This is a genomic window from Streptomyces sp. NPDC053541, from assembly GCF_044544705.1.
Lineage (GTDB): Bacteria > Actinomycetota > Actinomycetes > Streptomycetales > Streptomycetaceae > Streptomyces.
Map to the genome: position 1 here is coordinate 169,590 of NZ_JBITXM010000002.1, position 114,049 is coordinate 283,638.

At 73.0% G+C, this 114,049-nt stretch carries 94 protein-coding genes (1 of these 94 running past the window's edge); 44 read left to right on the forward strand and 50 right to left on the reverse strand.

The genetic code is table 11. The features are described from left to right. The first annotated feature begins 15 nt into the window (after positions 1-15). Both ACIGW2_RS04915 and ACIGW2_RS04920 read left to right on the forward strand, forming a co-directional pair. Positions 16-792, forward strand: coding sequence for a carbohydrate ABC transporter permease (locus ACIGW2_RS04915; RefSeq protein WP_399841689.1), 777 nt, complete (start codon positions 16-18; stop codon positions 790-792). A 9-nt stretch (positions 793-801) separates the two neighbouring features. Beyond that, positions 802-2,322 (forward strand): glycoside hydrolase family 3 protein, encoded by a 1,521-nt coding sequence (locus ACIGW2_RS04920; protein ID WP_399841109.1) that lies wholly within the window; start codon positions 802-804, stop codon positions 2,320-2,322. A gap of 70 nt (positions 2,323-2,392) precedes the next feature. Here ACIGW2_RS04920 and nagB read toward each other — a convergent pair whose 3' ends face one another. Next, positions 2,393-3,178, reverse strand: coding sequence for a glucosamine-6-phosphate deaminase (nagB, locus tag ACIGW2_RS04925; RefSeq protein ID WP_356069962.1), 786 nt, complete (start codon positions 3,176-3,178; stop codon positions 2,393-2,395). 202 nt (positions 3,179-3,380) lie between these two features. Beyond that, complete coding sequence (locus ACIGW2_RS04930) at positions 3,381-4,142, reverse strand: SDR family oxidoreductase (protein ID WP_391656189.1); 762 nt, start codon at positions 4,140-4,142, stop codon at positions 3,381-3,383. An 83-nt stretch (positions 4,143-4,225) separates the two neighbouring features. Between ACIGW2_RS04930 and ACIGW2_RS04935 the strand changes: the two genes are divergently transcribed. Together ACIGW2_RS04935 and ACIGW2_RS04940 are read left to right on the forward strand one after the other, a co-directional pair. Further along, on the forward strand, positions 4,226-4,864 hold the full coding sequence (locus tag ACIGW2_RS04935; protein WP_391656188.1) for a TetR/AcrR family transcriptional regulator: 639 nt from the start codon (positions 4,226-4,228) through the stop codon (positions 4,862-4,864). 321 nt (positions 4,865-5,185) lie between these two features. After that, complete coding sequence (locus ACIGW2_RS04940; protein ID WP_356069970.1) at positions 5,186-6,652, forward strand: histidine kinase N-terminal domain-containing protein; 1,467 nt, start codon at positions 5,186-5,188, stop codon at positions 6,650-6,652. A gap of 239 nt (positions 6,653-6,891) precedes the next feature. Here ACIGW2_RS04940 and ACIGW2_RS04945 read toward each other — a convergent pair whose 3' ends face one another. After that, positions 6,892-7,149 (reverse strand): WhiB family transcriptional regulator, encoded by a 258-nt coding sequence (locus tag ACIGW2_RS04945; protein ID WP_003953983.1) that lies wholly within the window; start codon positions 7,147-7,149, stop codon positions 6,892-6,894. Positions 7,150-7,468: 319 nt separating this feature from the next. Next, positions 7,469-8,437, reverse strand: a complete 969-nt coding sequence (locus ACIGW2_RS04950) for a diacylglycerol/lipid kinase family protein (RefSeq protein WP_391656187.1) — start codon at positions 8,435-8,437, stop codon at positions 7,469-7,471. Positions 8,438-8,524: 87 nt separating this feature from the next. Here ACIGW2_RS04950 and ACIGW2_RS04955 point away from each other — a divergent pair, with 87 nt between their 5' ends. Beyond that, entirely contained in the window at positions 8,525-8,980 is a 456-nt protein-coding gene (locus ACIGW2_RS04955) for a hypothetical protein (RefSeq protein ID WP_391656186.1), read from the forward strand. A gap of 108 nt (positions 8,981-9,088) precedes the next feature. Here the strand turns inward: ACIGW2_RS04955 and ACIGW2_RS04960 are convergent, their stop codons facing one another. The 3 genes from ACIGW2_RS04960 to ACIGW2_RS04970 form a co-directional block, all read right to left on the reverse strand. Continuing rightward, positions 9,089-10,174 (reverse strand): RNA polymerase sigma factor SigF, encoded by a 1,086-nt coding sequence (locus tag ACIGW2_RS04960; protein WP_391656185.1) that lies wholly within the window; start codon positions 10,172-10,174, stop codon positions 9,089-9,091. Then, positions 10,171-10,584, reverse strand: coding sequence for an anti-sigma regulatory factor (locus ACIGW2_RS04965; protein ID WP_123457481.1), 414 nt, complete (start codon positions 10,582-10,584; stop codon positions 10,171-10,173). The genes ACIGW2_RS04960 and ACIGW2_RS04965 overlap by 4 nt, the downstream gene beginning before the upstream one ends. A gap of 224 nt (positions 10,585-10,808) precedes the next feature. After that, entirely contained in the window at positions 10,809-11,069 is a 261-nt protein-coding gene (locus ACIGW2_RS04970) for a UBP-type zinc finger domain-containing protein (RefSeq protein ID WP_361579334.1), read from the reverse strand. A gap of 40 nt (positions 11,070-11,109) precedes the next feature. Between ACIGW2_RS04970 and ACIGW2_RS04975 the strand changes: the two genes are divergently transcribed. Next, the gene (locus ACIGW2_RS04975; RefSeq protein ID WP_391656184.1) at positions 11,110-12,705 is read left to right on the forward strand and encodes a Na+/H+ antiporter; all 1,596 of its coding nucleotides are present in this window, start codon (positions 11,110-11,112) and stop codon (positions 12,703-12,705) included. Here the strand turns inward: ACIGW2_RS04975 and ACIGW2_RS04980 are convergent. Both ACIGW2_RS04980 and ACIGW2_RS04985 read right to left on the reverse strand, forming a co-directional pair. Continuing rightward, entirely contained in the window at positions 12,684-13,634 is a 951-nt protein-coding gene (locus ACIGW2_RS04980) for a 1-aminocyclopropane-1-carboxylate deaminase/D-cysteine desulfhydrase (RefSeq protein ID WP_391656183.1), read from the reverse strand. The genes ACIGW2_RS04975 and ACIGW2_RS04980 overlap by 22 nt on opposite strands. A 32-nt stretch (positions 13,635-13,666) precedes the next feature. Further along, entirely contained in the window at positions 13,667-14,257 is a 591-nt protein-coding gene (locus ACIGW2_RS04985) for an N-acetylmuramoyl-L-alanine amidase (protein WP_391656182.1), read from the reverse strand. Between the two features lie 264 nt (positions 14,258-14,521). Between ACIGW2_RS04985 and ACIGW2_RS04990 the strand changes: the two genes are divergently transcribed. The 5 genes from ACIGW2_RS04990 (at position 14,522) to ACIGW2_RS05010 (ending at position 18,611) form a co-directional block, all read left to right on the forward strand. Beyond that, positions 14,522-15,937 carry a family 2B encapsulin nanocompartment shell protein gene (locus ACIGW2_RS04990; protein ID WP_399841119.1) on the forward strand — a complete coding sequence of 472 codons (1,416 nt, stop codon included), beginning with the start codon at positions 14,522-14,524 and terminating at the stop codon, positions 15,935-15,937. A 125-nt stretch (positions 15,938-16,062) separates the two neighbouring features. Next, a complete protein-coding gene (locus ACIGW2_RS04995; RefSeq protein ID WP_391656180.1) occupies positions 16,063-17,115 on the forward strand; it encodes a family 2 encapsulin nanocompartment cargo protein polyprenyl transferase in 1,053 nt (350 codons plus the stop codon). A 108-nt stretch (positions 17,116-17,223) separates the two neighbouring features. Then, the gene (locus ACIGW2_RS05000; protein ID WP_399841120.1) at positions 17,224-17,808 is read left to right on the forward strand and encodes a dihydrofolate reductase family protein; all 585 of its coding nucleotides are present in this window, start codon (positions 17,224-17,226) and stop codon (positions 17,806-17,808) included. Between the two features lie 26 nt (positions 17,809-17,834). Next, the gene (locus ACIGW2_RS05005) at positions 17,835-18,149 is read left to right on the forward strand and encodes a hypothetical protein (RefSeq protein WP_391656178.1); all 315 of its coding nucleotides are present in this window, start codon (positions 17,835-17,837) and stop codon (positions 18,147-18,149) included. Between the two features lie 42 nt (positions 18,150-18,191). Further along, positions 18,192-18,611 carry a DUF6304 family protein gene (locus tag ACIGW2_RS05010; protein WP_391656177.1) on the forward strand — a complete coding sequence of 140 codons (420 nt, stop codon included), beginning with the start codon at positions 18,192-18,194 and terminating at the stop codon, positions 18,609-18,611. 63 nt (positions 18,612-18,674) lie between these two features. Here ACIGW2_RS05010 and snpA read toward each other — a convergent pair whose 3' ends face one another. Then, complete coding sequence (snpA, locus tag ACIGW2_RS05015; protein ID WP_361579352.1) at positions 18,675-19,319, reverse strand: snapalysin; 645 nt, start codon at positions 19,317-19,319, stop codon at positions 18,675-18,677. A gap of 188 nt (positions 19,320-19,507) precedes the next feature. Here snpA and ACIGW2_RS05020 point away from each other — a divergent pair, with 188 nt between their 5' ends. From ACIGW2_RS05020 to ACIGW2_RS05035, 4 genes are all read left to right on the forward strand, one after another. After that, positions 19,508-20,464 (forward strand): LysR family transcriptional regulator, encoded by a 957-nt coding sequence (locus ACIGW2_RS05020; protein WP_399841125.1) that lies wholly within the window; start codon positions 19,508-19,510, stop codon positions 20,462-20,464. Continuing rightward, complete coding sequence (locus ACIGW2_RS05025; RefSeq protein WP_399841128.1) at positions 20,461-20,958, forward strand: hypothetical protein; 498 nt, start codon at positions 20,461-20,463, stop codon at positions 20,956-20,958. The genes ACIGW2_RS05020 and ACIGW2_RS05025 overlap by 4 nt, the downstream gene beginning before the upstream one ends. Beyond that, complete coding sequence (locus ACIGW2_RS05030) at positions 20,955-21,410, forward strand: GNAT family N-acetyltransferase (RefSeq protein ID WP_399841131.1); 456 nt, start codon at positions 20,955-20,957, stop codon at positions 21,408-21,410. The genes ACIGW2_RS05025 and ACIGW2_RS05030 overlap by 4 nt, the downstream gene beginning before the upstream one ends. A 378-nt stretch (positions 21,411-21,788) precedes the next feature. After that, positions 21,789-22,241, forward strand: coding sequence for a hypothetical protein (locus tag ACIGW2_RS05035; protein WP_399841134.1), 453 nt, complete (start codon positions 21,789-21,791; stop codon positions 22,239-22,241). 154 nt (positions 22,242-22,395) lie between these two features. Here the strand turns inward: ACIGW2_RS05035 and ACIGW2_RS05040 are convergent, their stop codons facing one another. From ACIGW2_RS05040 to ACIGW2_RS05060, 5 genes are all read right to left on the reverse strand, one after another. Next, positions 22,396-23,310 (reverse strand): nucleotidyltransferase, encoded by a 915-nt coding sequence (locus tag ACIGW2_RS05040; RefSeq protein WP_399841136.1) that lies wholly within the window; start codon positions 23,308-23,310, stop codon positions 22,396-22,398. Continuing rightward, complete coding sequence (locus tag ACIGW2_RS05045; RefSeq protein ID WP_399841138.1) at positions 23,273-23,815, reverse strand: SLATT domain-containing protein; 543 nt, start codon at positions 23,813-23,815, stop codon at positions 23,273-23,275. The genes ACIGW2_RS05040 and ACIGW2_RS05045 overlap by 38 nt, the downstream gene beginning before the upstream one ends. A 335-nt stretch (positions 23,816-24,150) precedes the next feature. Then, positions 24,151-24,516 (reverse strand): ASCH domain-containing protein, encoded by a 366-nt coding sequence (locus ACIGW2_RS05050; protein WP_399841141.1) that lies wholly within the window; start codon positions 24,514-24,516, stop codon positions 24,151-24,153. Then, the gene (locus ACIGW2_RS05055) at positions 24,513-25,628 is read right to left on the reverse strand and encodes a hypothetical protein (RefSeq protein WP_399841144.1); all 1,116 of its coding nucleotides are present in this window, start codon (positions 25,626-25,628) and stop codon (positions 24,513-24,515) included. The genes ACIGW2_RS05050 and ACIGW2_RS05055 overlap by 4 nt, the downstream gene beginning before the upstream one ends. Next, entirely contained in the window at positions 25,625-26,125 is a 501-nt protein-coding gene (locus ACIGW2_RS05060) for an ATP-binding protein (protein ID WP_399841147.1), read from the reverse strand. Before ACIGW2_RS05060 ends, ACIGW2_RS05055 begins: the two co-directional genes overlap by 4 nt. Before the next feature lie 104 nt (positions 26,126-26,229). Between ACIGW2_RS05060 and ACIGW2_RS05065 the strand changes: the two genes are divergently transcribed. After that, the gene (locus ACIGW2_RS05065; RefSeq protein ID WP_399841151.1) at positions 26,230-27,567 is read left to right on the forward strand and encodes a helix-turn-helix domain-containing protein; all 1,338 of its coding nucleotides are present in this window, start codon (positions 26,230-26,232) and stop codon (positions 27,565-27,567) included. Beyond that, entirely contained in the window at positions 27,564-28,382 is an 819-nt protein-coding gene (locus tag ACIGW2_RS05070) for a class I SAM-dependent methyltransferase (RefSeq protein ID WP_399841155.1), read from the forward strand. Before ACIGW2_RS05065 ends, ACIGW2_RS05070 begins: the two co-directional genes overlap by 4 nt. Before the next feature lie 204 nt (positions 28,383-28,586). On the opposite strand, the gene ACIGW2_RS05075 is transcribed toward ACIGW2_RS05070, so the two are convergent. From ACIGW2_RS05075 to ACIGW2_RS05095, 5 genes are all read right to left on the reverse strand, one after another. Continuing rightward, on the reverse strand, positions 28,587-30,524 hold the full coding sequence (locus ACIGW2_RS05075) for a pentapeptide repeat-containing protein (RefSeq protein ID WP_399841157.1): 1,938 nt from the start codon (positions 30,522-30,524) through the stop codon (positions 28,587-28,589). A gap of 190 nt (positions 30,525-30,714) precedes the next feature. After that, a complete protein-coding gene (locus tag ACIGW2_RS05080) occupies positions 30,715-32,412 on the reverse strand; it encodes a relaxase/mobilization nuclease domain-containing protein (RefSeq protein WP_399841159.1) in 1,698 nt (565 codons plus the stop codon). Then, positions 32,402-32,953 carry a hypothetical protein gene (locus ACIGW2_RS05085; RefSeq protein ID WP_399841161.1) on the reverse strand — a complete coding sequence of 184 codons (552 nt, stop codon included), beginning with the start codon at positions 32,951-32,953 and terminating at the stop codon, positions 32,402-32,404. Before ACIGW2_RS05085 ends, ACIGW2_RS05080 begins: the two co-directional genes overlap by 11 nt. Before the next feature lie 315 nt (positions 32,954-33,268). After that, on the reverse strand, positions 33,269-34,549 hold the full coding sequence (locus ACIGW2_RS05090) for a DUF3631 domain-containing protein (protein ID WP_399841164.1): 1,281 nt from the start codon (positions 34,547-34,549) through the stop codon (positions 33,269-33,271). Between the two features lie 521 nt (positions 34,550-35,070). Next, positions 35,071-35,265, reverse strand: a complete 195-nt coding sequence (locus ACIGW2_RS05095; RefSeq protein ID WP_030207232.1) for an AlpA family transcriptional regulator — start codon at positions 35,263-35,265, stop codon at positions 35,071-35,073. 121 nt (positions 35,266-35,386) lie between these two features. Between ACIGW2_RS05095 and ACIGW2_RS05100 the strand changes: the two genes are divergently transcribed. Both ACIGW2_RS05100 and ACIGW2_RS05105 read left to right on the forward strand, forming a co-directional pair. Beyond that, the gene (locus ACIGW2_RS05100) at positions 35,387-35,887 is read left to right on the forward strand and encodes a helix-turn-helix transcriptional regulator (protein WP_362427413.1); all 501 of its coding nucleotides are present in this window, start codon (positions 35,387-35,389) and stop codon (positions 35,885-35,887) included. A gap of 24 nt (positions 35,888-35,911) precedes the next feature. Continuing rightward, positions 35,912-37,066 (forward strand): tyrosine-type recombinase/integrase, encoded by a 1,155-nt coding sequence (locus ACIGW2_RS05105; protein ID WP_399841168.1) that lies wholly within the window; start codon positions 35,912-35,914, stop codon positions 37,064-37,066. 7 nt (positions 37,067-37,073) lie between these two features. Here ACIGW2_RS05105 and sodN read toward each other — a convergent pair whose 3' ends face one another. Further along, positions 37,074-37,469 (reverse strand): superoxide dismutase, Ni, encoded by a 396-nt coding sequence (gene sodN / locus ACIGW2_RS05110; RefSeq protein WP_030207400.1) that lies wholly within the window; start codon positions 37,467-37,469, stop codon positions 37,074-37,076. 142 nt (positions 37,470-37,611) lie between these two features. On the opposite strand from sodN, the gene sodX reads away from it, so the two are divergent. Next, the gene (sodX, locus tag ACIGW2_RS05115; RefSeq protein WP_391652486.1) at positions 37,612-38,046 is read left to right on the forward strand and encodes a nickel-type superoxide dismutase maturation protease; all 435 of its coding nucleotides are present in this window, start codon (positions 37,612-37,614) and stop codon (positions 38,044-38,046) included. On the opposite strand, the gene ACIGW2_RS05120 is transcribed toward sodX, so the two are convergent. Continuing rightward, complete coding sequence (locus ACIGW2_RS05120; RefSeq protein ID WP_361579362.1) at positions 37,950-38,579, reverse strand: CGNR zinc finger domain-containing protein; 630 nt, start codon at positions 38,577-38,579, stop codon at positions 37,950-37,952. The two genes, sodX and ACIGW2_RS05120, sit on opposite strands and share 97 nt — an antisense overlap. Positions 38,580-38,674: 95 nt before the next feature. Here ACIGW2_RS05120 and ACIGW2_RS05125 point away from each other — a divergent pair, with 95 nt between their 5' ends. Further along, positions 38,675-39,466, forward strand: coding sequence for a class I SAM-dependent methyltransferase (locus tag ACIGW2_RS05125; protein ID WP_391652487.1), 792 nt, complete (start codon positions 38,675-38,677; stop codon positions 39,464-39,466). Positions 39,467-39,614: 148 nt separating this feature from the next. Here ACIGW2_RS05125 and ACIGW2_RS05130 read toward each other — a convergent pair whose 3' ends face one another. Genes ACIGW2_RS05130 through ACIGW2_RS05140 form a run of 3 tightly spaced genes read right to left on the reverse strand, consistent with a single transcriptional unit; the run spans position 39,615 to position 42,333 of the window. Next, positions 39,615-40,382 (reverse strand): amino acid ABC transporter ATP-binding protein, encoded by a 768-nt coding sequence (locus ACIGW2_RS05130; protein ID WP_356069910.1) that lies wholly within the window; start codon positions 40,380-40,382, stop codon positions 39,615-39,617. Then, on the reverse strand, positions 40,379-41,332 hold the full coding sequence (locus tag ACIGW2_RS05135) for an amino acid ABC transporter permease (RefSeq protein ID WP_361579367.1): 954 nt from the start codon (positions 41,330-41,332) through the stop codon (positions 40,379-40,381). Before ACIGW2_RS05135 ends, ACIGW2_RS05130 begins: the two co-directional genes overlap by 4 nt. 29 nt (positions 41,333-41,361) lie before the next feature. Beyond that, a complete protein-coding gene (locus tag ACIGW2_RS05140; RefSeq protein WP_361579369.1) occupies positions 41,362-42,333 on the reverse strand; it encodes an ABC transporter substrate-binding protein in 972 nt (323 codons plus the stop codon). A 547-nt stretch (positions 42,334-42,880) separates the two neighbouring features. On the opposite strand from ACIGW2_RS05140, the gene ACIGW2_RS05145 reads away from it, so the two are divergent. The 3 genes from ACIGW2_RS05145 (at position 42,881) to ACIGW2_RS05155 (ending at position 46,959) form a co-directional block, all read left to right on the forward strand. Next, positions 42,881-44,092 carry an NADP-dependent malic enzyme gene (locus tag ACIGW2_RS05145; protein ID WP_361579371.1) on the forward strand — a complete coding sequence of 404 codons (1,212 nt, stop codon included), beginning with the start codon at positions 42,881-42,883 and terminating at the stop codon, positions 44,090-44,092. Between the two features lie 304 nt (positions 44,093-44,396). Continuing rightward, the gene (locus ACIGW2_RS05150) at positions 44,397-45,362 is read left to right on the forward strand and encodes a zinc-binding dehydrogenase (RefSeq protein ID WP_391652488.1); all 966 of its coding nucleotides are present in this window, start codon (positions 44,397-44,399) and stop codon (positions 45,360-45,362) included. Positions 45,363-45,510: 148 nt separating this feature from the next. Beyond that, positions 45,511-46,959: a cellulase family glycosylhydrolase gene (locus tag ACIGW2_RS05155; protein ID WP_399841175.1), complete on the forward strand. Its 1,449-nt coding sequence runs from the start codon at positions 45,511-45,513 to the stop codon at positions 46,957-46,959. A 13-nt stretch (positions 46,960-46,972) separates the two neighbouring features. Here ACIGW2_RS05155 and ACIGW2_RS05160 read toward each other — a convergent pair whose 3' ends face one another. Together ACIGW2_RS05160 and ACIGW2_RS05165 are read right to left on the reverse strand one after the other, a co-directional pair. Then, positions 46,973-47,863 (reverse strand): helix-turn-helix transcriptional regulator, encoded by an 891-nt coding sequence (locus tag ACIGW2_RS05160; protein ID WP_391652490.1) that lies wholly within the window; start codon positions 47,861-47,863, stop codon positions 46,973-46,975. 1 nt (position 47,864) lies between these two features. After that, positions 47,865-48,749, reverse strand: coding sequence for a DUF4097 domain-containing protein (locus tag ACIGW2_RS05165; protein ID WP_391652928.1), 885 nt, complete (start codon positions 48,747-48,749; stop codon positions 47,865-47,867). 237 nt (positions 48,750-48,986) lie between these two features. On the opposite strand from ACIGW2_RS05165, the gene ACIGW2_RS05170 reads away from it, so the two are divergent. Next, a complete protein-coding gene (locus tag ACIGW2_RS05170; protein WP_399841179.1) occupies positions 48,987-49,808 on the forward strand; it encodes a hypothetical protein in 822 nt (273 codons plus the stop codon). Positions 49,809-50,304: 496 nt separating this feature from the next. Here the strand turns inward: ACIGW2_RS05170 and ACIGW2_RS05175 are convergent, their stop codons facing one another. Continuing rightward, positions 50,305-50,487: a DUF6104 family protein gene (locus tag ACIGW2_RS05175; protein WP_031091411.1), complete on the reverse strand. Its 183-nt coding sequence runs from the start codon at positions 50,485-50,487 to the stop codon at positions 50,305-50,307. A gap of 106 nt (positions 50,488-50,593) precedes the next feature. Between ACIGW2_RS05175 and ACIGW2_RS05180 the strand changes: the two genes are divergently transcribed. The 7 genes from ACIGW2_RS05180 to fxsT all read left to right on the forward strand — a co-directional run bounded on the left by ACIGW2_RS05180 (position 50,594) and on the right by fxsT (position 62,295). Continuing rightward, positions 50,594-51,028 carry a CU044_2847 family protein gene (locus ACIGW2_RS05180; protein ID WP_391652492.1) on the forward strand — a complete coding sequence of 145 codons (435 nt, stop codon included), beginning with the start codon at positions 50,594-50,596 and terminating at the stop codon, positions 51,026-51,028. Beyond that, positions 51,025-53,112, forward strand: a complete 2,088-nt coding sequence (locus tag ACIGW2_RS05185; RefSeq protein WP_399841182.1) for a trypsin-like peptidase domain-containing protein — start codon at positions 51,025-51,027, stop codon at positions 53,110-53,112. Before ACIGW2_RS05180 ends, ACIGW2_RS05185 begins: the two co-directional genes overlap by 4 nt. Positions 53,113-53,332: 220 nt before the next feature. Next, positions 53,333-54,373 carry an AAA family ATPase gene (locus tag ACIGW2_RS05190; protein WP_399841185.1) on the forward strand — a complete coding sequence of 347 codons (1,041 nt, stop codon included), beginning with the start codon at positions 53,333-53,335 and terminating at the stop codon, positions 54,371-54,373. Positions 54,374-54,380: 7 nt separating this feature from the next. Further along, complete coding sequence (locus ACIGW2_RS05195; RefSeq protein WP_399841187.1) at positions 54,381-57,548, forward strand: SAV_2336 N-terminal domain-related protein; 3,168 nt, start codon at positions 54,381-54,383, stop codon at positions 57,546-57,548. 147 nt (positions 57,549-57,695) lie between these two features. Beyond that, positions 57,696-57,890 (forward strand): hypothetical protein, encoded by a 195-nt coding sequence (locus ACIGW2_RS05200; RefSeq protein ID WP_361579390.1) that lies wholly within the window; start codon positions 57,696-57,698, stop codon positions 57,888-57,890. 69 nt (positions 57,891-57,959) lie between these two features. Next, positions 57,960-59,243 (forward strand): aKG-HExxH-type peptide beta-hydroxylase, encoded by a 1,284-nt coding sequence (locus ACIGW2_RS05205; RefSeq protein ID WP_399841190.1) that lies wholly within the window; start codon positions 57,960-57,962, stop codon positions 59,241-59,243. Positions 59,244-59,298: 55 nt separating this feature from the next. After that, positions 59,299-62,295 (forward strand): FxSxx-COOH system tetratricopeptide repeat protein, encoded by a 2,997-nt coding sequence (gene fxsT / locus ACIGW2_RS05210; RefSeq protein WP_399841193.1) that lies wholly within the window; start codon positions 59,299-59,301, stop codon positions 62,293-62,295. Between the two features lie 127 nt (positions 62,296-62,422). Here the strand turns inward: fxsT and ACIGW2_RS05215 are convergent, their stop codons facing one another. The 6 genes from ACIGW2_RS05215 to ACIGW2_RS05240 form a co-directional block, all read right to left on the reverse strand. Further along, positions 62,423-66,220 (reverse strand): multifunctional oxoglutarate decarboxylase/oxoglutarate dehydrogenase thiamine pyrophosphate-binding subunit/dihydrolipoyllysine-residue succinyltransferase subunit, encoded by a 3,798-nt coding sequence (locus tag ACIGW2_RS05215; RefSeq protein ID WP_361579395.1) that lies wholly within the window; start codon positions 66,218-66,220, stop codon positions 62,423-62,425. A 302-nt stretch (positions 66,221-66,522) separates the two neighbouring features. Next, the gene (locus tag ACIGW2_RS05220; RefSeq protein WP_356064152.1) at positions 66,523-67,575 is read right to left on the reverse strand and encodes a HAMP domain-containing sensor histidine kinase; all 1,053 of its coding nucleotides are present in this window, start codon (positions 67,573-67,575) and stop codon (positions 66,523-66,525) included. 119 nt (positions 67,576-67,694) lie between these two features. Beyond that, positions 67,695-68,432, reverse strand: a complete 738-nt coding sequence (locus ACIGW2_RS05225) for a response regulator transcription factor (RefSeq protein ID WP_265866529.1) — start codon at positions 68,430-68,432, stop codon at positions 67,695-67,697. A gap of 60 nt (positions 68,433-68,492) precedes the next feature. Continuing rightward, positions 68,493-69,191: a spermidine synthase gene (locus tag ACIGW2_RS05230; RefSeq protein ID WP_391652499.1), complete on the reverse strand. Its 699-nt coding sequence runs from the start codon at positions 69,189-69,191 to the stop codon at positions 68,493-68,495. Positions 69,192-69,337: 146 nt separating this feature from the next. Further along, positions 69,338-69,823 (reverse strand): hypothetical protein, encoded by a 486-nt coding sequence (locus ACIGW2_RS05235; RefSeq protein ID WP_391652500.1) that lies wholly within the window; start codon positions 69,821-69,823, stop codon positions 69,338-69,340. A gap of 50 nt (positions 69,824-69,873) precedes the next feature. Further along, a complete protein-coding gene (locus ACIGW2_RS05240; protein ID WP_399841199.1) occupies positions 69,874-70,509 on the reverse strand; it encodes a GNAT family N-acetyltransferase in 636 nt (211 codons plus the stop codon). Positions 70,510-70,639: 130 nt separating this feature from the next. Between ACIGW2_RS05240 and lon the strand changes: the two genes are divergently transcribed. Further along, positions 70,640-73,051 (forward strand): endopeptidase La, encoded by a 2,412-nt coding sequence (lon, locus tag ACIGW2_RS05245; RefSeq protein ID WP_361579404.1) that lies wholly within the window; start codon positions 70,640-70,642, stop codon positions 73,049-73,051. An 82-nt stretch (positions 73,052-73,133) separates the two neighbouring features. Here lon and ACIGW2_RS05250 read toward each other — a convergent pair whose 3' ends face one another. From ACIGW2_RS05250 to ACIGW2_RS05260, 3 genes are all read right to left on the reverse strand, one after another. Beyond that, complete coding sequence (locus tag ACIGW2_RS05250; RefSeq protein WP_391652502.1) at positions 73,134-74,285, reverse strand: glutamate--cysteine ligase; 1,152 nt, start codon at positions 74,283-74,285, stop codon at positions 73,134-73,136. 156 nt (positions 74,286-74,441) lie between these two features. After that, entirely contained in the window at positions 74,442-75,353 is a 912-nt protein-coding gene (locus ACIGW2_RS05255; RefSeq protein WP_399841204.1) for a lytic polysaccharide monooxygenase, read from the reverse strand. A 223-nt stretch (positions 75,354-75,576) separates the two neighbouring features. Further along, positions 75,577-76,419, reverse strand: a complete 843-nt coding sequence (locus ACIGW2_RS05260) for a lysozyme (protein WP_361579410.1) — start codon at positions 76,417-76,419, stop codon at positions 75,577-75,579. Between the two features lie 236 nt (positions 76,420-76,655). Here ACIGW2_RS05260 and ACIGW2_RS05265 point away from each other — a divergent pair, with 236 nt between their 5' ends. Continuing rightward, positions 76,656-77,141, forward strand: coding sequence for a MarR family transcriptional regulator (locus ACIGW2_RS05265; RefSeq protein WP_361579412.1), 486 nt, complete (start codon positions 76,656-76,658; stop codon positions 77,139-77,141). A 123-nt stretch (positions 77,142-77,264) separates the two neighbouring features. Here the strand turns inward: ACIGW2_RS05265 and ACIGW2_RS05270 are convergent, their stop codons facing one another. Beyond that, entirely contained in the window at positions 77,265-78,077 is an 813-nt protein-coding gene (locus tag ACIGW2_RS05270; protein ID WP_399841209.1) for a hypothetical protein, read from the reverse strand. Between the two features lie 384 nt (positions 78,078-78,461). On the opposite strand from ACIGW2_RS05270, the gene ACIGW2_RS05275 reads away from it, so the two are divergent. From ACIGW2_RS05275 to ACIGW2_RS05295, 5 genes are read left to right on the forward strand one after another with little or no spacing between them, the layout of a single operon-like run. Then, positions 78,462-81,464: a nitrate- and nitrite sensing domain-containing protein gene (locus ACIGW2_RS05275; RefSeq protein ID WP_399841212.1), complete on the forward strand. Its 3,003-nt coding sequence runs from the start codon at positions 78,462-78,464 to the stop codon at positions 81,462-81,464. After that, the gene (locus ACIGW2_RS05280; protein ID WP_361579418.1) at positions 81,461-81,952 is read left to right on the forward strand and encodes a roadblock/LC7 domain-containing protein; all 492 of its coding nucleotides are present in this window, start codon (positions 81,461-81,463) and stop codon (positions 81,950-81,952) included. Before ACIGW2_RS05275 ends, ACIGW2_RS05280 begins: the two co-directional genes overlap by 4 nt. Further along, complete coding sequence (locus ACIGW2_RS05285; RefSeq protein ID WP_356063957.1) at positions 81,949-82,362, forward strand: DUF742 domain-containing protein; 414 nt, start codon at positions 81,949-81,951, stop codon at positions 82,360-82,362. The genes ACIGW2_RS05280 and ACIGW2_RS05285 overlap by 4 nt, the downstream gene beginning before the upstream one ends. Then, positions 82,343-83,089, forward strand: coding sequence for a GTP-binding protein (locus ACIGW2_RS05290; protein ID WP_399841214.1), 747 nt, complete (start codon positions 82,343-82,345; stop codon positions 83,087-83,089). The genes ACIGW2_RS05285 and ACIGW2_RS05290 overlap by 20 nt, the downstream gene beginning before the upstream one ends. Before the next feature lie 47 nt (positions 83,090-83,136). Then, positions 83,137-84,372, forward strand: a complete 1,236-nt coding sequence (locus ACIGW2_RS05295) for a styrene monooxygenase/indole monooxygenase family protein (protein WP_361579421.1) — start codon at positions 83,137-83,139, stop codon at positions 84,370-84,372. On the opposite strand, the gene ACIGW2_RS05300 is transcribed toward ACIGW2_RS05295, so the two are convergent. The 4 genes from ACIGW2_RS05300 to ACIGW2_RS05315 all read right to left on the reverse strand — a co-directional run bounded on the left by ACIGW2_RS05300 (position 84,345) and on the right by ACIGW2_RS05315 (position 88,257). Beyond that, positions 84,345-85,481 carry a C40 family peptidase gene (locus ACIGW2_RS05300; RefSeq protein WP_399841216.1) on the reverse strand — a complete coding sequence of 379 codons (1,137 nt, stop codon included), beginning with the start codon at positions 85,479-85,481 and terminating at the stop codon, positions 84,345-84,347. The two genes, ACIGW2_RS05295 and ACIGW2_RS05300, sit on opposite strands and share 28 nt — an antisense overlap. Before the next feature lie 112 nt (positions 85,482-85,593). Further along, on the reverse strand, positions 85,594-85,875 hold the full coding sequence (locus tag ACIGW2_RS05305) for a hypothetical protein (protein ID WP_391652508.1): 282 nt from the start codon (positions 85,873-85,875) through the stop codon (positions 85,594-85,596). Between the two features lie 25 nt (positions 85,876-85,900). Continuing rightward, complete coding sequence (locus ACIGW2_RS05310; RefSeq protein WP_361579425.1) at positions 85,901-86,623, reverse strand: TetR/AcrR family transcriptional regulator; 723 nt, start codon at positions 86,621-86,623, stop codon at positions 85,901-85,903. A 698-nt stretch (positions 86,624-87,321) separates the two neighbouring features. Beyond that, positions 87,322-88,257: a diiron oxygenase gene (locus tag ACIGW2_RS05315; RefSeq protein WP_391652509.1), complete on the reverse strand. Its 936-nt coding sequence runs from the start codon at positions 88,255-88,257 to the stop codon at positions 87,322-87,324. A gap of 111 nt (positions 88,258-88,368) precedes the next feature. Between ACIGW2_RS05315 and ACIGW2_RS05320 the strand changes: the two genes are divergently transcribed. After that, complete coding sequence (locus ACIGW2_RS05320; RefSeq protein ID WP_391652510.1) at positions 88,369-89,484, forward strand: ferritin-like domain-containing protein; 1,116 nt, start codon at positions 88,369-88,371, stop codon at positions 89,482-89,484. An 85-nt stretch (positions 89,485-89,569) separates the two neighbouring features. Here the strand turns inward: ACIGW2_RS05320 and ACIGW2_RS05325 are convergent, their stop codons facing one another. Next, positions 89,570-92,722, reverse strand: coding sequence for a DNRLRE domain-containing protein (locus ACIGW2_RS05325; protein WP_399841221.1), 3,153 nt, complete (start codon positions 92,720-92,722; stop codon positions 89,570-89,572). A gap of 663 nt (positions 92,723-93,385) precedes the next feature. On the opposite strand from ACIGW2_RS05325, the gene ACIGW2_RS05330 reads away from it, so the two are divergent. Both ACIGW2_RS05330 and ACIGW2_RS05335 read left to right on the forward strand, forming a co-directional pair. After that, complete coding sequence (locus ACIGW2_RS05330; RefSeq protein WP_399841693.1) at positions 93,386-101,269, forward strand: ricin-type beta-trefoil lectin domain protein; 7,884 nt, start codon at positions 93,386-93,388, stop codon at positions 101,267-101,269. After that, positions 101,269-101,616 carry a hypothetical protein gene (locus ACIGW2_RS05335; RefSeq protein WP_361579433.1) on the forward strand — a complete coding sequence of 116 codons (348 nt, stop codon included), beginning with the start codon at positions 101,269-101,271 and terminating at the stop codon, positions 101,614-101,616. Before ACIGW2_RS05330 ends, ACIGW2_RS05335 begins: the two co-directional genes overlap by 1 nt. Before the next feature lie 78 nt (positions 101,617-101,694). On the opposite strand, the gene ACIGW2_RS05340 is transcribed toward ACIGW2_RS05335, so the two are convergent. The 7 genes from ACIGW2_RS05340 to ligD form a co-directional block, all read right to left on the reverse strand. Further along, positions 101,695-103,173: a penicillin-binding transpeptidase domain-containing protein gene (locus ACIGW2_RS05340; protein WP_399841223.1), complete on the reverse strand. Its 1,479-nt coding sequence runs from the start codon at positions 103,171-103,173 to the stop codon at positions 101,695-101,697. A 10-nt stretch (positions 103,174-103,183) separates the two neighbouring features. After that, positions 103,184-104,584, reverse strand: a complete 1,401-nt coding sequence (locus ACIGW2_RS05345) for an FtsW/RodA/SpoVE family cell cycle protein (protein ID WP_391652513.1) — start codon at positions 104,582-104,584, stop codon at positions 103,184-103,186. Positions 104,585-104,611: 27 nt separating this feature from the next. Continuing rightward, the gene (locus tag ACIGW2_RS05350) at positions 104,612-106,012 is read right to left on the reverse strand and encodes a histidine kinase dimerization/phospho-acceptor domain-containing protein (RefSeq protein WP_399841226.1); all 1,401 of its coding nucleotides are present in this window, start codon (positions 106,010-106,012) and stop codon (positions 104,612-104,614) included. Further along, on the reverse strand, positions 106,009-106,800 hold the full coding sequence (locus ACIGW2_RS05355; RefSeq protein ID WP_399841229.1) for a hypothetical protein: 792 nt from the start codon (positions 106,798-106,800) through the stop codon (positions 106,009-106,011). The genes ACIGW2_RS05350 and ACIGW2_RS05355 overlap by 4 nt, the downstream gene beginning before the upstream one ends. A gap of 130 nt (positions 106,801-106,930) precedes the next feature. Continuing rightward, a complete protein-coding gene (locus tag ACIGW2_RS05360; RefSeq protein ID WP_391652516.1) occupies positions 106,931-109,030 on the reverse strand; it encodes a PBS lyase in 2,100 nt (699 codons plus the stop codon). Positions 109,031-109,997: 967 nt separating this feature from the next. Next, entirely contained in the window at positions 109,998-110,897 is a 900-nt protein-coding gene (locus ACIGW2_RS05365) for a DNA ligase (protein ID WP_391652517.1), read from the reverse strand. A gap of 221 nt (positions 110,898-111,118) precedes the next feature. Next, positions 111,119-112,012, reverse strand: coding sequence for a non-homologous end-joining DNA ligase (ligD, locus tag ACIGW2_RS05370; RefSeq protein ID WP_399841233.1), 894 nt, complete (start codon positions 112,010-112,012; stop codon positions 111,119-111,121). A 52-nt stretch (positions 112,013-112,064) separates the two neighbouring features. Between ligD and ACIGW2_RS05375 the strand changes: the two genes are divergently transcribed. Both ACIGW2_RS05375 and ACIGW2_RS05380 read left to right on the forward strand, forming a co-directional pair. Then, complete coding sequence (locus tag ACIGW2_RS05375; RefSeq protein ID WP_399841236.1) at positions 112,065-113,195, forward strand: Ku protein; 1,131 nt, start codon at positions 112,065-112,067, stop codon at positions 113,193-113,195. Between the two features lie 147 nt (positions 113,196-113,342). Beyond that, positions 113,343-114,049, forward strand: partial view of a 4'-phosphopantetheinyl transferase family protein gene (locus ACIGW2_RS05380; RefSeq protein WP_399841239.1) — the 5' portion only. Its footprint extends 52 nt past the window's final position; the window shows 707 of its 759 coding nt (coding positions 1-707); it begins with the start codon at positions 113,343-113,345; its stop codon lies beyond the right edge, outside the window.

The window sequence follows — 114,049 nt, forward strand, 5'->3', positions numbered from 1 at the left end:
CTCTCCGCGCTCGTCATCGCGGTCGTGTTCGTCTTCCCGGTCTACTGGATGGTCTCGTCCTCGCTGAAGCCGCAGCACGAGATCATGACCAAGGACCCGATCTTCCTCTTCACGCCGACCCTCGACAACTACTCGACGGCCTCCGGCGTGGACCTCTTCTGGACCTACGTCACCAACAGCCTGCTCGTCACCGTCGGCGCGGTCCTGCTCGCCCTGCTCGTGGCCCTGCTCGCGAGCTTCGCGCTGGCCCGGATGAAGTTCCGCGGCCGCAAGGGCATCGTGCTCGTCGTGATGATGGCCCAGATGGCCCCCTGGGAGGTCATGGTCATCGCGATGTACATGATCTCGCGCGAGAACGACCTGCTGAACAGCATCCCGGTCCTCACGCTCATCTACTTCGTGATGGTCCTGCCCTTCACCATCTGGACCCTGCGCGGCTTCATCGCCGCCGTCCCGGTCGAGCTGGAGGAGGCCGCCCAGATCGACGGCTGCACCCGCGGCCAGGCCTTCCGCAAGGTCATCTTCCCGCTGCTCGCCCCCGGCCTGATGTCGACCTCGATCTTCGGCTTCATCACCGCCTGGAACGAGTTCGCCATGATCCTCATGCTCAACAAGGACAAGGAGTCGCAGACCCTGACGCTCTGGCTGACCCAGTTCCAGACCGCGTTCGGCAACGACTGGGGCGCCACCATGGCCGCCTCGACCCTCTTCGCGCTCCCCGTCCTGATCGTCTTCCTCTTCCTCCAGCGCAAGGCCGTCGGCGGCATGACCGCCGGCGCGGTGAAGGGATAACGGCGCCCCATGACCACGCTCGCAACCGGCTCGGACACCCTGACCCGGGACGCGCTCACCGTCCTCCAGCCGGGCTTCGTCGGCACCACCGCCCCCGACTGGCTGCTCCGCCGGATCGGCGAGGGACTGTCCTCGGTCGGTCTCTTCGGCCGGAACGTCGTCGCCCCCGACCAGCTCGCGGCGCTCACCGCCCGGCTGCGCGCCGAGCGCGAGGACGTCCTGGTCGCCATCGACGAGGAGGGCGGCGACGTCACCCGCCTGGAGGTCCGGGAGGGCTCCTCCTTCCCCGGCAACTACGCCCTCGGCAGCGTCGACGACGTCGAGCTCACCCGGGCCGTGGCCCGCGAGCTCGGCCGCCGGCTCGCCGAGTGCGGGATCGACCTGAACTGGGCGCCGTCCGCCGACGTCAACTCCAACGCCGACAACCCGGTCATCGGGGTGCGCTCCTTCGGCGCCGACCCCGAGCTGGTCGCCCGGCACACCGTGGCCTATGTCGACGGCCTCCAGGCCGTGGGCGTCGCCGCCTGCACCAAGCACTTCCCGGGGCACGGCGACACCAACGTCGACTCGCACCACGCGCTGCCCCGCATCGATGTGGACCTCGCCACACTGCACGCCCGTGAGCTGGTACCTTTCCGCGCGGCCGTCGCCGCGGGTACCAAAGCCGTCATGAGCGCGCATATCCTGCTGTCCGCGCTCGACCCCGAGCGGCCGGCCACCCTGAGCCCGCAGATCCTCACCGGACTGCTGCGCCGGGAGCTGGGCTTCGAGGGGCTGATCGTCACGGACGGGATGGAGATGCAGGCCATCGCGTCGACGTACGGCATCGAGCGCGGATCCGTCCTCGCGATCGCTGCGGGCGCCGACGCCATCTGCGTCGGCGGCGGGCTGGCCGACGAGGACACCGTACTGCGGCTGCGCGACGCGCTGGTGACGGCGGTACGGACCGGTGAACTGCCCGAGGAGCGGCTGGCCGACGCCGCGGCGCGCGTGCGCGCCCTGGCGGCCTGGACCCAGGCGTACCGGGCCAGGGGGGCTGTATCGGGGCCGGGCGCGGCGTCACAGGAGGGGACCGCGCCCGGCACCGAGGTCGGACTCGTCGCGGCCCGCCGGGCCCTGCGGGTGACCGAGGGGGAGCGGCCCTTCACCCCGCTGACCGAGCCGCCCTACGTGGCCTCCTTCACCCCGGTCGCGAACTTCGCGGTCGGTGACGAGACCCCCTGGGGCCTCGCCGCCGAGCTGGAGCGCCTGCTGCCGGGCACCACGACCGGTTCGTACGGGGTCGAGGCCTCGGCCGACGCCGTGCTTGCCGCCGCCGGGAAGCGGCGCGTGGTCGCCGTGGTCCGCGACGCCCACCGGCACCCGTGGATGGCCGGCGCCCTGGACGCCCTGCTCGCGGCCCGCCCCGACACCGTGGTGGTGGAGATGGGCCTCGACGAGTCCTCCCCGCGCGGCGCCCTCCACGTCGCCACCCACGGCGCCGCCCGCGTCTGCGGCCGCGCCGCCGCGGAGCTCATCGCCGGCCGCTAGGACCGGCCCGCACGAACGAAGGGGCCCGGCACCTGATCCAGGTGCCGGGCCCCTGGGGCGTGGACGTGGTTCAGATGCCCTGCCAGGAGGGCTTGTTCGCGTAGGTGTGGCGGAAGTAGTCCGCGAGCTTCAGCTTGGAGGCGGCGGCCTCGTCCACGACCACGGTCGCGTGCGGGTGCAGCTGGAGCGCGGAGGCCGGCACGAGCGCGGCGACCGGGCCCTCGACGGTCTGCGCCACGGCCTCGGCCTTGCCCTCGCCGGTGGCGAGCAGCACCAGGTGGCGGGCCTCCAGGATGGTGCCGATGCCCTGGGTGATGACGTGGTGCGGCACCTGCTCGATGTCGTTGTCGAAGAAGCGCGCGTTGTCGATCCGGGTCTGCTCGGTGAGCGTCTTGATCCGGGTGCGGGAGGCCAGCGAGGAGCAGGGCTCGTTGAAGCCGATGTGCCCGTCGGTGCCGATGCCGAGGATCTGCAGGTCGACGCCGCCGGCCTCGACGAGCGCCCGGTCGTAGGCCTCGCAGGCCGCCTGGACGTCCTCGGCCGAGCCGTCCGGCCCCATGAAGGAGTCGGGGGAGAGGCCGAGCGGTTCGACGACCTGGCGCAGCACCGTCGCGCGGTACGACTCGGGGTGCCCGGCGGGCAGGCCCACGTACTCGTCCAGCTGGGCGATCCGCGCCCGGGAGACGTCCACCGCGCCGGCCCGGACCTTGGCCGTCAGGGCGTCGTAGATGGGCAGCGGGGTCGAGCCGGTGGCCACGCCGAGCAGCGCGTCGGGCTTGCGGCGCAGGAGGTCGGCGATGCCGTCCGCGATGAGCTCGCCGCCCGCCTTGGCGTCCTTGACGATGACAACTTCCACGCTGTGCCTGCCGATCTGGTGAGGGGCTGGGGAGGAGCCGGTGGTATAGACCAATCTGGCTCCAAATCTAGCAGAGCCGACCCCGTCTCCTCATGTCGTTCCGGCTGTCGGACGCGGCTCTTTCATCGTCGGCCGCACCCGCCCCACCGGCCACTCGTGCCCCCGGCCGCAGACCCCGCCCCGCGCCCGCCGGCGCCCCGGCTCAGGCCAGCGAACCCCCCGTGGCGTCGATCCAGTGGCCCGTCACCCAGCGCCCCTCGTGCGAGACCAGGAAGGCCACCACGTCGGCTATGTCCTCCGGGGCCCCGACCCGTCCCAGCGCCGACAGCGCGGCGGCGTTGTCCCAGGCCTCCGGGCTCTCCCGCAGCCGGGCGGAGGTGTTGTCCGTGTCGACGATCCCGGGCGCCACCGCGTTGACCGTGATCCCGCGCGGGCCGAGCAGCTTCGACAGATTGCGGGTGAAGACGTCGAGGGCGCCCTTGGTCATCGCGTACGCCATCAGCTCCGGCATCACCGCCGCGCGGGAGAGCCCGGTCGACACGTTCACGATCCGGCCGCCGTCCCGGAGCCGCTCCGCCCCCAGTCGCGCCAGGAAGAACGGCGCCTTGGTGTTGACCGCGAACAGGCGGTCGTACTCCTCCTCGCCGATCTCCGCGAAGGAGGTCGAGGCGCCGATCCCCGCGTTGTTCACCAGGATGTCCAGGCCTCCGGACCCGCCCACGGCCGCGTCGAAGGAGGCCCACAGTGCCTCGGCGTCCCCCGGCACCCCCAGCTCCTGCCCGAGCGCGAACGCCTCGCCGCCCGCCGCCTCGATCGCGGAGACCGTCTCCTTGGCCGCCGCCTCGTTCGTCCCGTAGTGCACCGCGACCCGGGCGCCGTCCCGCCCCAGCCGCTCCGCGATGGCCCGTCCGATGCCCCGGCTGCCGCCCGTGACCAGTGCCGTCTTTCCCGCGAGCACGCCCATGAGGACGCCCCCCTCACTTCCGTAGTGGTCGTTACAGAAATACCGTACCCCACCTTCCGTAGTGCTCGCTATAGAATTTCCCCATGACCACCAAACAGCGCGGCCGCCCCCGCTCCTTCGACCGCCCGACGGCGCTGGAGCAGGCGACGATGGCCTTCTGGGAGCACGGGTACGAGACGACCTCCGTCTCCGACCTGACCCGCGTCATGGGGATCAGCGCGCCGAGCCTGTACGCGGCCTTCGGCGACAAGAAGACCCTGTTCGAGGAGGTCGTCGAGGCCTACGGGCAGTCGCACGGGGCCTTCTCGGCGCGCGCCTTCGAGGAGGAGCGGACCGTCCGGGACGCCGTCGGGCGCATGTTGCGCGAGGCCGCCGTCCGCTTCACCGAGCCCGGCCACCCGCACGGCTGCCTGGTCATCTCCGCCACGGCCGGCTGCACCACCCCCGAGGTCGCCGAGCCCCTGCGCGCCCGCCGGAACGCCAACATCGAGGCCATCGAGGAGTGGATCCGCCGGGACGTCGAGAGCGGTCTGCTGCCGCCCGGCACGGACGCCCGGGCCCTCGCCCGGTTCAGCGGCGCCGTCCTCCAGGGCATGTCCCAGCAGGCCCGCGACGGGGCGACGGAGGCGGAGCTGACGGCGCTCGCGGAGACGGCCATGCGCGCCTGGCCAGAGGCGACGGACGGAGCGGCGGCCGAAGCGGCGGGGAGCGCGGCGCCCTGAAGAACCCGCGGGCCGCGGCGCCGGGACGGGACCCTCAACCCGTCCGGCACCGCAGCCCGGAGCTGCCCGGCCGGGGGTGTGCGGTCCCTCGGCCGTTACGGGAGGTCTCGGCGCAGTCAGGGCAGAGAGCGCCGGGTACCTCGTCCGCCCTCCTGTGCGGGGAGGGCGGAGGCTTTCATGAAATGCATTGTGGACTAGACCATTCTTGTCTGTCCATCCATGGGAACGCGGTCGTCCCAGGCCCATCCTCCAACACGGACGCCGGGAACTCCAGGTTCACCGCCTGGTAATTCCACGGGTACGCTCGCACACGTGCCCTCCATGAACGACCTCGTACGCCAGCACACCGCGCTGAGCGAGTCCGACCTCGACTGGCTCCACCTGCTGGTCTCGGAGTGGCAGCTGCTCTCCGACCTGTCCTTCGCCGACCTGGTGCTGTGGGTCCCCACCCTGGACGGCACCCGCTACGTCTCCGTCGCCCAGATGCGGCCCAACACCGGGCCCACCTCCTACCAGGACGACATGGTCGGCCACCTGGTCCCGCGCGGCCGCCGCCCGCTCCTCGACGCCGCCCTCGACGAGGGCCGGATCGTGCGCGAGGGCGACCCCGAGTGGCGCGAGGAGGTGCCGGTCCGGGTCGAGTCCATCCCCGTACGGCGCGAGGGCCGGGTGCTCGGCGTGATCGCCCGCAACACCAATCTGCTCACCGTGCGGACCCCGTCCCGGCTGGAGCTCACCTACCTCCAGTCCGCCTCCGACCTGGCCCAGATGATCGCCGCCGGCTCCTTCCCCTTCGCCGGCGAGCAGGTGGACATGGACTCCTCGCCGCGGGCCGGTGACGGTCTGATGCGGCTCGACGCCGACGGCGTCGTCCAGTACGCCTCGCCCAACGCGCTCTCCGCCTACCACCGGCTCGGCCTCGCCGCCGACCTCGTCGGCCAGGACCTCGGCCAGGTCACCGCCGAGCTCGCCCCCTCCCGCGGCCCGGTGGACGAGGCCCTGGTCAAGATGGCCTCCGGCTACGCCCCGCGCGAGTTCGAGATCGAGGGCAACGGCGGGGTGATCCAGCTCCGGGCGATCCCGCTCAAGCCCAAGGGAACCCGGATCGGCTCCCTGGTGCTGCTCCGGGACGTCACCGAACTGCGCCGCCGCGAGCGCGAGTTGATCACCAAGGACGCCACCATCCGGGAGATCCACCACCGGGTGAAGAACAACCTCCAGACGGTGGCCGCCCTGTTGCGCCTCCAGGCCCGCCGGATGGACTCCGACCGGGGCCGCGAGGCGCTCAACGAGGCGGTGCGCCGGGTCGGTTCGATCGCCATCGTGCACGAGACGCTGTCCCAGAACCTGGACGAGCGGGTCGAGTTCGACGAGATCGCCGACCGGGTGATCGCCATGGTCGCCGAGATCTCCCCGGGCAAGGTGACCTGCCGGCGCAACGGGCGCTTCGGCATCCTCGACGCCGAGGTCGCCACTCCGCTCTCCATGGTGCTCACCGAGATCCTGCAGAACGCCCTGGAGCACGCCTTCGCGCCGGGGGAGCACGGCACGGTCGAGGTCACCGCCGTCCGCGGCGAGCCCCGCGCCGACGCCCGGCTGCTGATCACCGTCAAGGACGACGGCCGCGGCCTGCCCGAGGGATTCGACCCGCAGCGGGCCGGAAACCTCGGGCTGCAGATCGTCCGGACCCTGGTCGAGGGCGAACTCGGCGGCACCTTCGACATGCAGCCGGGCGCGGAACGCGGCACCCGGGTGGTCCTCGACATTCCCGTCCAGCCGCAGAAGTAATACGCGGCCGGAATTCTTATGCGGTGAACTGCCCTCCGGGGGAGGGCAGTTCCGGGATCCGTTCCGCGGGCCGCTCCCCGGGAGGCTTCCCGGAAGCTTCCCCTGAAGAGCAGCGAGCCCCGGACCGAAGTGAATCGGTCCGGGGCTCGAATGCTGTGGGTTACTGCGCGCGCTGCGGCTCGGGGGCGGTGATTGCGTACACGGTGTACGCGCCGCTTGCCTCGGTCCGTGCAGGTGGCTCAGGCGCTGGCGTTGCGCGCCCGGTTGCGGGCGGCGCGGCGCTTCATCGCGCGGCGCTCGTCCTCGCTGAGGCCACCCCAGACGCCGGAGTCCTGGCCGGACTCGAGCGCCCACTGCAGGCACTGCTCCATGACGGGGCAGCGGCGGCAGACGGCCTTGGCTTCCTCGATCTGCAGCAGCGCAGGACCGGTGTTGCCGATGGGGAAGAACAGCTCGGGGTCTTCCTCACGACAAACGGCGTTGTGACGCCAGTCCATGGCTGCTACCTCTCTCAGGTGTTACGTGCGAGTTGCTTGTGAATGTGAACGCTTTCACGAATCCCCCCGCAAGGGAAGGGCCGACTGCCAGGCGAACTGGTGTGGTCCTTGTTACAGAGGAGGGGTTCTGGCTCTCAGTGGAGGCCGGTCTTGCGGGCCGTCCCGATCGCCAAGAAGAGACTCCCAAACCCCAGCAACGGATACAACCCCTTCTGGAAAGTTTTTTTTGATTCCTCGGTGTCGGCTCCGTCACAGCCGTACTTCTAGGGGGTGGAGGGCAGCCTAAACGTTCGAGTGGAAGGACTTTCGGTCCTTCTGGTCACACAATCACACGCAGTGCACGGCGTACGCCTGTGAACGTCACGCTCGTACGCAGCCCGAGGTGGTCGCCGTCCATCTGGAGCGGCAGTGGCACCTTCGAATGCAAGGTGAAGTCGGTCAGATCGTGGAGGCTCACCGCGTGCTTGCCGTGGGGGCCCCGCTCGGGGCTCGAAGTGAGCAGCTGAGTGGCGTAGCGGGCGATGGAGGGGGTCGAGAGCCGGCTCAGTCCGAGCACGTCCAGGGCCGTCTCGAAGGAGGCCTCCGGAGACGCGTACACCGGACGATTGCCCAGGTAGGTCCAGGGAGAGGTGTTGCAGATTATGGAGAGCACGAGGTCCCGCACCGGCTCCTCGCCGGGCCGCTCCAGGGTGATCGTGCCGTGCCGCCGGTTCTGCTCGCCCAGGAACTGGCGCACCACCTGACGCAGATAGAGCGCGTGGGTCGAACGCTTGCCGCGCTCGCGCTGCTGTTCGACCCGGCCGATGACGCCGGCGTCGAAGCCGAAGCCGGCGCAGAAGGTGAACCAGCGTTCGGGCACCGCTTCGTCGTCCGTGCCCGGCGTCCCGGAGGCGAGACCCAGGCTGACCGTCCGCGTCCGGCGCTCGCGCAGCGCGTCGAGCAGCGCGCCGGTCGCCTCGACCGCGTCGTTCGGCAGTCCGAGCGCCCGTGCGAACACATTGGTCGAGCCGCCCGGCACCACCGCGAGCCCCGGCAGCCGGTCCGGATCGGGCCCCGCGTGCAGCAGCCCGTTCACCACCTCGTTGACCGTGCCGTCCCCGCCGAGCGCCACCACCAGGTCGATGTCGTCCGCCTCGGCGGCCCTGCGCCCCAGGTCACGGGCGTGCCCCCGGTACTCGGTGGTCACCGCCTCCAGCTTCATCTCGCTGGCCAGCGCGTGGATCAGCACGTCCCGTGTGCGGGCACTGGTGGTGGTGGCTGCCGGGTTGACCACGAGAAGCGCGCGCATGCCCGCCAGCGTACCTACCCGGCGGTACCTCTCCCAGCCCAGGCCTCCCGGACGGATCCCGGACCGGACCCGGCTACCCTGCCTTGCATGAGCAGTACGAGCAGCGCCGACACCAGCAGTCCCGAGCAGCCGACGGAGCCGGGCACCCGTCCCGGGCGCCTCACGGCCGCCGCCGCGGTGGCCGCGACCGAGGGCGTCGCCCTCGTCGCCGGCGGCCTCGTCCTGCTGGTCACCAGCCTCGGCGACCGGCCCGACGACCTCACCTCGGCCCTGATGGGCGCGGTCACCCTGGTCGCCCTCGGCCTGATCCCGCTGGTCGCCGCCCGCGGCCTGTGGCTGCGCCGCTCCTGGAGCCGCGGCCCCGCCGTGATCACCCAGATCCTGGCGCTGCCCGTGGCCTGGCAGCTGCTCCAGGCGAACAGCGTGATGATCCCGGCCGGCATCGCCCTCGCCGTCCTCGCCGTGACGGGCCTGGTCCTCCTGGTCAGCCCGTCCACCACCGCCGCGCTCGGCATCCGGCGCCCGGGCGAGGACGCCTCGTAACGCGGCCCGCACACCGGGCACGTACACACCGGACACAACGGAGGGGCCGGGGGATCACCCCCGGCCCCTCCGTCGTGTCCGGTGTCCGCGTCCGGGGAACCGCTCAGCTCACTCCTCCACGAGGAGCTTGTCCCGCAGCTGTGCCAGGGTCCGCGCCAGCAGCCGGGAGACGTGCATCTGCGAGATGCCGACCTCCTGCGCGATCTGCGACTGGGTCATGTTCCCGAAGAAGCGAAGCAGCAGGATCCGCTTCTCCCGGGGCGGCAGGTCCTCCAGGAGCGGCTTGAGCGACTCCCGGTACTCGACGCCCTCCAGCGCCTCGTCCTCCGCGCCCAGCGTGTCCGCCACCGCCGGCGACTCGTCGTCCGTGTCCGGCACGTCGAGCGACAGCGTCGAATACGCGTTCGCCGACTCCAGGCCCTCCAGGACCTCCTCCTCGGAGATCCCCAGCCGCTCCGCCAGCTCGTGCACGGTCGGCGAGCGCCCGTGCTGCTGGGACAGCTCGGCCGTCGCCGTCGTCAGGGACAGCCGCAGCTCCTGGAGCCGGCGCGGCACCCGGACCGCCCAGCCCTTGTCCCGGAAGTGGCGCTTGATCTCGCCGACCACGGTCGGCGTCGCGTACGTGGAGAACTCCACCCCGCGGTCCGGGTCGAACCGGTCCACCGACTTGATCAGGCCGATCGTCGCCACCTGCGTCAGGTCGTCCAGCGGCTCCCCGCGGTTGCGGAAGCGCCGGGCCAGGTGCTCCACCAGCGGCAGGTGCATCCGCACCAGCCGGTCGCGCAGCGCCGCCTTCTCCGGCGAGCCCTCCGGCAGGCTCCGCAGCTCGACGAAGAGGGCCCGCGCACCGCTGCGGTCGTGCGGGTCGACGGCCTGTCCGGAAGCCTGTCCGGAAGCCTGTCCGGACCCCTCGCCGGGCCCCTCGCCGTCGACCTGCCGGCCCGGCACCGCGCCCCGCTCCCGCGCCCGGCCGTGGACCTGGCCGGGGTCCTCGTCGCGGACCTGGCCGGGCCCCGGGGCATGGGCCTGCCGCGGCCCGCCCGCGTCCGGGGCAACCTCGTGCTGCTCGTGCTCGCTCATCTGGTCCGCCTGCTCCGTAGCGACCTCGACCTCGACCTCGACACCGGCCGCCCCCTGCGACCGGGCGGCCCGCTGCTGCTCAGGGATGCCGGCCGTCGCGTCCCCGCTCCTCACGCCGGGCCTGGCCCCGCGCCGCGCTGTTTGTACAGGCTGATGGAGACCGTCCGGTCCTCGGCGACCGACGACTCCACCTTGCCGGCCAGCGCCGACAGCACCGTCCACGCGAAGGTGTCCCGCTCCGGCGCCCGGCCGTCCGTGGTCGGGGCGGACACCGTCACGTCGAGCGAGTCGTCGATCAGGCGGAACACACAACTCAGCACCGAGCCCGGCACCGCCTGCTGGAGCAGGATCGCGCAGGCCTCGTCGACCGCGATCCGCAGGTCCTCGATCTCGTCGAGGGTGAAGTCCAAGCGCGCCGCGAGACCGGCCGTGGCCGTACGCAGCACGGACAGGTAGGCACCCGCAGCGGGCAGCCGGACTTCCACGAAGTCCTGGGTCCCGGGCTCGCCTGCGATCTGGGACACCCTCACCTCCAAGGTGGCACAAGCTCTTTCGGGATCCGGGGCGGAAAAGCCCCGGACCTGGCGGTACGCAGTCGGTTCTGCAGTCCGCCGAGACGCTATCGCGATCCGTCCCGCCGTGTCGCCGGGGGCCCGGCAGGACCGTCCCCGCGGGGTCCGGTCCTCAAGGGCCCGCCGTGCGCGCCGGCGGCCGCGGAGAACCCGCGGAGGGGTGACGTACCCAGCCGTCAGACGATCGAACCGTCCACGAAGCACCAGCGCCAGCGCTCGTTCGGCTCGAAGGTCCGCATCACCGGGTGCCCCGAGGAGTGGAAGTGCGCCGTCGCGTGCCGGCCCACCGACGAGTCGCAGCAGCCCACGTGCCCGCAGCTCAGACAGAGCCGCAGCTGGACGGGGTGCGTACCGTCGGCCAGGCACTCCGGGCAGGTGTCGTGCTGCGGCGCCGGTTCGGGGCGCGGCATTTCGGCAACGTGCGGGCACTCGCTCATGATGGCCAGGTTACGTCGTGGCACGAGACAGGGACCGGGCATGGACGCACTGCAGCTGGTGGCGCTGGTCGCGGCGAGCGCCGCGGTGGCGGGCTTCGCCCGTCGGACCCCGGTGCCGGCCCCGCTCCTCCTGGTCGCCGTGGGCCTCGGCGCCTCCTACGTGCCCGGCGTGCCCGACTACACCCTCGACCCGCACATCGTGCTGCCGCTGGTCCTGCCGCCGCTGCTCTACACCGCCGCCGTCGACTCCTCGTACCTCGACCTGCGCGCGAACATCCGGCCGGTCGCGCTGCTGTCCGTCGGGTACGTGCTCTTCGCGACCGTCGCCGTCGGCTGGCTCGCCTTCGTCCTGGTGCCCGACCTGCCGCTGACCGCCGCCCTCGTCCTCGGCGCCGTCATCGCCCCGCCGGACGCGGTCGCCGCCACCGCCATCGCCCGCAAGCTGGGGCTGCCGAACCGCATCACCACCATCCTCCAGGGCGAGTCCCTGGTGAACGACGCCACCGCGATCACCGCCTACAAGGTCGCGCTCGCCGCCGCCGTGGGGGAGGGCATCAGCTGGGCCGGCGGCCTGGGCGAGTTCGCCCTCGCCGCCGTCGGCGGCGTCGGCGTCGGCCTGGTCCTCATGGTCCCCATCCACTGGCTGCGCACCCACCTGCGCGAGGCCCTGCTCCAGAACACGCTCTCCCTGCTCATCCCGTTCATCGCCTACGCCGCCGCCGAGGAGGTGCACGCCTCCGGGGTGCTCGCCGTCGTCGTGGTCGGCCTCTTCCTCGGCCACAAGAACTGGAAGGTCGACTTCGCCACCCGTCTCCAGGAGGAGGCGGTCTGGAAGATGGTCGCCTTCGTCCTGGAGTCCGCCGTCTTCGCGCTGATCGGCCTCCAGCTGCCCTTCGTGGTCCAGGGCCTCGGCCCGTACGGGATCGGCGAGGCCGCCTGGTACGCGATCGGGGTCTTCGTCTTCGTGGTGGTCGTGCGCTTCGTCTGGGTCTTCCCCGCCACCTTCCTGCCCCGCTGGCTGTCCACCCGGGTCCGCACCCGCGAGCCCGGGGTGGACTGGCGGGCGCCGGTGATCGTCGGCTGGGCCGGCATGCGCGGCGTGGTCTCCCTCGCGATCGCCTTCTCCATCCCGGTCGCCACCGACGGCGTCCCCTTCCCCGCCCGCAACCTGGTCCTCTTCCTCACCTTCACCACGGTCATCGGCACCCTCGTCGTCCAGGGCCTCACCCTGCCGCCGCTCATCCGCGCCCTGCGGCTGCCCGGCCGCGACCGCGTCCAGGAGACCCTCGCCGAGGCCCAGGCCCAGAACGAGGCCTCACAGGCCGCCGAAGCCCGGCTCGACGCCCTCCTCGCCGACGAGCGCAACGCCCTGCCCGGGCCGCTCGCCGACCGGCTGCGCACGGTCATGGAGCGCCGCCGCAACGCGGTCTGGGAGCGGCTCGGCACCGTCAACGAGCTCACCGGCGAGACCGCCGACGACACCTATCGGCGGCTCGCCCGCGAGATGATCGACGCCGAGCGCGAGGTCTTCGTGCGCCTGCGCGACGAGCGCCGCATCGACGACGAGATGATGCGCACCCTGCTGCGCCGCCTCGACCTGGAGGAGGCCGCGGCCTACCGCGAGGAGACGGCCTGAGCCCGCGGCCCCGCACCGGGACCCGGTTCCGGCGACCCGGTGATCACGGCCGCGACGCGGGTGCCGGGCGCGAAGGCGCCCTCCGACGCGAGGGTCACCAGTCCGTCGAGCATTTTGGCGACATACAGTCGCTCGATGGCGAGTCCACGCCAGACCCCGTGCCGCACCTCGAAATCCTGTGCGAACGCCTCCAGGGCGGCCGGCACGCGCGCGTAGCCGCCGCCGTGGAAGCGCTCGTCCAGGGACCAGTCCCCGCGCGGACCGCCGAAGGCCGCCTCCTGGAGCGCCCGCACCTCCGCGCCGAGGAAGCCGCCCTTGACCACCGGGACACCCAGCGCGCGCCCCTCGAAACCGGCCGCCAGACCGGCCAGGGTGCCGCCCGTGCCGCAGGCCACGGCCGCCACGTCGGCCCGGCCGCTGAGCTCGCGGCCCAGCTCCACGCACCCGCGGACGGCGAGCGCGTTGCTGCCGCCCTCCGGCACCACGTACGTCCCCTCCGGCGCCCCGGCCAGCGCGAGGATCCGGTCCAGGGCCTCTGGTTCGCCCTTCGCGCGGTACGTGGCGCGGTCCACGAACACCAGCCGCATGCCGTCCGCCGCGCACCGCGCCAGCGAGGGGTTCGGCGGCCGGCCGGCCAGCTCATCGCCGCGCACCACGCCGATCGTCGGGAAGCCCAGCAGCCGGCCGGCGGCGGCCGTGGCCCGGAGGTGATTGGAGTAGGCACCGCCGAAGGTGAGCACCGGCCGCCCGGCCGCCTCCGCCAGGTTGAGCGCCAGCTTGCGCCACTTGTTGCCGGGCAGCGCGGGATGGATCAGGTCGTCCCGCTTGAGCAGCAGGCGCAGCCCGTACCGGGTGAAGCGCTCGTCCTCCACCGGCTCCAGGGGCGAGGGGAGCCGGGGCCGCAGACGGGAGAGGTCGAACGCGTTCACCCGGCCATTCTCGCCGGGCCCGCGGGCCGGCCCTACCGCAGCCGGTCGGCGATCCGCTCCCGCATCGACGCCATGGTGAAGCCGCGCGGGTCGACCTTGCCGGGCTGCCACTCCAGGTGGCCGATGACCGAGCGCTGGGTCCAGCCGTGCACCCGGCAGACCGCGGCCGCGGCCTTGGCGATGGCCTCCAGCTGGACCTTGGGCCACGGGTCGGTGCCGTCGCCGAGGTTCTCGCACTCGAAGCCGTAGAAGTGCCGGTTGCCGTCCGTGGTGGCCTCGTCGTCCGGCGGCAGCCGATGCTCCGCGATCACCGCCCGCAGCACCTCGTCGTCGCCGAGGCCGGCGTGGTTGGCCCGGCCGTAGCCGACCAGGTGGACGGTGCCGTCCTTGGCGATCACGCCGTGGCAGAGCGGACCGGGCAGCGAGGCGTACCCGTCCCGGCAGATGCGGACGGTGCCGGCGGTGCCCCGGGTGACGGTGTGGTGGATCATCACGCCGTGCACGGGTCCCCAGGGGCCCTTGTGGTTGCGGTTGTGGGTGCGCCAGTCGCCGACCTCGACGACCGTCAGACCTTCGTCGCGCAGCGCGCCGAGGAAACGGCTCGCGGACATGGGTGTGGCCATGACCGGCTCCTTTCGGACGGGGGTTCCGGTTCTTCCGGGTTCCTCCTGTCCCACCGGGGTACCGGAGTCGTCCGCTCCGCTGCCATCCGTTCGGTTCGTGTGCGAGCCGATCCGGACGCGCGGCGAGCCGCACCGGACCGGCGGAAATCCTGCTCCATGCCCAGCCCGGTGGCCGGCGACTCCCACTCTTTTGTGTAATGGCGCGGACACGCAGCGTGCTGAAAGGCTCTCCTTCGCAGGTTTGTCGCATCGAGAGGGAGTTCCATGTCCGTTGGTTCGGTTGACGGCGAGGTGCGCGAGGGCGGGGCGCCCCCGCAGCGGAGTCTCGGCACCGCCGCCGCGCGGAACCTGGCGAGCACGACCAAGTCCGCCCCGCAGATGCAGGAGATCACCTCCCGCTGGCTGCTGCGCGCGCTCCCGTGGGTGGACGTCCAGGGCGGTTCCTACCGGGTGAACCGGCGGCTCAGCTACGCGGTGGGCGACGGCCGGGTCACCTTCGTGCAGACCGGCGGCCAAGTCTCCGTGATCCCCGCCGAGCTCGGCGAACTCCCCGCGCTGCGCGGCTTCGAGGAGCCGGACGTCCTGGCCGAGCTGGCCGCCCGCTGCGTCCAGCGGGAGTACGCGGCGGGCGAGGTGATCGCCGCGCGCGGCACGGGCACGGACCGGGTGCACCTGCTCGCGCACGGCCGGGTCGAGCAGCTCGGCGAGGGGCCCTACGGGGACGAGACCGTCCTCGGCGTGCTCGCCGACGGCGCCTACTTCGGCGAGGACGCCCTGGCCGCCGACGACGCGACCTGGGACTGGACCGCCCGCGCCGCCACCGCGTGCACGGTCCTGGAGCTGACCCGGGCCGACGTGCTCGCCCTCGCCGAGCGGGCCGGCGCGCTCGCCGGACACCTCGCCGAATTCGCGGTCCTGCCGCCGCACGCCACCAACCGGCTCGGGGAGGCGGCCATCGAGGTCGCCGCGGGCCACGTCGGCGAGCCGGTCGTCCCGCACACCTTCGTGGACTACGAACTCTCCCCGCGCGAGTACGAGCTGAGCATCGCCCAGACCGTGCTCCGGGTGCACACCCGCGTGGCCGACCTCTACAACCACCCGATGGACCAGACCGAGCACCAGCTGCGGCTGACCGTCGAGGCGCTGCGCGAGCGCCAGGAGCACGAGCTGGTCAACCACCGGGAGTTCGGCCTGCTCGCCAACTGCGACTACGGGCAGCGGATCCAGCCGCGGGACGGCGCGCCCGGCCCGGACGACCTGGACGAGCTGCTGTCCCGGCGGCGCGGCTCCAAGCTCTTCCTGGCCCACCCGCAGGCCATCGCCGCCTTCGGGCGCGAGCTCAACCGGCGCGGCCTCGTGCCGGACACGATCGACGTGGACGGCACGCGGATCACGACCTGGCGCGGGGTCCCGCTGTACCCCTGCGACAAGATCCCGGTCACCGACGCCCGTACGAGCTCGATCATCTGCATGCGCACCGGCGAGTCCGAGCAGGGCGTGATCGGGCTGCGCCAGACCGGCCTGCCGGACGAGGTCGAACCGGGCCTGTCCTGCCGCTTCATGGGCATCGACGTCCAGGCGATCACCTCCTACCTGGTCACCGCCTACTACTCGGCGGCGGTGCTCGTTCCCGACGCGCTCGGCGTCCTGGAGAACGTGGAGGTCGGACGCAGGAGCTGAGCCACAGCCGTACCGGGGACGGGGGCCAGGCCGACGGGTCCCCGCCCCCGGTGCCCTCCCCGGCGCCCCGCCACCGGGCACCGGGGCACACCCTCCACGAGCCCATGAGGAAAGTGACCCACACGATGACCACGACCAGCGCGGACACCGCGACCGGGGGACGCAGCGCCGCGCTGCTGCTGGACCGGACGCGCAGCGTCGTCGACCCCCAGCTCCGCACCACCGTCCAGTCCCTGCCCGGTTCCATACGGCGCATCGCCGCCTATCACTTCGGCTGGGAGGAGGCCGACGGCTCCCCGGCCGAGGAGAGCCGCGGCGGCAAGGCCATCCGGCCCGCCCTGGTGCTCGCCGCCGCCCGCGCGCTCGGCGCGGACCCCGCCCCGGCGGTCAAGGCCGCCGCGGCGGTCGAGCTCGCGCACAACTTCACGCTGCTCCACGACGACATCGTCGACGAGGACCCGACCCGCCGTCACCGGCCCACCGCCTGGACGGTGTTCGGCATCCCGGACGCGCTGCTGGCCGGCGACGCCATGAACGCGCTCGCGCTCCGGCTGCTCGCCGAGGACCCGCACCCGGCCGCCGTGCCGGCCGCGGCCCGGCTCGCCGCCTGCGTGATCGAGCTGTGCGCGGGCCAGCAGGCGGATTGCGCCTTCGAGCAGCGCGACCCCCGCGCGGTGTCCCTGGACGAGGTGCTGGCGATGGCCACCGCCAAGACCGGTGCGCTGCTCGGCTGTTCCTGCGCCCTGGGCGCGCTGTACGCGGGGGCGGACGAGGAGACGGTCGCGGCCCTGGACGCGTTCGGCCGGGAGGCGGGCCTCGCCTTCCAGCTGATCGACGACCTGATCGGGATCTGGGGCGACCCGGGGCGCACGGGCAAGCCGGCCGGTGCCGATCTGGTCGCCCACAAGAAGTCGCTGCCCGTGGTCGCCGCGCTCACCTCGGGGACGGCGGCGGGGGAGGAGCTGGCCGAGCTCTACGCCCGCCCGGTGCTCGACGCCGCGGCGGTGCGCGCGGCGGCGGACGCGGTCGAGCGGGCCGGCGGCCGGGACTGGGCGCAGGGCCAGGCGGCCGAGCGGATGGCCCGCGCGGTGGAGCACCTCTCCCGGGCGGTCCCGGACCTGTCGGCCGCGGGGGACCTGCTGGCGCTCGCGGAGTTCGTGACACGACGCAATCGCTGAGCTCTTCCGCACGGATCTCTTCACGAAGGGGCTTGCGTAACCACTACATCCGAAGCACTATGGATGAAGTGGTCATCAGCCACGCCCCCTACGGAAAGAGATTCCGGCTTGCGCAAGCTCACGTACTACGTCGCCTGCTCTCTCGACGGCTTCATCGGCGACCCGCACGGCGACGCCTCGTCCATGTACGCCTTCATGGACGAGGAGTACGCCGCCTGGATGAACGCGGAGTTCCCGGAGACCGTCCCCACCGCCTTCCGGGAGGCCTCCGGTCTCACCGGCGTGCCCAACAAGCGGTTCGACACGGTGATCCAGGGCATGGGTTCGTACCGCCTCGGCCTGGAGGCCGGGATGCCCAGCCCGTACGCCCACCTCCGCGAGATCGTCGCCACCCGCTCCCTGACCGAGTCGCCCGACCCCAACGTCGAGCTCTTCGCCGGCGACCTCGCCGCCCGGGTCCGCGCGCTCAAGGCCGAGGACGGTGACCTGGGCATCTGGCTCTGCGGCGGCGGCCAGGTCGCCGGCCAGCTCGTGGACGAGGTCGACGAGCTGGTCATCAAGTCCTACCCGCAGGTCTACGGCTCCGGCATGCCGCTCTTCGGCGCCGGCTTCGCCGTCCACGACTACGCGCTCCAGGACCTGCGCTCCTTCGGCAACGGCGTCGTCGTGCGCACGTACACCAGGAAGCGGTGACGCCCGGGCCGACCTAGGCTGGAGCCATGGCGGAAGAGACGCCGCACACCACGCGGGACCCGCGCGCCGAGCACCTCTGCCCGGCCTGCGGGGAGCCCCGCCAGGTGCTGGCCGAGCGGCACAAGGTCCTCGGGGCCTGGGTGCCGGAATGGGTCGTGCAGCCCTGTCGCAACCCGCGGTGCGCGCTGTACGAGCCGGAGGGCGAGCCCGGATCGGAGCCGGGATCGCCGGAGGACGGCGGAGCGCCGTCCGACACCGCGCCGGAAGCCGGCGCGGAAGCCACTACCACGCACGTGACCGGCAAGAACGGCGAGACCGGGAGAAGTCCGGCCCCGGGGTGACCGGCCGCGCGCCGGAGCCGGTCATACCGCTACAGTCCGCGCATGTCATCGGAGTCGACAGAAGTCTGGACCGGCTGGTACCGGGACCGCAGCGGTGCGGAAGCGATCGTCATCACCGCCACCGGGGGCCACGTGGCCACCCGCATCAGGGGCATCGAGTACACGGGCGCGAGCTTCGCCGCCCTCAGCGCCGCGGACGAGGGCGGGCAGGCCCTCACCGGGTGCGTCCTGGAGTGGGACCTGCCGCTCCCCGTCGTCGTGGACGGCACCGCCCAGCAGGCCACGCTCAGCTGCCTGTTGACCCTCGGCGAGCGCGCCGACCTCAGCCTCACGCTGCACTACGGAGGCGCCGCCTTCGAGTCCGGCATCGCCGGCGCGGACTTCGAGGAGGCCCTCGACCGGGTCCGCCGCCAGCTGCCGCCCGGCACGGCGTTCGGCCGGGAGCTGCTCCAGGCGGCCTGACCCGTCACGCACCCGGGGGCGGGGAGGGGCGCCGGCCCCTCCCCGCCCCCGTGCCCGTACCGGTCAGCCGGCCTTGAGGGCGGTGGCGAGGCCGTACTGCCACAGCTGGTTCACCCGGGCCCGCTCCTGGGAGTTGGGGTAGGCGTTCGTGCAGGACGTGCCGGGCCCGCCACCGGACATCAGCTCGCTGCACGGGCCGCTGTAGTGGTCGGGGAGGCCGAGCACGTGCCCGGTCTCGTGGGCGGTGACGCGGGTGGAGTTGTACTGCTGGTTCTGCCGGTAGTCGAGGAAGATGTAGCCGCTGCCGTGCCCGTCCGTGCTCGCGTACGAACCGCGGGAGTCGTTCCCCTCGTAGTACGCGAAGTCGGGGTTGGAGCCCTCGACCAGCCGGACGTTGGTGACCGAGCTGTTCCAGATCTGCGCCGAACGGGATATCTGGGTGCGGAAGGTGGGCGCGTTGGCGGCGCTGTAGACCACGGTGACGGCGGTGGCACCAGGCGTGGCGGCCCGCTTCTTCGCGACCGACTTCAGGACGGCTTCGAAGAACGCCTGGTTCGCCCGCGCCTCCTCGGCCGACCCGGCGTAGCGCGCGTACCCGGCGGGCTCGGCGACGGGTGCGGCGGAGGCGGGGGCGGCGCCGAGGGAGAGGGTGAGACCGGCACCGAGGGCGGCGGTGAGCAAGGACGTGAGGACCTTCGGGTGTCGCATGGGGGGCTCCTCCTGTGGGGTTGAGGAGAGTGTGGGGGAGCCCGGGGCAGGCGGGGAATGATGCCATCCGCCGATAACTCCAGCGCATCACCGCGGAGTTGGGTCCTCATCGGCGGTGCGGGGAGGGCGGAGTCAGGGGCGCGGGGCGGTCTGGTGCGCGCCCCCGGAGCCGCCCTAGTCTCGGCATCATGGAGCTGGAGGTGAGGCACCTGCGGGCGCTGTGCGCCATCGCGGACACCGGCAGCCTGCACAAGGCGGCCCGCCGGCTCGGCGTCAGCCAGCCCTCGCTGACCACCCAGCTGCGCCGCATCGAGAACGCCCTCGGCGCCGAGCTCTTCACCCGCGGCCGCACCGGCTGCCTGCCCACCCCGCTGGGCCGCTCCGTCCTCAGCCGGGCCCGCCCGCTGGTCGACGGCATGACGGCCCTGGTCACCGAGACCCGCGCGGCCGCCGCCCGCGCCGCCGACGGCCCCGTGCTGCGCGTCGGCTCCACCGCCAGCCGCGCCCTGCCCGGCTGGCTGCGCCGGCTCCGCCAGGGCCGCCCCGGCACCGACATCGCGCTCCGGGTCGACGTCTCGGCCCACCGGCTGCTGCGCACGGTCGCCGAGGGCCGGCTCGACCTGGCCTTCGTGCACGAGGTGGAGGGCTGCCCGCTGCGGATCCCGGAGGGGCTGACGGGACGGGTCCTGGTCGAGCGCGAGCCGCAGTTCGTGTCGATGGCCGGCGACCATCCGGCGGCCGTCCACGAGGTCGTCGACCTCGCCGACCTCGCCCACGACCGCTGGACCGTCGACCCGGCCGTGGACGGGGAGTGGGACGGACTGCGCCGGGTCCTCGGCGCGGCCGGCCTCGACCCGCCGCTGCTGCACGCCGACTACCACACCGCCGCCTCGCTGATCGCCCTCGGCGAGGCCGTCGCCCCCTGCCAGCCCACCTCCCACCCGCGCGAGGACATGGCGATCCGCCCCCTCCGCGGCGACCCCCTCGCCGTCCGCCTGCTCCTCTTCGCCGCCCCGGGCGTCCCCCTGGACCTCCCGTACGCCGACCTCACCGCCGCCTACCGCGAGGCCGCCCTCCGCGCCGCCCCGTACCGCCGCTGGCTGCGCGCGGGGGGCACGGCGGGGCCGTGCATGATGTCCGCATGAGCGATCACGAGTGGGGCGCCGTCATGGCGCTCGCGGAGGGCCACCACGCCCGGACGGTCAGGGCGTTGGGCGCCAGGGAGGTCGCCGGGCACCTGCTGAAGGTGTACGGGATCGAGGCGCCCGGCCGGGCGGTCGGTGAGGCGGAGGCGGCACCGGCGCTCGCGCTCGCCGCGGACCACCTGGCGCTCGGACGGCACCGCGGGTCGCTGGGCCTCGCGGTGCTGCTCGTCCACGTGGGCGGGGACGGGGACTACGTGCTCGTGCACAGCTGGATCGAGGGGCACATGTCCGACCTGGCCGTCTGGACCGGCCCGGCGGGCCGCCCGGCCGAGCTGCGGCCGGGCCGTGCCGGGCTCGCCCCGTGCGTCTGGGAGGCCGCCGTCCTCGCCCATGAGCGCGAGGCGTTCGTGCGTCACCTCCTCGACGGCACCGGCCCGGGCGCGGTCCGCGTTTCCGCCTGGGCCGCCGACACCCTCGAGGGAGAGGTCCGATGACGGTCCGCCCCGCCCGCCCCGAGGACCTGCCCCGGGTCGCCGAACTGGCCGCCGAGCACGCCGCGTACGAGAAGGCCGCCCCGCCCCGCCCGGACCTGGCCGAGGCCCTCGGGCGGCTGCTCTTCGGGACCCCGGAGCCCCGCCTGCGCTGTCTGGTCGCCGAACTCCCCGACGGCAGCCTCGCCGGCTACGCCACCTGCGCCCCGGAGGTCTCCACCTGGGCCGCCGCCGAGTACCTCCACATGGACTGCCTCTACCTCACCGAGTCCGCCCGCGGCCACGGCCTCGGCGCCCTCCTGATGTCCGCCGTCCGCGCCGAGGCCCGCGCCCTGGGCCTCGCCCACGTCGAATGGCAGACCCCCGACTGGAACACCTCGGCGATGCGCTTCTACGCCCGCCTGGGCGCGACGCCGAAGCCGAAGGCCCGCTACACGTGGCGGGCGGCGGACTGACCGGGAAGGAACGGCACCCGGCCCGGACACGACCGCACCCGGCCCCCATGGGCGCCGAGTTCGGCGCCCCGTGGGCCGGGTGCGGGCGGGCCCCCGGGTGGGAGCGGGTCCGGAAGGAGGAAGGTCAGGCCTTCTTCGTCTCCTAGTAATGGGCCGGGTCGGTGACCTGCGGCGATGGTGGCCGCAGGTCGCTGACCTGGCCTTTTGTTGTTGGCTGGCGATGGGGTGCGACGGTCTTGATCGGGTGTCTTGCGGACTGTGTGCGGACTGGCCGAGGGCCGGCGTGAGCGACACTGCGTTCAAGCTGGCCTGGTGGGTGCAGCGTGGTGGCGGCAAATGTGGATGCCGCGCCAGGTGCCCGTCAGGCACGATCCCGGTATGTCTACCGAAGTCAGCGGGATGATCGAGTGCCGACCGGGCGCCCGCCTCTGGGGCCCCGACGATGAGGACTCCGTATGGCAGGCCGCCATCGACCTCTTCCTTCTCAATAACGGCAACGCGTACGACGCTCTCGCCTGCCTCTTCGGCATCCGCAACTCCTTCGGCTTCCGTCCGCTGGCCGAAGGCCGCGGCTTTCCCGCTGACGCGTCCGAGGCGCTGCGAACCGAGTACGCCAATTACGGCGGCCCTCCTGACGTACACGGCGCAACGTGGATCACCTGGTCCGAGCTCGCCGCCGCTGACTGGAGCGAGACGGACAGTTCCGGTACGCGCAGTCGCGGCGGTGCTGCGGGGAACGAGACCAACTGGGGACCGGTCTGGAGCGTGATGCGAACGCTCGGCGGACTCCACGGAGCGGACCAGGTGCGGCTCGTCGTCTGGTTCCACTGATCACAAGATTGGCAGCCGGGCGGCCCGGGGGCAAGGCTGTGGCACCCTCGCCGCTACTTGGTGGGAACTGTCCATTCCACAGGAGCGTCGAGGCTCTCGGGGTCTACGCAACGGTCGCAGGTCTGCTGTTCCCGCCTGTAGGGGCACCGGCCAGTCAGCGCTTGGGGAACTGGTGGCCAAACAGCAGGTTCAGGTAGTCGAAAGCCTGCGGCATGTTGTAGGCATTCTCGGCGGTGACGGCCTTGCGGGCGCGAGTCGCGGCGGTGCGGAGGTTGGACAAGGCCGTTGTCTTCGTTGCCGTGCTGGAGCACGCGGAGAACCGGCTTGCCTTCCCCAGGGGGTCGTTCATGTCTGCTAGCGCGATCTTGTCGAGCCACTCCAGATAGCCGCATAGATGTAGGGCGGCACTGAAGTGTGTCTGGACCGCCATGTACTGGGCTGCACGCATCTCCAGGTAGAAGGAGGAGATTGGCACCTGGTTGTAGTACTTCCACGCCTTGGCAAGACGGGCCAACTTCTTCGCGCCGCCGACGATGCCAGCCTGCTGATTGACCCCGTTGACGTAGTCCAGGTGCACTGTCGGGGCCGAACTCATCCACCCGTTGGCTGGTCCGGGGATGTCGTAGACGGGTGCTGCGCCTTTGGGGGACGTGCGGAACCCCGGGAGGATCTCCCACTGCTCCGCTCCACCGGCGAACCTGACGACGACGGTGGGCCGGCGGATCTCGACAGTGGTCGCCGGAAAGCTGGCTTTCAGGGCTTCCTTCACCCATTGCAGAGCGGTGTCGGAAGTGGGCTTGCTGCCGGTCATGCTGACCAGCAGATCAACGTCGCAGTGGTTCCGAACGCCGGTTCCGTGACCAAATGATCCGGTCTCGCGGAAGAGGTACACGCCAAAACGAGTGGAACCCTTAAGCGAGGTTTCGACGCTGGACCGATGCCGGGCTTTGGCGTCTCGATCGCTCTGGAGGGGTGTGAGGCGTTCCAAGAAGACGCCGAAAGCTTGGGAAACCGTGAGTGTCATCGCTGCTCTACCGCCCCGTCGGCATGGTCGTTTCGTCGACGGCATAGGTCTGCCCGCCGCCGTCTATGTTGCGCTGGGCCCGTCTGTAGGCCCGCTTGTTCGGGGGCTCGGCGGTCTTGTTCTGCTCATCCCGCCGAGCCGTGAGCTCGGCCAGGGCCTGGCGTGCCTCATCGATGGACGAGTAAGGCAGGTCGATCTCCCTGGCCTGACGGGCTGCGGTCTGGATCTCCAAGTAGGCATTGCCTGCCGCTGCAGCTTGGTTCATCCGATGCGAGGCGTTGATGGTGGTGAGGATGGCGCCGCAACCAGACGCGACGAGCGCGAGGATGCCAGCAGGGACCCGCCCGGCTGTGGAAACGAGCGCGGCAGCGCCAGAGATGCCTGCCAGCACGCTTGCTGGCAGACCGAGCCCAAGATTGACACCGCGCCACTGCTTGGTCAGCTCGAACTGCATTTGCCCGCTGTACTTCGCGCTCTCTTCTAGCCGCTTCAGTTCGGTCTCTATCGCGCTTCGGCGCGTGGCCTCGGTTGGGCCATCAGGTTCCGTCATGCCGACCAAGGTACGGGCAGACAGTGACAGCTAGTCCGCGGTTTTCACCATCCGGCGACCCTCCCGCCGTCGTGCACTTCCTGCCCGCCACCTTCGCCAGGTTCATCGGGACAAGAGAGCCTAAAGTTCGCCAGCTTGAGCGGTCGTTCGCCAGGTGTGCAGAGACCAGACAGCCGCCGCGCTGGCGCCGTGACCGCTGGGCGTCAACGCCGCAAGGGCCTGTTAATGCCAAGCGGCAGGACAACCCGTTGATCGAGTTGACCGTCACCGATTCCCGTCGCCTGATTGCCGATGGGGAGACCAGGGACCCAGAGCGAACGACCCGGATGGGACTGTCACGCCTGGCGTGCTCGCGAAAGGGTGATCTCGATGGCGAGGGCTCCGAGGGCTTCCTTCTCAGGGCCGTAGATGGTGCGGATGTTGGCCAGCTGCTGGTCGCGGGTGGCGGTCGGGTTGACGTTGGACGGGCCCTCACCGTCGAGGAGGGCCTCGAAGTCGGGGTACTCGGCGACCCGGAGGACCTGGACATCGCAGGTCTCGTCCGTGTTCTTGATGCGGAAGCGGATGGTGTCGCCGGCGGCGAGGTCCGCGAGGTGCGGGTACTTGACCCGCACCTCGATGGTCTTGGTGCCCGCGGCGACGAGCTCGAAGTACTGGCGGTAGAGGTTGAGCTCGCGGACGCGGGCGGTGCGGTCGGTCATCGGGAGGGAACGCTCCTGGGGGACGGTGCAGTGATCAGGCGGCCGATCTCGGCGGCCGAGTACGAGCGGAAGAAGTGGCGGGGGTCGGAGAGCAGGGTCTCGGCCATGGCGAGCAGCTGGTCGGCGTACTCGGTGGCGGTGCCGGGCCACTGCCGGGTGTCGAGCATCCAAGGGGCGGCGCCTTCGGGCAAGGGGGCACGGCCTTCTCGTATGAGGGATTTCGACAGCTTGGCGCCGGTGTCGGTGACGACCTGGGGGCAGAACAGCCGGGCCGGGAGCTGGGCGCGGGTGAGGCCCACGGCCTGGAGGGCCTCGTCGACGAGGTGGGAGCCGAAGACCCAGTCGCCGCCCTTGATCATGACGTGCAGCGTGCCCTGGGGACTGGCCAGGGCGAGCTCCTTCACCAGGTTGCGGTAGAGGGTGGCCAGGTCGAGGTAGCCGCCGGCGGTGGGCGTGATCGTGACCTCGTACGGGCCGTGGTGGAGGCACGTCGCGGAGACTTCCGCCGACTCGGGGCCGGCGAGGTGGACCCGGGTGCGTTCGGCGTGCTTCTCCGTCCAGCCGCAGCCGGGGTGCGGGCAGGGGACGCGGAGGTGCGGGGTGCCGGTGGAGGGAGCGAGCCACCAGCGGGCTGCGTCGATGCGGGGCAGGAGCCGGAGCCAGGTGCGGCGGTAGTGCTCGCCGGCCTGCTGCTGGGTGTACGTCTCGATGCGGTGAGGGATGCCCAGGCGCCTGGACAGGGCGGTGAAGAGGGGCTGGTAGAGGGCGGCGACGAGGTCCAGCAGGACATGCTCGCCGAGGGCCTGGGCGTAGGCGCGCTGGTAGCGGTGGCCACTGGCCGGGTCGGTGGCGAGCTCGTACGGGGCGTTGTCGAGGGCGCTGAAGAGCACCTCGGTGGGGAGACCGAAGCGGTCGCGCAGTCGGGCGGCCATCGCGAAGGCCAGGGACTGCACGAGCGAGGTGCCGATGTGCGGGGCGCCGTTGATCTGGGTGCCGACGACCAGCACGATCCGCTCGGGCGGGGCAGCCAGGATGCGCGGGGTCAGGACGTCCTCGGCGTGGTGGAGGGCGTTGGCGAGGACGGTGTTCGGCGAGACGGGGTGGGTGGTCACGTGATGTCTCCCCGGGGGCCGGTGGTGTGGGGCGGCATGGGTGCGGCCCCGTTCTTGGCGCGGTCGAATGCGGCCCAGACGCACTTTCCGGGGCCGGTCCGCTCCTTCACGCCCCAGCTGTCGGCGGTCGCAGCGACGATCAGCAGACCGCGGCCGTCGACGGCGGACTCCTCGGGAATGCGCTTCGTGGGCCTGTTCTCGCCGCTGTCGTGGACCTCGATCCGCAGCTCCTCGTCGAGAGACTCGACGCGTACGAGGACCAGCCGGCCCACGGGCACCCCGTGAAGCACGGCGTTGGTGACGAGCTCCGAGGTGCACAGCCGCATATCGTCGAGGCGAGTGGTCTCGCCCCATTCGGTCAGCGTGGCGGCGACGAAGTCGCGAGCGGTACGCGGTGTGGTCCGGCGGCGAGGGAAGAGCATGGTGCGGTGCCGGCCCGTGGCCGGAAGGAGATCCGGTGTGGCGTCGGTCGCCTCGTTGGTGAGTCTGCTTGCCATGGTCAACAGCAAAGCGACTTAACTCATTTGGGTCGGGAGCCAGCACGGGGGCCAAGGCGGGGGCCACTATGGGGGCCAGAGGTCACGTGTTCCTGGGGGACGGCATGGGCGACACCGGGATCGGCGCCTTGCTCGTCCGGCTGCGTACCGCGCGCGGCTGGAGCCAGCAGAGGGTTGCCGACGAGTACAACGCCCTGGAGGGGCGTTCTGCGAAGACCGGCAAGGAGATCGGGCGGTACGAGCGCGAAGCGCGAGTTCCCGTTCCCTACGCCCGGAAGTACCTGGCGCAGGTCTTCAATGTCGATGTCGCCGTGCTCGACCAAGCCGTGGCCGCCAGCAAGGGGCAGCGGGAGGGGGCTGGCGCCTCCGGGGTCGAGATCGTGCCGTCGGTGCTGCCGTCCGAAGTCACTCACGTTCGTGGAGACCCACTCTCCGAGGACGCGGTGCGATCGGCCGAGTTCGCCCGGTTCATCGCGCAGCGCAACGCCGACGAGTTCGTCGTCGAGCAACTGGAGGCGGATGTCGGCCGACTCGCCCGTACGTACGTCAGCCACCCGCTGATGGAGCAGTACGTCGAGATCAAGCGGTTACGGGACGGGGCGTTCGAGCTGCTGCGCGGGCGCCAGCACCCCCGGCAGACCACTGACCTCTACCTCTCCGCTTCTCGCCTCTGCGGCCTGTCCGCGCACGTCTGCCTAGACCTCGGCGACTACGACTCCGCCGCCACCCATGCCCGTACCGCACGCGCCTGTGCCGAAGCGGCTGGGCACGAGGGGATGCTGGCCTGGGTACGGGCCGTGGAGTCGTTGATCGCGTACTGGACAGGGCGGTACGAGCAGGCGGCCCGGCTGGCGCAGGCCGGCCGGCGGCACCGGGCAAGCGGCAGTATCGGTGCACGACTGGCGAGTCTGGAGGCGCGGGCGTTGGCGATAGTCGGCGACTCGGCAGGTGCGCTCGCTGCCCTGTCGGATGCCGAACGATCACGCGGGGCGATCTCGGGCGAGGACGAGGTGCTGGGAGTCTTTGACTTCCCCGCGGCCAAGCAGTTCGCGTACGCCGGAACGACTCTCCTGGCCGTGGGCGGGCAGGAACATGTCCACCGGGCCATCGTCAGCGCGGAGACGGCGATCCGCCTCTATCGCAGCGCGGACGGAGATGATCAGTCGGTCGGTGACCTGTTCGCCGCGCACCTCGACCTCGCCAGCGGGCACCTGCTCCTGGGCGACCTGGAGGGCACGGAGGAGATGCTCGGCTTTGTTCTTCAGTCCTCGCCCGAGCGCATGTCGGCCAGTATCGTGCGCCGGCTCACCGTTCTCGGGCGTGAGCTGGAAGGGCCGCAGTACGGTGGAGCCGCGCAGGCAGTGCACCTGCGCGAACGACTCCAGCACACGGCCGTCCGTGCGTCCCTGCCCGCCGCCCACCCACCGGAGTTGCCGACGTGACCGACCTGTCCGCCGCCCACGACGCCGCCGTCACCGACCGGGCCCGCCTGGCGGGCAGCGCCTACAACGGAGACCGGGACCTGGCTGCCCGGCAGTCGCTCTACCAATGGCAGACGCCCCGGTACGACCTGCCGGGTCTCGTCGCCGAGCAGTTGGGCGACGTACGCGGGAGCGTCGTCGACATCGGCTGCGGCAATGGCAAGTTCATCCAGCGACTCCGTCAGGACCGTGGGGACCTGTTCTTGCTCGGCCTCGACATCGCCCCCGGCATCCTCGCCGACGTTCCCGGCCCCGTTGCCGTGGCGGATGCCACGAGGCTTCCGCTTGCGGCGGGCAGCGTCGACGCCGCCCTTGCGCTCCACATGCTCTATCACGTGCCCGACATCCCCCAGGCGGTCAGGGAACTGGCAAGAATCGTGGCCGGTGACGGGCTGGTGATCGCCTCTACCAACAGCGACCGCGACAAGGCCGAACTCGACGAGCTCTGGCAGCGGGCTGCCGGCGACGTTCTCGGCATCGACCGGGGCCCGGCTCGCATCTCGCTCAGCGCTCGCTTCTCTCTGGAGAAGGCTCCGGCCTTCCTCGGCGAGGAGTTCAGCCGCGTGGAGGTCGTCGAACTGCCGGGGACCATCACGGTCCATGACCCTGACCCCGTCATCGCCCACATGGCCTCCTACCGCGCCTGGGCGGACCAGCACGACGTTCCCTTCGAGGCGACCATCGACCGGGCACGTGTCCTCGTCGCCGACGACATCACCCGCAACGGCGCGTACGAGATCACCTGCCTGGGCGGCATCCTCGTCTGCCGCCGGTGAGGTCAGCCCCGTGGTGACCAGGGCCCGGCGAGCAGGTGTCCTGCCTGGCCGAGCTGGCAGGCGGTCACGCGGACCACACCTGGGAAAACCGGATGAGTGAACTGATTCGCCCGGACGTCCTGATCCTGGACGACTTCGCGATTTACGCGGGGGCAACGAGGGGGTGTCCAGTTTCCGGAACAGGCGTGGGTGGTCGGGGTGGGATCAGCGCTTGATGCGCCCTCGGATGGCGAGGACTGCGAGGGCGAGGAGGGTGGGCTCGAGGATGCGGGAGGTCATCTCGATGTAGGCGCCGGCAGTGGTGAGGTCTTGTCCGCTGGAGCGGAACACCACGGAGTTGAGCGTGATGCTCAGGGCCTTGTCGAAGCGTTTGCTGGTGAACCTGTCTTTTGTGGGGTTCTTCGGGTCCTGTTTGTCGATAGTGAAGGTGACGCTACCTCCGCCAGGCGGGACAACGCCGGTGACTTCTTGTTTCGGGGAGGAGGCTGGCAGGCCGAAGGCCATCAGCAGCACGATCGTGACGAGCATGGCAGCGGCGAGCCAGCCCAGGGCGCGGGCGGCGCGCAAGCCGTAGCCGGACAACAGCCAGTAGGCCCACAGCAGGCCGCGTTCCGTCTTTGGGGTGCCCGTCCTGTCGTGGCGGCGCATCTCGCACTCGCCGTAGTAGAAGTCCGCGGCGCCGGGCTCGTTCTTGCCGTCCTCGAACGACTTGCGGATCTGGCGGTACAGGGCGACGACATCGTCGGGGTCAGGGGTGTGTGTGGGGTCCGGGTGGTGCGGGCCGGTCCGCCACCGGTCGGCGGGCGGCTCGGCGCCCGCAGGCAGGGCAGGTTGGCCGACGGTCTGCGCGCGCCAGTGGTGTTCCTCGGCCAGGGCGCGCCGACGTGTCCACCTCAGGGGAATTATGCCCCGGCGGTGCCAGCCGATGGGTGTGGGTGCGATGGTGGTGCGGCCTTCCAGGCGGAGCTGGTCGAGGTGGAAGGCCCCGGAGAACAGGCAGTCGGAAAGGTCCGTGTCGGTCAGGACCAAGTGCGCGGCGTCCACTCCCTGCACCGAGGTCACCCGTACCCCTTCAAGGCTGGTCAGCAGGCTCTCGTCCACAGCCGTGCCGCTGGTGGTGAAGGGGGCGGGGTGGGCGGTGACCGCTACGGGAGCCGCCAGCACCGCGTAGCCGAGATCTACCGAGGCCCGCCGCACCCTCACTGTGGCCGTCGACTCCCACCGTGTCCGAACAAAGGACACGTGACGCGCCGCGATCTCCAGCGTCAGGGGCACTCCGAACAAGGCCCCCGACAGGTCCACTGTTCCCGCACATGCGACCGGCCCCAACCACGAAGCCACCAAGAACTGTGCGCCGTCGAACTGGGCGTCGCCAGTGAACGCGGCCCCGTCGAATCGGACGTCGCCAGTGAACTCGGTCCCGTTGAACAGGGCATTCCCTGTGAACTCGGCCTCGTCGAAGGCGGCGGTTCCGGTGAACTGAGCCTTGCTGAACTTGGCAGTCTCGGAAAACTGGACTTCCGCGAACAGCGCGGTGCCTGCGAACTGAGCCAAGGCGAAATGGGCACTGCTGGTGAAGTGCGCCCAGGGGAATCGGGCACTTCCGGTGAACTGCGCCCTGTTGAACCGGGTCTCGCCCATGAACTGGACCCCGTCGAACCAGGCGACGCCGGTGAACTGCGCCTTCGCGAACCAGGCGGCATCGGAGAATCGCGCCCCGCCGAACCGTGCGGCTTGGGTGAACCTCGCCCCGTCGAAACGAGCGGCGTGGATGAACCTCGCCCCGGCAAACCAGGCGGTGCCGGTGAACTGCGCGTCGTTGAACGAGGCATCGCCGGTGAACTGCGCTGCGTCGAACCTGGCGTGGCCGAGGTGGGGGTGTGTGGTGGTTGGGTCGGAAAGGGCGGTCAGTAGCCGGTCCAGGAGGTCTTCGGTGAAGGGGGTGCCGCGGTGGTCGACGTCTGCGCCCGGGGTCAGCCTCGCCAGGTATGCAGTGCGGTCGGTGTCGGTCAGGTGGGCGAGGCAGGCGTTGTGGCCGGGGACGTGGATGCCGCGACAGCCAACGGGATCGGCGGCCGGGTCGGCCCCGTGGGCGCAGTACGGCCAGGACGGCGCCGCCGGCTCAGGCGGGGGTGTGCTCATGGTGGAACGGCTCCAGGAAGAAGGGTTGTGTTGGCGGTCAGTTCGCTCCGGACCGCCGCGCGTCAACAACGGCGATCATCGCGCAGGCCGCACAGGAGTTTCCTGACTTCGACGACGCCATCATGAAAGCTCTGCCGTTGAGCTGGACCAGATGCCCCGCCACGAGTGGTGGCGGGGCATCGGGCCGGGGTCAGCGGTGTCGACTGCGCTCTTCGGGCCTCATGGCCACTGGTGTGGCCGGAGGGTGTGGCGTGGCGGACATGGCCGAGGTGCTGCTGGTGGTGCTTCGGCTGTGAGCGGCTTGGGTCCGCCGGTTCGGTTGAGCGGTGATGCGCCAGTTGAGGACCTCGGCGGGGTGCTCGGCGCTGTCGAGTTCCCGCTGGGTGCCCACTTCGGCCAGGAGGCGTCGGGGGTTGTGGCCGGCGGTCTCGGCGTGGGCGAGGGTGGTGGTCAGGGCGGTCCAAGTGGGGTCGGCGAGGATCTGGTCGGCGTGGTCGGGGAGGGCCGCGCGCACGTCCTGCTCGAAGCGGCGGGCGGTCGGAGCTCGTGGTGCGCGGCGGGTCAGGTCAGCCAGGACGGGTGTGGCGGCCTGCTGGTAGCCCGCCTGGAGGTGGCGGAGGGCTTCTTCGGCTGCGGCTGCTTGCTGTTCGTGGCCGCGTTGGGCGTGCCAGTGGGCGGCGGCGCGGGCCAGGTGCACGGTGGCGAAGAGCAGGGCGATGGCGAGTCCGCCGGGCTCGTTGGAGGCGTAGGCGAGTTCCTTGGCGGCCTTGCGCAGGGCGGTGGCGGCCTGGTGGTCGGCGCGGGTGGCGGAGCGGCGGGCGCGGTTGAACGCCATCGCCGCCGCCTGTAGTTCCGCTCGGTGTGGGCCGGTCGTGGCGCCGGCGATGTTGTACAGGGCATCGCCGAAGGCGGCCAGGTGGCCCTGGGCGGCGGCATCGTCACCGGAGTCGAGGACGGCGCGTGCCGCGTGGATAGCGGTGGTGGTGTGGCGCCATGGGCCGGCGGGGTCCATCACGTACCGGTGGTGGTCGGCCACATCCTGGTCGGGGAGGCGTTCGCGTAGGCGATTGATGGAGAGGTCGGGGGCTAGTTTGGAGCCGCCGTACCAGACGGGTTCGCCGGCCGCGTTGGTGTCGCCGGGGGCGGCGAGGCTGTAGCCGATCACGTCGCCTGTCTCGGGGCCGAGGCGTGTCTTGACCTTGATGCCGAGGGACTGCAGCACGGTGAAGTAGTCGGCTTCGTTGTGTACGGCGGCGGCGACCGCGTACGCCTGCTCGCGCAGCCAGTGCCGTGCCGTGACCGTCTGGCCCTGGCGCTCGGCCTTGGCGCGTTCGGCGCCGGTGGGGGTGCGGGGCGCGGTGAGGTCGCCGGACTTCAGGCGGCGCAGGCCGAACTCGGCCTCGATCTTGCGGCACTCGGCTTGGGCCCGCTGTCCGTCGCGGTTGATGCGCGGGCGGCGCCCGTCGGCGCGGACGGTGGTGGCCATGATGTGAATGTGGTCGTCGGCGTGGCGCACCGCGATCCACCGGCATGCCTTCTCGTCGCCTTCGGGGGCGATGCCGGTGACGTGAACGATGCGGCGGGCGACCTCGGCCCACTCGGTGTCGGTGAGGTAGCGGTCGCCGGGCGCGGTGCGGACCGGGCAGTGCCAGACGTGCTGAGATGGTTTCTTGCCGCCCAGCTCGCGGGTGCGCAGGTCGACATGGTGGTCGAGGCGCTTGGCGAGCTGGGTGTAGGTGGCTGCCGCGTCGCGGCCGGGGTCGGGGGCGCCGGCCATGTCCCAGGCGGCGACGATGTGAGGGTCGGTGTGTTCGTCGCGGCGGCCGGGGCCGAAGAGGTAGACGATCAGTCCGCGGGTGTCGGAGCCGGTGGAGACGTCAGGAACCATGGGTGGTGCCTTCCGTCAGGAGCTGGTCGATCAGTCGGTGGCTGTTCTCGGCGGCTTGCTCGACGCGGTCCAGCACGGCCTCGGCACGCTCGGGCACTGTTCCTCGGTGGATTGCTGCGGTGATCTGGTTGAGGTTGCCGCCGATGCGCTTCAGCGCGACCGTCTGTGCCTCGACGGCCTCGATCAGGGGGCGGACCGGGTCGTCCTCCGGGCTGCCGACCAGCCCCGCCTTGCCGAGGGCGACGGCGAGGGCGGCGTCGCCGACGAACCCGGCGAACTTCTGGCCGCGCTGGTGAGCGGCGGCGCTGATCACGCCGACCGCTGTCCGCGTGAAGCGGATGGTCTTCTCCTGGTCGCGCTTCTCCACCGTGCGCTTGCGGTTCATCAGCGCAGGCAGGGCGGGGGCGTCGAGATCTCGCCAGGAGAGCTGCTCGACGGGCGGTTGGACGTCGGTCGGCGGCTCGGTGCGGAGGGCAGCGGCGTCGGCTATGCCCTCCTCCGACTCGGGCGCCCCCTGGCGCTCGGCCTCCTCCTCCGCCACCCCTGGGGCGGGGGCAAGCGCGGACGAAGCCTCGTTAGAGGCTCGTTCGCTCCAGCTTGCTGCTGATCGGCGGGTCAGGCCGAAGAATCCCTTGCGGCGGCGGGTGGGGGAGTTGTCGGTGCTTGTTTCGGGCATGGTGGTGCTCCGGTGGTCGTGTGGGCTGGGGCTTCGTCACGTCCGTTGCATCCGTCCCGTAGCTGGTCAGGACAGGTACGGAGGCGGTCGCAGGTACGGAGTGATCCGTATCGGCAAGGAACTCCGTCCCCGCGCTGACCTGCGCGGGGACGGATGCGACGGATTGATACGGAGCTGGTGTCAGCGCGTGGGCTTGGGGCCGGCAAGCCCGCCGGGCGGGCCGATGGGCAGCGTGCCGGTCGGAGGGGTCGGTGGCTTGCCCGGGACTCGACGTGCGAGCGCAGCATCGCTAGCTGCGGGGGCCGGTGGGGCAGGGTCGGGGCAGTAGCGGGCCCAGGCGTCGAGGAACTGGTTGCGGGCGTACGCCTTGGCCTGCCTGCCGTTCTCGAAGCGGTGGTTGGCCGGGCTGATGCCGAAGTCGCGCAGCAGGTTGGCCAGGTGGTAGGCGTTCAGGCCCTTCGTCCCGTACTCGGCCCACGGCGCCTCGGCGTCCTGGACGAGGGCGGCGAGCAGATCGTGGCTGCGCAGCGCCTCCGTGTCGCCCTGCTGCTCGAACACGCGGCGGATGTCGCGCAGCAGCCGGGTCTTCAGCGTCGTCTGCTCGTCCTGGACCACCTCGTTCCGGGTCATCGCCAGGCAGGCGGCACGGGCCCGCGAGGGCCAGTGCCCGCCGGCCAGGTCGGCGACGATGACCAGCGGTTCCCACGTGTCGGCGGCACGATCTTCGACCGGCATCTGCGGAACCAAGCCCTCTGCGGTGCTCCGCAGCGGGGCCAGCCAGGCGGTCAGACGGTCGCGCAGCGCGTTCAGTTCCGGGACGGAATACCGCGAGCGGAACGGGGCTATGTGCTCACCCGGCCTGCGCTTCTGCATGCGGAGCACGACCGCCCGGTCCATGATCGTGTCTGGCAGGTCGCCGATCCCGGCGAGCGCCGCCATGGCGAAGGTGGGAAACGCCGTCGCCTTGTGCTCCGGTCCGGAGATTCGCCAGGCGGGCCGGTTGCGCTGGTGCCCCGCGTTCAGCAGGCCGCGCAGGTCCTCCTTGTCGCCGGCTTTGGGGCCGAAGATGGTGTCGGCCTCGTCCACCAGCAGCGTCGGCGGGTCCTCGCCGATGACGCGGAAGACCACCGCCGGCGAGGTGTTCACCGTCATCATCGGCCGGGACACAGTCTCGTGGAGCACGTCCAGGACACGGGACTTGCCGCATCCCTTGGTCGGCCCCACCACCGCCAGACGCGGCGCGTGCTGGAGTGCGGGCTGAATGTGGGAGGCCGCCACCCACAGGGTGACCGCCGTCAGGGCCTCCTCGCTCGGCAGCACCACGTAGCGGCCGATCGCGGCGCGCAGCTCGTCCAGTACGACGGTCCCGGCCTCGTCCCGGTCCGCCTTGAGACCGGCGCGCTCGCGGTCCCCAGTTCCCGGTCCGGGTTCGGGGACCGTCCCCGGAGCACCGTGATCCACCGGGACCGACGGTCCGGGTTCGCTGGCCGACCGACCGGAACTCTCCGCCCGACCCTCGGCTTGCGGACCGGGTCCATGGTCCGGGTTCCCAGTCCGGTCCGATAGGCCGCTGAGCTGCGCGTTCTCCGTCGGTCCGGGTTCCTGGTCCGAGTTGACCGGAACTTCGGTCCGGGTTTCGGTAGCCGGTTGGTCCGGTTCCGGACCGACCGGACCAGCGGCACGGTCCGGTCGGTGGCCGGTCCCCGGAGAGGTGGACCGTCCGTCCGCTCGGTCCGGACGGTGCCACGGGATGCCCTGGCCGGGAACCGCAGGGGTGGGCCAGACGACCTTGGGGGACGTGTTCGAGGTGGCGGGGGACGTAGAGTCCTCCATTGGCGTTCCTCTCAGGTGAGGGGCGGGACGGGCAAGGCCCCGCCCTCTCACCGGTTCGTTCGTTCAGGGATGGGCGACAGGCAGGGGAATCTCCGGCCCTCGGCGTTGGCGCGCCGGGGGCCGTTGCTGTGTCCGGGGTTGCTGGCGGCTCATGAGGCCAGGCCCCACTCGTCTCGGCCGTCGATCAGCGTGCGCTCGTAGCGCAGCAGCTCCGCCTCGGGGTAGAGCACCCGCTTGCCGACCTTGATGCCGCGCGGTCCCTTCTTGATCTGGCGCCAGTACCGGACGGTGCTCTCGGCTGTGCGGTAGCGCTCGGCGACTTCGGCGGTGGTCAGGTATCGCATTCATTCCCATTCGGCTAGATGGCGATTCGATCTGCATAAAGTTGTACCCCAGGGTCGGCGGTTACCCAAATCGGGAAGCTCATGTTTCAATTGGGATAGCGACGGTGACGATGGAGGTTCGATGGCAGGCGACAGGCCCGAAGGCGGCGAGGTGCCGCTGCTCTACAGCGAAGGGAACGTGGCCGCGCGTGTGGCCCTGGAGCGTGAGGTCAGAGGGTGGAGCACGACCGAGCTGGCTGATCGAGTGACCAGAGCCGGCGTGAAGATGAACCAGACGGCGGTCTGGCGTATCGAGAACGGCACGCCGCGTCGGCGCATCAATCTCGATGAGGCCCTCGCCTTCAGCCGCGTCTTCGAGCTCCCTCTTGAAGAGCTGATGTCCCCGCCCCTGGAGGGGCTCGACATCGACAGCCGGCGCCTCGTCCAAGAGGCCGTCGAAGCGTTCTACGAGGCCCGAGACGCGCGCGACCGCCTCCACCGCGCCGTGGTCGCCATCGCCGACCACATCAAGGCCCACCCCGACAGCTCGCGGGCCATCCACGAGCAGTGCCTCCGCCTCATGGGCGACGAGCGGGACGCTCGCACGCTCAGCAGCGACATCGAGGACGGCGGCCACTACTGACAACCGACATGAAGGAGAGGCCACTTGGCCAACATCCAGAAGCGCCCCAACGGCAAATGGCGGGCCCGCTACCGTGATCTCGACGGCAAGGAGCACGCCCGCCACTTCGAGCGGAAGCTCGACGCTCAGCGCTGGCTCGACGAGGTCACGGCCAGCATGGTCACCGGCCAGTACGTTGATCCTCGTGCCGGTCGCGTGACGTTCGAGAAGTACGCCGAGAAGTGGGAAGGCTCGCTCATCGCCAGCGAGGCGGGTGAGCGCATCACCGACAACGCGCTCCGGCTGCACCTCGTACCGGCACTGGGTGCCCGCTCCATGGCAGCGATACGCCGCAACGACATACAGGTGCTCTTCAAGCACCTGTCCGACCAGCTCGGTCCCGGCAGCGTGCGCAACGTCTACGACGTCCTCGTGCGCGTCATGACCGCGGCCGTGGAGGACAAGGTCATCGCGTCCAGCCCATGCCGTCGGATCACCCTCCCGCCCACGTCGGACGAGGAGGTCACCCCGCCCACGGTCGCCCAGGTCGAGGCCATGGCCCGCGTGATGCCGCCGTACATCCGCGCGGCGATCGTCACGCTCGCCGGGTCAGGCTTGCGAATAGGCGAGTTGCTCGGCCTCAAGGTGTCGGACGTCGACTTCAAGGCCGGCACCATCCGCGTCGAGCGGCAGCGGCTCCAGTCGGGGAAGATCGGCCCGCCGAAGACCGCGAAGTCCCGGCGCACGGTCCCGGTCGGCGAGGTCGTCACCGACGCACTCCTCGCGCATCTCGCCGCACGCCCCTCCAAGGAGTGGCTGTTCACGATGGAGGAGGGGGAGCCGCTCAACTACCGGCGCTGGAAGACCGAGTGGAATTGCGCCCGCAGGGCGCTCCAGGCGGAGGAGAACGAGGCGGCCAAGAGTGAGGGCCGCAAGCCCGTCGAGCTGCCGCACATGGTCACCCACGACCTGCGGCACTTCTACGCCTCCGCGCTGATCGCCGGCGGTGCGAGCGTCAAGCAGGTGCAGTTGGTCCTCGGGCACGCGTCCGCCGTCATCACGCTGCGGATCTACGCGCACCTGTGGCCGGGGGAAGAAGACCGCACCCGGGCCGTCATGGACGCCGTGCTCGGCGGCCTGCGGACCGGGTGCGGACAGGTAGGCGACATGGCCCGCGAAACCGCAGGTCAGAACGCCTAACCAGAGATCAAGCCTTCTTCGTCTCCCAGAAGATGCGGTCGATCTCGGCGATGAGCTCCAGCGCCTTCTCGCCCGTCTTCGGGTCCGTCGAGGCCTTGGCCGCCGACAGGGCCTTCAGGGTGTCGTTCACGAGCTGGTTGAGCTCGGGGTACTTCTCGAAGTGCGGGGCCTTGAAGTAGTCGCTCCACAGCACCGAGACGTGGTGCTTGGCCAGCTCGGCGCGCTGCTCCTTGATGACCGTGGCGCGGGCGCGGAAGTGCGGGTCCTCGTTCGCCTGGTACTTCTCCTGGACGGCCTTGACGGACTCGGCCTCGATGCGGGCCTGGGCCGGGTCGTACACGCCGCAGGGGAGGTCGCAGTGGGCGCTGACCTTGACCTTGGGGGCAAACAGGCGGGAGAGCATGCTGCTGTCCTTCCTCGTGATCGTCTTCTCAGGTGGGACATTACTCGGTGAGAAGCGTGTTTTCGCGAGCGCCCCCTGGGGCTTAGGACAAAAGTCCAGGGTCACCATGGGACTCGTGGACGATCGGACCGGGAGGTGCCGGATGGTGGAATCGGGGCGCGAGCCGGGGCGGGAGCCCGGGGCCCCGTTCGGGATCGCCGAGGTGACGGGGGTGTCGATGGTGCCCACGCTGCTCCACGGCGATCAGCTGTTCGTGCATTACGGGGCGCGGCTGCGGCCCGGGAACGTGGCCGTGCTGCGGCATCCGCTCCAGCAGGACCTGCTCATCGTGAAGCGGCTGATCGAGCGGCGCGCGGGCGGCTGGTGGGTGCTGGGGGACAACCCGGACGCCGAGGGCGACAGCCGGGTGTTCGGGACCGTACCGGACCCGCTGGTGCTCGGGCGGGTGCGGGCGCGGTACCGGCCCGTCACCCCCGGGCGTCAGCGTTCGCTCGGTGTGGCGCTCTCCTGGCTGTTCTCCGCCGTCAGGCCGGTGCGCTCGGCGTCCAGGGCCTCCTGGCGCTTGCGGGCCCGGTAGGCGGCCACGTTGGCGCGGGTCGCGCAGCGGTCGGAGCAGTAGCGGCGGGAGCGGTTGGTGGAGGTGTCCAGGTAGGCGTTGCGGCAGGGCGCGGCCTGGCACAGGCCCAGGCGGTCGGCACCGAACTCGGTGAGGTGGAAGGCCAGCCCCATGGCGGCGATGGCGGCGTAGCCCGCGGTCGCGTTCGACGGGTGATCGGCGAGGTGCATGTGCCACCTGGGCCGGCCCTCCTCGTCGAGGTAGTCGTGGCCGGAGATCTGGGGGCTGACCGGGAACTCCAGGAGGAGCGAGTTCAGCAGGTCCACCGCCCCGGTGTGGTCCCCCTCGTCGGCCGCGGTGAAGACCGCCCGCAGCCGGGTGCGTACGGACCGGAAGCGGGTCACGTCGGCGTCGGTGGCCCGCCGGGCCATCTGGGACGCGGCGCCGAAGAGGTCGCGGACCGCCTCGACCGAGGTGAGGGAGTCCTTGTTGCGGGCCGGCTCCTCGGTGTTGACCAGACGTACGGCGTAGTCCGAGTAATAGGCCAGTTCCACTTGTAGTCCTTACTCCGGCGGGCTAGGGTCGGGACGGGGAAGGGTAAGCGACGCCTTCCCTTCGAGGGTATTACGAAGAGGGTGGAGGCAGAGCCATGACGGACGCCACGACCGGAACCGAAGCGGCCGGAACCGACGCGACCGGGACCGACTGGGCGGCCTGGCAGCGCAGCTGGGACCGTCAGCAGGAGTGGTACATGCCCGACCGCGAGGACCGGTTCCGGGTGATGCTCGACATGGTCGAGGCGCTCGTGGGACCGGAGCCCCGCGTGCTCGACCTCGCCTGTGGTACGGGAAGTATCACGGACCGGCTGCTCCGGCGGTTCCCGAACGCCACCAGCACCGGGGTCGACCTCGACCCGGCGCTCCTCGCCATCGCCGCCGGCACCTTCGCCGGCGACGCCCGGGTCACCCTCGTGACCGCCGACCTCAAGGACCCCGCCTGGACCGAGGCGCTGCCGTACGACACGTACGACGCCGTCCTCACCGCCACCGCACTCCACTGGCTGCACAGCGAGCCCCTGGCCGCCCTCTACGGGCAGCTCGCCGGGCTGGTCCGGGACGGCGGCGTCCTCATGAACGCCGACCACATGATCGACCCCGACACGCCCCGCATCAACGCCGCCGAGCGCGCCCGCCGGCACGCCCGGATGGACCGCGAGAAGGCCGCCGGGGTGCTCGACTGGGCCGACTGGTGGGCGCTCGCCGCCAAGGACCCGGTCCTCGCCGGGCCCACCGCCCGCCGCTTCGAGATCTACGGCGAGCACGCCGACGGCGACATGCCCGCGCCCCGCTGGCACGCCGAGGCCCTGCGCGCGGCCGGCTTCGGCGAGGCCCGCACCGTCTGGGCCTCGCCCTCGGACACGCTGCTGCTGGCCGTGAAGTAGGGCCGCCCCGGCCCCTGGGCCCCGGCGACCGGCTCCCCGGACGGCGGCCACCGGCCCCTGGGCCCCGGCGACCGGCTCCCCGGACGGTGGAAAGGGGCGGTACGGGCTCGCGCCCGTACCGCCCCTTTCCGTGCGCCCGTGTCCGCGCCTACAGCACCTTGGACAGGAACGCCTTCGTCCGGTCGTGCTGCGGGTTCGTCAGGACGTCGCGCGGGTTGCCGGACTCGACCACCACGCCGCCGTCCATGAAGACCAGCGAGTCGCCGACCTCCCGGGCGAAGCCCATCTCGTGCGTGACGACGACCATCGTCATGCCAGACTCGGCCAGGTCGCGCATGACGTCGAGGACGTCACCCACGAGCTCCGGGTCGAGCGCCGAGGTCGGCTCGTCGAAGAGCATCAGCTTCGGCTCCATCGCCAGCGCGCGGGCGATGGCCACGCGCTGCTGCTGGCCGCCGGAGAGCTGCGAGGGGTAGTTCCCCATCCGGTCCCGCAGGCCCACCCGGTCGAGCAGGCGCTCGGCGCGCTCGCGGGCCACCGCCTTGGACTCGCCCTTCACCTGGACCGGCGCCTCCATGACGTTGGCCAGGGCCGTCATGTGCGGGAACAGGTTGAAGCGCTGGAACACCATGCCGATGTCACGGCGCTGGACCGCGACCTCGCTGTCTTTGAGCTCGTAGAGCTTGTCGCCCTTCTGGCGGTAGCCCACCAGCTCGCCGTCGACCGAGAGCCGGCCGCCGTCGATGCGCTCCAGGTGGTTGATGCAGCGCAGGAAGGTGGACTTGCCGGAGCCGGACGGGCCGACCAGGCAGAAGACCTCTCCGTTGCGCACCTCCAAGTCGATGCCGCGCAGGATGTGGGCCGCGCCGTAGGACTTGTGGACGCCCTCCGCCTTGACCATGAGCTGACCGGTCATGCCGTTGCCTCCGGGGAACGCTTGAAGGTGGCGAGGTTCGTCTTGACGCGCTGCCACGGGGTGGGCGGCAGGTTACGGGTCGAACCGCGGGAGAAACGGCGCTCCAGGTAGTACTGGCCGACGCTGAACACGCTGGTCAGCGCCAGGTACCAGATCGAGGCCACGAAGAGCATCTCCATCACGGCGCCGGCCGTGTTGCCGATGTTCGAGGAGGCCCGCAGGAGCTCGGTGTACTGCACGGCCGAGACCAGCGACGAGGTCTTGAGCATGTTGATGAACTCGTTGCCCGTCGGCGGCACGATCACGCGCATGGCCTGCGGCAGCACGACCCGCCACATGGTCTTCGTCTGCGACATGCCCAGCGCGTGCGCCGCCTCGGTCTGGCCCTCGTCGACCGACTGGATGCCGGCCCGGACGATCTCCGCCATGTAGGCGCCCTCGTTGAGGCCGAGGCCGAGCAGCGCCACCATGAACGGCGTCATGACGTCGACGGTCTCGTTCTTGTAGATCGGCCCGAGGTTGATGTACTCGAAGATCAGCGACAGGTTGAACCACACCAGCAGCTGCACGTACACCGGCGTGCCGCGGAAGAACCAGATGTACAGCCACGCGACCGCGCCGGTGACCGGGTTCTTCGACAGGCGCATCACCGCGAAGAGGATGCCGAGGACGAGGCCCAGCGCCATGGAGGCGACGCTGATGATCACGGTGTTGACCAGGCCGTCGATGACGGACGAGTCGAACAGCTTGTCCCACACCGTGTCCCAGATGATGTTGCCCTGGGAGAACGCGTAGACCAGCCAGCCCAGCAGCGCGACGACCACGACGGCGCTGACCCAGCGCCCGTAGTGCCGCACCGGGATGGCCTTGATCGCCTCGTACGGGACGCCCGAGGGGCCGGAGCCGGCCGGACGGGCGTCCGACGGCTCCTTGGAGATCTTGTCAGTCACGACGACTGCCCTTCAGTGGAACGAGGAGGTCACTTGCCGGCGTTGATGGTGGCCGACTTCACGGCGCTGCCCTCGACGTTCCACTTCTTCAGGGCCTCGGCGTAGGACCCGTCCTTGATGATCGCGTCCAGGGCCTCCTTGACGGCGTCGCGCAGCTGCGTCTTGTCCTTGGACACGCCGATGCCGAAGAGGCCGACGTCGCTCTGGCTGCCGACGACCTCGAAGTCCTTGCCGCCGCCCGAGGTCTTCGCGATGTAGGCGGCGACCGGGTAGTCGTTGAGGTCGGCCACGGCGCCGCCGGCCTTGACGCGGGTCTGCGCCTCGGCGTCGGTGTCGAAGGCCTGGATGGTCAGCTTGTTGGCGCCGCACTTGGTCGCCTGCGCCTTGAAGGTGTCCTCGTAGATCGTGCCGCGCTGCACGGCCACGGTCTTGCCGCACAGGTCGTCGAGGGAGTTGACGCCCTGCGGGTTGCCCTTCTTGACCAGCAGGGAGACGCCGGAGCTGAAGTAGTCGACGAAGTCGATGCCCTTGCCGATCTTCTTGCCGTTGTCGTCCAGGCCCTCCTGACGCTTCTTGTTGTCCGTCATGGACGACATGATCAGGTCCTGGCGGCCGGTGTAGATCGAGGTGATGAGGCCGTCGAAGGTGCCCGAGGTGAACTCGAACTTCACGCCGAGCTGCTTGCTCAGGGCCTCGGCGATGTCGGGGTCGACGCCGACGATCTTGCCGCCCTCGGTGAACTCCATCGGCGCGTACGAGGCGTCGGTGCCGACCTTGATGACGCCGGCCTTCTGGATGTCGGCCGGGAGCTTCGAGAAGAGGGGGGCCTTGCTCGCGGCGGGGGCGCTGGAGCCGCCCGTCTGGGAGGCGCCGCCGTCATTGGTCTGGTCGCCGCAGGCGGTCAGCAGCATCGAGCCGGCGACCGCGATGGCGGCGACCGCGGCAAGACGGGACGTGCGGGTCTTGGCGGCGGTCGTACAGCGCGTGGAGCGTGCGGTCATGGTCGGGTTCCTCCGGCGTGTGAGGGAGTTGCCTTAGGCCGCGCACGCACCTTCGAGTGCCGCGACCTCGTGTGATTACGGCATCTTGCCATTCGGACTGCCTCAAACAGGCGGCCACGGATGTCAAAATCGGATAACGGGTCGTGGCCGAATCGCGCCGACCAGTCCTCGCAAGGCAAAACCTTCTGCGGGGAGGTGGGTCGCCCACCGTAAAATCTTCGGTTCATCTCGCCATTCGGACGACAGGAACGCCGCCATTCGGGTCCTGGGGCGATCTGTCCGGACATCGGGTGACGAGTCGTCGCCTGTCCCTGCTCCGTACGGGCCCGGTCGCGCTCGGTATGAGTCGCGTCACCGAGGCGGTATCGACTCGTCTCCGGACCCGTCCGTCCGGTAAGAAGGATCCTTACACCCCTCATCCGGGGCTCAGGGCGCGTTGTGCGGCGCGCCCGCGCGGCTGCCAGACACGGCGGCCGCGGGACCCGCCCACCCCTCCTCAACAAGGAGTGGCCACCCTCAAATGAAGAAGACTTAAGGGGTCAACCCAATGGCAGCGGAGATCGTCAATCCTCGCAGCGAGACCGGTACGGAAGGGGCTCCCGGCGAGCCCTTCGATCCGGCGTTCGCGCTGCACCGCGGCGGCAAGATGGCCATTTCGGCCACGGTGCCGCTGCGCGACAAGGACGACCTGTCCCTCGCGTACACGCCCGGCGTCGCCAAGGTGTGCACGGCAATCGCGGAGCAGCCCGAGCTGGTCAACGACTACACCTGGAAGTCCCAGGTCGTCGCGGTCGTGACCGACGGCACGGCGGTGCTCGGCCTCGGCGACATCGGCCCGGAGGCCTCCCTCCCGGTCATGGAGGGGAAGGCCATCCTCTTCAAGCAGTTCGGCGGCGTGGACGCGGTCCCGATCGCGCTCGCCACCACCGACACCGACGAGATCGTCGAGACCGTCGTCCGGCTCGCCCCGTCCTTCGGCGGCGTGAACCTGGAGGACATCTCGGCGCCCCGGTGCTTCGAGATCGAGCGCAAGCTCCAGGAGCGCCTGGACATCCCGGTCTTCCACGACGACCAGCACGGCACCGCCATCGTCACCCTGGCGGCCCTGCGGAACGCCGCCAAGCTGACCGGCCGGACCCTGGGCGACCTGCGCGCGGTCATCTCCGGCGCGGGCGCGGCCGGCGTGGCCATCGCGAAGTTCCTCCTGGAGGCCGGCATCGGCGACGTCTGCGTGACCGACCGCAAGGGCGTCGTGAGCTCCGACCGCGAGGACCTCACGGACGTCAAGCGCGAGATCGCCGGGCTGACCAACAAGGCGGGCCTCTCCGGCTCGCTGGAGTCCGCCCTGGCCGGCGCGGACGTCTTCATCGGCGTCTCCGGCGGCACGGTCCCGGAGGAGGCGGTCGCGGCCATGGCGCCGAACGCCTTCGTCTTCGCCATGGCCAACCCGAACCCCGAGGTGCACCCCGACGTCGCGCACAAGTACGCGGCGGTCGTGGCCACGGGCCGCTCGGACTACCCGAACCAGATCAACAACGTCCTCGCGTTCCCCGGCATCTTCGCCGGCGCGCTCCAGGTCCGGGCCTCCCGGATCACCGAGGGCATGAAGATCGCCGCCGCCGACGCCATCGCCGGCGTGGTCGGCGAGGACCTGTCCGCCGACTGCGTGATCCCCTCGCCGTTCGACGAGCGGGTCGCCCCGGCCGTCGCGGCCGCCGTCGCCGCCGCCGCGCGCGCGGAGGGCGTCGCCCGCCGCTGACGCCACACGGCGCAGCACACCCCCGCGTGCCACGCAAGCGCGCACGAAGCCCCGCCCGGGTTCGGCCGAACCGGGCGGGGCTTTCGCGTACTCGCGGGTAGGGGAGGGGGTCGGTGCCGCCGGCCGGTTCCGCCGGCCGGTGCCGCCCCGCGGGGCGGGGTGCGGACGGTACGAGGGGAGGTACGGGGGCGGCACGAGGACTGCGCGAGGACGGTACGGGGGCGGCGCGAGGACGGTACGAGGGACGTGCGTCACAGCGGGGTGTGGTTACGCGATCACCGGGTGCGCGCCTAGGGTCGGGGCCATGTTCGCTGCCTATGCCGCCCGAATCGACCGTGACCAGCCGCTGAACGGCCTCGAACTGGGCGAACGCCCCGAGCCCGAGGCGCGGCCCGGATGGACGACCGTGACCGTGAAGGCCGCCTCGCTCAACCACCACGACCTGTGGTCGCTGCGCGGGGTCGGACTGCCCGAGGAGAAGCTGCCGATGATCCTCGGCTGCGATGCCGCGGGCATCGACGAGCACGGCAACGAGGTCGTGCTGCACTCCGTCATCGGCCAGACCGGCCACGGCGTCGGTCCCGACGAGCCGCGCTCTATCCTGACCGAGCGCTACCAGGGAACCTTCGCCGAGCGGGTCACCGTGCCCAGCTGGAACGTGCTGCCCAAGCCCAAGGAGCTCTCCTTCGAGGAGGCCGCCTGCCTGCCGACCGCCTGGCTCACCGCGTACCGCATGCTCTTCACCAACGCCGGTGTGCGGCCCGGTGACTCGGTGCTCGTGCAGGGCGCGGGCGGCGGTGTCGCCACCGCGGCCATCGTCCTCGGCAAGGCCGCCGGCCTGCGCGTCTACGCCACCAGCCGTGACGAGGCCAAGCGGAAGCGGGCCGTCGAGCTCGGTGCCGTCGAGGCCTACGAGCCCGGCGCGCGGCTGCCGCGGCGGGTGGACGCCGTCATCGAGACCGTCGGCGCCGCCACCTGGTCCCACTCCGTCAAGTCGCTGCGCCCCGGCGGCACCCTGGTCATCTCCGGTGCCACCAGCGGCGACCGCCCCTCGCACGCCGAACTCACCCGGATCTTCTTCCTGGAGCTGAGGGTGGTCGGCTCCACCATGGGCTCCAAGGACGAGCTGGAGGACCTGCTGTCCTTCTGCGCGGCCACCGGTGTCCGTCCGGTGATCGACGAGGTGCTGCCGCTCGACCGGGCCCGCGAGGGCTTCGAGAAGATGGCCGCGGGCGAGCTCTTCGGAAAGATCGTCCTGACCACCTCCTGAGGGCACTTCCCGAGGACACCTCCTCGGAACCTCGCGAGGTTTTCCGGACCGGTCCTGACCGAGGCCTTGAACCAGGACGCCCGTCCTGATGGGATCTCCGGCACCGCGAAAAGGTGAACAACGCTCACATCGCCTGCCGGAGGTCCCCTTGTTGCGTACCACCCTCGTGGCGGGCGCCCTCGCCGCCGCGCTGCTCGCGCCCACCACCGCAACCGCCACCACCCCGACCGCCACCGCCCGGGCGGCGGACCAGGCCGCGGATCACGCCGCGGACCGGGCCGCGCCCGGCGCGGCGGACGGGGTCGTTCCCGCCTTGACCGACGCCCGCGGCCGCGTCCTCACCCTGCGCGGCTGGAACGTCGAGGACAAGGCCAACCGCGGCCCGGCCGCCCTCTCCGCCATCACCGAGAAGCACTTCCGCGACCTGCGCGCCCAGGGCTTCAACTTCGCCCGCCTGCTGGTCTTCTGGGACGACCTGGAGCCCCGGCCCGGCCAGTACAGCCAGGACTACCTGCACAAGATCGGGCGCATCCTGGACTGGGCCGAGAAGCACGACGTCAAGGTGCTGATCGACGCCCACCAGGACGTCTTCGGCCCCGCCTTCGGGCACCGCGGCATCCCCGAGTGGGCCACCCGGACCGACGGCCTGCCCTTCGAGCGCAACCCCGACGACTGGTTCTCCGAGTACTTCCAGCCCGCCGTCCAGCGCGCCTTCACCCACCTCTACGAGGACGCCGACCTGCGCCGCGCCCAGGCCCGCATGTGGCGGGTCCTCGCCGAACGCTTCGACGACCACCCGGCCGTCCTCGGCTACGACCCGATCAACGAGCCCATGGGCGAACTCGGCGAGGGAGAGGACCTGCCCACCGCGGCCCGCCGCATCGAGCGCGAGCAGCTCACCCCGATGTACAACCGGCTCGCGGACGCGATCCGTTCGGCCGACCCCGACGCCTGGGTCTTCGTCGAGCCCACCCCCATCGTGGGCGAGGGCGTGCCCACCGGCCTCGGCCGGATCGACGACCCCCAGGTCGTCTACGCCCCGCACTTCTACAACACCGGCATGGAGGCGGGCGCCGACTACGACCCGGCCGCCGGCTGGATCGAGAGCTACGAGCAGGCGGTCACCCGCTACCCCCGGGAGTACCGGGTCCCGGTGGTCGTCGGCGAGTGGGGACCGCTCAACAACTCCCTTCCGAACATGAACCGCTTCTACCGCGACGCCATGGCCTCGCTCGGCCGCTACAGCTCCGGCTGGGCGGGCTACGTCTGGTGCTACGGCGGCGGCTACTGCGCGGTGAACGCCGACGGCACCTTCCGCACGAACAAGGAGCTCACCGCCGAGCCCTACGCCGAGGCCGTCGCGGGCACCGTCCGCGGTTCCTCCTTCGACGCGGCGGCCCGGGTCTACCGCCTGGAGTACGAGGCCGCCGGCCCCCGCGGCTCCCGCGTCACCGAGCTGTCCCTGCCCCCGGGCGCGTGGCAGGTCGCGGCCCGGGGGCAGGCGGTCGTGCTCCGCCCCGCGCCGGGCAGGGCCCTGGTGATCGCCGCCCCGGGCAGCCGCGTCACGGTCACGGTGACCGCCACCGCCCGCGGCTGACCGGACCCTTCTGCTACGCCTTGCGGTGGTCCGGGGCGAGCAGGGACAGGATGCCGTCCGCCGCCGCCGCGAGGTGGCGGCGGGCCTCGGCCAGCTGGTCACGGCTCACGCCGTGGTCCCGGGCGGCGTCCCGGACGTCGTCGCGGAAGCGGTCGAGCAGCCGGTCCAGCTCACGGGCCGGCTCGGCCGCGTCGGTGATGTCCTTCGCCCAGTCGGAGACGGCCTGTTCGGGCGAGGCGGCCCGGCCGGCGGCCGGGCCGTGGGCGGTGCCCGTCACCAGATTGCCCAGCTGGGCGGTGATGTCCGAGATCCCCTCCCAGACGCCCTTGGGCCAGTCGCCGCCCTTCAACCGGTCCTGGAACTGCTCCTGGATCTGCTGGGCGATCCGCTGGTACTCCTTCGCCTGGCGCTTCGCCGACTGCGCCTCCGCCCGCGCCTGGCGGGCCTGCTCCTTGAACTCCTGCTTGGCCCGGCGCAGTTCCTCGCGGGCGTCGAAGGAGGCCGAGGCGCCCGCCGAGCGGGACGCGGAGGCCGCCGCCCGCATCTCGCTGCGCAGCTTCCCGGCCGCCCCGCGCACGTCGTCGCGTATCTCGGCGGCCAGCTCGGAGACGGACTCCCGGATCTCCTCCTCCAGATCGGCCAGTTCGCCGCCGCGCCCGGCCAGCTCGGCCCGGCCGGCGTCGGTGATCGAGTAGACCTTGCGTCCGCCCTCGGTGGCGTGGGTGACAAGGCCCTCCGCCTCCAGCTTGGCGAGCCGCGGGTAGACCGTGCCCGCCGAGGGCGCGTACAGCCCCTGGAAACGCTCCTCCAGGAGGCGGATCACCTCGTACCCGTGGCGGGGGGCTTCGTCGAGCAGCTTGAGCAGATAGAGCCGGAGCCGGCCGTGGGCGAAGACGGGCGCCATGTCAGAGGACCTTTCCGGACGCGGGGGAGGCGGCGGCCGTGCCGTCGCCGGGGCCGTCGGCGTCGGGCTCCGGCTCGGGGCGGCGCAGCACGGCGATGGAGCCGGAGACCGTGGTCGCCCTGAGCGTGCCCTGGCCGGCGCCCAGGGTGCCGGTGAGGGAGCGGGTGCCCCAGGTGCCGCCGACCCGCAGGTCATCGAAGGCGCTGGACACCGCACCGCTGGTGGTGGTCGCCTCGACCCGGGCGTCGGCCGGGTGCGGCAGCCGGATCGCGACCTCGCCGGAGACGCTGGTCAGCCGGATGTCGGCGGGCGGTCCGTCCTGGCCGGCCGGGTCGAGGTCGATGACCATGTCCCCGCTGACCGTCTCGGCCTTCACGGCGGAGCCGGCACCGTCGATCACGGTGACGTCCCCGGTCACCGAGTTGATCTGGAGCGCGCCGGTGACCGACTGGGCCTCCAGGTTCCCGGAGACGGTCTCGGCACGGACCGGGCCGGCCAGGCCGACGAGGGTGGTGTCGCCGGTGACGCCGCGCACCGCGGTGCGTCCCCGCACGCCGGAGATCACCGTCTCGGCGCCGATCGCGCCCACTTCGACGTCGGCGCCGGCGGGCACGGCCACGGAGACCACGACCCGGCGCCGGTGGCCCTTGGGGTCGAGCCACTTGAGGATGCCCTTCCAGTGCAGGTCCTCGTAGCTCACGACCAGCGTGGAGCCCTCCTGCGTGACGATCAGCGGCGGGCCCTCGATCTCCGAGATCTCCAGGCGTGCGGAACTCTCGTCGGTGCCCACCACGTTCACCGCTCCGTTGACGACACGGATCTGGAGCCGCCGGACGGGGTCGGTCAGCGGGATCCTGCGAGGCTCGGTGACGGACCACTCTGTCATGGTGCTGCCCTCCCGTGTGATGGTCACGACGTCGACGTCGACGTCGACGTCGACGATGCGACGCATGGCGATGACGCAACATATCGCGTCTTCCGATACACACGATATATCGCGGTGTGGCCAAGTCAACCCCGACTCTCCCCTGACGGGGTGGCGTCAGGGGAGAGTCGGTGAGGAATCCAGCCCGCAGTGGGGCATTCAGGGATGAAAGCGGATCATTGCCCTACGTTGGGGGGCATGACTGCGACACCGGGATCCCGCCCCGCCGGAGCGCTGCTGCTCTGCCGCGCCCAGCCCCCGGCGGTCCGCCCGCCGGCCCAGCTGCTCCGCGAACGGCTCCTGCTCGCGCCCGCGGGTCCCGACTGGAGCGTGCTCGTCCCGGAGGGAAAGCCCTGGCTCGACGACGGCGAGCCCGTCGACCGGGTCGTCACCGGATGGGCCACCGCGCTCGCCGTCGCGGCCGCCACCTGGCCGGTGGTCGCGCTCTGGTGGGACGCCGACCGGGCCGGGTTCACCCTGGCCGCCGGCTTCCGCCGCACCGTCGGCTACACCTGGCTCGCCGACGGCACCCCGGCCGGCGAGGACGAGGCCATGAGCACCTTCGCCGACCGGCTCGCACTCGACCCCGTGCTCGACGTCCAGGCCCTGGAGCCGCTCACCCGGCCCGACCCGGACGCCGACGCCCACGCCCGGCTGGTCGGCCTCGTCGCCGTCCTCGCCCGTACCGGACTCGCCCTGCCCGCCGGCCTCGTGCCCGGCCGGAACCCCGACCGGCTGCGCGCCGCCGCCCGCGACCGGGGCGCCGAACTCCTCGAAGGGTCCTGGCGGGAAGCCGTACGCGCCGAACTCGACGTCGTCGAGGACACCCGCGTCGGCCCGTACCTCCACGGCCCCCGGGCCCGGGTCCTCGGTGCCGCACAGCTCGCGGCCGGGCTGCCGCTGCTCGCCTGGGGAGCCGCCCGCCGCAGTGGCGGCTGGGCCACGGCCGGAGCGCTGCTCGTCGCCCACGGAGCCCTCGCCCTCGCCGGCGACCGCCTGCACGCGCGCGTGGCGCCGTGACGGGGCCGGACGGCGGCCCCGGCGGGGACTGGGGCCTGCCCGGCGGCTCATGACCGGCTCCGCAGCCTTCCCCAGAGCGTCGCCCTGGTGGGGGTGTCCCGGCGGAGCCTGGGGTGGGAGTGCCCCCGGCACGACACCTCGCCGCGTCGCCGAAACGCCCCGATGGCTCCGCTGTCGAGACGCTCCGGCGCCTCGCGACGCCTGTCCTCGGCCCTGACGGCCCTGACGGGCCTGACGGGCCTGACGGGCCTGGCGGGCCTGGCGGGCCTGACGGCCCTGACGGTCCTGGCGGGCCTGACGGCCCTGACGGTCCTGGCGGTCCTGACGGCCCTGGCGAGGCCCCACGTTCGGCCCCGGTGGGCTTGGGGGCGCCACCCCTCTGCCTTGACGGCCCGGGGACGCCTCAACCCCCCCCGCCCTGGCGGCCCCGGCGAGGCCCCATGCGCCAGACGCCGGGGCCTGTGGGCCTGTCCGACCCTGATCCGCCGGTCAGGCCCTAGTCGTCCTCGTCCTCGTCGTCGAGCCGGGCCAGCCAGGTCGCCAGGCGCTCGACCGGCACCTCGAAGTCGGGGTTGAGATCGACGAAGGTGCGCAGCTGCTCGGCGAGCCACTCGAAGGTGACCTCTTCCTCGCCGCGCCGCTTCTCCAGTTCCTCGATGCCACGGTCGGTGAAGTACATGCGATCAGAATAGGCCGTGGTGCACCGGAGCCGACCGCGTCCCCTGTTCCTCCTGAGCCCCACGGTCTAGCCTCTTCCATCATCGTTTCGGGGAGCGGGGGCCGCTGTGACGGATGGGATCGCCCGGATTCGGCTGGACGACGGCACGCCCGTGTGGGCCCGGGTCAGCGCGGCGGAGGAGCTGCGCCGGGGCGGCGGGTTCCAGGACACCGGCATCGGGGACCGGGTGGTCTCCATGGCCGGCGGACTGACGGACGTGGTGCGCGGGGTCGTCGGCTCGTTGCGGGCCGGGCTCGACCCGCAGGGCTCCGTCGAGGTCGCGGTCAGCTTCGGCATCGAGCTCTCCGCGCAGGCGGGCAAGGTGATCGGGGTGCTGGCCGACGGCGGCGGCAAGGCCTCCGTCAACGTCTCGCTGACCTGGACCGAGCCCGGCCGCGAGGCCACCGGCCCTGCCCCCGCCCCCGACCCGGCCGCCTCCGCCGCCGGACCCGGCGTCCCCGCACCCGCCGCCTCCCCGGAGAACGGCCCTCGCGCCGTATGAGCGCCCTCGACGCGCTCGTGCGCCCCGCCCTGGTGCGCATCGCCGCACCGGACGACGGGTATGACCCGCACGGCGACCCGTTCTGGGGCACGGGATTCTTCATCGCCCCCGGCTGGGTGCTGACCTGTGCCCACGTCGTGGCCAAGGGGGGAAGCGCGGTGTGGAGGGAGGAGCCCGCCGTCGGCATCACCTGGGAGGGCGGCCGGTCCACCGGCCGCGTGGTGCTCGCCAAGCCGCGCCCGGCCACGCCCGAGCAGGAGCTCGACTTCTGGGAGTTCCCCGACCTCGCGCTGGTCCGCGTGGAGGGCGCCGAGGACGCCGCCTGCGTGCGGCTCAGCGAGCGCCCGCCCACCACCCCCACCCAGGTCGCGCTGTACGGCTTCGCCCGGCAGACCGGGGTGGTCGGCGTCCGGGAGGTCCTCGGCACGGCGTACGGCTTCGAGGGCGGCGCCCTGCTCCTCAAGTGGGGCGTGCCCGTCGAGGGCTGCTCCGGCGGCCCGGTCGTCGACCTCGGCCGGGGCGCCGTCATCGGCGTCAACAAGGGCCGCGGGCAGGACGAGGGCGCCGCCGTGCCGCTCACCTCGCTGCGCGAGCTGCACGACGTGCCCGGCGGCCGGGTGCTGCACGAGGTGCTGCGCGCCCACGACCGCCACCACCTGGCCCGGCACCGCTCCTTGCGCCCCGGACGCACCTGGACCGACGCCCAGATGGCGCTGTGGCCGGCCACGGCCCGCGGGGTCAGCCCCGCCCGGCGCACCCATCTGTACGGGCGCTTCGCCGAACTCCCCCCACCCACCGGGCCCGGCGAGGTGATGGCCCTGGTCGACGCGGTGAAGCGGCGGGTCCTGCACCCCGACTACCAGGCCGTCCTGGAGACCGGCGCCCGCACCTGGCGCGACGGGGTGGGCCTGCTCCACGAACTGCACACCGGCGACCGCGAGGACGGCCGCGGCAGCACCGACCTCGGCCTCGACGCCGTGCTCCTGTACGCGGCGCACCTCGTCCGCCACCTCACCGAGCGCTACGGCGCCGGGGCCGCCCCCGGCGGCCCGACCGCGCCCGGACTGCGGAGCCTGGTCGACTGGATCACCGACGAGTCCGGCGACGCCCACGCCGCCGTGCGCGAGGAGATCGCCGCCCTGCTCGACCCCGCGCCGCCGGACCCCGCCGTCCCCGCACGGAAGCCGGGCGCGCGCGCCGACGTGCGGATCGAGATCGACCCCGTGCCCTGGACCACCGGAGCCCCGCGCTACACCTGGCGCGTGATGCTGCTCTTCGACGGGCGCACCATGAACCCGCTGGCCGGCCACGACGAGGGCCTGCCCCGGGACCGGCTCCAGGACAGCCTGCGCGGCCCGCTCGACGAGGCCCTCGGCCACGGCGACAGCGGCGACCACCTGGCCGCCGTCGAGTTCGTGGTGCCGCGCGAGCTGTTCGACGAGCCCTTCGACAGCTGGCGGCTGGCCCCCGATGACGAGCCCTTCGGCGAGCGGTCCCTGCCGCTCGGCCAGCGCCGCACCGTCGTCCTGCGCGACCGCCACCGCAGCCGCCAGCGCAAGGCCTCCCCGGAGTGGCACCGGCGCTGGCGGGGCAGCGAGGGCGGCCCGCTGCGGGCCGTGCCGCTGCGCGCCGAGGTGCCGGCCGCCGGCGCCGAGGCGCACGCCCCGCACCTGCGCAAGGAGAGCCGGGCCGCCTCCCTGGAGCGGCTGGACGCCGCCCCCGACGGCAGCGTGCCGGTCTACTGCGGACCGGTCGGCACCGGCGACGGCCGGCGCGCCCTGGACGCCGCGCTCGCCGCCGGACACCCGATCGCGCTGTGGCGGCGCTCGGCCCGCGAGCACGGCGACTGCCCCGAGTTCCACAAGGGCGCCGGGGTGCTGCTCGCCGGGGCCGGCAGCGCCGACGGACTGCACCGGCCCGTGCGCACCCTGCGCCGGCGCGCCGGGGACCCCGAGGCCGACGCCCGCGAGCGCGCCGAGCACGCCTGGGCCGAGGGTCTCGCCGTCCTCTGGGACCCGCCCGACCGCCCGCCCTTCGAGGCTCCCCTGGAGGGCCCGTCACTGCTCGGCGAGGACGAGCCGTGAGCCGTACCGGGGACGGGTGGACTGGGCCTGCCCCGCGCGGGGCAGGTTCGACGGGGGACGGCCCCGGCGCGCCCCACGCGCGCGTGCGGATCCGGACGGGCCCCGGGCGCCCGGGCCAACTCGCCCGAGACGGGGCCGGATTGGCCGGGGACGGACCGGGGGCCCGAGCGGTACGGTCGACGGGGGTCGGCGCAGGCATCACAGCCAGGAGGGGTCAGGCGTGAACGATTGGCGGATCTACCGTGGGGCCGGCCATCCGCACGACGAGATACGGCGGCTGCCCGCCCCGCCGCCCTGGCGGGACTTCTCCGCGGGCGGCGCCGACGACACCCTGGCCGGCTCCGACCGGCGGCTCGGCGTGCGCCGCCGGCTCGTGCAGAACCACCACCCCCGGCCCGCCGAGACCGACGCCGTCAACGCCGCGCTCTATCTGCGCCGTCCGCTGCTCGTCACCGGCAACCCCGGCACCGGCAAGTCCACCCTGGCGCACGCCGTCGCCCACGAGCTGGGCCTCGGCCGGGTGCTGCGGTGGCCGATCCTCAGCCGCTCGACGCTCCAGGACGGCCTCTACCGCTACGACGCCATCGGCCGCCTCCAGGACGTGCAGCTGGAACGCGCCCGCGCCGAGGCCCGTACCGCAGGCGCGGCCGGCGAGCAGCCGGAGCAGGGCGGCGCCGCGAGCGCGGCAGGCATCGGCTCGTACCTCAGGCTCGGCCCGCTCGGCACCGCCCTGCTGCCCTCCGAGCTGCCCCGGGTGCTGCTCATCGACGAGCTCGACAAGAGCGACCTCGACCTGCCCAACGACCTCCTGAACGCCCTGGAGGAGGGCGAGTTCACCATCCCCGAGCTGGAACGGCTCGCCGACCGCGAACCGGTCGTGGAGGTGCTCACCGACGACGGGCGCAAGGTGCCCGTGCGCGGCGGCCGGGTCCGCTGCACCACCTTCCCCTTCATCGTGCTCACCTCCAACGGCGAACGCGACTTCCCCGCCGCCCTGTTGCGCCGCTGCATCCGCCTGGAGCTGGAGGCGCCCGGCGAGGAGCAGCTCAACGCCATGATCGAGGCCCACCTCGGCGCGGACGCCGCCGCGGCCGAACCCGGCCTCGTGGCCCGCTTCCTCAACCGCGAGCCCGGCGAGGTCATCGCCACCGACCAACTGCTCAACGCGCTCTACCTGACCCAGCACGCCCCCCGCGCCGAGCGGGTGACCCGGGACCGCATCGCGGACATGCTCATGCAGCCGCTCGATCAGCCGAGGTGATGGCCGGATGCACCGGATGCATCTGGAAGAGCTCACCCGCAGACTCCGGGCCGGCGGGCAGGACCCGACGGCCGAGGAGATCGCGGACGCCGTCTGGCTCGCCCAGTGGCTGCCGCGCGCCGACCCCGCCGGCCGCACCGGGGACCCGCCGCCGGGCCCGCCACCCGCGCCCGGCGCCCCCGAGGACCGGCGGGATCCGGCCGACCTCACGGCCCCCGCGGCCGCCGCCCCGGACCCCGCCGGCGGCCCCGAGCCCGCCCCCGGCCGGCCCGGCGAGACCGTCGACCTGCTGATGCCGCTCGCCGAAGGCGGCACCCCGGGCCCCGCCACCGCCGCCGGCACCGCCGCCGCGCGCGCCCGCGGCGGAGGTGCCGCCCTGCCCGTCCGCGCCCCCGGCGCCAACGCCCTGCCCGGTCTCCTCGGCCTCCAGAAGGCGCTCCGGCCGCTGCGCCACTACGCCGCCGGATTACCCGCCCGCCCCGGCGGACTGCGGCTCGACGAGGAGGCCACCGCCGAGCGCAGCGCCGCCTCCGGGATCCTCACCCCCGTGCTGCGCCCCGCCTCGGGGCAGCGGCCCGACATCCAGCTCCTCATGGACACCGGGCCGGCCATGGTCGTGTGGACCCGGATGGTCGAGGAACTGCGCCAGGCCTGCCAGCAGTCCGGCGCCTTCCGCGACGTCCGGGTGCACCGGCTGCACGACACCGGCGAGGGCCCGCCGCTCGTCACCACCACCAGCGGGCCCGACGGCCGGCCCCGGCTCCGCCCCGGCGACCAGCTCCACGACCCCACCGGGCGCCGCCTCACCCTCGTGGTCTCCGACTGCGTCGGCCCGCTCTGGCAGCGCGGCGCCGCCCAGCGGCTGCTCCACCAGTGGCCCCGGCACTCCCCGCTCGCGGTCGTCCAGCCGCTGCCGCCCCGGCTCTGGTCGCGCACCGCGCTGCCCGTCGAACCCGGCACCCTGGAGCGGCCCGCGGGGCCCGGCGGACACGTCCGCTTCGAGCCCGACGAACCGGACTGGGAGCCGGTCACCGCCCAACTGCGGGCCGTGCCCGTGCTCACCCCCACCCCGGAGGCCTTCGCCTCCTGGGCGCGGCTGCTCACCGGCCACGGCGGGGGAGCGGTACGCGGCTGGGCCGCCCGCGTCGGGCCCGCGCCCGCCGGACCGCTGCCGCCCGGCGCCGGTGACGGCCGCATCGCAGCCCGGCGCGCCGACGACGAACTCCTGCGCGCCTTCCGGGCCGGGGCCTCGCCCGGGGCGGTCCGGCTCGCGGTGCACCTCGCCGCCGCCCCGCTCGCACTGCCCGTGATGCAGCTCGTGCAGCGCGCCATGCTGCCCGACACCGGGCCCATGGAGCTCGCCGAGGTGCTGCTCAGCGGGCTGCTGCGGCGACTGCCCGGCCCCACCCCGTACCCCTGCTACAGCTATCCGCCGGCCGTGCAGGACCACCTCCTCGGCTCGCTCGACCGAGGCGCCGCCGCGCTCGTCCTCAAGCACTGCTCCGAGTTCGTCGAGCGGCACTTCGGACAGGGCATGCGGAACTTCCCCGCCCTCGCCGCCGCCCGGCTCGCCGGGCACGGCACCGACGGCCACGGCACCGACGGGGAACCGGCCACGGCCGCCGGCGCCGACACCGTCCCGGCGGAGGCGGAGGACGACGAGCCGCGGCCGGGCGCCGCCACCGAGCTGTTCGCCCGCATCCCCGCGCGCGTGCTGCGCTTCTACCACCCCGACCTGGTCACCCCCGAACCGCTCGCCGCCGCCCGCCGGCTGCTCGACCAGTGGCGCGGCCAGTCCGACCCCTCGCTCCTCGCCTCCGCCCGCGACCTCGCCGAGACCGCGCTCGGCGCCGAGGGACCACCCGCCCGCCCCGAGGAGGCCGCCGGGGCCCGGCTCGTCCTCGGCCAGGTCCTCCACGCCCAGGCCGGCACCGCCGCCGCACGGGACCGCGGACAGCGCCGCGACCTGCTGGACCGGGCCCTCGCCGAGCTCGTACGGGCCGGGGAACTCGCCCCGGCGGGCGGCCCCGACTGGGCCGAGGCCCGGCTCGAACAGGCCGCCGTGCAGTACGCGCTGTGGCGGCACACCGGCGACACCGCCCGGCTCGACGCGGCCCTCGGCGCGCTCGCCGGCGACCCGGCCGACTGGCCCGAGAGCCACCGGCACGCCCTGCGGGTACGGCGCGGCCGGCTGCACCTGGCCCGCGCCGAGGGCGCCGAGGCCGCCGCCGAGTTCACCGCCGCCCTCGCCCTGCGCGCCACCGGCCCGGTCCTGCTCGACCTCGCGGACGCCCTGCACCTGGCCGCCGCCCCGCACGCGCGCGTGGCCGACGCCCTCGACCGCGCCGAACCGCTGCTCGGCGACTCCCTCGCGCTCCGGCTGCGCTGGACCACCGCGCTGGCCCGGCTGCACGAGACCACCGGCGACGGACCCGCCGCCGACGAGGCCTACGAGCGGGCCACCCTGCTCACCCCCGCCGAGGGCGAACAGCGCGGCCGGCTGCTGCTCACCTGGGGCGAGTCGCTGCTGCGCCGGGCCGCCGCCGGCACCGGCACGGGGCCCGTCGACCGCGCCGAGTCCGTGCTGCGCGAGGCCCTCACCTGTCTGCCCGCCACCTCCGGCGTGCGCGGCCGGACCGTCGTCCTCATCGGCAGCGTCCTCGCCCTGCGCTACGACCGCGCTGGCTTCCTGCCCGACCTCTTCGAGAGCCGCCACCTGCTCGACCAGGCGGCCCGCACCACCCAGGACCCGGCGGCCCGCGCGGAGGTGCGCCTCCAGCTCGGCTGGGTCCGCCTCCAGCTGAGCGAGGCCGCCCGGGACGGGCGCCTCGGCGACGCCCTCGCCGCCTACCAGGGCGCGGCCGACGACGCCCGCACGGCGCACGGCCCGGACCCCGGCACCGTCACCCTGGCCCGCGCCCTGCACGGCCAGGGCGCCGCCCTGACCCTGATGGACCGCCTGTCGGCCGCCGCCACGGCGCTGCGCGCGGCGACCGAGCAGTGGCGCCGCCTCGACGCGGCCCTGGTGCCGGTGGACTGGGCGGACGTGGAGCGGACCCGGGCGCTGCTCGCGGAGGTGACGGCGAGCCCCCGCCCACGACCGGGCCGCCTGTCGCGGGAGGAACGGAAGCGACTCGCCCCGCCCTGGTGGCCCTGGCGGGCGGTGGAGACGTAGGCCGGCGGAGCGCAATCGGAACGGCCGGATGACGGGGGCGCACGTGGGGGCAGTTGAGTCGAACGGGTTTCTGGGTTTGCGCGGTCGGGAAGAACCGCTCCGCCGCTACGACCGTGGGGGACAAGGGTCGGTGAGGAGGAGCCGAGGGTGTTGGAGCACACGCAGTGGCAGACCGGCGCCGCCCGGGATGCCGGACCGCCTCCGCCCCTGTCCGATCTCGCCGCCGTCGACCTGCACACCCTTCGGGTCGTGGACCATCCCGCTCTGGTGGCCGAGGCCGAGCGGGTGCTCGGCCGGGCGTTCGACCTCGGCGAGTCCTGGGTCAGTGAGGGCAACCCCTGACGACCCGCGCCCCCACCGGCGCTTTTCGGCCGGATTTTCGTGCCGGCCGCCCACCGGCGGAGGGGGCGCATGCTGACCGCCGGCCCCCTGGCCGAGGGCCAGTTCGCCGAACTGGCCAGGACGGGACCGGCCGTCCTCGGCATGTCGACGCTCCGCACCGGGCTGCGCGGACACCGGCTGCTGCTCCTCAAGGCCCTGCTGATCCGCGTCCGCCGCGAGCGGGACCTCGTCGCGCCCGCCGTGCGCCAGCGCTTCGAGGCCGCCTGGCGGCTGCTCGAACGGGCCGAGCGCGCCCGCCCGGTGGTGGCGCGGGAGGTCCTCGACTACCCCACCACCGGGGCGTGGCTCGCCGCCGCCCTCGCCGCCCCGGCGGGCGCCGAGCTGGAACACCGCCTCGACCGGCTGGAATCCATCGCCGTCACGGCCGCCCTCCGGGCCGGCTGTCCGCTCGACCTCAGCGCCGTCGCGCCCGGCGGCACCCTGTCCCTGACCGGCGTCGGGCGCTGTGACCTGGGGGCCGAGCGGTTACGGATCCGGGCCCGCGGCCGGATGGTGCGCATCGCCCCCGAGGGCGCCCGCGGGCCGCGGGGCGGTCTCCTCCTCGCCCGCCCGGGCCGCGGCCGGCTCACCGGAATCGGCCCCGGCTGGGCGGCCCTCCGGCCGCTGCCGGGCACCGCGGCCCTGCTGGACGACCTGGACCCGTACCGGGTGCCGCCGGGCGGGGTGGGCGCGCCGTCCCGGGTCGCGGCCGACCGGGCCGCCGTCGACGCCGGTGCCTGGTACGAGCGCTGGCGCGGCGCGCACCGCCTGCTGCACCGGATCGACCCGGTGCGGGCCGCCGAGGTGCGGCGCTCCGTGCGCGCCGTCGTCCCGCTCGGCGCCTCGGGGCCCGGCGCCGTACCGATGAGCGCCACCCTCCGGGCCGCGCCGGGCGCCGTCCTCGCCTCGCTTCCCGCCAGTCCGCGCGCGATGGCCGAGACCCTCGTGCACGAGGTCCACCACAGCAAGCTGGCCGCCCTGCACGAACTCGTCCCCCTGCACCGGCAGGGGCGGGCGTCGGTGCACCAGGTCGGCTGGCGCACCGACCCCCGGCCCATCGCCGGGGTCTACCAGGGCGTGTACGCGCACCTCGCCCTCAGCGACCTGTGGTGGCGCGCGGTCGCCGCCGACGGCGCGCCGAGGGAGTGGCGCACGCGCGCGGAACAGCGGTTCGAGCGCTTCCACCTTCAGGTGGGCGGAGCGCTGGAGATCCTGCTTGAATCCGATGAACTGACCATCGCAGGACGGGAGTTCGCGCGACACATGCAGAGGCATCATGCGAGCCTCGGCAGGCTGCGCGGACCCCTTGGGTGACACTGTGTCGCACAGTTGTGACACACCGTGGCGCGTGAGCGGATAGGGAGACACGATGGCGGAACAAGGGCGGGCCGGCGCCACGACCGGACCGGAACACGTCCTGGTGGTCTTTCCGGGCTATCACCGCCCCTGGGCCACCTGGATCGCACAGCGACTCGACCTCCAGGGCGTCCGGAACACCCTGCAGCGCTGGGACCCCCCGCGCGAGGTCCCCCTGGAGGACTCCCTCGGCGACCTCCTGCTCGCCCGCGGACAGGTCCTCCTCGTCCTCAACGACTGGTTCTTCGAACTCGGCCCCCGCCCGGCCGGCGAGTGGAACGACGTGCTCCGCGGCTTCGTCGCGGCGCAGGCCGACCGGTTCGCCGCCGTCAACCTCACCAACCGCCCCCTGCTGCCGGCCACCGCCGTCCTCGAACCCGTCAGCCTCTGGGGCGTCGGCGAGGACGAGGCCGAGGCCCGGCTGCTCAGCCGGCTCGGCATCGAGCAGCGCCGGCCCGCCCGCCGCGTCGCACCGGCCTCCCTCGTCCGCTACCCCGACACGCCCCCCGAGATCTGGGGCGAGGTGCCGCGCCGCAACCCCCGCTTCACCGGCCGCGACGACCTCCTCACCGACCTCCAGGAACGCCTCATGGACGCCGAGCGCGGCAACGCCGCGTGCACCCTGCTCGGCATGTCCGGCATCGGCAAGACCCAGATCGCCGCCGAGTACGCGCACCGCTTCAGCCCCGACTACGACGTCGTCTGGTGGGTCAGCTCCGACGACCGCAACGTGCAGCGCGACCGCTTCGGAGAGCTCGCCGCCGCCCTCGGCCTCGCCACCGGAAACGAACCCGGCGAACGCATCCGCGCCGTCCGCGAGGCCCTGCGCCGCGGCGACCCGCAGGGCAAGTGGCTGGTGATCTTCGACGGCTGGGACGACACCGACGGCGCCGAGGTCATGCTGCCGCACGGCCCCGGCCACGTCCTCATCACCTCGCGCAACCGGGCCTGGGCCGAACACACCGACATCCTCCAGGTGCCCAGCTTCGACCGGGCCGAGTCCACCGGCTACCTGATGCGCCGCGCCCCGCACATCTCCGCCCCCGAGGCCGACGAGGTCGCCGCCGAGTTCGGCGACGTGCCGCTGCCGCTCGTCCAGGCCGCCGCCTGGCTCGGCGAGTCCGGCATGGAGGTGCCCGAGTACCTGCGCATGGTGCGGGAGGGCCGGATCTCCACCGTCGACGAGGCCGCCGCCACCCATGGCTACCCGCACGCCTCCCTCACCTCCTGGGCCATACTGATCAACCGGCTCCGCCGCACCCAGCCCCAGGCCGTCGAGATCCTCAGCCTGTGCGCCTCCTTCGCCCCCGGCCGCATCCCGCTCGGGATCATCCGGGCCTACCCCCAGGCCGAACTCCCCGACGACCTGCGCTGGATGGCCACCGACCTGCCCACCTGGAGCAGGGCCCTGGACACCCTGGTCAACTACTCCGTCATCACCCGCGAGATGCGCGGCCCCACCACGGAGACCGGACCGCACCAGGAGTCCGTGCACATGCACCGGCTCGTCCACGACATCGTCAGCCAGCTCACCGACGGCCCCCACCGGGAGGCCCACCGCAAGGCCGTGCGCACCCTGCTCGCCGAGGCCGACCCCGGCAACCCCATGGACAGCCGCCACTGGCCCCGCTACGCCGAGCTGCTGCCCCACCTGGAACCCTCCGGCGCGCTCACCAGCCGCAACCCCCGCATCCAGAACGCCGTCCTCAACTGCCTGCGCTACTGCTACCGCAGCGGCGAGTTCAAGGCCGGGTCCCGGCTGGCCGAGAAGATCCGGGCCAGCTGGAGCGGCTTCATGGACCCGCTCGCCCAGCCGATGCTGGACCTCACCACCCAGGAGGGCAACGTCCTGCGCGCCAGCGGCCGCTTCCGCGAGGCGCACCAGCTGGACCACGCCCTGCGCCTGCGGCTCGGCGAGGCCACGCCCGTCAACGAGCTCGGCATCATGCTCTGCGACGGCGCCCTCGCCAGCGACCTGCGCCACCTCGGCCAGTACGCCGAGGCCGAGACCCTCCAGCGCGAGGTCCTGGAGGAGGCCCGGCGGCTGCTCGGCGAGACCGACTTCGTCAGCCTCGTCGCCCGCTTCAACCTCGGCCTCGGACTCCGGCTCCTCGGCCGCTACCAGGAGGCGTACGAACTCGACGTCGAGACCCTGGCGACCCGCGAGAACGTGCTGCGCCCCCGCCACGCCAACACCCTCAACTCCGGCATCGCCTGCGCCCAGGACCTGCGGCTCCTCGGCCGCTACCGGGACGCCCTCGCCCGCCAGGAGTCCAATCTGCGGATGCACGTCCAGGTCCTCGGAGCGCTCCACCCGCAGACCCTCAAGGCCCGCGCCCAGCTCGCCCTCTGCCGGCGGCGCGAGGGCGGCTTCCAGCAGGACATCGGCGCGATGATGGCGAGCACCCTCGACCAGCTGGAGCAGGTCCACGGCCGGGGCCACTACGTGACGCTGGCCTTCATCAACGACTACGGCAACTTCCTGCGGGAGCACGGTGACCTGAGCAAGGCCACCGAGCTGATCGCCGAGGCCGAGGCCGGCTACCGGGCCCTGCTCGGCCCCGCCCACCCCTTCGCCACCGGCATGCTGTGCAGCACCGGGCTCGTCATGCAGGCGGCCGGTGACCGCGCCGACGCCCTCGCCATGCTGGAGGCGGCGCTCGGCGGACTCACCGCCTCGCTCGGCCCGGACCACCCCTGGGTGCTCGGCGCCGCGCTCAACGCGAGCGCCGCGCGGAACTTCAACGGCCGGGTCACCGACGCCGCGGAACTCAGCCGGGACACCCTGCGCCGGGCCCGGCACACCCTGGGCAACGACCACCCGCTCACCCTGTCCTGCCAGATCGCCCTCGCCACCGACCTGCGGGGCCTCAGGGAGATCGAGGAGGCGGGCAAGCTGGAGGAGGACGCCCTGCTCACCCTCACCCGGACCCTGGGCGCCCAGCACCCGCACACCCTGTCGGCCCGTCAGCGCATCCGCCCCTACTGGGACTTCGAGGCCTACTTCTAGACCCTCGGGCCCGTACGCACGGCCCCGTGGCACGGCCCCGTACACACGCCGGAGGCCCGGCCCCCCTCTCGGGGAGCCGGGCCTCCGGTCGTACGGCCGTCGCGTGGAGCCGCTTCGTACGCCTGGATCAGGCGTCGAAGACCTCCGCGACCAGCGCCGCCTGCTCGGCCTGGTGGCGCTTGGCGGAGCCGACCGCCGGGGACGAGGAGTGCGGGCGGGAGATCCGGCGCAGGCGCTCGCCCGCCGGGATGTCCGCGCCGACCGCCAGGTCCAGGTGGTCGATCAGGTTGAGCGCGATGAACGGCCAGGCACCCTGGTTCGCCGGCTCCTCCTGGGCCCACAGGTACTTCTCGGCGTTCGGGTACTTGGCGATCTCGGCCTGCAGCTCGGCACCCGGCAGCGGGTACAGGCGCTCCAGACGGATGATCGCGGTGTCCGTGACGCCGCGCTTCTGACGCTCGGCCTCCAGGTCGTAGTAGACCTTGCCGGCGCAGAAGACGACCTTGCGGACGTCGGCCGGGTTCACCGTGTCGTCGCCGATCACCGGGCGGAAGCCGCCGGTGGTGAACTCCTCCACCTTCGAGGCCGCGGCCTTCAGGCGCAGCATCGACTTCGGGGTGAAGACGATGAGCGGCTTGTGGTGCGGGTTGTGGACCTGCCAGCGCAGCAGGTGGAAGTAGTTCGACGGCAGCGTCGGCATGGCGACCGTCATGTTGTCCTGGGCGCACATCTGGAGGAAGCGCTCCGGGCGCGCGGACGAGTGGTCCGGGCCCTGGCCCTCGTAGCCGTGCGGCAGGAGCAGCGTGACGCCGGAGGTCTGGCCCCACTTCTGCTCGGCCGAGGAGATGAACTCGTCGACGACGGTCTGCGCGCCGTTGACGAAGTCACCGAACTGGGCCTCCCAGATGACCAGGGAGTCCGGCCGCGCCAGCGAGTAGCCGTACTCGAAGCCCATCGCCGCGTACTCGCTGAGCAGCGAGTCGTAGACGTTGAAGTGGGCCTGGTCCTCGGCCAGGTAGAGCAGCGGGGTGTAGTCCTCGCCGGTCTCCTGGTCGACGAGCACCGCGTGGCGCTGGCCGAAGGTGCCGCGGCGGGAGTCCTGGCCGGACAGCCGGACCGGGGTGCCCTCCATCAGCAGGGAGCCGATGGCGAGGGTCTCGCCGAAGCCCCAGTCGATGGTGCCGTCGTCGATCGAGGCCGCGCGGCGCTGCAGCTGCGGCAGCAGGCGCGGGTGGACCGTGACCCGCTCCGGGATGTTGACCTGCGACTCGGCGATCCGCTTCACGACCTCCTGGGAGACCGCGGTGGTCACCGCGACCGGGAACTCCGGCTGCGGGTCCGGGACGTGCGCCGGAGCCGGCGCCGAGGTGGCCTCGCGGACCTCCGCGAAGACCTTCTCCAGCTGGCCCTGGAAGTCCTGGAGGGCCTGCTCGGCCTCTTCCAGGGTGATGTCGCCGCGACCGATCAGCGACTCGGTGTAGAGCTTGCGCACCGAACGCTTCTTGTCGATCAGGGTGTACATCTGCGGGTTGGTGAACTGCGGGTTGTCGCCCTCGTTGTGACCGCGGCGGCGGTAGCAGATGAGGTCGATCACGACGTCCTTGTTGAACGTCTGGCGGAACTCGAAGGCGAGCCGCGCCACGCGGACGCAGGCCTCCGGGTCGTCGCCGTTCACGTGGAAGATCGGCGCCTCGATCATGCGGGCCACGTCCGTGGCGTACATGGAGGAACGCGAGGACTCCGGGGCCGCGGTGAAGCCGACCTGGTTGTTGATGACGATGTGGACCGTGCCGCCGGTGCGGTAGCCGCGCAGCTGCGACATGTTCAGCGTCTCGGCCACGACGCCCTGGCCCGCGAAGGCCGCGTCGCCGTGCAGGGCGACCGGCAGGACGGTGAAGTCCGTGCCGCCCTTGTTGATGACGTCCTGCTTGGCGCGGGCGACGCCCTCCAGGACCGGGTCGACCGCCTCCAGGTGCGAGGGGTTGGCGACCAGGGAGACCTTGATCTGCTCGCCGTCCAGGCCGGTGAAGGTGCCCTCGGCGCCCAGGTGGTACTTCACGTCGCCGGAGCCGTGCATCGACTTCGGGTCGAGGTTGCCCTCGAACTCGCGGAAGATCTGCGCGTACGACTTGCCGACGATGTTCGCGAGGACGTTCAGGCGGCCGCGGTGGGCCATGCCGATGACGACCTCGTCGAGGCGGGACTCGGCCGCCGAGTCGATGACCGCGTCGAGCAGCGGGATGACGGACTCGCCGCCCTCCAGCGAGAAGCGCTTCTGGCCGACGTACTTGGTCTGCAGGAAGGTCTCGAAGGCCTCCGCCGCGTTCAGCCGGCGCAGGATGCGCAGCTGCTCCTCGCGCTCCACGCGCGCGTGGGGACGCTCGACGCGGTCCTGGATCCACTTGCGCTGCTTCGGGTCCTGGATGTGCATGAACTCGATGCCGGTGGTGCGGCAGTACGAGTCGCGGAGCACGCCGAGGATGTCGCGGAGCTTCATCATCGACTTGCCGGCGAAGCCGCCGACCGCGAACTCGCGCTCCAGGTCCCACAGGGTGAGGCCGTGCTCGGTGATGTCCAGGTCGGGGTGCTTGCGCTGCTTGTACTCCAGCGGGTCGGTGTCGGCCATGACGTGGCCGCGGACCCGGTAGGAGTGGATCAGCTCGAAGACGCGGGCGGCCTTGGTGACGTCGTCGTCGTGCGAGGCGTCGATGTCCTTGAGCCAGCGGACCGGCTCGTAGGGGATGCGCAGCGACTTGAAGACGTCGTCGTAGAAGCCGTCCTCGCCGAGGAGGAGGTTGGCGACGATGCGCAGGAACTCGCCGGAGGCCGCGCCCTGGATGACCCGGTGGTCGTAGGTCGAGGTCAGGGTCATGACCTTGGAGATGCCCAGCTTGTTCAGGGTGTCCTGGGAGGTGCCCTGGAACTCGGCCGGGTAGTCCATCGAGCCGACGCCCATGATGACCGACTGGCCGGGCATCAGACGCGGCACGGAGTGGACGGTGCCGAGGCCGCCGGGGTTGGTCAGGGAGACCGTGACGCCGGAGAAGTCCTCCATCGTCAGCTTGCCGACGCGGGCCCGCTTGACGATGTCCTCGTAGGCCTGCCAGAACTCGAAGAAGTTCAGGGTCTCGGCCTTCTTGATGCCGGCGACGACGAGCTGGCGGTCGCCGTTGGGCTTCACCAGGTCGATCGCGAGGCCGAAGTTCACGTGCTCCGGCTTGACCAGGGTCGGCTTGCCGTCCTTCTCCGCGAAGGACCAGTTCATCGACGGCATGGCCTTGATCGCCTGCACCATCGCGTAGCCGATCAGGTGCGTGAAGGAGATCTTCCCGCCCCGGGCGCGCTTGAGGTGGTTGTTGATGACGATCCGGTTGTCGAAGAGCAGCTTCACCGGGACGGCGCGGACGGACGTGGCCGTCGGCATCTCCAGCGAGGCGTTCATGTTCTTCGCGACCGCGGCGGCCGGGCCGCGCAGGGTGATCAGCTCGGGGCCGGCCGGGGCCTCGGCGGGCTCCTGGGCCTTCGGCTTCGCCGGGGCGGCGGCCGGAGCGGCCGGGGCGGCCTTCACGGGGGCCGGAGCGGCGGCGGCGGGCTTCGCCGGGGCGGGGGCCGGGGCCGCGGCCGGGGTGGCCGGGGCGGGCACGGCGGCGGCCGGAGCGGCAGGCGCGGCCTGTGCGGGGCCCGTCTGCGGCGCGGAGGCGCCCGGAGTGGTGGCGGCCGGGGCGGCGGGGGTCTCCGACGCTCCGGGCTTGTAGTCGGCGAAGAAGTCCCACCAGGCACGATCGACCGAATTCGGGTCCTGGAGGTACTGCTGGTAGATCTCGTCGACGAGCCACTCATTGGCACCGAAGGCGGCGGCGGGGGAATTCCCCTGCCCGTCTTGGTGGGTCGGGGAGCTCGGGGTACTGGGGGACTGAGACGACACGGCGGCAACCGCCCTCTTCCGCTTCACAAGGTGATGGACAGCGGAAATAAAGGCTACGCCTCCCCGGCCTGGAGGTGCAGGCCGGGCAGTCCAACGTCGCGCAAGTCACACTTGACGCGGTGTTTCGCCGCCGTGAATGGCGGGAAACAAGCGTGGTTCCGGTCCTGTGAGGGTACGGAGAACCGTGGCTGCGGCCCCGTGGACCGCACCCCTGACCGGTTCCGCCCGCCACCTGTACGAATCCCGAGCGGGTCAGTCGTACAGGTACACGCAGAACGAGAGCTTCCGGTTCGAACCCTACGTCAATCGCGGGGGGGAAAGCTGCCCGGAAGGGTGAGCTGGATGCGGCATCCACGTGACGATTCGGCCACTCCGATGTGACCGCCGTGCAGATCCACCGCCCAGCGGGCGATCGCCAGGCCGAGACCGGTGCCGCCGTCGCTGCCGGGGCCCTGCTGCGCCGGGGCCGTGCCCCGGTTGAAGCGCTCGAAGACCTTGTGCCGCTCCGACTCCGGGATGCCGGGGCCCTCGTCCTCGACCTCCAGGAGCAGCGAGTCGGGGCAGGGGCCGCGCCGGGCGCGCAGGGTGACCCGGCCGTGCGGCGGGGAGTGCTTGACCGCGTTGTCGATCAGGTTGGCCATCACCTGGTGCAGCCGCTCGGCGTCCGCGTGCGCGGTCAGCTCGGGCGGGGAGACGTCCAGGTGGAGGTGCACGTCGGTGCGCCGGTGCAGGCCCGAGGTGGAGGACAGGCCGCGCTGGGAGGCGGCCAGATTGGCCTCGCGCAGCACCCCGGACAGATACGGCCACACCTCGAAGCGGGTCCGCCGGAGCGTGACGACACCGTTGTCGAGCCGTGACAGGTCGAGCAGCGTCTCCACCAGCCGGCCGAGCCGCTCGGTCTGCTTCAGGGCCGTCCGCATGGTCTCCGGGTCGGCCTCGGAGACGCCGTCCACGACGTTCTCCAGGAGCGCCCGCAGCGCGGCGATGGGGGTGCGCAGCTCGTGCGAGACATTGGCGACCAGCTCCTTGCGGTGCCGGTCCACGGCCTCCAGGTCGTCCGCCATGCGGTTGATCGTGGTGGCCAGGTCGCCCAGCTCGTCGCGGCGGCCGGCGCCGCTCACCCGGCGGCTGAAGTCGCCGCGCGAGATCGAGCCCGCGACGTGGTTCATCTCGTCCAGCGGCGCGGTCAGCGACTGCGCGACGAACTGGGTGATCAGCAGGGTCGCGATCATCGCGAAGATCGTGATGTAGCGGAACTCGGTCGAGGTGCGGATCGCCACCAGGGCGAGGCCCGAGGTCAGCAGGACCGCCCCGACGACCAGGGCGCCCAGCTTCGTCTTGATCGAGATCGCTATCCGGTGCCGGCGGCGCTCCCGGTGCCGCGCGGGCGGGCCCGCGGGGCCGCCGGGCGGTTCCACCGGGCCCGGCCCTTGCGGTGGCTCTGCTCCCTCCGGCCCCCTGGGCCCCCGCCGGCTCACGGCGCCGGGGTCTCCAGGGCGTATCCGACGCCGTGGACCGTACGGATCCGCTCGGCGCCGATCTTCCGGCGCAGCGCCTTGATGTGGGAGTCCACGGTCCGGGTGCCGGAGGCGTCCGCCCAGTCCCACACCTCGGCGAGCAGCTGCTCGCGGGAGAGCACCGCGCGCGGGGTGTTCGCCAGGCAGACGAGCAGGTCGAACTCGGTGGGCGTCAGGTGCACGTCCTCGGCGCGGACCCGGACCCGGCGCTGCGCGTGGTCGATCTCCAGCTCGCCGAGCCGCAGGATCCCGCTGCGCGGGGTGACGGCGGCGAGCGCGGCCCGCTCGACCCGGCGCAGCAGCACGTGCACCCGGGCGGCCAGTTCGCGCATGGAGAACGGCTTCGTCATGTAGTCGTCGGCGCCGACGCCGAGGCCGACCAGCATGTCCGTCTCGTCGTCCCGGGCGGTGAGCATCAGCACCGGCACGGGGCGCTGGGCCTGCACCCGGCGGCACACCTCCAGGCCGTCGAAGCCGGGCAGCATCACGTCGAGGACCATCAGGTCCGGCTGCCACGCCTCGGCGGCGTCCACGGCCGCCGGGCCGTCGGTCGCGGTCTGCACCAGGAAGCCCTCGGCCCGCAGCCGGGCGGAGATCGCCTCCACGATCGTGGCGTCGTCCTCGACGACGAGAACGCGGCGCTGGGCCCCCGGAGTCGTCGCCGCACCGTGGTTCGTGGTGTGTGTCTGCTCCATTGCCCCGCCTCGCGTCGCCAACATCGGTGCAGCAGCCTAGAGGCACCGGCGCCGTCAAGGCTACGCAGGCGATCCGGCGGGGCGGACGGCGAGGTGGACCACGTCCGGGACGCCCCGGGCAACGGGGATCTCTTCGGTCCGTACCCCGCTGAATCCGGCATTCCGCAATGACCCTTCGAAATCGGCGGAGGGCTGCGCGGACCACACGGCGAGGATTCCGCCCGGCTTCAGGCGGGCCGCGCAGGCCGCCAAACCCTCGGCGGAATAAAGGGATTCGTTGTCCTCGGTGACCGTCCAGTCCGGCCCGTTGTCGATGTCCAGGCAGAGCGCGTCGTAGGTGTCGGGGGACGTGCGGACGTACTCCACCAGGTCCGTGTGCAGGATCACGGTGCGCGGGTCGGCGAGCGCCGCGCCGGACACGCCGGCCAGCGGGCCCTGCCGGTGCCAGTCGATGATCGCCTCCTCGCGCTCGGCGACCGCGATCCGCCCCCAGCGCGGGTCCGCGGCGGCGTGCGCCAGCGAGAAGCCCACGCCGAGGCCGCCGATCAGGACGGAGGCGCCCGGCCGCCGCGGCTCGGGCAGGGCGTCCATCGCCGCGTCGACCAGCAGCCGTTCCGAGCGCCCGTCGGAGGTGTCCATGAGGAACGTGCCGTTGGCGATGATCTCGTAGTGGGTGCTGCCGTCCTCCGCGTCCCGGCGGCGCAGGACGACCTCTCCGTACGGTCCCTCGCGGCGGTCGAGGGTGACGGGGCTGGTCATGCTCACTCCCTGGCTCGATGCGTACGTGTCGCGTCCCGGCCATCCTCGGGAACGGCGGGCGGCCGGGACAAACGCTTAACGAACGGGGGAGGCCGCGGGGCGGTTCCTGGTCCGTCGGGGAACCACGCGCGCGTGGGGCGGCCGACTCAGGGCGCGGTCGGCGGCCCGCCGTCCGGGAGGGCGTCGAAGACCCGCTGGAGCGCGGGCGGGCGCTCCTCGCCGTCGCGGGTGAGGACGAGCCGGTGGGCGTACGTGACGGCGTACTCGAATCCGTCGGCGACCGGGCGGCCGGAGGGGCGGTCCGGGACCTTGGCGAAGGCCGGGTCCTCCAGGGCGGCGCGGAGCGCGGCCACCCCCTCCGGGGTCATCCGGCCGGTGGTGGGCTCGCCGGTGCCCTTGGTGAGGGTCCAGGAGCCGTCGTACCGGACGACCAGCTTGTTGCGCACGCCCGCGAAGCCGCCGCTGACGACCACCTCGACCAGGTCCTCCCGGGGCGCCGGCCGCTCCTCCCGGGGCGCGGTGCTCGACGTGCCCGAGCCGTCCGGGGGCGCCGCGGGGGCCTGGGCGCAGCCGGTGACGACCACGACCGCGGCGAGCACCGCCGCCGCTCCGTACCGCTTCACGTGCTCCATGGCCCGAGCATGCCCGCACTCCGGGGTGGTCCGCAGCCGGAACACGCGGTTCAGGCGGTGCGGACGATGCCGGTGAGCGGGCCCCGGTGGTACCAGTCCAGGGAGTCGTAGAGCGCCATGCCGTCCGTGGTCGCCGCCAGGACCCCGGTCTCGGCGCCGGCCTGGGCGGCTGCCGCCTCCAGGGTGCGCATCACGTTGGCCCCGAGCCCGCGCCTCCGGTGGGCCGGGTCGGTCTCTATCTGGTCGGCGACGGCCGTCGCGCCGGTCGGCGCGATCTGGCCACGGGCGGCGAGGGTGCCGTCGGGCGCGAGGATGCGGACCCGGATCACCCCGTCGCGGGTCTCGGTGGTGCGCGCGTAGCCCTCGGGCGGGGCGGGCCGGACCGAGGGGTCGAGCCGCTTGGTCATCATGAAGCCGGGGTCGTCCGGGACCGTCCAGCCCTCGCCGATCCAGGGCGCCACCTCCTCGGGCGCCGCCATCACCTTCAGCCAGGCGCCCGGCTCGGTGATCCCCGCGCACAGCTTGCCCACGGACACCGCGTCCGGGTGCGGCAGCACGTGGCGGAAGACGTGTCCGGGCAGTCCCACGTCGATCCGGTAGCCCCAGGGCTCGACGACGGCGGGCGGGGTGCCCCGGGAGACGGTCCAGCCGGCCACCCAGGCCGATGTAATGGCTGCGATATCCATGAGGGCATTACAGACCCTGTTCACGGGCTGCGGAGGCCTGATCGCTCAGAGCGAACAGGCGTCGGGGAACATTCGGCGGCGCACATGCATTGAGTGCACATAGCTCAACTTGACTGCCGAAGGGGAGATCATGGCTTCTGAGTCCAAGGCGTCCGCGTCGATCGCTCTGCCCGTACTGCCGCTCGACGACGAGGTCGTGCTGCCCGGAATGGTGGTGCCGCTTGACCTCTCCGACAACGACGTGCGGGCCGCGGTCGAGGCCGCGCAGGCCGCCGCGCGCGGCGGCCCGGGCAAGCCGCGGGTGCTGCTCGTGCCCCGGGTCGAGGGCACCTACGCCGGGATCGGCGTGCTCGGCACCGTCGAGCAGGTCGGCCGCCTGTCCGACGGCGACCCCGGCGCGCTCATCCGCGCCCGCGGCCGGGTCCGCATCGGCGCCGGCACCACCGGCCCCGGCGGCGCCCTGTGGGTCGAGGGCACGCTCGTCGAGGAGACGCTGCCCGACCCGCTGCCCGGCTCCGTGACCGAGCTGGTCAAGGAGTACAAGGCGCTGGCCACCAGCTGGCTGCGCAAGCGCGGCGCCTGGCAGGTCGTCGACCGTGTCCAGCAGATCGAGGGCGTCGGCGCCCTCGCCGACAACGCGGGATACTCGCCCTTCCTCACCGTCGAGCAGAAGCTCGCGCTCCTGGAGACCGCCGACCCGGTCGCCCGGCTGAAGCTCGCCACCGCGCAGCTGCGCGACCACCTGGCCGAGCAGGACGTCGCCGAGACCATCGCCAAGGACGTCCAGGAGGGCGTCGACAAGCAGCAGCGCGAGTTCCTGCTGAGGCGTCAGCTGGAGGCCGTCCGCAAGGAGCTGCGCGAGCTCAACGGCGAGGGCGAGGCGGACGAGACCGACGACTACCGCGCCCGGGTGGAGGCCGCCGACCTGCCGGAGAAGGTCCGCGAGGCGGCCCTCAAGGAGGTCGAGAAGCTGGAGCGGTCCAGCGACCAGTCCCCGGAGGGCTCCTGGATCCGCACCTGGCTGGACACCGTGCTCGAACTGCCGTGGAACGAGCGGACCGAGGACCGGTACGACATCCCCGGCGCCCAGGCCGTCCTGGACGCCGAGCACGCCGGCCTGGAGGACGTGAAGGAGCGCATCACCGAATACCTGGCCGTCCGCAAGCGCCGGGCCGAGCGCGGCCTCGGCGTGGTCGGCGGCCGGCGCGGCGGCGCCGTCCTCGCCCTCGTCGGCCCGCCCGGCGTCGGCAAGACCTCGCTCGGCGAGTCCGTCGCGCACGCGATGGGCCGCAAGTTCGTCCGGGTCGCCCTCGGCGGCGTCCGGGACGAGGCGGAGATCCGCGGCCACCGGCGCACCTACGTGGGCGCGCTGCCCGGCCGGATCGTCCGGGCGATCAAGGAGGCCGGGTCCATGAACCCGGTGGTGCTGCTCGACGAGATCGACAAGGTCGGCTCCGACTTCCGGGGCGACCCGGCGGCCGCCCTGCTCGAAGTCCTCGACCCGGCGCAGAACCACACCTTCCGCGACCACTACCTGGAGGTCGAGCTCGACCTGAGCGACGTGGTCTTCCTGGCCACGGCGAACGTCCTGGAGGCCATCCCGGAGGCCCTGCTCGACCGCATGGAGCTGGTCCGCCTCGACGGCTACACCGAGGACGAGAAGGTCGTCATCGCCCGCGACCACCTGCTGCCCCGGCAGCTGGAGCGGGCCGGCCTGGCCGAGGGCGAGGTCGTCCTGGAGGAGCCGGCGCTGCGCAAGCTCGCCGGCGAGTACACCCGGGAGGCGGGCGTCCGCACCCTGGAGCGCTCGATCGCCCGGCTGCTGCGCAAGGTGGCCGCCCAGCACGAGCTGGGCGAGCGGGAGCTGCCGGCCACGCTCGGCGCGGACGACCTGCGCGGTCTGATCGGGCGTCCGCACCACGTGCCCGAGTCCGCCCAGGACCCGGCCGAGCGCCGCACCTCGGTGCCCGGCGTGGCCACCGGCCTCGCCGTCACCGGCGCCGGCGGCGACGTCCTCTTCGTCGAGGCCTCGCTGGCCGACCCGGAGACCGGCGCGGCCGGACTGACCCTCACCGGTCAGCTGGGCGACGTGATGAAGGAGTCCGCGCAGATCGCGCTCTCCTTCCTCCGCTCGCACGGCGCGGAGCTGGAGCTGCCCGTCACCGGCCTCAAGGACCGCGGCGTGCACATCCACTTCCCGGCGGGCGCGGTCCCGAAGGACGGTCCGAGCGCGGGCATCACGATGACCACCGCCCTCGCCTCGCTGCTCAGCGGCCGGCAGGTGCGCACGGACGTCGCGATGACCGGCGAGGTCTCCCTCACCGGCCGGGTCCTGCCGATCGGCGGCCTGAAGCAGAAGCTGCTCGCCGCCCACCGCGCGGGGATCACGACCGTCGTGATCCCCAAGCGGAACGAGCCGGACCTCGACGACGTCCCCGCCGAGATCCTGGACAAGCTGGACGTCCACCCGGTGACGGACGTCCGCCAGGTCCTGGAGATCGCCCTGGCCCCGGCCGAGGTCGCGGTGGGCGTGGCGGCCTGACGCGGCAGCAAGCGGCGGTGGGGCGCCCTCCCGTTCGGAGGGCGCCCCGCCGCCGTGCCGCACCCGGCGGCCGAGCCCGCGGCTACACGGGCACGGTGCGGCGCACGGCGTCGGTGACCACCGAGCCCAGGCCCACGGACCGGTCGTAGGCGGCCCGCTGGAGGTCCGCGCCCGTGCCCCGGGCGAGCAGCTGCGCCACCCCGCGCACGGCCGGCTCCAGGTCGCCGCAGGCCCGCAGGGCCGGGGTGACGTGGTCGACCAGGGCCTGGAGCACCTCGGCCGCCGGGGCCGGCTCCCAGGTCCGCGGGTGCAGCAGTTCGCCGCCCAGGCCGTAGCGGCTGGCCCGCCACGAGGCGAGCCGCAGCACCGCGGTCGGCACCGGGTCGGCCTGCTCGCCCGCCCGCCAGGACCGGGCCTCGGTCTCCACCAGGGCCCGGACCAGGACGGCCAGGAGCAGGGCGTCCTCGACGTGCTGGCAGACGTCGCCGACCCGCACCTCCAGGGTCGGGTAGCGGCGCGAGAGGCGGGCGTCGAAGTAGACCATGTGGTCGTCCACGAGCACCTCGCTCGCCAGCATCGCCCGGGTGGTCTCCTCGTACGTGTCGACGTCCCCGTACAGCTCGCTCGGGCCGCTCATCGGCCAGCGCGACCACAGCTGGTGGCGCCAGCTCGCGTAGCCGGTGTCCCGGCCCTGCCAGTACGGGGAGTTGGCGCTGAGCGCGAGCAGCGGGGCGAGCCACGGCCGCAGCCGGTCGAGCACCCCGACGCCCTCCTCGGCGGAGGACAGGTGGACGTGCACGTGACACGCGCAGGTGAGCTTGTCGTCGACGAGCCGGGCGAACCGGTCCTCGATGCGCCGGTAGCGGTCGGCCGGATTGAGCAGCGGGTCGAAGCGCACCGGCGCGGTCGCCAGCGCCGCCACCGCCGCGCCCGCCTCCTTGGCGGCGGCCGCGGCGGCGGTCCTGGCCTGGCGCAGCTGCTCGTCGAGCTCGGCGGAGGTGAGGCACGGCACCGTGCCGATCTCCAGCATCTCGCAGAACAGTTCGGGCTTGGCCGGCTCGACCCGGTCGGTCCGCCGCCTCAGGTCGGCGTGCCAGGCCGCGATCTCGGTGACGGCACCGGAGAGCGGCCGGGGGACCCCGGTACCGGGGTCGACGAGGAGGAGTTCCTCCTCCACGCCGAACGTGCGCGATCCTTCTCCGCGGTGGTAGTCCCACGGCTGCTGCTTCCGCATGGAGTGCTCTCCTTGGCGGTCGGACGCCGTGCGCTGACGGCCGTTCGAACAGAGCTTTCCTGAACCCTGTCCACGGAAGCAGTCACTCCCACCCGTGTCGGTACGGATGGCGCGAAATCGACAGACGCGCCCGGAGCCGGGCCCCCGGGGAACGCCCTAGTTCCCGCCGCGGCGGCGTGCGACGAGCACGCTGCCCGCGCCGAAGGCGGCGAGGGCGCCCGCGCCGGCCAGGGCGAGGGGGAGCGGGGAGGCCGGGGCGGCCGCGGACTCGGCGGAGAGGGCCGGGGGCTGCTCGTCGCCGCCGTGGCCCGCGTGGCTGACCGTGGAGAGCGCGGCGCCGTCGGCGATCTCGGCCTCGGTCGGGGCCTCGGCGGTGGTCCTGGCCGCGGTGGCCGTCCCGGCCGTGGCCGCCGCGGTGCCGAAGGTGACGTCCGAGCAGCTGTAGAAGGCCTCGGGACTGTCGTTGCGCTGCCAGACCATGTAGACGATGTGGCGGCCGGTGCGGGAGGGCAGGGTGCCGTTGAAGGCGTAGTAGCCGTCGGTCGAGGTGCGGGTGGTGGCGTACACGGCGGCCGGGGTGCTGTCCAGGTCGGACCACTTCAGCGGCTGGGTCGGGTCGAAGCCCTGCTTGGTGATGTACATCGTCATCGTGCCGGAGTGCGGGGCGGTGACGCGGACCTTGAAGCCGAAGGGGCCGGGGCTGACCGCCGTGGCGGGCCAGTCGGTGCGGGCCCAGTCGAGCGCGCGGTACTTCTCGCGGTTGGCCGAGCACAGCTTGCCGTCCGGGATCAGGGCCCGGTGGTTGCCGTCGGCGTTGGCGATGTTGACCTCGTTCCAGTCGTAGAGCGGCTGGGTGCCCGAGTCGGCGACGAGGTCCTTGCACACCTGGGACTTGGGGGTCTCCGGCCCCTCGGCGTAACAGGCCGCGATCCGGCTGACCGGGTTGAACACGGCGCCGTGGGCCTGCGCGGCGGTGGGGGTGAGGGAGACGAGGGCGGCGGCACCGGCGGCGGTCAGCGCGGCGGCGCGGCGGGTGCGACGGGTGCGGGAGGTCGTGATGCGGGGCATGCGGGGGAGCTCTCTCTCGTGCGTGGGGGAGGACGGGACGAGCAACAGGCCTGCGGCACGGGGGAGTTGCGGCTCCTTCGTGCCGGACCCGAGGGTCGCATTGGTCCATACCAATGGGCAAGAGGGTGAGCGAAGCTACCTGGCGGTACGAGAACGGCGGGGCCCGGGGTGCCGCCGCACCCGAGGCCCCGCCGTGCGCCGGAGGAACGTTCCGGCGGCTCCGTCAGCCGTTCGCGAGCGCCTGCACCCGCGAGAGGTCTCCGTTGAAGTGGTTGTGGTCGCCGACCGTCGGGCCGGACGAGGTGTACTGCCACATCGTGTAGTAGGTCCAGCCGGCCGGGAGCTCGCCGACCTCGGAGGCGTACCGCGCGATCCACAGCGGGTTGGTGGTGGCGAAGCCGCCGTAGTTGCCGGTGCACTGCTTCCACCAGCTGGTGGCCGTGTAGATCACCGGGTCGCGGCCGGTGCGGTACTTGTAGCGGTTCACGAAGTCGCGGATCCAGGCGACCATCCCGGACTGGGTCTTGCCGTAGCAGGTGGCGCCGTACGGGTTCCACTCGATGTCCAGCGCGCCCGGCAGCGTCTTGCCGTCCCTCGACCAGCCGCCGCCGTTGTTCACGAAGTAGTCGGCCTGCGCCGCGCCCGTCGTGGTGTCCGGTGTGGCGAAGTGGTACGAGCCGCGGATCATGCCCACGTTGTACGAGCCGTTGTACTGCTGCGCGAAGTACGGGTTCTTGTAGTACGTGCCCTCCGTCGCCTTGACGTAGGCCCACTTCACGCCGCTGTTCCACAGCGTCGACCAGGCGACGTTCCCCTGGTGGCTGGAGACGTCCACGCCCTCGGTCTGCACGGCCTGGATCGAGACGCCGCCGGTCGGGCCCTGCCCGTCGTGCGCGATCACGCCCATGCCCATGTAGGCGGAGCCGCGGGCCGGGACCTGCTTGGCGGTCTTGGAGTCGGGGTCCGGCGCGGCGCTCGCGGTGCCGGAGAGGGTGAGGGGGAGGGTGAGGGCGAGGGCCGCGAGGGCGGCGCCGGTGAGGGTCGTGCCGGATCTGTGCACACGCATCGGGGTGCCTCCGAGGACTCGGCGGGGGGAACCAGAACGGAGCGGCCCGCGTCAAAGCTGGCGCGGACATGTCATACGGTGTCGCCGGGGACGACGCTACGCACGTAGACCCGCCCGGCGGAAGAGGGCCCGGCGGCTGCCGTTGGTCTACGCCTGCGAAATACTGAAAGAGCTGCGGCGATGGCCGCCGCCGTAAGAAACTTTCAGCGAGCGGAAAGCGCACGAGGGGTGCTGACGTGCACGGAAGCGGTACGGGGAGTGAACCCGGGCCCGGCAGCGGGAGTGGTGTGGACCAGGAATTCCTCGCCCTGGAACGCGAACTGGCGGTCTTTCTGCGCCGGGCCCGCGCCCAGTCCGGCGAGATGGCCCGCGAGGTCCACCCCGAACTGGAGCCCGCCGCCTACGGACTCTTCGTCCGGCTCGACGACGCCGGCCCCCAGCGCGCCACCGACCTGGCGGGCTACTTCGGCGTCGGCAAGGCCACGATGAGCCGCCAGCTGCGCGCCCTGGAGGAGCTCGGCCTGGTCGCCCGCGACCCCGACCCCGCCGACGGCCGCGCCTCCCTCGTCCGGCTCACCGAGGAGGGCCAGGGTCGCTTCCGGCACGTCCGCGACGCCCGCCGCGAGCGGTACGTCCGCAAGCTCGCCGACTGGGACCGCGCCGAGGTCGCGGAACTGGCCCGGCTGCTGCACCACTTCAACGTCCGCGCGGCGGAGGGCTAGCCCTCCGCCTGCCGGCCCGGAGCAGGGCGAGTGAGCCGAAGGGGCGCGCCGGGGGAACAGCGACGGGCGCGCGCAGTCCCCGAGGAGCGAGGGGGCGAGCACGCACGGCGCTGTGGGTCCGGCTCAGGCGCCCCGGAGGCGAACCGGGCCCTCGGAAAGAACCGCGTACGCCGCCGTCGCGTCGTCGTGGACCTTCCAGCGGTGCGTGCCGCCCGCCGTCCTGTCCGCCGTCTCCAGGGCGCGGACCCGGCGCAGCAGGCCGTGCGGGCCCTCGCGGTCGAGGACCGCGCAGAGGCCCGACCAGTCGCCGGCCCCGAAGAGCTCCACCCAGCGGGTGGCGCCGTCGCTGAGCGCCGCCACCGCCCGTACCGCCCGGCGCGGGCTCGTGCCGGTCACCGCACGCGCGGCGACCGAGGGGTCGGCGGCGGCCGTGAAGAAGCCGCCCTCCACGTTGCGCAGCCGGTCCGTCGCCGCGAGCGAGCGGCGGGTCTCGGCCGGCACCCGGTCGAGCCGGTCGTCGAGGACCGCGCGGACCGAGCCGTCCGGGGCGGCGAGGAGCAGCGCCGCGTCGGACAGCACGAGGTGCTCCACGACCTCCTCGTCCCAGCGCGCCATGGCCACCGTCGCCTGCGGGGTGCGGACGTGAGAAAGGTCACAGGTGTTCCGGTGGGCGTCCGCGGTGCGCCGGATTGCCAAGGAGAGGATCCCGGCCAGCGTCAGATCGCGCCGCGAAGCGGACAGTTCCGTCAAAGCGCCGCCGAGCCGCGCGGTGAACCACGGCACCCCGTGCACACAACCGTCCTCGCCCGCCGGGGGCGTCACCCCGTCCAGGACCACGACCGTCCCGCCCGCCCCCAGGGCGGGCAGAGCTGCGGCCACCCAGTCCTCATTGGGGCGTTCGGGACTGCCGGGCAGGGTGGCGGCTTCCATGCGCATGATCGCCAGTCTGCCCCGCGGGCGCCCCGCCTGCATCCTTCCTTCACACCGCCTCCAAACGCCCGAAAATGGCCTGTACCAACGGCGCCTGACGGGTCCGGGGGACCGGAGGTGAAGGCTCCGGGAAGCTGCGGGCGGGCATCCTGCCAAAGCCCGCGCGGAAGATCCAACCGGCCGCGGCCCCGGCGCCCCCGCGCCCGCGGGCGGGAGTTGTTCGCCAACTCGGGAGTGTTGTTCACTCGTTCGGGTGGCGGAGCGGCCGATGCGAGTCCCCTGACCAGAACCGCTGAAATGGTCGGAAGACACACCAGGGGTGGGGGCTCTTACATGTGACCGGTCGTCACCTCTGCTTCATGGGCGGACGAGTCAAGGATGCGAGCACCGGTGCAGAAGAAGCGGCCTCGGAGCAACAACGGCGCGCGGAGCCAGACCCCCGGTGACCCGCAGAACCCCGGGCTGCCCGCGAGCCCGGCGGCCGCCGGCGACCAGGCCCCGGCCGGGCGCGCCAAGCGGGTCCGCAGCCGGCTCTTCGCCGGAGTCGCCCTGGTCGGCGTCACCGTGCTCGCCGCCGGCGCCCCCATGGTCCTCACCGCCTCCGCCGACCTCGACGAGTCCGTCGAGCTGGTCGCCCTCGCCGAGCTCGACCGCCAGGCCGTCACCCTCGCCCACTCGCTCTCCGACGAGCGCGACGAGGTCGTCGCCTACATCGCCGCCGGCCGCGACGAGCAGACCGGCAGCGCCAAGGACAAGCGCCGGATCACCGAGGCCCGCTCGGCCCGGGTCGACCGCCAGATCGAGGAGATCCGCGCCGCCGCCCCCGCCGAACTGCGCCGCGACCTGGCCGGCGTTCCCTCCGTCCGCCGCACCGCGCTCACCGGCAAGGGCAGCGCCCTGGAGGCCCACAAGGCCTACACCGACGTCATCGCCAAGCTCCAGGCGCTCGCCGACGCGCTCGCCGAGCGCACCCCGGCCCGCGCCGCCGAGGCCCTGCGCGCCCCCGCCGCCCTCGGCCGCGCCACCGAGCAGGCCTCCGCCGAGCGCGGGCTGCTGCTCGCCGCGCTCGCCGTCCCGCGCCCCGAGTCCGGCGGCACCACCCACTACGACCCGGTCACCGGCACGTACGTCACCGACCGGCCCGAGGGCGCGGAGGAGGCCGAGCGCACCCGCAACGCGCTCACCGCCGCCGCCCAGCAGGCCCGGGTCCGCGAACTCGCCGCGCTCGCCGACTTCGACCAGGCCGCCACCACCCCGGCCCGCGACTCGCTCGCCGCCACCGTCACCGGCCCCGACGTCAAGAGCGCCGAGCGCTACCTCGCCCGGCTCACCGACCGGCCCGAGCTCTCCGAGTCCGAGCTCGACACCGACCCGGCCAAGCTGGACGCGGCGCTCTCCGCCCGCATCGAGCAGATGCGCGGGGTCGAGTCCACGCTCGCCGCCCAGCGCGTCGAGCGCCTCTCCGGGCTCCGGGACGACGACGTCACCGCGCTGGAGGTCCGCATTGCGTTCCTCGGCGGCTGTCTGCTCGTCGCCGTCGGCATCGCCACGTACGTCGCCCGCTCCATGACCCGCCCGCTCGCCGTGCTCCGCATCGGCGCCGCCCGGCTCGCCACCGCGGCCGGGCCGGGAGAGGTGCCGGAGGACGCGGCAGGGCCGATCCGCTTCACCGGGCGCAACGACGAGTTCGCCCAGGTCGTACGGTCCCTCAACACCCTCCAGGCCCGGCTCGCCGAGCTGTCCGCCCGGGTCGGGGCGCTGGACGGCGAGCGCGCCGAACTGGCCGCCGCCCGCGAGGCCGTCGCCGCCGAGCTGGCCGCCCAGCGCGCCGAGCTCCAGGGGCAGAACGCGCTGCTCACCGCCGAACTGGAGCGGCTGCGCGGCACCGTCCAGCACACCTTCGTCAACCTCTCGCTGCGCAGCCTCGGCCTGGTCGAGCGGCAGCTCGGGGTCATCGAGAAGCTGGAGGAGCGCGAGCAGGACCCGGACCGGCTCGCCACCCTCTTCAAGCTCGACCACATGGCCACCGTCATGCGCCGGCACAGCGAGAACCTGCTGGTCCTCGCCGGGCACGAGCACCACCACGGGCACCCCGGCCCGGTGCCGCTGGTCGACGTGCTGCGCGCCGCCGTCAGCGAGATCGAGCGCTACGAGCGGGTCAGCATCCAGTCGCTGCCGCCGCACGCGCACGTGGCCGGCTTCGCCGCGGACGACCTCAGCCACCTGATCGCCGAACTCCTGGAGAACGCCACCTCCTTCTCGCCGCCCGACACCCAGGTCCAGCTCTCCGGCTGGCTCCTGGAGTCCGGCGAGGTCATGCTCTCCGTCCAGGACGGCGGCATCGGCATCTCCGCCGCCCGGACCGCCGAGCTCAACGCCCGGCTCGCCGACCCCGGCGCCCCCGCCGGCGCGGACGGCGAGGGCCTGGGCATCCGGGTCACCGCGCTGCTCGCCGCGCGCCACGGCGTACGGGTCGAGCTGCGCGAGCACACCCAGGGCGGCACCACCGCCGTCGTGGTCCTCCCGCTGGCGCTGCTGCCCTCGGCCCCGCCGGCCACCGTGCCGCCGACGGTCACCCTCGCGGGTGGCGGTCAGGGCCCCGTGGTGACCCTGCCGGGCTCGGTCGCCGAGGCGAACTCCAACACCCTGCCCTCGCACCGCGACCCGCTGGTCGAGGCGGCGGAGCGGGCCATCGCCCGAGCGGAGGCGGAGCCGCCTCTTCCGGACCCCGCGCCCGTGACGGACCCCGCGCCCGTGACCGACCCCGGGCCCCTGGCAGACCCCGCGCCCGTGACGGACCCCGGGCTCCTGGCTGAGTCCGCGCCCGTGGCCGAGGCAGCCCCGGCCCCGGCGGCGCCCGAGCCCGCGTCCGTACCCGAGCCCGCGTCCGTACCCGAGACCCCGCTCGCGCCCGAGCCCGCGCCCGCCCCCGGCGAGTCCGTCTCCGAGACCACCCTCCAGGTGCGTCTGCCGGTCCCGCCGCAGGAGCCGGACGCGCACGAGCGCGTCACCGACGAGCCCACGGCTCCCGCGCCCGCGCCCGCTCCCGCGCCCGCGCCGGAGCAGGGCTACGCCCAGGTGCCCGCCCAGGCAGCCGCGCCGGAGCAGGAGCCCGAGCCCGCGCAGACGCCCGGGCCGCGGTCCGGGCAGTGGGAGCGGGTCACCGACAAGGGACTCCCCAAGCGCACCCCGCGCACCGTGCGGCAGGCCGGGGCCCCCGCCGCGCCGATACGCCGCGGCGGCGTGGACGCCGAGGCGCTGCGCAGGCGCCTGGGCGGCTTCCAGCGAGGAGCCGAGAACGGCCGCCGCGACGTCGCGGCGGAGATCCGCGCCGCCGACGCAAGCCGTACCGAGGAGAAGACGGGGGACACAGTCGAGGAGGCACGCAGTTGACTGCGACCGGAACATTCGGACTGAGCAGCGAGGCCCGCAACCTGCAGTGGCTGCTGGGCAACCTGGTCGAGGAGGTGCCGGGCGTCCGCTCCGTCGCCGTGGTCTCCTCCGACGGCCTGCTCCTGCTCTCGTCGGACCCCGACGTCCAGGCCGGGCCGCCCGCGGGCGACCGGGCCGACGGGCCGCGCGGCTCCAGCGCCGACCTCGCCACCATCGTCTCGGGCATCGGCAGCCTCACCGTCGGCGCCGCCCGGCTGATGGACGGCGGCGGGGTCAAGCAGACCATGGTCGCGATGGAGGAGGGCAGCGTCTTCGTGATGTCGATCAGCGACGGCTCGCTGCTCGGCGTGCACGCCACGCCCGACTGCGACATGAGCGTCGTCGCGTACCACATGGCGCTCTTCGTCGGCCGCGCCGGCCACGTCCTCACGCCCGAACTGCGCAGCGAACTGGCCAAGTCCGCCCGGTCCACGGAGAGCGCGCAGTGACCGCCGCCTCCCCGGCCCACCGGCTGCCGATACGGGGGGAGGGGCGCCGCCCCTCCCGGGTCCGCCCGTACTCGCTCACCGGCGGCCGCACCCGCTTCGGCCACGTCCTCCTGGTGGAGACCTTCGTGGCCGCCCTGGAGGCCGCGCCGGGCCGGAAGGTCCTCACGGACGGCGGCAAGGCCGCCCGCGGGCTGATGCCGGAGATGCGGGCCATCGTCGAGATCTGCCGCCGGATGCGGACGGTGGCGGAGATATCGGCCCTTCTGAAGATGCCGTTGGGTGTCGTCCGGGTGCTGCTCAGCGACCTGGCCGACCAGGGAAAGATCCGTGTGTACGGGACCGGTCACGGCACCGGCCAGCCCGACCGCGCACTGCTCGAAAGGGTGCTGAGTGGACTCCGCCGTCTCTGAATCGCCGGCCCTCGCCGGAATCCCGGCCCAGCCGGCGGCCGAGGCCCCCGTGCCCGCCCCCGCGACCGGCGCCGTGCCCGCGTCCGTGGCCGACTCCACGCCCGGTCCCGAAGCCGAGGTCTCCGACCCCGTCCCCGACCCCGAGGACGGTGCCCGGGACTGGCAGCTGGACCACACCCGCGCCCCGATCGCGACCAAGGTCGTCATCGCGGGCGGTCTCGGCGTCGGCAAGACCACCTTCGTCCGCGCGGTCTCGGAGATCACCCCGCTCCAGACCGAGGCGCTGATGACCCGGGCGAGCGAGGAGACCGACGACCTCACCGCCACCCCGGACAAGCTGACCACCACGGTCGCCATGGACTTCGGGCGGATCACGCTCGACGACGACCTGGTGCTGTACGTCTTCGGCACGCCGGGGCAGCAGCGCTTCTGGTTCATGTGGGACGACCTGGTGCGCGGTGCGATCGGCGCCGTCGTCATGGCCGACACCCGCCGGCTGACCGACTGCTTCCCCGCGCTCGACTACTTCGAGAGCTGCGGGCTGCCGTACATCGTGGCGGTCAACCACTTCGAGGGCACCGAGCGCTTCGAGGAGGCGGACGTCCGGGACGCGCTCACGGTGCCCGACCACGTACCCGTCCTGATCATGGACGCGCGCAAGCGGTACAGCGTGGTCGAGACCCTGCTCGCGATGGTCGAGCACGCCCTCGAGGCCACCCCCGAGTAACCCCTCGGCGTTCCCCCCTCCAGCACACCCCCTCCCCAAGGTCGCCCATGCGGAAGATACTGATAGTCGGCGCCGGCCAGTCCGGTCTCCAGCTCGCCCTCGGACTGCAGTCGAAGGGCTACGAAGTCACCCTGATGTCGAACCGGACGGCGGACGAGATCCGCGCCGGGCGGGTCATGTCCACCCAGTGCATGTTCGACACCGCGCTCGGCCACGAGCGCGACCTCGGCCTCAACTTCTGGGAGTCGCAGGCCCCGCGCATCGAGGGCCTCGGCGTCTCCGTCGCAGGCCCGGCCTCCGAGCGCGTGATCGACTGGGTCGGGAAGCTCGACGGCTTCGCGCAGTCGGTCGACCAGCGGATCAAGATGGCCGGCTGGATGGAGACCTTCGCCCAGCGCGGCGGCCAGCTGGTCATCCACGGCGCGGCGGTCGGCGACCTGGACTACTTCGCCCGCGGCTACGACCTGGTCCTCGTCGCCGCCGGCAAGGGCGAGCTGGTGTCGATGTTCGGCCGGGACGCCGAGCGTTCCCCGTACGCCGAGCCGCAGCGCGCGCTCGCCGTCGCCTATGTGCACGGGCTCGGCCCGCGCCCCGAGCACCCCGACTTCGACGCGGTGCGCTGCAACCTGGTGCCGGGCGTCGGCGAGCTGTTCGTGATGCCGACCCTCACCACCTCGGGCCGCGCCGACATCCTCTTCTGGGAGGGCATCCCGGGCGGCCCGGTCGACGCCTTCCGGGGCGTCAAGGACCCGGCGGACCATCTGGCGCTCACGCTGGAGCTGATGGAGAAGTTCACGCCCTGGGAGTACGCGCGGGCCACCAAGGTCGAACTGACCGACGCGGGCGGCACGCTGGCGGGCCGTTACGCGCCGACCGTGCGCCACCCCGTCGGGCACCTCCCGGGCGGCGGCCTGGTGCTCGGCGTCGCCGACGTGGTCGTGGCCAACGACCCGATCACCGGCCAGGGCTCCAACTCGGCGGCCAAGTGCGCCGCCGTCTACCTGGACGCCATCGTCGAGCACGGCGACCGCCCCTTCGACGAGGAGTGGATGCGGGCCACCTTCGACCGCTACTGGGAGACCGCCCGGCACGTCACCCGGTGGACGAACGCGATGCTCGGCGCCCCGCCGGCGCACGTGCTCGACCTGATCGGTGCGGCCGGACAGCTGCAGCCGGTCGCCGACCGGTTCGCCAACGGCTTCGACGACCCGTCCGACTTCGACCACTTCTTCTTCGAGCCGGAGAAGACGGCGGCCTACCTGGCCTCGGTCTCCGGGGCCTGAGTCCCCGCGAACCCCTCGTCCGCGCCGTCCGTGGCTCCCGCCGGGAGCTCGGGCGGCGCGAACGTCTCCACGGCCGGTGCCCCCGGGTCCGGGCGGACCGCGCCGAGCAGCGGGTTGGCGGCGATCGGGGAGACCTTGATCCGGGCGCCGGGGCGCGGCGCGTGCACGACCATGCCGTCGCCCAGGTAGAGGGCGACGTGGGTGGCCTCGGGGAAGTAGACGACCAGGTCGCCGGGGCGCAGCTCGGACAGGGAGACGTGCGGGAGGGTCGCCCACTGCTCCTGGCTGGTGCGGGGGATCTCCCGGCCGGCCGCCGCCCAGGCCCGCTGGGTCAGGCCGGAGCAGTCGTACGTGTCGGGGCCCTCCGCGCCCCACTCGTACGGCTTGCCGATCTGCCCGACCGCGAAGCGCAGCGCCTCGGCGCCGGCCTCCGAGGGGGTGCGGGTGCCGTCGAGGGCTCCGGAGCCCAGCAGGGCGCTCTGCGCGCCGGCGGTCTGCCGGCTCTCCAGGGAGGCGAGACCGGCGAGCTGCTCGGGGGAGAGGCCGGCGAGCAGCCGCTCGACCTCGCGCAGCTTCGCCTCGACCGCCTCCTTCTGCTTCTTCCGGCCGCCGAGGAGCGCGGTGCGGCGCTCCAGGGCGGTGCGGGAGGTCCGGGCGAGCGCGTCGGCCTTCTTCTCGGCGGCCTGCAGCCGGGTGACGGCGGCGGCCCGCTCGCGGGCGGCCCGGGCGAGCAGCCTGCGCCGGTCGAGGGCCTCGCCGGGGTCGGCGGAGAGCAGCAGTCCGAGGTACGGGGAGAGCTCGCCGTGGCCGCGGTACTGCTGGCGCGCCAGCCGCCCCACCTCGTCCCGCCCGCGCTGCAGGGCGGCGCGCGCGGCGGCGAGCTCGGCGCCGGTGCGGCGGGTGTCGGCGGCCTGCTTCCGCAGGGCCTCGTCGGCCGCGTTGTAGGCCTCCGTGGCGCGCTCGGTCTCCTGGTAGAGCGTGCGCAGCCGGGTGAGCAGCCCACCGACGGAGCCGGTGGGGTCGGCGGGCGCGGCGGCGGCCGGCGCGGCGAGGGCGAGGGCCCCGGCCAGCGCTCCCGTACAGACCGTGCGCAACAGTCGTCCCGGCACGTCACCACCTCCAGGAGGATGATGATGACGCCCCGAATGGTGTGATTACCGGACGATCGGGCGGGTGTTGGCCGCCCTCACCCGGACGGGGGACGCGTGGGCGGGTCCTGTTCTACGGCTCGGGCCGGGGCGACGGCTTCGACCAGGGCCACTTCAGCTCGCGCCGCTCGCGGCCGCCCGGGGCGTACTCGTAGACCCAGCCGCGCTGGAGCCCGAGCCGCTTGGTGTAGCCGGCGGGCTCGCGGCGGTAGGCGTACACCGTGGCCGGGTGCCCGTCGTGGGCCGGCACCGGCACCTCGTACCACTTCGGGGGGTGCCCGGTCGGTCCGACGAGCACGGGCAGCACCCGGCCGTCCAGGGGGCCGCCGCGGAAGGGGGTGTTCTCGCTCTTCACCCCACCAGTGTCCGACAGGCCGCCCTCACAGCAGGTGCGCGGCCCGGCTCACCACCGGGATCACGCCCCGGGCCAGCCGCCCCACCGGCCCCTCGGCCCGCTCCTGGGCGAGCAGCCGGCCGACGACGCCGTCCGTCTCCGGGTCGCCGGCCGCGGTCGCCGCGAGCAGCGCGACCAGGTGGTCGACCATCCAGTCCCGCAGCTCGGCGGCGGGCGGGCGCTTGCCCTCGTCGACCCAGATCAGCGACGCCGCCTCGACGGCGGCGATCCAGGTGCGCACCATCATCCCGAGCCGAGGCCCGGGCCGCTCGACGCCCAGGTGGAAGAGGATCTGCTCGGCGGCGGCCCGGCGCACCTCGTCGACGATCGCCGAGGTGCGGGAGGTCTCGGCGACGCTGCCGCCGCGCAGCAGCGCGGCGAAGCCGGCGTCGTGCTGGTCGACGAAGGCGAGGTAGCGGTCCAGGACCCGCCCGAGCCGCTCGGTGGGCGGGCCCTCGGGCGGCTCGGCGAAGCAGTGCTCCAGGGCGTCGGCGGAGGAGCGCAGCGCCGCCTCGTACAGCTGCTGCTTCCCGCCGGGGAAGTACCGGTACACCAGCGGCCGGGACACGCCCGCGGCCTCGGCGACGTCGTCGAGCGACACGTCCTCCGGCGCCCGGTGCGCGAACAGCGTCAGCGCGGCGTCCAGCAACTGCCGCCGCCGCTCCTCGACGCTGAGACGGCGGTACGCGGGCGAGGCGGCACTGGTCATGCCCGCAGCGTAACCCCGCACCCACACCGGCCGACCCCCACTACCGGCAGGCGAACGGGAGGGCGGGCCCGGCCGGGGTTTCCCCGGCGGCGCCGGAGGGGGTTGGGGGCCTTCCGGCCCGGGGTGGGGCGGGCCCTCGGCCCTGGCGGGCGGGGCCGGGCCGGTGGCCCTGGCCTTCGGCCTCGGTTTGGGCGGGGCCTTCGCGCGCGGCGACTCGCCCGGCCCGTGGCCGGCGGGGCTTTCGCGGCCGGCGCCGGAGGGGGTTGGGGGCCTTCCGGCCCGGGGTGGGGCGGACCCTCGGCCCTGGCGGGCCGGGCCGGGCCGGTGGCCCTGGCCTCGGTGGGCGAAGCCGGACCTTCGGCCTCGGCTCGGGCCTCCGCCCGGGGCCGCTCGCCCGGCCCGTGGCCGGCGCGGTTTCCGCGGCCGGTGCCGGCCGGCGCCGGGGGGCCTTCGGCCCGGGGTGGGCCCGGGTCGGTCTTCGGCCCATGGCCTGGCGGACCGGGCCGGGCGTCCGGTCACGGCCTGGCGGGCGAAGCCCGGCCTTTCGCCTCGGCTCGGGCCTCCGCCCGGGGCCGCTCGCCCGGCCCGTGGCCGGCGCGGTGTCCGCGGCCGGTGCCGGCCGGTGCCGGGGGGCCTTCGGCACCTCCGGCCCGGGGTGGGGCGCCCCGTCCGCCGGGCTCAGGCGCCCGCAGGGGCCCTCAGGCCAGGAGGCCCGACGACCGCCACAGGCGTCGGCCCGCGCCCCGGAGCGCGCCCACGTCCTCCAGGAAGTCGGTCAGGCGCTTCGCGCCCGTCTGCATCACCTGGCGGCGGTGGGGGCTGGACCTCACCTGGGCGAGGGCCTCGCGGCGGTCGAGGCCGACGTTGTCGTAGACCGCGGGGTTGATGAAGCAGGTGGAGAACACGCGGGCCGCCTCGCCGCAGCTGAGGCGGGTGAACTCGCGCTCCCAGCGGGGTGCCGTGATCATCTGGCGGCGGAGTTCCTCGCGGGCGTAGCGGACGTGGCGGGCCTCCTCGACGACGTGGATGCGGGTGACGCCGCGGACCAGCGGCTGGACGCGCTCGTCGGGGAAGGTGAGGCGCTGCATCCAGTCCAGGATCTCCTCGCCGAGGAGGGTCGCGGCGAAGGAGCCGGGGGTGGTGGAGACGGTCTTCAGGACGCGGCCGAGGTTGTGGTAGATCCGCGGCACCGGGTACTCGGGGGCGCCGCCGCGGCGGATCAGGCGGGCGAACATCATCGAGTGCCGGCACTCGTCGGCGATCTCCGTGAGCGCGTACCGCACGTGACTGCTCGTCAGCGACTTGTCGTAGATGTGCCGCACGAGCAGCTGCATCAGGATGATCTCGAACCAGATGCCGAGCGAGGCCAGCGAGGCGGCCTCGTGCCGGGACAGGTCGATCCGCTGCTCCTCGGACATCCGGTGCCACAGCGGGGTGTCATAGAGGGAGACCAGCTCCGGCGGCCAGAACCACTTGCCCTCCTCGAAGGGCGCGTCCCAGTCCAGCTCGGTCTCGGGGTCGAAGGAGTGCTTGAGGGAGGACTCCAGGAGCCGCTCGGCGACCTGCTCGCGGTCGCGCAGCGGCCCGAGGGCGTCCCGCAGGAGGCTGAAGTCGGGCTCGGTCAGGCGGGGCATGACTTTATGAGACTCCTCGTCAGTAACGCGGTCAATCCCTCGCGCACGACTTGTTGACCCCGCGTCTACCAACGTGTGAGCCTGCTGACAGACAGCGGGAAGGAGCCGTCAGTGTCGACGCACGACTTCTACGTCCAGGCCCCCGAGGAGCCGCTCTGGTCGGTGCCCGCCTCCGGCGCCGCCCGGTTCACCTGGGAGTACGACCCCCAGGCGGCGGACGGCCACAACCGCCTCCTCGCCCTCTACCAGAAGGGCAAGGACAAGCAGTGGGACGGCGCCAAGCGCATCGACTGGGACCTGGAGGTCGATCCGTACGACCCGCTCGGCACCCCCGACGAGGCGCTCGCCCTGTACGGCTCGACGTACTGGCCCAAGCTCACGGAGAAGGACAAGGGCGAGCTGCGCCGGCACTACTCCTCCTGGCAGTTCAGCCAGTTCCTGCACGGCGAGCAGGGCGCGATGATCTGCGCCGCCCGGATCGTGGAGTCGGTGCCCGACCTGGACGCCAAGTTCTACTCGGCGACCCAGACCATGGACGAGGCCCGGCACGCCGAGATCTACGGGCGCTTCCTGCACGAGAAGGTCGGGATGCTGTACCCGATCAACGACAACCTCCAGGGCCTGCTCGGCGACACCCTGCGCGACTCCCGCTGGGACATGCCCTACCTCGGCATGCAGGTGCTGATCGAGGGCCTCGCGCTCGCCGCCTTCGGCATGATCCGCGACACCACCGACAAGCCGCTGCCGAAGCAGATCCTGGCGTACGTGATGCAGGACGAGGCCCGGCACGTGGCCTTCGGGCGGATGGCGCTGCGCGACTACTACCGGCAGCTCACCGACGCCGAACTGCGCGAGCGCGAGGAGTTCGTCATCGAGGGCTGCCACCTCATGCGGGACCGGCTGCGCGGGGTCGAGGTCCTGGAGAACTTCGGCATCCCGAAGCGGGAGGCCGAGGAGCTGAGCGAGCAGAGCGAGTTCCTGCACCTCTTCCGCAAGCTGCTGTTCAGCCGGATCGTGCCCTGCGTCAAGGACATCGGGCTGTGGGGCGAGCGCCTGCAGAAGGCCTATCTGGACATGGGCGTCTTCGACCTCGGGGACTCCAACCTCGACCTGCTGATGACCCAGGACGAGGAGATCGCGGAGGCCCTGGACCGCGAGCGGTTCGCGACGGAGGAGCGGGCCCGGGTCGCGGAGGTGGCGGAGGCGATCGCGGACGGCGCCTCGTAGCCGGACTGCCGCACACAAGGGGTGGGCCCCCGGCGCCGGAATCCGGCACCGGGGGCCCACCCCTTCGTCCTGCGGGCGCGACGGCTCAGCCGAAGGCCTTCTTCACCTGCCAGCCGGAGGAGATGACCGTCTTCGCCGGGGCGTTGGTGTTGGTGGTCGACGGGTAGTAGACCGCCATGTGCCCGTCCGAGGCGAAGCGGGCCCAGATGTCCGGGATCCCGTCGCTGTTGATGTCGGGGATGCCGATCGCGCTGGAGACGTTGGCCTCGGTCCAGCTGGTGCCGAAGGCCTCGTCGCCGGCGACGGCGTTGGCCGCCAGCATCAGCGAGTTGAGGTCGACGCCGCCCGCCGCGCCCGGCTTGCCGCGGCGCAGGTACATGTTGCCGTTGTCCAGGTTCCGCCAGAGCAGGTCGGGCACGCCGTCCTTGCTCATGTCGGCCAGGTTGACGATGTCGCGGCGGCCCCAGGCGTCCGGGTTCATCATGGTCGCCGTCTGCACGGTGCCGCCGGTGTAGCCGGAGAGCACCCAGAAGGAGAGGCCGGAGCGGATCACCAGGTCCGGCAGCTTGTCGCCGGTGATGTCACCGACCGCCTTGAGCTGGGTCCAGGTGGCCGGCGCGGGCGCGTTCGCGGGCAGCCGGACCTTCATCCGCTTGCCGGCGTCGAAGGAGCCGTAGCCGTCGCCCGGGTAGAGCCAGAAGCCGCCGTCGACGGTGACCGCGAACAGGTCCGTGGTGCCGTCGCCCGGGTAGGCGTCCTGGTAGTGCGCGATGAGCGCGACCTTGCCCGAGGCGGCGTCGAACCAGTGGCCGGCCGGGTCCAGGTCGGGCTTGCCGTCGGCGCCGATGGTGTACGAGGCGGCCAGGGCGCCGTAGAGCTCGCCGCCCGGCTGGGCCGCGTACGACCGCAGGTTGCCGTTCTCGTCGACGACGAGCAGGTCGGGCGTGCCGTCGCCGCCCACGTCGCCGGGGCCGTCGGCGTTCTCCTTCGGCGGGATGTAGGTGGTGTAGTCGGTGCGCTTGCTCGGGTTGCCGAGGTTGTCGTAGGCGTACACCTGGAGGGTGCTCGGGCCGGCGTTCAGCGGCCGCAGGTCGGGCACGGTGGCCACGCCCTCGGCGTCGGCGAGGACCGTCTGCGGGCTGACGCCGGTCCAGTTGTACGTGAACTTCACGGCGCCGGGCGAGTCGAAGGTGATCGGGCCGGTCTTGCCGAAGCCGACCGTGGCCCAGGTGGCGCCGTCCGAGGTGGCGCGCAGGAACACCGGGCTGGTGACGATGGGCTGCGACGGGCCGCTCGGGTCGACGGTGATCCGGCAGGGCTCGCTGCCCGGCGGGTACACCGTGGAGTCGGCGTTCGCCGCGTCCCGGGCCATCACGTCCCAGGAGAGCGTGGTGGTGGTCGTGGTGATGCCGCTCAGGAGCGGGTCGGTGACCGGGATGGTCAGCGAGGCGTAGCCGGAGCTGTTGGTGGTGACGAAGGTGCCGGCCGGGACCGTGCCGCCGGTCTTCCAGATCCGGAAGCGCAGCGACTTCAGGTTGCCGTCGGCGTCCTTGGCGCTCGCGGACAGCGTGATGCCGGTCTTGCCGATGGTGACGCCGGAGCCGGGGCCGGGCGTGCACGCGCCACCGGGCTTGGAGGCGCCGCCGGTGGGCTCGGAGGGCTTGCGGTTGTAGTCGACCTCCAGGGTCGCCGAGGTGGCCCGGAACTTGCGCCAGGTGTAGGTGCTGGTCTCGGTGGTGGCGCGCAGGCCGAAGGTGATGTTCGACCAGCCGTTGGTGGCGGCCTTCTGCGCGGCGCCGACGACCTCGGCGTTGTTGAAGACCTCGTAGTCGTCCGGGCAGGAGGTGGACCAGCCGTGCGCGAAGGACTTCTTCTGCAGCTGGTCGGACCAGGACGGCTGGGAGTTCCACGTGGTGCCGGAGGAGATCGCGCCGGTCAGGTAGAACTGGAACTCCCGGGCCTCGCAGGACCACGCGTGGTTGTTGAGCACCTTGAAGGCGGCCGAGGAGACGGTGGCGCCCTTGATGCTGCTGGAGAAGCCCATCCGCCAGAAGGAGCGGCCCAGACCGCCGGTGTCCTGCTCGTAGCCCACGCGGGCGTCGGAGGTGCCGGAGGAGAAGTTGGTGCCGTTGTAGAAGCTGGTGTTGGGGTACGGCCGGTAGGCGGTCGTCCAGGCCTGCCAGGCGGTGTTGAGGGTCGGGTCCACGAAGACCGGGTAGCGCACGCCCGGGCGGGACAGCAGGCCCGCGCCGGCGACGTCCAGCTGGACGCGCGCCTCGCCCGTGCCGTCGCCCGCGAGGGTCAGCGGCAGCTGGGCGGACTTGGCGCCGGGCTCGATGCCGGTGAGGCCGGAGAGCTTGAGGACCTCGGCCGGGGTGCCGGTGGCGACCCGGTGCGGGGTGCCGGCGGGCAGCTCGGGGTCGCGACCGCTGGAGTCCCAGGCGAAGGGGGTCGGCAGGGAGCCGATCTCCTTGCCGGCCTCGTCCTGGACGACGACCCGGTGGGCCGCGGCGTCGGTGCGGAAGACCGCGGTGGCGGAGCGCAGCCCGTAGCCCACCCGCGCGAGCGCGGGGTTCTCGGCGGCCTTCGGGGTCTTGACGATCAGGAGCTCCGCGACACCGCCCTCCTCGCGGGCGACGAGCAGCAGGTCGACGCCGGGCAGCACCTCGGAGTAGAGGGCGCGCGGACCGTCGAGCACCGGCTCGGGCAGGGTGCCCGGCCAGGTGTACGCGACGGTGTGGCCGTCGAGTTCGACCTCGGCGAGCAGCGTCTCGCCGGGCGTCTCGGCGCGGGCGAAGGAGCGGTCGGCGCGCGCCTTGGCGGGCGTTCCGCTCGCGAAGCGCACCGGGACGGCGGGGTTCACGGGTGCGATGCCGAGCCCGCGGGGCGCCGCGGCCGTGCGCTTCAGGGTGTTGTCGAGGTCGGCCCACTCGCCCCGGGCGTTCTTCGCCCGGGTCGGGGTGGCCGTGATCCGCGTGCGGTACTGCCCGTCGGGCAGCGCCCAGGTGAGCGAGGTGGCCGTGGTGGCGGTGTCGACGAGGACCTTCCGGCCGGTGCGGACGGCCTCGGCCACCGCGGCGGCCTCGTCCTTCGGACCGGTGGCGGCCGGGGTGGCCCTGGTGGCTCCGCCGGCTTCGACGGGCTGCCCGCCGTCCGGCAGCCACCAGGGCAGCAGGGCGGCGGTGAGGGCGACGAGGACGAGGCCCAGGGTGAACGACAGCCGGGTGCGCGTGCGCACGAAGGGGCTGAGATATCGGGGATATCGGGGCGGCGCGGTCACGGCGGTCTACTCCCGTGGGAACCATGTGGAATGGGACAGCACAGACGGCCCCGGACGGCAGGCCGCGGGGCATGAGGCGCGCACACGATCACACATGTGAAGCGGCGCGTCCATGCGTGGAGGATTTATGAATCCGTTATGCAAACCGGGAACTGACGGGATGTCGACTTGACGGCATGTCAACAGGGCCCGGTTCGCGGCCTTTGGGTCGCGCATTGCCCCGGGTTGGCCGGAGTCGGGAATTCCGTCTGACGTGTCGTCAGTATGGCGGTGCGGTCGCCTTCATCCCGTGATCGAGCTCACATTGACCGGTTCTCCGGTGCCTGGAGCGATCTTGATAAGCGGCCGGGACATGACAGAGAGTGCGCACGCACGCGCCTGAGACAGGCGTGTGCCCTTCGGTGTTTCCGCACCTCGTCCGTATCGAAGTTGCCAGGGTGGGAGTCGACGCGCATGCGTGCTTCAAGTCCGCTGTCATGGCTGGGGCGAGGACGCCCAGCCCTGACGGAGTCACAACGACGGCGCCGGCGGCGAAGCCGCGCGGCGGTCGTCCTGCTGTTGTCCTCGACGCTGACGGTCACCAGCCTCGGCGGACAGGCGCTCGCCGTACCCGGCCCCGGCATGAACCGCCAGGAGTCCACCAGCACGGTCGACCTCCCCGAGCTGCCGAAGAACGCCGAGACCCCCGGTGACGACACCGCGCAGAAGACGCTGACCCTGGCGCCCGAGGCGGACATCCCCCAGTACGCGCCGGACAACATCGTCCCCTGGCCCTCCGGCCCCGGCACCGCGACGATCGACGCGAACAGCACCCCCGGCACCACCGTGCCGGTCACCAGCCCCAACAACCTGCCGGTCGCCCTCGGCGTCCCCGCCGGCGGCGACCCGGCGGCCCTGGCCGGCGACTGGCAGGTCAGCCTCGCCCCGCAGGCCGACTCCGTGACCGCCGGCGTCTCGGGCATGGTCATGAAGGTCACCCCGCCGGCGACCGTCGACCCGGCCGCCGAGGTGGCCCTCACCGTCGACACCACCGGCTTCGCCGACCTCTACGGACCGCAGGCCGCCGACCGCTTCGGCCTCATGCTGCTGCCCGAGTGCGTCTACTCCGCCCCCACCGAGGGCGACTGCGCCGACGGCACCGGCACCACCACGATGTCCCTGTCCGAGGAGGACAAGGACGTCAGGAACGGCAAGCGGAACTTCCAGCGGCTCAGCTCCACGGTGCGGACCGTGCCCGCGAAGAACGCGCCGACCCGGTCGGCCGCCGCCCGGAAGTCCCCGACCCGCACCCTCGTCACCGGCACCGTCCCGGTGTCCAGCCTGCTCGGCGAGGGCTTCGTCCCGGCCGGCGCCACCAAGGCCGCCTACCGCGACGGCGTCCAGCCGGCCGCCACCGCCACCGGCGGCGCCGCGGTCGGCATGCTCGACACCGGCGCCTCGGTCTCCGGCGACTTCACCGCCTCCCCGCTGCTCTCCTCCGGCTCCTGGGCCTCCGGCTCCTCCTCCGGCGCCTTCACCTACGGCTACCAGGTGCAGGTCCCGGAGACCGCCGGCGGACTGATGCCGAAGATCAACCTGGCGTACTCCTCGCAGTCCGTCGACGGCCGCACCTCCGCCACCAACAACCAGGCCTCCTGGATCGGCGACGGCTGGGACTACAACGCGGGCTCCATCACCCGCACCTACGCCAACTGCCGCCAGGACTCCAAGAAGGCCGGCTCCAACAACTCCACGCACCGCACCGCGGACCTGTGCTGGGGCTCGAACAACGCCACCCTCTCGCTCGGCGGCATGACCACCGAGCTGGTCTGGGACGACACCAAGAACGCCTGGTTCACCGCCAACGGCGACGGCTCCAAGGTCGAGCAGGTGCGCGGCACCGCCACCGGCAACGGCGCCAAGGACGGCGAGTACTGGCGGGTCACCACCAAGGACGGCACGAAGTACCACTTCGGCCTGAACAAGCTCCCCGGCTGGTCCGACCACGGCACCGCCGCCGACGACCCGACCACCGACTCGGTGCTCACCGTCCCGGTCTACGGCAACCACCCGGGCGAGGACTGCTACAAGGGCCCGACCACCGAGGACTGGAAGAACTCCTTCTGCACCCAGGGCTGGCGCTGGGGCCTCGACTACGTCGAGGACGTCCACGGCAACGCCATGTCGCTGTGGTGGAAGAAGGACCAGAACTACTACGCCCGCAACTTCAACTTCAAGGCGCCGGTCGTCTACGACCGGGACGGCTGGCTCGACCACATCTACTACGGCCAGCGCAGCGACAACATCTTCACCGCGACCGCCCCGGCCCGGGTCGGCTTCGAGGTCGCCGAGCGCTGCTACACCGTCGGCACCGTCACCTGCACCGAGGCCAACTTCACCTCGAAGGACCCCGGACAGTACCGCCCCTGGTTCGACACCCCGGCCGACCTGCGCTGCGAAGCGAACAAGAAGTGCTGGAACGCCGGCCCGTCCTTCTGGACCCGCAAGCGCCTGGACAAGATCCAGACCTCGGCCCAGCGGCGCACCGACACCGACGCCCGCCAGGTCGTCGACGTCTACCAGCTCAAGCAGTCCTTCGCCGAGCTGAAGACCGGCCCGAACACCGCCCTGTGGCTGGAGTCCATCCAGCGCACCGGCTACGCCCGCAAGGGCACCACCGACGCCAGCGTCACGCTCAACTCGGTCCGCTTCGAGCCCAACACCGAGGACATGCCGAACCGGGTCAAGGCGGTCCATCCGAACCGCCCCGGCTTCTCCCGGCTGCGCATCGCCCGCGTCATCAACGAGTACGGCGGCGAGACCGTCGTCACGTACAAGCCCATCGAGGGCGACTGCCTCACCGGCAACCTGCCGGGCAAGGACGACAAGGCGGCCCTGAAGGCCAACGACCGCCTGTGCTACCCCTCGTTCTGGAACCCGGACCCCGAGGTCCAGGACATCGACTGGTTCCACAAGTACGTCGTGGACACCGTCGAGGAACTGCCCAACATCGACGGCAGCTTCAGCACCAAGACGGCCTACCAGTACAAGAACCCGGCCTGGAAGCTGGCCGAGGCCGAGTTCACCAAGAAGGCCGAGCGCACCTACTCGCAGTTCGCCGGCTTCGAGCAGACCACGGTCCTCACCGGCCCCGACGACGCCGCCAGCGCCCAGCAGCGCTCCAAGTCCGTCACCCGCTTCTTCCGCGGCCTCGGCGACACCGTGCCCGTCACGGACATCACCGGCGCCGAGATCGCCAAGGACCGCGAGCCCTTCGCCGGCCGGATCGCCGAGGAGCTCACGTACACCGACTCCACCAAGGCCGACACCGACTGGCTGTCCCGCTCGGTGACGAAGCCCGAGGCCACCGAGCTGGCCCGGCGCGACCGTGAGGACGGCCTCAGCCCGCTGCGCGCCTGGCGCGTGACGGAGCCCGAGGAGACCGCGTACACCAAGTCCTCCGGCACCAACACCGACGACCCGCGCACGGTCCGCTCGGTGCGGACGCTCACCACCTACGAGCCGGCGTACGGACTGCCGGTCCTGGTGGAGTCGCTGGGCGACACCGGCAAGACCGGTGACGAGTCCTGCGTGAAGTCCGAGTACGTCCACCAGACCGCGAAGAACCTGATCGGCCTCACCAAGCAGGTCCTCAGCTCGCCGACCACCTGTGCGGCCGCGAACTGGAACGACACCAAGACCCTGATGGGCGGCTCGCGCACGGCCTACGACGGCGCCGCCTACGGCGCGCCGCTCGCCGCCGACAGCCGCGGCCTGGCCACGGAGACCTGGTCCCTCAACGGCGACGGCACCGCGTTCCAGACCAACGGCAAGCGGGCCTTCGACGCGATCGGCCGGGTGATCCGGCAGACCGACCCGGACCAGCTGGCCAAGCCGACCCCGAAGTCCTCCACCATCACCTACGGCTCCGAGGGCCCCGCCACCGGACAGGTCTTCAAGGTCACCACGACCAACGTCCTCGGCCACACCCAGATTCAGGAGCTGGAGCCCGGCCGCGGCACCACCCTGAAGACCACGGACGCCAACGGGCTGGTCAGCGAGGCCGTCTACGACCCGCTGGGCCGCCTGGCCGAGGCCTGGGCCCCGGGCCGCAGCCCCGGCAGCGGCGTACCGGACTTCCGCGCGGTCTACACGATCCCGGCGGAGGAGACCGACCCCACCGACGCCACCATCAAGATCCGCAAGCCTCCCTACGTGACCACGTACGCACGCGGCTACGAAGACCGGATCGAGACCTCGGTCACCCTCTACGACGGCCTCGGCCGCGAGCGGCAGACCCAGGAGCAGGCCGACAACGACGCCGGCTGGCTGATCACCGACACCCTCTACAACAACGCCGGTGAGGTCTACCAGACCAACAACGCCTACCTGACCCAGGAGTCCAAGCAGGGCGAGCTGTTCACCCCGCTCAGCGACACCGCGGTCCCCAACATCACGCGCTACACGTACGACGGCCTCGGTCGCGTGACCGAGGAAATGCCGTACATGAAGTGGATCGACCCGGCCACCACGGAGTCCTACTCCCGGGCCTACCCGGAGCGGGCCGTCCGCTACGAGTACGGCGAGGACTGGTCGAAGGTCGTGCAGCCGCAGGGCGACTCGTCCTACCGCGTCTGGACCGACGCGACCGGCCGCACCGTGCGCACGGACACCTTCAACCCGGCCGCCCCCGGCGGCTTCACGTCCACGCGCTACCAGTACGACTCCTTCGGCCAGCTCGCCAAGGCGGTGCCGTCGGCCGACCCGACGCACCCGTGGACCTGGACGTACGACCTCAACGGCCGGACGCTCACCGCGACCGACCCCGACTCGGGCACCCTCTCCACGACCTACGACGCCCGCGGCCGTGTCCTCACCACCACGGACGCGCGTGGCAACAAGATCTGGAACGGCTACGACGAGCTCTCGCGCCCCGCTCAGCAGCGCAAGACCGACGCGGCCGGCGCCCTGCTCGCCGAGTTCACGTACGACACCGCCCCGGGCGGCAAGGGCATGCCCGCCACCGCCAAGCGCTACACGGACGACCTGGCGTACACCCAGAGCATCGACGGCTACACGAAGGACTACCAGCCGACCTCGACCACGCTCTCCCTGCCGCAGCCGATCGTCGACACCTGGGGCTTCCGCAAGGACTACCGGTACGAGTACACGTACTCCGACAACGGCATGCTGGACGAGTCGACCCTTCCCGCGGTCGGCGCCTTCGGCTCCGAGAAGCTGGTCGTCCGCTACAACAAGGACGGCAAGCCGCTCTCCATATCCGGCAAGGACTGGTACGGCTCGGAGACCGCCTACGACGCCTACGGCCAGGTGCTGCGCTCCACCCTGGGCGCCCAGCCGTACCGCGTCTGGACCCAGGCCTCGTACGACGAGAGCACCGGTGAGCTCCAGGAGCACTCGGTCTACCGCGAGAAGGGCGCGGCCGACCCCCTCACCGACAAGACCGTCGTCGGCGGCAACCTCGTCTCCAACCGGGCGTACACCTACGACCCGGCCGGCAACGTCACCTCGATCCAGGAGAAGGCCACCGGGATCGAGGAGCGCCAGTGCTTCGTCTACGACCCGATCGGACAGCTGAAGTCCGCCTGGACCGCCAAGGACCCGGCGACCAAGGCCTGCTCCACCCCGAAGAACGCCGACGGCACGCTCAACGTCGCCGCCGGCGCCGACTCCTCGGGCTACTGGCAGGAGTACGACTACGACCTGCTCGGCAACCGCACCCGGCTGACCGAGAAGGACCTCTCCGGCAACACCGCCCGGGACGCCGTCACCGACTACGCCTACGGCAAGGCCGACGGCAGCCAGCCGCACACGCTCACCAAGGTGACCAAGAACTACACCACCCCGGCGGGCGCGCAGGTCAAGGCCGAGGCCGAGCGGATCTACGAGCTGACCGGAGAGACCAAGTCGGTCACCTCCGTGCAGAACGGCGACAAGCAGACCCTCACCTGGACCTGGGACGGCAAGGTCGACCGGATCACCGGCGCGGGCACCGGCGGCAGGACCCCGTACGTGGGCCCGGCGCAGAAGTGCCTGGACCTGAAGACGGGCACCGGCGCCGCCGGCCAGCCGATCCAGCTCTACGGCTGCAACGGCACGGTCGCGCAGAACTTCAAGTTCACCCCCACCCCGGGCACCGCGACGGCGCCGCAGCCCGACGCCGACCGGGGCGCCCTGTCGGTCTACGACAACTGGTGCCTCCAGCCCGCGGCCAACACCGCCGGCTCCGCGGTGCAGATCCAGCGCTGCGGCACCACCGCCGCCCAGGTCGCCGCGCAGGAACTGCGGCGCGGCGCCAACGGGCAGCTGACCCACCTCCAGTCCAACCTGTGCCTGGCGGCGCAGGGCGGAGCCACCGCCAACGCCACGCCGATCGTCCTGGCCACCTGTGACGCCGCCTCCGCGGCCCAGCAGTGGCTGCCGCAGAACGACACCCGGCACATCTACGGCCCCGGCGGCGAGCGCCTGCTCACCGTCAAGGGCAAGCAGGCCACCCTGCACCTGGGCGAGGCCGAGGTGACCGTCCAGCAGGGCGGCGTCCTGGTCAACACCCAGCGCACCTACGAGGCCCCCGGCGGCGCGGTCATGCGCTACGCCTACGGCACCGGCTCCGAGGTCCTGGTCGCGCAGACCACGGACCACCAGGGCAGCGCGTACGCGGAGGTCGCCCTCTACGGCGGCATGTCCGTGCGCATCCGCAAGCAGGACCCCTTCGGCAACGAACGCGGCACCACCGCGGCCAACCTGCAGAACCACAAGGGATTCCTCGGCAAGACCCGGGACGACGCCTCCGGCTACCAGCCGCTGGGCGCCCGGCTGTACGACCCGGTGGTCGGACGCTTCCTGTCCGCCGACCCGCTGCTCGACCTGAACGACCCGCTGCAGGCCAACGGGTACGTGTACGCGCAGAACAACCCGGTCACCCACTCCGACCCCACCGGTCTGGCCATCAGCCTGACCGCGTCGGAGAAGGCGGCCGCGCTCGCGGGCGCCGGCCTCTCGGCGGCGCAGGTCGCCCAGGCCCAGTCGACCATGGGCAAGTCCCTCACCTCGGTCATCCTGGCCGTGGCCTGGGAGACCCTGAAGGACTTCATCGGCATCAACGACGCCATGGCCTGCTTCGGCGGCGACATGTGGTCGTGCGGCAGCATCATCCTCGACGCCATTCCGTGGACGAAGCTGGGCAAGATCCCGTCGGTCCTGAAGGCCATCAACCGCACCATCGACGCCATCCAGGCCTTCAAGGCCGCCAAGAAGGCCGCGGAAGCCGTGCTCAAGGCGGCCAAGGCGGCCGAGGCGGCGGCGTTGCGGGCCAAGAAACTCGCGATCGAGAAGGCCAAGAAGGAGGCCGCGCAAAGAGCGAAGAAGAAGGCCGCCGAAGCCGCCAAGCGGCGGGCCGACGCGGCGGCGGCCGCGAAGCGCAAGACCGGAAACCCGACGCACAAGGCGGCCCAGTCCAAGGCGGCCCCGAAGTCCTCCTCGCACGGCGGCGGGGGCGGAGGCGGCGGCAAGGGCGGCGGCTCCAAGCCGTCCAAGCCCGGCGGCTCCTCCGGCGGCTCCTCGCGCAGCGGCGGCGGCAGCAGCGGCAGCGGCGGCTCGGGCAAGGCCGAGGGCGGCAGCGGCACCTGCAACAGCTTCGTGCCCGGCACCCGGGTCCTGATGGCCGACGGCACCACCAAGGCCATCGAGAAGGTCCGGGCCGGCGACAAGGTCCTGGCGACCGACCCGAAGACCGGGACCACCCGGGTCGAGAAGGTCACCGCCGAGATCGTCGGCAAGGGCCTGAAGCACCTGGTCAGGGTCTCCCTCGACCTCGACGGCCCGGCGGGCTCGAAGACGGCCGAGGTCACCGCGACCGACGGCCACCCCTTCTGGGTCCCCGAACTGGGCAAGTGGGTCGACGCCACCGACCTGGAGCGGGGCCAGTGGCTGCGCACCAGCGCCGGCACCCACGTCCAGATCTCCTCGGTGGAGCGCTGGACCAGCCGGGACGCGACCGTCCACAACCTGACGGTCTCCGAGCTGCACACGTACTACGTGGCCGCCGGCGCGTCCTCCCTGCTGGTCCACAACGACAACTGCCCGATCACGGCGGAGACCAGGGAGCACGTCCTCAACGGCGTCATCACCGACGACGGCAACTTCGCCGGCTGGCACCTCCACCCCGACCAGACGGGCGGCATCCCGGAGAACCGCTACATCAACGGCGACCTGGTGACCACGCCCGACGGCTCCGTCCGGGTCGACGGCACGGTCGGCGCCCGCATGCCGGACGGATCGACCGTGGCGAAGCCCGCACGGGCCGGCCACACCTTCTTCCCCGCGGACTGGACGGCGGCGGACGTCATGGCGGCCGGTGCCGAACTCCTGGAGACCGGCAAGTACAAGAGGGGAGGCACCATGGTCCAAGGCACCGTGAGAGGAGTGCGGATGACCGGATTCCTCCAGAAGGCCGAGGACGGTTCCTACACCCTGTCCACCTTCTTCCCGCAAGGAAGGCTCTGATGACCGACACCGGCGCGTGGTCCTTCACGGTGGACGAGGACGGCATGGTCCTCGTCACCGCACCCCCCGGCGTGCCGGAGGACGTGCGGCTGGCCGTGGAGACCGTGCTGATTCCCCTCGGCGACTCCGCCGTCGCCGTGGAGAGCTATCTGCGCGAGTGGCGGCGGCTCGCGGAGTCCGGTGAGGACTACGCCCTGGCCACCACCAGCGCGCAGGTCAGCCGCGTCGGGCCGGAGGTGGAACTCGGCGACATGTACGGGCAGTTCGAGGACTGCCGGATGAGCGCCGAGGAGTTCGAGCGGATGCTGCGGCAGCTGGTCGACTTCCTGGGGTCGCGCCGCTCGTAGCGGCGCCGGCACCGGCGGACGTCCCCGGAGGGTCACCCCTCCGGGGACGTCCGCGTTTTTTGGGCGCCCGGCCGGGCGTCAGCCGCGCCGCGCCTCCGCCTCAAGGCGCAGCGCCTCCTCCATGACCGCCTTCGCGATCGGCGCCGCGCTGCCGCCGCCGCTGATGTCCGTGCGGCTGGCCTCCGCGTCCTCGACGACCACGGCGACCGCGACGGCCGGCTGGGCCGAGTCGGCGGCCTGGGCCCAGGCGATGAACCAGGCGTACGGGGTGCCCGTGTTGCCCAGGCCGTGCTGGGCCGTGCCCGTCTTGCCGCCGACCCGGGCGCCGGGGATGGCGGCGTTGGTGCCCGTGCCGTCCTCCACGGCGCGGACCATCAGCTCCTGGAGGCGGGTCGCGGTCGAGGGGCGCATGGCCTGGCGGTAGCTGCGGCGGCCGGTGGTGTCGACCGTGGTGCCGGACGCGGTGGTGGTGCGCTCCACCAGGTGCGGCTGGGCGATCTCGCCGTTGTTGGCGACGGCCGCCGCGACCATCGCCATCTGCAGCGGGGTGGCCGTGGTGTCGAACTGGCCGATGGCGGAGAGGGCCAGCTGGTCGTCCGACATGGCCGTGTCGAAGTTGGACTTCGCCACCCAGGACGGGATCCGCAGCCCCGGGTCGTTGAAGCCGAAGTTCCCCGCCGTCGCCACCATGTCCGCGAGCCCCGTCCGCACCCCGAGACCGGCCATCACCGTGTTGCAGGACCACTGGAGGGCATAGGCGAGGGAGGCGTTCGCACAGCCGGTGGCCTCGTTCGGGAGGACCTGGCGGGTGCCGGGCAGGACGAAGGGGTCCGGGGTGTCGGTGGGCGCGTCGGGGTCGGTCACGACGCCCGCGTCCAGGGCCGCCGCGGCCGTCACGATCTTGAACGTGGAGCCCGGCGGATACGTCTGCCGGATCGCCCGGGCCAGCATCGGCTGGTTCGGCGAGGTGTTGAGCCGCCGCCAGGCGTCGGCGACCGCCGGGCCCGTGCCGGACAGCACCCCCGGGTCGTACGAGGGGGAGGAGACGAGCGCCAGGATCCGCCCGCTCGACGGCTCGATCGCCGCCACCGCGCCCCGCTTGCCGTCGAGCCCGCGGTAGGCCGCCTCCTGCATCCGGGCCCGCACGGTGGTCACCACGTCGCCGCCGGGCAGGCGGCCGCGGCTGACGTCGTTCCACAGCGGGAGCGGGGCGAGCATCGGGTCGGTGCCGGACAGGACCGGGTCCTCGGCGTGCTCGAGCAGGGTCGTGCCGTAGGTCTGCGAGGCGTAGCCGGTCACCGGCGCGTACAACGGCCCCTGGGTGTAGGTGCGTTCCCAGCGCAGCTGCTGGCCGCTGTCCCGCGAGCCGGTCACCGGGCGCCCGTCCACCAGGATCTCGCCGCGCGGCTGGCCCCAGCGGGTGATCGCGATCCGCCGGTTCGCCGGGTCGTCGTCCAGCTCGTCCGCCTCGAAGACCATCACCCGGGCCGCGTTCACCAGGAGCGCGACCAGCAGGACGAGGCACAGGGCGGCGGCCCGCCGGATGTAGCGGATCACGGGCGGCCCCTCATGACGCGTCCTGCCGGATCGGGGCGATGACGCCGGTGTCGGCCATGTCCGGGCGCGGGGCGCGCGCCGAGTCCGAGACCCGGACGAGCAGGGCCACGATCACCCAGTTGGTGACGACCGACGAGCCGCCCTGCGCGAGGAACGGCATCGCCATGCCGGTGAGCGGGATCAGCCCCATCACCCCGCCCGCGATGACGAAGACCTGGAGCGCGAGGATCGAGGCCAGGCCGATCGCGAGCAGCCGCCCGAACGGGTCGAGCAGCGCGAGCCCCGCCCGGTAGCCGCGGGCCACGAGCAGCGCGTACAGCAGGAAGAGCGCGGTCAGGCCGACCAGGCCCAGCTCCTCGCCGGCCGTCGCCAGGATGAAGTCCGACTTGGCGGCGAAGCCGATGAGCACCGAGTGCCCGAGGCCGAGCCCCGCGCCCAGCATCCCGCCCGCGGCGAACGCGAACAGCGACTGCGCCAGCTGCCCCGGCCCGTCGCCCGCCCGGATCGAGGCGAAGGGGTCCAGCCAGTCCTGCACCCTGCCGTGCACGTGCGGTTCGAGCGAGCCGACCAGGAACGCGCCGGCCGCGGCGAGCAGCAGCCCCACCGCGATCCAGCCGGTGCGCCCGGTCGCCACGTACAGCATGATCACGAAGAGGCCGAAGAACAGCAGCGAGGTGCCCAGGTCCCGCTCCAGGACCAGCACGCAGACGCTCAGGCCCCAGATCGCCACGATCGGTCCGAGCACCCGGCCGGTGGGGAACTGCAGCCGCCAGATCTTCCGCCCGGTGTACGCGAGGGCGTTGCGGTTGGCGGCCAGGTAGGCGGCGAAGAACACGGCGAGCAGGATCTTGGCGAACTCGCCCGGCTGGAAGGAGAGTCCGCCGATCCGGATCCAGATCTTCGCCCCGTTCACGGCGGGGAAGAAGATGGGCAGGATCATCAGGGCGAGCGCCGTGGCCACCGAGAGGTACGCGTAGCGCTGGAGCACCCGGTGGTCCCGGATCGCCAGGACCACCACGATGAACAGGCCGACCCCCAGGGTCGACCAGACCAGCTGGGTGGGCGCGGCCGTGTCGCCGGGCGTCTCCAGGTCGAGCCGGTAGATCAGCACCAGGCCGAGGCCGTTGAGCAGCACCGCGATCGGCAGCAGGAGCGGATCGGCGTACGGGGCGCGCAGTCGCACGGCGAGATGGGCGAGGAGCGCGAGGGTGCCGAGCCCGGCGCCGTAGCGGGCGGCGTCCGGCGGGACGGCGCCGCCGCGGGCGAGCCCGACCTCGGCGTAGCCGAGCACCGAGATCAGCACCGCGCCCACCAGCAGCGAGAACTCGACACCGCGCCGCTTCGGGACCGGGACCCCGGGCGGGGGCGCGTCCCTGGTGTCCTTCGCGTCCGTCGGCGGCGGTGCGGTCATGGACCGCAACGTAGCAAGCAGTAAGCCTTATGTCCCTTTTGTGTGACGGTGTGCCGCGCCCGGGCCGTCCTCGCCCGGGCCGGCGCCGCCCTGCCCCTGCCCCGGCTCCGGCTCCGCGAGGTCGACGTACTCCGGCAGCGTCAGGCGGGCCACCGCCCCGCCGCCCCCGTCCTCCTCCGGCGCGTTCGCGAACACCAGCTCCGCGCCGAGCACCTCGGCCTGACCGGCCGCGATGGTGAGCCCCAGACCGTGCCCCTTCGCCCCGCCCTCGGTGCGGAAGCGCTGCGGGCCCGCCGCGAGCAGGTAGTCCGGGAAGCCCGCGCCGTGGTCCCGGACCGTCACCACCGGCCCGTCCACCGTCAGGACCACCGGCGCCGCCCCGTGCCGGTGCGCGTTCGCCACCAGGTTGCCCAGCACCCGCTCCAGGCGCCGCCGGTCCGTCTCCACCGTCGCGTCCCGCACCACCCGCACCTCGGTCACCGTGCCCGTGGTGCCCGCGGCGGCCCGCACCACCCGCTCGGCCAGCGGGCCGAGCGCGTGCACCGCCAGGTCCACCCGCTCGGTGCCCGCGTCGAGCCGCGAGATCTCCAGGAGGTCCTCGGTCAGCGCCCGCATGGTGCGCACCCGGTCCCGCACCAGCTCCGCGGGCCGCCCCTCCGGCAGCAGCTCCGCCGCCGCGGAAAGCCCGGTCAGCGGGGTGCGCAGCTCGTGCGCCACGTCCGCCGTGAACCGCTGCTCGCTCTGCAGCTTGCGCTGGAGCGAGGACGCCATGGTGTCGAGCGCCGCCGCCACCGTGGCCACCTCGTCCTGCGGCCGCGAGGGGTCCTTCGTCCGCGGGTCGCCGACCCGCGCGTCCAGGTCCCCGGCGCTGATCCGGCGCGCCACCGTCGCCGTCGCGTGCAGCCGCCGGGTCACCCGGGTCACCGCGAAGGCGCCGACGAGCAGCGTGGCCCCGATGGCGAGCACGGACGAACCGAGGATCGAGCGGTCGAGCCGGTCGATCGTCGCCGCGCCCTGCGTGTAGTCGACGCGTACGGCCAGGGCGCGGCCCTCCGCGGGACCCGCCGCCCACATCGTCGGCCGCCCCTCGAACTCGGCCACCATCGTGCCCCGCTCGCCGCGCACCGCGAGCGCCCGCAGCGCGGCCGGCAGGCCCGCCGGGTCCACCCCGGCGAACGGCGGCAGCGGCTCGCCCGACGCGTACAGCAGCCCCACCTCGCCGAGCCGGTCCAGCGCCTTCTCCCGGGAGTCCCGCACGGTCTGCCCGGCCACCGACACGTGCACCAGCGCGCCGAGCAGCGCGGCCAGGGCGCAGCACATCACGGCGATGAAGACCGCGGCCTTCCAGGTGAGGGTCGCCGTCCAGGCCGGCTGCCGCGGCAGCCGCCGCCGGCCGCCCGCGGCCGCTCCCGCCCTCGGCCGGCTCACGGCCCGCCCCCGGAGGAGCCGGGCAGCGGACCGCCTGAGGACCGCGACGGGTACGGGGACGGGCTGGGGCTCACGAAGTCCGGCGCCGGCACGGTCGAGGCCCGGGCGCCCGGCGGCCGCACCCGGACGATCTCGTCCCGGGCCGGCAGCATCGTGTGCTGCTGCGCGTCCCAGGACCAGGCCGTGCGGTACTCGTAGCCCGGGATCCCGGCCGAGCTCGCCCGGACGATCAGGTCCCGCCCGGCCAGCTCGATGCTCACCACCTGGTCGACCGTGGACATGATCCGGGTCAGCCCGCCGTTCTCGGCCTGGTAGACCCGCACCCCGAGCTGCTGCTCGGGCATCCGGATGCCGACGATCAGTTCGTCCCGCCCGTTTCCGGTGAGATCGCGGTAGTACGGGGCGAGGACCGGGCAACCCGCCCGGTCGGTGCCGCACCTCTCGATGGCCCGCACGGTCTCCTCGTACAGCCCGTCCTGCCCCGAGCGCGCCGCCTCGTGCCCGCGCACCTCGGCCCGGACGACCGCGATTGGGTCGACCGCGCGCACGTCGTTGTCCCCGACCGCGATGCCGGGGACCCGCTCGGTGGTGTTCTCGCCGTAGTCGATGGGCGGGTTCGTCGCCGGCGGCAGGTCCGGCCAGAGCCGCACCGGGCCGACCGCGTCCGGCGCCCGCCCGGCGCTCCGCAGCCCGCCCTGCCCGCCGCAGCCGGCGAGCAGCGCGACGGCGGCGAGCAGCGTGCACAGCGCGGTGGTGACGGCGACCGGCCGCCGACGGCGCTCTCCCACGCTGCTCCCTCGTCCGGGGGACGGCCGGTGCCGTCCTTCCTCAGACGATATTCACACGGAGGACCGTTCCGCCCGCCCGGACACCGGGCCGCTGATCCGCTCGGTACCGAGGGGCCCGCGAGGCGCGGTCTCAGACCGGGCGCCGCTCCAGCTGCGCGAGGGCCGCCCGGCACAGGGTCAGCAGCTTCTCGTCGTCGTGCACGTCGTGCGAACCCGCGCCGTCCTCGCGCGCGTTGTGCCGCCGTCTTCGGGACAGCTCCGCCCGGATCGCGTGCTCGGCGCCCGCCGCCGCCGGGCCCATCTCCGCCAGGCACTCCGCGACCGCCACCCGGGTGTGACGGTTCTCCTCCCAGGCCGCCAGCAACACCGGCAGGGTGTCCGCGCTGTCGCCCGTCACCCGCCACAGCGCCGCCGCCGACCGCACCCGCACCCACAGCTCCCGCGCCCCGAGCCCGGCCCGCAGCGCCGGGGCCGTCCGCGCCGCCGCCGGGCCGATGGCCCCGAGCGACAGGGCCGCCGCGCACCACTCGTCGCCCGAGGTGCCCGGCCGCAGCCACTGGTCCAGGGTGTCCAGCGCCTCGTCCAGCGAACCGTCGAGCGCCCACACCGCGCGCGCCGCCATCGCCGAGACCGCCGCCGACGGCGAGGCCAGCAGCCGCCGCACGTCCGGCAGCGCCTCCCGCGCCGGCGGACCGAAGGCCGCCAGGGTCCGCAGACAGGCCTCGTGCACCCAGTCCCGCCGGTTCGCCGGCGCCCCGCGCAGCACCCGCAGCACCTCCGGCAGCGCCTGCGCCCCGCGCACCGCGCCCAGCGCGAACAGCAGCGGCGCCGCCCGGTCGTACAGCAGGTCGTCCAGCTCCACCTCGGCGAGCCGGCGCCGCAGCACCGGCGCCAGCGGCAGCGCCGCCGGGCCCAGCGCGTCCACCGCGTACAGCAGCTCCCGCCGCACCTCGCGCTCCTCCAGGGCCCGCGCGAGCAGCGGTATCGCCCGCGAGTCGCCCGACCGGGCCAGCGCGAGCAGCGCCCCGCCCCGGCCCGTCCGCGCACCCGGCGCGGACGCCGGGGGGTCGGGCGGACCCGTCGGGGCGGCGGTGAGGCGCGCCGCGAGCGCGTCGGCCGAGGGCGCGGCCAGCTCGAAGAGGCGCTCAAGGAAGGAGGTGGCCGCCTCGCGCAGCCGCGGCTCGGGGTCGCTCAACTGCGCCCCGACCAGCCGCACCACCTCGTCGTACCGCCCGCGCCAGACCCGTATCAGACCGCCGCACAGCCAGATCGCGTCCGAGCGCTGGCCCCAGTCGGGGCTGCGCAGCTGGGCCAGGACGAGCGCGATGCGGTCGTCGACCCGGTCGTCCAGGGCGGTGTGCAGGGTACGGAGCAGCTCCTCGGTCCACGGGGTGGGGCGGCCCGCCGAGTGCTCCTCCAGGAGCTCGCGCACCTGCCCCACGAGGGTGGGGGAGCCGCCCGTCCGGGCCGGCTCGGCGCACGCGCCGGCCGGCGCCGTGCGCACCTCGTCCAGCAGCACCGTCACCCGCTCCACCACGTCGTCCGGGATCTCGGCGGGCGCCACCCGGGCGAGCTGCGCGAGCGCGGCCAGCCGCAGGCCCGGGGCCTGCGCGGCCCGCGACAGCCAGTCCAGCCACTCCACGGTCTCGGCGCGCAGCGACTCGTGCCGCAGCGCGATCCGCCCGACCGAGGCGACGAGGGCGAGCCGCACCTCGGTGTCCCGCTCCACCGTCAGGCGCTCCCGCAGCAGCCCGAGGACGCGCACCGGGTCGCCGTGCAGCGAGGCGAGGGCGCACGGCGCCGCCAGCCGGACCTCGGGGTCGGGGTCGTGGACCAGGCCGAGGAAGACGTCCGCGCCGGCGGCGACCGCCGCCGCCGCCATCGCGTAGTTCGCCGCCGGGGTGAACTCGGCGTCGTCCGGGTCGAGTTCGTCCAGCTCCTCGTCGCCGCACAGGTCGATGCCGCCGATGCTGGTGAGCAACTCCACGATGCCGCCCCGGTCCTGGACGGTGGGATCGGCGACGAGTTCGAGCAGGAAGGGGATGCAGGCGAGGGTCGAGTCGTAGACGTCGCCCTGGTGGTGGACCGCTCCGTACATGCCGTCGAGGGCGTTCTCGCGCTCGGCGGGATCCGCGGAGGCGAGGCCCCGCAGCAGCTCCGGCACGTCGTCGGCGGGGCCGTAGGCATGGCCCAGCGAGGCCCAGTCGACCTCCTCGATCCCCGTCAGCATGCAGGCCGCCTTCCCCGTGAGCGCGCTGTACCAGGCAGCAAGTGTGCACCAACGGGCCCTTCACCAGGACCCGCCCGCCGCACGCGGTCCCCCAACCCCCGCGCGGCCGCACGCTTTGCGCCATCCACGGGTCCGCCCGGAGCCCCGGCGAACCCCCGCCCCGCCGCTCCGAAGCCCTCGCGCACCCCCTCCCCCCGGCTCGCGCGCCCGCCCGCGCCCGCCGGACATGCGCACTTGCGCGCCGGAGTGCGCCCCCGCCGCCGCGCGCCGGGCGCCCGGGGACTTTGTCCGGAACGGAACGGAGGCCGACGCCCACCGGGTTCCGGCCAAAAGGACGCTGCGATGGCCGGGGAGGTGCGCAGGGTGAGGGCCGGGGCGGGGCCTGAAGGCGCCGGACAGGGGGCTGGGGGCTGGGGGCTGGGGCCTCAGGGTTGGGCAGGGTGGGCCCGGGGCCCGGGGCCCGGGGTCTCAGGGCCGGGGTAGGCGCGGGGCGCGGGCGGGGCCGGGACCGGGTGTCCGGCCGGGTGCTTTCGGCAGGGCCCGGGGCCAGGTTCCCCGGGGTCCCGGGTGTTGGGGTCTCAGGGTCGGGCCGGGTGGGCTCGGCGCGCGGGCGGGGCCGGGACTGGGGTCGGGTGTCCGGCCGGGCGGTGCCGGCAGGGGCCCGGGGGCGGATCCCTAGGGACTGGCCCCCGGCTGGGGGCCCGGGCTCGGGCTCGGGATCCGGTGCCGGCTCGGGCCGGGTACGGCCCCCAGGGCCGCTCGGGTTCGGTCCTCGGTCGGGATACGCGGCGGGCCCGGGTGGGCCCGGGGCGCGGGCGGGGCAGGCAGGGGTCCGGGGGCCCGGTCCCCGGGGGCTCGGCGGACCCGGATCGGGTTCGGCCCCGGCTCCGGCGTCGAATCGGGCCGGGCGCGGGCCCCGGCTCGGGGCGCGGTCGGGATACGCGGCGGCGCCGGCCCCAGGGCCGGCTCAGGGCTCCGGCCAGGGTTCCGTCTCCCGGACGCGGACGAAGCGGGCGGTGTCCTGGCGGCCCGTGATCACCAGGAGCTCGACCGTCACCGGGCCGGTGACCGGGCGCACCGGTCCGTGTTCGGGGTGCTCCACCGGCTCGGCGGCCACTCCGGCGGCCGCGGCCGGGGCCGCGACCTCGTGCGCCTGGCGGCCGGTGAGCCGGGGCGAGGTCCGCAGTTCGCGCCCGTCCGGGAGCCGGACGAGCAGCGCGTGCGGCCGCGCGGGCGGGCCGAAGAGCCCGACCAGCCGGGCGTCCACCGTGTCGGAGTGCCGCACCTTGCGCCAGGCCCAGGTGCCGCCGGGCCGGTACGCCGAGCTCCAGGCCTTCGCCACGACCCCCTCCACCCCGGCCTCGCGCAGCGCGTCGAACCACTCGCGGGCGGTGTCCTCGTCCTCGGTGGCCAGCACCCGCTGGAGCGGCGGCCCGGTGCCGGCGAGGGCGGTGCCGAGCAGCTCCCAGCGCTCGCGCAGCGGCAGGGCGCGCAGGTCGTGCCCGGGCAGCGCGAGCAGGTCGAAGGCGATGTACGAGACGGGCACCCCGGCCCGCGCCCGGTCCCGGTGGGTGCGCAGCAGGTCGGTGAAGCTGATCCGGCCCTCGCGGTACGCGCAGAGCTCGCCGTCCAGGACGATCCCGGGCGGCAGCCGCTCGCCCAGGTACCCGGCGATGTCCGGGAACTCGGGGGACAGGTCGCGCCGGGCCCGGGACTGGAGGACGACCTGGCCGCCCTCCAGGACGAAGGCGAGCGCGCGGAAGCCGTCCAGCTTGAGGGAGTACTGGTAGCCGCCCGGGACGCCGTCCTGCCGCGGCAGCGCGTCGGCGGCCCGCGGCCGCATGACGTCCACGGGCGGCCGGAGCACGACGTCGGGGTCCGGCTCCGGGCCCGGCCCGGGTCCGGGACCACGGTCAGGTCCGGGGCCAGGGTCGTGTTCGGGACCCGGGGCAGGTCCGGGTCCCGGTCCGGGGCCAGGTCCGGTTCCGGGCTCAGGTCCGGGCTCAGGTCCGGGTCCGGGGCCAGGGTCAGGTCCGGGACCCGGGGCAGGTCCGGGCTCAGGCCCGGGTCCGGGGCGGGGCCCGGGGCTCATGGCACCGGTCCGGCGACGGCGGGGTCGAACAGCGGGGCCAGCAGCTCCCCGTACTCCTCCAGGCGCGGCCCGATCGCGTCCATCAGCAGGACCAGCCGCTCCGGCGCCCCGCTCCGGGCCGTCTCGGCGACCTCGTCCCAGGTCACGGGCGCGGAGACGGACGGCAGCGGGCGGGCGCGCAGGGTGTAGGGGGTCGCGGTCGTCTTCGCGGCGGCGTTCTGGCTGTGGTCCACGAAGACCTTGCCGGGCCGCAGCGCCTTCGCCATCCGGTGCACGACGAGCCGGGGCAGCTCCGCCTCGGCGGCGACGGCGAGCCGGCGGGCGTAGGCGGAGACCGTCTCGGACGGGGTCGGCTCGACCGGGACGAGCAGGTGCAGGCCCTTGGAGCCGGAGGTCTTCGGGAAGGCCGTCAGGCCGTCCTCGGCCAGCCGTTCCCGCAGGTGGAGGGCGACCCGGCAGCACTCGACCACGGTGGCCGGCGGCCCCGGGTCGAGGTCGAGCACCAGCCGGTCGGCCACGGCGGGGGCGTCGGCCCGCCACTGCGGGGTGTGGAACTCGACGACCAGGTTCGCCGCCCACATCAGCGTGGCCAGGTCCTGGACCACGACCTGCCGGGCGCGCGGGGCGTCCGAGCGCGGCACCGGGGTGGTCTTCACCCAGGCGGGCGTGCCGGGCGGCGGGTTCTTGGTGAAGAAGAGCTGCCCCTCCGGGCCGTCCGGATAGCGCAGGAAGGAGACCGGCCGGTCGCGCAGATGGGGCAGGATCACGGGCCCGACGGTGGCGTAGTAGTGCAGCAGCTCGCCCTTGGTGGTGCCGGAGGCGGGGTGGAGGACCTTGGCGAGGTTGCTGAGGGCCAGTCGGCGCCCCTCCACCTCGGTGATGGGCGTCATACGATGAGAATCCCACGGATATCGGGACGTATCAGGACGAAGGGGATGAAACGTGCGATCCATCTGGAACGGGGCCATATCCTTCGGCCTGGTCAGCATCCCGATCAAGCTGGTCAACGCGACCGAGAGCCGGTCCGTCTCCTTCCGCCAGGTGCACACCGAGGACGGCGGCCGGATCCGCTACAAGAAGGTGTGCGAGCTGGACGGCGCCGAGGTCACCCAGGCGGAGATCGGCAAGGCGTACGAGGACGCCGACGGCACCATGATCCCGATCACCGACGAGGACCTGGCCGCGCTGCCGCTGCCGACGGCGAAGACGATCGAGATCGTGGCCTTCGTCCCGGCCGGTGACATCGACCCGCTCCAGATGGACGCCGCCTACTACCTCTCCGCCAACGGCGTGCCCGCCGCAAAGCCGTACACCCTGCTGCGCGAGGCGCTGAAGCGCAGCGACAAGGTGGCGGTCGCGAAGTACGCGCTGCGCGGGCGCGAGCGGCTCGGCATGCTGCGGGTGGTGGACGACGTGATCGCCATGCACGGCCTGCTGTGGCCGGACGAGATCCGCGCCCCGGAGGGCGTGGCCCCGGAGACCCCGGTGACGGTGCGGGAGGCCGAACTCGACCTGGCCGACGCCCTGATGGCCACCCTCGGCGAGGTCGACATCTCGACCCTGCACGACGACTACCGCGAGGCGGTCGAGGAGATGATCGCCGCGAAGGCGGAGGGCGGCGCCGGCATCGCCCCGCCGGAGCCCGAGGCGGCCGGCGGCGGCCGGGTCATCGACCTGATGGCCGCCCTGGAGAGCAGCGTCCGGGCCGCCAAGCAGGCCAGGGGCGAGGGTGCCGAGGGCGAGGAGGTGGCCGAGGCGGCCGCCTCGGCGCCGGTCACCGAACTGCGCCCGCGCAAGCGCGCGGCGGCGACGCCGAAGGAGACGGGCGCGAAGAAGTCCACGGCGAAGGGCGCGACGAAGAAGACGGCCGCGCCGGCCCGCAAGTCGACGGCGAAGACGGCCGCGAAGCAGGCCCCGGCCCCCACGAAGTCGACGGCGGTGAAGTCGACGGCGAAGAAGCAGCCCGCGCAGAAGTCCGCGGCGGCGAAGAAGACCGCGAAGACGGCCGCGGCGAAGAAGGCGACCCCGGCGGCGCCCGCGAAGAAGACCCCGCCGCGCAAGCGCACCGCCTGACACCGCCCTACGCCGCTCGGCGCCGCCTGACGCACGGCATCCGGCGCCCCCCCGGGCCGTCACGGCCGGAACCCGCCGCTCGCGGGGGAGTTCGACCCCAGGCTGCGTGTACGGTCGGGGCCGGACCGGAAGGACGGGGGCCGACCGATGCGTGCCGAAGCCTGGCTGCTGGAACTGGACGAGAGCGCTGCCGCGCCGCCGCTCGCCCCGGCGCTGCTCGACCCGGGCGTGCTGGACGCGCGGGAGCGCGAGCGGGCGGCGGCCTTCCTGCGGCCCGCCGACCGGGTGCTCTACGTCGCCGCGCACGTCGCGCTGCGCACCGTCCTGGCCGGGCTGCTCGGCGAGCGGCCGGCGGACCTGGAGTTCCGGCGCGAGCCCTGCCCCTGCTGCGGCGCACCGCACGGCCGGCCCGCCCTCGCGACCGCCCGCCCGCCGCTGCACTTCTCCCTCTCGCACACCCGCGGCCGGGTGCTGGTCGCCACCGCCCCGGTCCCGGTGGGCGCGGACGTCGAACTGCGCCCGGATCCCTCCGCCGTACGGGAACTGGTCGCCGTCCTGCACCCGGCCGAGCGCGCCGAGGTGGCGGCCGCCGGCCCGGGGTCGCAGGACGGGGCCGCGGCCTTCGGCCGGATCTGGGCGCGCAAGGAGGCGTATCTGAAGGGCCTCGGCACCGGCCTCGGCCGGGCGGCGCACCTGGACGACCTGAGCGGCCCGGCCCCCGCCCCGGCCGGCTGGAGCCTGTACGACCTGCCCGCCGGCCCGGCCCACGACGCCGCCCTGGCCCTCTGCGCCCCGGCCGGCGCCGCCGAACCCCCGGTCCTCCACCGTCTGTCGGGCACGGACCCGCTGCCGGT

What these genes read in the sequence shown, in the direction of transcription:
- ACIGW2_RS04920 (WP_399841109.1), top strand. Translation starts at nt 802, where the DNA reads ATGACCACGCTCGCAACCGGCTCGGACACCCTGACCCGGGACGCGCTC.
- ACIGW2_RS04930 (WP_391656189.1), bottom strand. Translation starts at nt 4,142, where the DNA reads ATGGGCGTGCTCGCGGGAAAGACGGCACTGGTCACGGGCGGCAGCCGG.
- ACIGW2_RS04935 (WP_391656188.1), top strand. Translation starts at nt 4,226, where the DNA reads ATGACCACCAAACAGCGCGGCCGCCCCCGCTCCTTCGACCGCCCGACG.
- ACIGW2_RS04940 (WP_356069970.1), top strand. Translation starts at nt 5,186, where the DNA reads ATGAACGACCTCGTACGCCAGCACACCGCGCTGAGCGAGTCCGACCTC.
- ACIGW2_RS04945 (WP_003953983.1), bottom strand. Translation starts at nt 7,149, where the DNA reads ATGGACTGGCGTCACAACGCCGTTTGTCGTGAGGAAGACCCCGAGCTG.
- ACIGW2_RS04950 (WP_391656187.1), bottom strand. Translation starts at nt 8,437, where the DNA reads ATGCGCGCGCTTCTCGTGGTCAACCCGGCAGCCACCACCACCAGTGCC.
- ACIGW2_RS04955 (WP_391656186.1), top strand. Translation starts at nt 8,525, where the DNA reads ATGAGCAGTACGAGCAGCGCCGACACCAGCAGTCCCGAGCAGCCGACG.
- ACIGW2_RS04970 (WP_361579334.1), bottom strand. Translation starts at nt 11,069, where the DNA reads ATGAGCGAGTGCCCGCACGTTGCCGAAATGCCGCGCCCCGAACCGGCG.
- ACIGW2_RS04975 (WP_391656184.1), top strand. Translation starts at nt 11,110, where the DNA reads ATGGACGCACTGCAGCTGGTGGCGCTGGTCGCGGCGAGCGCCGCGGTG.
- ACIGW2_RS04985 (WP_391656182.1), bottom strand. Translation starts at nt 14,257, where the DNA reads ATGGCCACACCCATGTCCGCGAGCCGTTTCCTCGGCGCGCTGCGCGAC.
- ACIGW2_RS04990 (WP_399841119.1), top strand. Translation starts at nt 14,522, where the DNA reads ATGTCCGTTGGTTCGGTTGACGGCGAGGTGCGCGAGGGCGGGGCGCCC.
- ACIGW2_RS04995 (WP_391656180.1), top strand. Translation starts at nt 16,063, where the DNA reads ATGACCACGACCAGCGCGGACACCGCGACCGGGGGACGCAGCGCCGCG.
- ACIGW2_RS05005 (WP_391656178.1), top strand. Translation starts at nt 17,835, where the DNA reads ATGGCGGAAGAGACGCCGCACACCACGCGGGACCCGCGCGCCGAGCAC.
- ACIGW2_RS05010 (WP_391656177.1), top strand. Translation starts at nt 18,192, where the DNA reads ATGTCATCGGAGTCGACAGAAGTCTGGACCGGCTGGTACCGGGACCGC.
- snpA (WP_361579352.1), bottom strand. Translation starts at nt 19,319, where the DNA reads ATGCGACACCCGAAGGTCCTCACGTCCTTGCTCACCGCCGCCCTCGGT.
- ACIGW2_RS05020 (WP_399841125.1), top strand. Translation starts at nt 19,508, where the DNA reads ATGGAGCTGGAGGTGAGGCACCTGCGGGCGCTGTGCGCCATCGCGGAC.
- ACIGW2_RS05025 (WP_399841128.1), top strand. Translation starts at nt 20,461, where the DNA reads ATGAGCGATCACGAGTGGGGCGCCGTCATGGCGCTCGCGGAGGGCCAC.
- ACIGW2_RS05030 (WP_399841131.1), top strand. Translation starts at nt 20,955, where the DNA reads ATGACGGTCCGCCCCGCCCGCCCCGAGGACCTGCCCCGGGTCGCCGAA.
- ACIGW2_RS05035 (WP_399841134.1), top strand. Translation starts at nt 21,789, where the DNA reads ATGTCTACCGAAGTCAGCGGGATGATCGAGTGCCGACCGGGCGCCCGC.
- ACIGW2_RS05040 (WP_399841136.1), bottom strand. Translation starts at nt 23,310, where the DNA reads ATGCCGTCGACGAAACGACCATGCCGACGGGGCGGTAGAGCAGCGATG.
- ACIGW2_RS05045 (WP_399841138.1), bottom strand. Translation starts at nt 23,815, where the DNA reads ATGACGGAACCTGATGGCCCAACCGAGGCCACGCGCCGAAGCGCGATA.
- ACIGW2_RS05050 (WP_399841141.1), bottom strand. Translation starts at nt 24,516, where the DNA reads ATGACCGACCGCACCGCCCGCGTCCGCGAGCTCAACCTCTACCGCCAG.
- ACIGW2_RS05060 (WP_399841147.1), bottom strand. Translation starts at nt 26,125, where the DNA reads ATGGCAAGCAGACTCACCAACGAGGCGACCGACGCCACACCGGATCTC.
- ACIGW2_RS05065 (WP_399841151.1), top strand. Translation starts at nt 26,230, where the DNA reads ATGGGCGACACCGGGATCGGCGCCTTGCTCGTCCGGCTGCGTACCGCG.
- ACIGW2_RS05075 (WP_399841157.1), bottom strand. Translation starts at nt 30,524, where the DNA reads ATGAGCACACCCCCGCCTGAGCCGGCGGCGCCGTCCTGGCCGTACTGC.
- ACIGW2_RS05080 (WP_399841159.1), bottom strand. Translation starts at nt 32,412, where the DNA reads ATGGTTCCTGACGTCTCCACCGGCTCCGACACCCGCGGACTGATCGTC.
- ACIGW2_RS05095 (WP_030207232.1), bottom strand. Translation starts at nt 35,265, where the DNA reads ATGCGATACCTGACCACCGCCGAAGTCGCCGAGCGCTACCGCACAGCC.
- ACIGW2_RS05100 (WP_362427413.1), top strand. Translation starts at nt 35,387, where the DNA reads ATGGCAGGCGACAGGCCCGAAGGCGGCGAGGTGCCGCTGCTCTACAGC.
- sodN (WP_030207400.1), bottom strand. Translation starts at nt 37,469, where the DNA reads ATGCTCTCCCGCCTGTTTGCCCCCAAGGTCAAGGTCAGCGCCCACTGC.
- sodX (WP_391652486.1), top strand. Translation starts at nt 37,612, where the DNA reads ATGGTGGAATCGGGGCGCGAGCCGGGGCGGGAGCCCGGGGCCCCGTTC.
- ACIGW2_RS05125 (WP_391652487.1), top strand. Translation starts at nt 38,675, where the DNA reads ATGACGGACGCCACGACCGGAACCGAAGCGGCCGGAACCGACGCGACC.
- ACIGW2_RS05130 (WP_356069910.1), bottom strand. Translation starts at nt 40,382, where the DNA reads ATGACCGGTCAGCTCATGGTCAAGGCGGAGGGCGTCCACAAGTCCTAC.
- ACIGW2_RS05140 (WP_361579369.1), bottom strand. Translation starts at nt 42,333, where the DNA reads ATGACCGCACGCTCCACGCGCTGTACGACCGCCGCCAAGACCCGCACG.
- ACIGW2_RS05145 (WP_361579371.1), top strand. Translation starts at nt 42,881, where the DNA reads ATGGCAGCGGAGATCGTCAATCCTCGCAGCGAGACCGGTACGGAAGGG.
- ACIGW2_RS05150 (WP_391652488.1), top strand. Translation starts at nt 44,397, where the DNA reads ATGTTCGCTGCCTATGCCGCCCGAATCGACCGTGACCAGCCGCTGAAC.
- ACIGW2_RS05160 (WP_391652490.1), bottom strand. Translation starts at nt 47,863, where the DNA reads ATGGCGCCCGTCTTCGCCCACGGCCGGCTCCGGCTCTATCTGCTCAAG.
- ACIGW2_RS05165 (WP_391652928.1), bottom strand. Translation starts at nt 48,749, where the DNA reads ATGACAGAGTGGTCCGTCACCGAGCCTCGCAGGATCCCGCTGACCGAC.
- ACIGW2_RS05170 (WP_399841179.1), top strand. Translation starts at nt 48,987, where the DNA reads ATGACTGCGACACCGGGATCCCGCCCCGCCGGAGCGCTGCTGCTCTGC.
- ACIGW2_RS05175 (WP_031091411.1), bottom strand. Translation starts at nt 50,487, where the DNA reads ATGTACTTCACCGACCGTGGCATCGAGGAACTGGAGAAGCGGCGCGGC.
- ACIGW2_RS05185 (WP_399841182.1), top strand. Translation starts at nt 51,025, where the DNA reads ATGAGCGCCCTCGACGCGCTCGTGCGCCCCGCCCTGGTGCGCATCGCC.
- ACIGW2_RS05195 (WP_399841187.1), top strand. Translation starts at nt 54,381, where the DNA reads ATGCACCGGATGCATCTGGAAGAGCTCACCCGCAGACTCCGGGCCGGC.
- ACIGW2_RS05205 (WP_399841190.1), top strand. Translation starts at nt 57,960, where the DNA reads ATGCTGACCGCCGGCCCCCTGGCCGAGGGCCAGTTCGCCGAACTGGCC.
- fxsT (WP_399841193.1), top strand. Translation starts at nt 59,299, where the DNA reads ATGGCGGAACAAGGGCGGGCCGGCGCCACGACCGGACCGGAACACGTC.
- ACIGW2_RS05225 (WP_265866529.1), bottom strand. Translation starts at nt 68,432, where the DNA reads ATGGAGCAGACACACACCACGAACCACGGTGCGGCGACGACTCCGGGG.
- ACIGW2_RS05230 (WP_391652499.1), bottom strand. Translation starts at nt 69,191, where the DNA reads ATGACCAGCCCCGTCACCCTCGACCGCCGCGAGGGACCGTACGGAGAG.
- ACIGW2_RS05235 (WP_391652500.1), bottom strand. Translation starts at nt 69,823, where the DNA reads ATGGAGCACGTGAAGCGGTACGGAGCGGCGGCGGTGCTCGCCGCGGTC.
- ACIGW2_RS05240 (WP_399841199.1), bottom strand. Translation starts at nt 70,509, where the DNA reads ATGGATATCGCAGCCATTACATCGGCCTGGGTGGCCGGCTGGACCGTC.
- lon (WP_361579404.1), top strand. Translation starts at nt 70,640, where the DNA reads ATGGCTTCTGAGTCCAAGGCGTCCGCGTCGATCGCTCTGCCCGTACTG.
- ACIGW2_RS05250 (WP_391652502.1), bottom strand. Translation starts at nt 74,285, where the DNA reads ATGCGGAAGCAGCAGCCGTGGGACTACCACCGCGGAGAAGGATCGCGC.
- ACIGW2_RS05255 (WP_399841204.1), bottom strand. Translation starts at nt 75,353, where the DNA reads ATGCCCCGCATCACGACCTCCCGCACCCGTCGCACCCGCCGCGCCGCC.
- ACIGW2_RS05260 (WP_361579410.1), bottom strand. Translation starts at nt 76,419, where the DNA reads ATGCGTGTGCACAGATCCGGCACGACCCTCACCGGCGCCGCCCTCGCG.
- ACIGW2_RS05270 (WP_399841209.1), bottom strand. Translation starts at nt 78,077, where the DNA reads ATGCGCATGGAAGCCGCCACCCTGCCCGGCAGTCCCGAACGCCCCAAT.
- ACIGW2_RS05295 (WP_361579421.1), top strand. Translation starts at nt 83,137, where the DNA reads ATGCGGAAGATACTGATAGTCGGCGCCGGCCAGTCCGGTCTCCAGCTC.
- ACIGW2_RS05310 (WP_361579425.1), bottom strand. Translation starts at nt 86,623, where the DNA reads ATGACCAGTGCCGCCTCGCCCGCGTACCGCCGTCTCAGCGTCGAGGAG.
- ACIGW2_RS05315 (WP_391652509.1), bottom strand. Translation starts at nt 88,257, where the DNA reads ATGCCCCGCCTGACCGAGCCCGACTTCAGCCTCCTGCGGGACGCCCTC.
- ACIGW2_RS05330 (WP_399841693.1), top strand. Translation starts at nt 93,386, where the DNA reads ATGAACCGCCAGGAGTCCACCAGCACGGTCGACCTCCCCGAGCTGCCG.
- ACIGW2_RS05335 (WP_361579433.1), top strand. Translation starts at nt 101,269, where the DNA reads ATGACCGACACCGGCGCGTGGTCCTTCACGGTGGACGAGGACGGCATG.
- ACIGW2_RS05345 (WP_391652513.1), bottom strand. Translation starts at nt 104,584, where the DNA reads ATGACCGCACCGCCGCCGACGGACGCGAAGGACACCAGGGACGCGCCC.
- ACIGW2_RS05360 (WP_391652516.1), bottom strand. Translation starts at nt 109,030, where the DNA reads ATGCTGACGGGGATCGAGGAGGTCGACTGGGCCTCGCTGGGCCATGCC.
- ligD (WP_399841233.1), bottom strand. Translation starts at nt 112,012, where the DNA reads ATGACGCCCATCACCGAGGTGGAGGGGCGCCGACTGGCCCTCAGCAAC.